Raw genomic sequence first — 115,343 nt, forward strand, 5'->3', positions numbered from 1 at the left:
TTGAGTCATCTACCACCAATGCACCTTTACAAAGTACTGAAGTGGGAGGGCTTCTCAATATCGGCGTGCTCGCAGATACCATTGACGTAGATTTACTGAGCGTTGATAACGCGCTGTCGTTCACTATGGCTGACAATACCACTCGCCAAGTAACCGTTGATGGCAGTGGGTCTGCTACACTGAGTCTAGGTGGACTTTTTGATCTCTTGGCTCTTGGAGATAATGATTTTGATCTTTTAGTCTATCGAGTAGAAGAAGACAGCTCTGAGGCTACGCTAACCTTTACGCAGGAGAATTGGCTTCAGGGTTCAGGTGTCTTGCCCGCTAGGTGGAGCGCAGATGATCTAGTTTTACCAGAGTTTCAAGATGGTGGCACATATTATGTGACGCTAGGTAACAGTAGCGGACTTTTAGATGCTTCATTATTAAGTAGCCTTACTATCCGTACCACCTCTGATGTCGTTACCAACTATACGCCGCCTGATACAGTCAGTGCTTTCATAGGTGGAAATGTTATTACTGACATAGGTTCTGATGGTGCAGATACGATTACTTCTGGTACCGTTGTCTCATTAGTAGATGGTTTGCCTGTCGAGGTTGGTGGTAGTGCCATTGATGGTATATATGGCACACTTACTATCAATCCAGACGGTAGTTATAATTATGTTGCTGACGCGACATTTACAGGCGCTTATGGTGATGTAGATAGCTTTGAGTATACGATCACTGCAGAGAATGGTGAGTCTTCTACTGCAAATCTGGATCTTACGCTCGATTACAGTACCAATAGTGGAACGTTTGCTGCACGGAGCATATCGTTAGATGAAAGTTTCACACTTGCCATCGATGACACTATAGAATTACCTGATACGCTACTAACCACTTCGAGCGAAGGGATCGATACTCTAAGCTTTGAAGGTTCAGGTCAAATCATTAGCCTCTCTGACATGATGCAGCCTGATATCATTGATATTAGCGGTATTGGTGCGAATACTTTAAATATAGCAGATAAAGACGTTGATGCTACTATTTATGTCAAAGGTGATAACGATGATACAGTCAATCTAGAAGGTGATAGTTGGACCAATACTGGACAGACTACCTCAGAAGGTGAGATGTATAACGTATGGCAGTCATCTAATGAGACACAGGTTCATATTGATACTGACATCGTCAATATCATCTAAGACTGGCTGATCTTATTTTAATGCACAGAACGCTTCCAAAATGGAGGCGTTTTTTACGACGTTTTTATAGATATTTTTGAGATAGAGTAAAGTATATTAGGCAATAAATATAATAGCCTGGTTTTTAAATAAGAAAGTAAAAAACCATAAGGCATAATTAAGATATGGACGAACAGAGGGCTATCTGACTGATGAATGGTTATTTCTTTCCAGAGATGGTTATGTTCTATAAGATGCCACAGACTATCTTGTATACGCCACCATTTGTTTAGATTGTGGATTGATGATGTGGAACATTCTTTATCAGGAATTATTCATTATCAACAAATATTGATAAATTTAGAAGGAATCTAGAGCTGGCATTTTGGGTGTATTTCTATTGCGAGATGTTGGCTTTACGATTGTAAACTTAGAATAGGTGGTACTTATCTTAGGTGAGCAAAGTGAACACAATGAAAAAGGTAAGTTTGAGTAAAAAGAACCAGGTATGACTTAGCTTTATATATGTATGGAAAGCTCAGAAAGTTTCATCTGATATCGCATATGAATTGTTGCCTTATAGACTAAGGTCTAGTAAGGTTTAGTGCATAGATGTTATATACTTCTTCAAGAGCATATCAATAAGAGCGTTCATTGAAAACTAATATGAAAAAATCGCCAAATATAAAACAGTTAACCAGCCGTCATGCAGTGCATCATCTTATGACTGTTCTAATAACGAGCATGTGTTTTACCATGACGGCCCAAGCAGCAGTAGAGGATTTTCAAATCAACAGTCTGGTCGCGCAAGCGATTCAAACTCATCCGCTGGTAGGATCAGCCCGCGCCAGTCAACAAGCAACGACTGAAGGTATCAACGCAGCTAAATTAAACCTTTTACCGACACCAAGCGTTAGCTCAGGCTATGACAGAGACAATGACTTTGTCTCACAGGTGACTCTCCGTCAGCCTCTATGGACGGGTGGTAAACTTACAGCAGATGTGAATCAAGCCATATTTGATGACAAAGCTGCTGTAGAATATATCTATGAGCAGCAAAACTCGGTGGCCAAAACGACGATCGGTGCTTGGCAGAGCTATATACAAGCTGTCGCCACACAAAGTGTCCATGTTGAGAATCTAGAAGAGCTTGGTGATTTTGAGGCTATGATGCAGCGCCGTGTTGGTCAGGGTGTATCAGCCCGTATTGAGCTTGACCTAGTGACGAACCGGATTTTGCAAGAGCAGACGTCTTATCAAGCAGCAGTTGAGCAGCAACGTATTGCCGCTGCTCGGCTCGAGCAAATTATTGGTCAGCCGTTGTCTCAAATGAGCGTGACGAGCATACCGAATATCAAAGTATTGGTCGAGCAGGCCAAGCGTCAATCTGTTGATTTTGAGAGAATGGCTTTTGATAGGGCGGGATTCTACAATCCTACTGTTGTAAAAGAGCACTATCAAATCGAATCTGCTAAGCAAGGGGTTGAGTCACAACAAGCAGCGCGCTACCCAACGGTCTATGCTCAGTACGAGCAAGCTTATTACCATGAAGATAATGAAAATGATGGGCAGTTTTCTTTGGGGCTAACCTATGAACCAGGTGCGGGGTTTTCCAACTTTGCACTAGCACGAGCATCACAGGCAGAAGTCAACAGTTTGGTGCAAAACCAAGAAGCATCGCGGCGTAACGTGATAGAAAATATTCAAGTACAGTATCAGCAGTTCGTCAGCGCAAAAGACAGAGAGACATCACTGGTGGCTGCTGTAGCTGGCGCTCAGATTGTGGTCAACTCTTATCGCAGACAGTTTATCGCAGGTCGTAAGTCATGGCTTGAGGTACTTAACGCCGTACGTGAGCACAATGATTATCAAGTACAGCTGGTGCAGACCCGAGCAGAGATGTTGGGCGCATTTTATAGTCTTCAAGTAGACTTTGGTATCATGCAGTGGCAGCAGTTTTCTCACAACCGTCAGCCTGTGACTTTGTTCAATCCCGTAGATTCTGTAAAACAGTGGTTCAATAAGCAAGACAAAAGCAGCGCCAGTCGTGAGTTTGGTTATGGCAGAAACGATGTAGAAGAAGAGTATATTGAGATTAGTTTGCCTGCAACTGCTGAGCAGGGACTAAATGATGGCGAGTATCTCATGCTGAATGATGACTACAGCATCACGCCGATAACGGAACAAAGAAGTATGACAAACCGTTAGATAGTCATTTAAGCGCACGTTATATCTTGTATACGCAACCATCTAAAATATTAAATAAGTGATTCATATGAGTGCACAATTACAAAAGACATCATCTCAGTCTGTTGGTCACAATGAGTTGCAGCACGCAGAGCACGTTGATCTGACTGAAACGCTGACCGAGGCTATCAAGCACTTACTTGGTCAGCAAGGCTATCCGGTAGACAATATCCGTCTGCATGATGTCGTCAAGCGCCATAGTGAGCAATCGGACAGACAAGGTCAAAGCATTCATGAGCTGGGCGGTGTCATTGCTGTGTTACAAGGGATTGGTATTACTGATACCCCTGAGATATTAGAGCAGCCTGACGCGGCCTTTTTGCCTCTATTGGCATATCGATCAGATTTGGGATGGGGCGTCATCGACGGTCAAACACCGCAAAAAAGCTGGAACTTTAGACAAGCGGAAAAGCAGGTACATACCCGTGTCGATGAGCTAGCTTTGGTATTACGGATTCGTTTAAAAGAAGATCATATTAAGCAGCGTAAAGCATCGTTTTCTGACTTACTAAAGTCTGACTTGGGCAACTATAAAGGCATTCTAGCTGAAGCTGTTATTGCAACCTTTTTGATTAATATGTTGGCACTAGCCGTCTCTTTATTTTCGATGCAGGTGTATGACCGGGTCATACCGACTCGTAGCGAATATACCCTCATTATCTTGGCGAGTGGTGTGTTTTTAGTCATTGTCTTTGAAGCATTCATGAAATTCTCACGATCGAGAATCATGGACAAAGTGGTGGTCGGTCTTGATCAGTACTTATCTAGAGAAGTATTCCAACGATTATTAAAAGTACGTATCGACCAGATGCCAGGGTCTGTTGGCTCTATGGCTGCACAGCTACGCGGCTATGAGCAAGTACGCAGCTTTTTTACGGCAAGCACGCTGTTTGGTTTGGTCGACTTACCGATGACCATTATCTTTATCAGTTTGATCGCTTTTATCGGATCGCCGCTAGTAGCTGTTGTGCCAGTGGTGGCCGCAGTCATTGCGATTACGATGGGGCTGGTTGCGCGTAAACGCATTGATGCCATAGCGTCAGAAGGTGCGACTGCCTCTTATTATAAAACAGGTCTGTTAGTTGAAGCAGTAGAAGGTGTTGAGACCATAAAAGCGGGGGCGGGCAGTTGGAAGTTTCTCTCGCGTTGGCTTGATGTGATGAACGTCACTATCAAAAACGATTTGGATATGAAGCATGCCAATGACAATTTAACGTACTTCACGCAGATGTTGCAGCAAGTCAGCTATGTGGGTATCGTGATTGTCGGCTCGTTTGTAGTGATGCAAGGCGACATGACGATGGGTGGATTGATTGCTTGTTCGATCCTAGGTGGTAGAGTGCTAGCGCCTGTTATGTCTATACCCAACTTACTGGTGCAGTATGCTCATGCCAAAGCTGCCAAGTTGAATATTGAGAGTCTATTTGCCTTAGAGCAGGACAATCAAGGCGTTGCCTACCCATTGTCACCCACACATATCAAAGGCGCTTATCAGTGTGATGATTTGGCATTCAACTATAAAGACAACGACCGTCCAGCCATTAGCATTCCGCAGCTCTCTATCAAGCCAGGAGAACGTATCGCGATACTTGGACCTATCGGTTCAGGTAAATCTACCTTGCTCAAAGTACTGGCAGGGCTGTATGCGCCGACTCAAGGGCGTGTGCTGTTAGACGGTCTTGATATCCATCAAATCAGCCGAGAGACCCTCAGTGAACGCTTGGGCTATTTGCAACAAGACCATCGACTTTTTCAGGGTACGCTGCGCGAAAACCTGCTAATCGGTATGGCAGCACCTAATGATGACATTCTACAAGACACGTTGAATAGGACAGGGCTCATCAATTTGGTATCGAGTCACTCAAGCGGTTTGGATTTACCGATTAGTGAAGGCGGTAAAGGGTTATCGGGTGGACAAAAACAACTGGTTGCGTTTACGCGCTTATTATTGACCAAGCCTGATGTGTTTTTATTGGATGAACCGACTGCGTCTATGGACAATCGACAAGAACAGCGTTGCCTGCAGGTCCTGCGTCAGGAGTTGACACAGGGGCAGACATTTATCGTCGCCACTCACAAAACCGCCTTGCTAGATTTGGTTGACCGACTCATTATTATGGACAACCAGCGTATTATTATTGACGGTCCAAAACAGGCGGTACTCGATGAGCTTCGAAAAAACGACCAAGCGAGAAACAAGACAACCGTACAGCAAAAAGACAAGATTATTCATAAAACCAATCAACCATCATCAGAGCATGCTGATAACACCAAACCTGCAGCATCTAGAGTTAGAAACATCAGTATAAAACCGACTAAAATCAAAAACTCAACAGATGATCAAGGGAAGTAGGCATGTCAGAGTATAAGTACACACCCACCAAGCCCAAGGTTAATCGTTCAAGATTGAGTATTTGGATTGCACTCGTTGGTATTATCTGTTTGATAGTTTGGGCATCATTTGCCAAGATTGATCAAGTTACGCGTGCTCAAGCAACCGTCATCGCCAGTGCTCGAACCCAAGAAATTCAAGCATCAGAAGGCGGCGTGTTGACACAATTGGCTGTCTCAGAAGGCGAAGACGTCAAGGCAGGTCAGTTACTGGTCGTTCTAGAAGAGGAGCGCGCCAAAGCTGCTGTTGATAACTCGGCATCCAAAACAGCAGCATTGACGGCTAAGCTTGCAAGATTAAATGCTGAGATTTTTGAGAAGCCATTAGTATTCCCTGAAGGGGTGCAACAGTATCCTGAATATGTCCAAAACCAAAGAGCGCTATACGATAGACGTCGTCAAGCTATCAATGAAGAGGTCTCTTCTCTTGAAAAAATGCTGGTGCTGGCACGTCAAGAACTGCGTATGAACGAGCCATTGCTAGAGTATGGCGATGTCAGTCAGGCCGACGTCATCAAGCTAAGTCGTCAAGTGGCTGATATTGAAGCGCAAATAAATAATAAGCGTAATAAGTACTTTGAAGAAGCACAGGCTGAAATGACCAAAGCTCAAGAAGAGCTGGATACCGAGCTTGAACAGTTACGAGATCGGGCGCAAGTGCTAGAAGAGAAGCGGCTAATGGCGCCAACAGAAGGTAAAATAAAAAATATTAACGTGACTACTATTGGCGGTGTCGTCAAGCCAGGTGAGGTCATTATGCAAATTCTGCCGACCAGTAGTGATTTGGTCATCGATGCCAAGGTCAGCCCTGCCGATATTGCTTATGTCAAAGAAGGTCAAGAAGCAACGGTTAAGCTCGATGCCTATGATTACTCTATCTTTGGTGCGATGGAAGGGACGGTCAACTATATCAGCCCAGATACCCTGATGGAGCAAACGCCTAAAGGAGAAGAGCCTTATTACCGTGTACTTATTGTGATCAATGGTGCGGAATTTAAGGGTCGTGGTGATGAGATTGTTATTAAGCCGGGTATGACCGCTTCTGTTGATATCAAAGCCATGGAACGAACCGTATTATCATATCTAACCAAGCCAATCACCAAGACATTGTCAGAAGGTCTAGGTGAGCGCTAATTCATTCATATCAAATCATGACTAACAACAATACAAAAACCCCTAGTTAATCGCTAGGGGTTTTTGTATGTGAACGTAACCGCTTAGATGTCTCAAGTATTCACCATATGGTTACTCAGAGCCTCTACTGTTTTGGTTAGACTGATTGATTGGTATCTCGCTATCTTGAATATTTGCCTCACTTCTTAATTGCTGCCGCTCATCGATTCTTTGTTGATTGCGTTTTTTGACTTCGTTGATGGCTGCACTCAACTGATCATTAACTGCTTCCACTTCAGATTTTGCTGAGAGATAGTCTTTATCTACTTTTACATTGCTCTTTTGTGTGGGGATATCCCGATCTAGTAACCCTGCATTATTTTTTGCTTGCTCCATATTATTTTCAGAATTTGCGGGTATAGATTGAGGAGTGTTGTCTACTTGGTTTTCTAAAGGTTGGTTTCTTTGGGTTTGTTCTCTTTGGGCAGGAAGCCTGATTCTTTGCGGTGCTTCTACGGTGGTAGTAATAGACTGTTTAGCAGTGGTAGATTGTTTGGCAACGTTAGCCTTGCTATTAGATACCTCAGGTGAGTTGGGATCTTCATTATCTGCGGTGGTGATAGGTTTGCTGTTACTTGCAGTATTTTTTGAAGCGTTACTATTCTCAACGCCGTCATTTTCTACTATATCAACGTTTACTACCTTATCGCGACTATCGGTACCGCTACCTTCGTTGTCTAGCGTTTTAGTGCTAGTGACAGTGGTGGTATAGATTTTATCATTAGGCGCTGAGGGTGTACTGCTGATAGCGACTGGCTGATCTGTATTCATACTACTGTCAGCCATTTCTGCCGTATCAGCATGATTGGCATTGAAATAAAAAACGAGAAAAATGCCCACATGCACCAGTACCGCAAGAGCTAATGCCCAAAACCATTTTTCACGAAATTTCATCATTATATAGCGCTACCTATCTTATATTAGTACCTGCACTGATTACTTTGAGGTTATCAAATAATAAAGATTATTGGTATAGAGCGTTTATTCTGTTTTTAACCTAGCAGTATTTTAGTCTAGAATGTTTTTAGCTTAAGCATCTTGCATGGCGTCTTTGGTTTCAAATTCAGCCAGCATTTCTGTAATAAGCTGATCTTTTTTGTGCCATACCTGTTCAACCCAATCAAACATCTGTGCTTTTATCGCTTCATCTGTTTCGTAACCGCCGTTTTTGATCGCCGTAAATAGATCTTCTGGTATCTCGATATGGCGGACATCGACGCCTAGACGTTTAATATTGCCTTTCCATAGGTCACTATAGGTGGGTACGCCATCAGGATAGACAATCGTCATGTCTAGCATGCCGTCGATCTCTGAGCCCAAAGCACTCAAAGCAAGTGACAATCCACCAGCACGCGGCTTTAGTAGATGCTTATAAGGCGAGTTTTGTTTGTCCCGTTTGCTAGGCGTAAAGCGGGTGCCTTCTAGATAGTTCAGTAGCGTAAAGGGCTTGTCTTTTAGTAAGGCGCAGGCGCGTTTTGCTTCTTCAATATCTTTACCCTTTAACGCAGGGTTTTTGGCGATGGCTTCTTTAGAATGTCGACGCATCATCGGAAAGTCTAGAAAGTAAAAAGCCTGACCAATCACGGGAATATATATAAGCTCAAACTTAGTAAAAAAGCGCGTCAATGGTAATCGCTTTTCACTGATATATTGCACGATACTGGTATCGACCCACGACTGATGGTTGCTGACCAGTAAGTATTTACCATCTGTATGTACGTCATCGGGTAAGCTGATGCGCCAATCTTTGCGCGGCAATACATTATCGATGACGGCATTATTGCTATTGATCCAATAATTAGTGACATCGATGACGGCTTTGTCAGCGATAGCTGCTCCAGTAATGGCCTTGGCTGCGCCCATGATCCATACCGGCGGGCCTGCCAACATACTATTAAAAGTAATGACACCTGTTGCCGTCGTTAGAGATGCCGCTTTGCCCAAGATTGGGGCGTGTTCGTGTAGCTTTTGGATGATTGATTTCAATCGCATAGTAGATCCTTTTGCTCATACGGATGATGAGATGTTAATAGTATTTGAATGATAAGATATTGGTAGTGTTGTTATCAATTTTAGCAGAAATAAATCTCAGTGCACGAGTGTTAACAACAAATAATAAACAGTGACTTTCGTAAAAAAGGTTATTTTTGACGTAAAAAAGCGTACCAAGGAATGACCTTGATACGCTTTTTAGAAGCTATTGTCTATGTTTTTCGTCTATGCAGAGTAGGACTGATTAGACATGCATACCGCGAATAGGATAATTATTTTCTGGTTTTCTAACAAATACCAAACCGTTCGCAAGCGCTTCGAGATCAGGTCTAGAAAATGGTGCATTTGAGAGATCAACGATTTGTATCTGTCCTTCGCCGTTTATGACAAATACGGCTGGCTCGGCGAATGGATGATCAGTTTCTTTCGCTGAACGTGGATCAGAGATATAGAGTCCGAGCGTATTCATTTGCTCGACAGTTAACCCATAGGCGATAGGGAAGCTGATATCTAAGTCTTCTAAATGACCTTCTAGCTGCTCTTTACTATCGCCAGATACAGCAATCACATCGACACCGTTGTCATAAAATGATGGTAGCACAGTCTCTAATGTATTGAGATACTTAGTGCAGATAGGGCAGTGTTTACCGCGGTATACAACCACTAATTTCCAGTCATAACCGTTCTCAGGTTTGCCAAGTTCTGTCAGCTCTCCATTGAGTACTTGTACTTTCATTTCAGGGAAAGTGGCACCGGCTTTTATTTTTTGAGCATAATTATCTGACATATTTTTATCCTTTTCAGTTTTTATGATATTGTCATTATGTTATAGGTGACTGTACTTAATACTTACTTTAACAATCACTACGGATGAAATGTTGATTTATTACAGTACGTTACAACAGCACGTTATAACCGTACCTAACGGTACCAACATTAAGAGTAGAAATGATGAACACTCATTTCTAAAAAATAATATTTAATCTATAAGTACACAATCTATATAAATACCGCTATTTTGCATCAGTACTATCGGCGTTCAGCTTGTCTTGAGTCTTTAAATCAAAATCTGAAGCATCATGACGCTCATGAAGCTGCTGGGAGGGCTCACCCCAAGCGCGGTTTACTTTGCGACCGCGCTGTACAGCAGGGCGCTCAAGAATTTCTTTGGCCCAGCGGCGCACGTTTTTATAGCTCTCAACTTGCAAGAACTCTCCTGCATCGTAGGCCTCTCCAAGTATCAGATTGCCATACCAAGGCCATGTGGCGATATCTGCAATCGTGTATTCGTCGCCACCTAGATAGCGATTTTTTGCCAGCTCTCGATCCAATACATCTAATTGGCGTTTGACTTCCATCGTAAAGCGATTGATAGGATACTCGAACTTTTCTGGTGCATAAAAATAAAAATGCCCAAAACCGCCGCCAAGATAGGGGGCAGAGCCCTGTAGCCAAAATAACCAGTTCATCACTTCGGTACGTGCCGCTGCATCTTTTGGAAGTAATTTTCCAAACTTTTCGGCCAGATAAAATAAGATGGAACCACTTTCAAATACTCGGCTACCGGTATCGGTATCAAACAAAGCTGGGATTTTTGAATTTGGATTGACATCAACAAACCCTGACGAGAACTGATCTCCCTCACCGATTTCGATCAGATGCGCATCGTACTCAGCTTCTACAACGCCCAAAGCCAGTAGCTCTTCTGCCATAATAGTGACTTTTTGCCCATTGGGTGTGCCTATCGAATAAATTTGTAGAGGGTGCTTACCACGAGGTAATTTGCCTTCGTGGGTTGGACCTGCGATAGGGCGGTTAACGCTCGCCCATTTGCCGCCACTTTCGGCATCCCATGTCCAAATAATAGGCGGTTCGTAATGATTAGAACTTGACATAATTATGGTACCTTCTAGGTTAATGTGCTCAATATTATAGATAAGACGTGATACAAGTAATGAGTCAGGTAAGGCCGTTTTTTAGTCTGGCATATCTGCTAATTGCTTTAAAATATTTTTATAATTCTCGACGCCTTGAGCACCGCTTACCAGATGGCGACCGTTAAATACAACCGATGGCACACTTTGAATGCCTTGCTGTTTTGAATGCTGTACCGATTCACGTACCATATTAGCAAAGCGTTGATCTTCGATGACCGCAAGTGCCTCAGCTCGATCCAGTCCAATATCTGCTGCAATATCTGCAAGTACTGTACTGTCACCTACGTTTCGATTATCGACGAAGTGTGCGACAAACAACGCTTGCTTTAAATCGTGCATACGCCCTTGCTGATCTGCCCAGTGTAGTAGCTGATGGGTATTGAAAGTATTATAGGTACGAAAGTTATCTGTGAACTGAAAATTAAAGCCAACTTCCGCGCCTGCGGCTGTCATTCTAGCTCGGCTTTCTTTAACATCCTCAGCAGTTGTACCGTATTTTCCCATGATATGCTCACGGTAGTTCCGTCCTTCAACTGGCGTGTTGGGATTGAGCTCAAAGGGATGCCAGTGAATCTCATGAGGGGTGTTGGTTTGCTTTAATGCGGCAGCCAGTTGACTGTAGCCAATGGCACACCAAGGGCATACCACGTCTGACACGATGTCTATTTGTAAGGGTTTCTCTAAATGTTCCATATTAACTCTCATTAGCGATATATTAAAATGAAAAACTGCTGCCCGAAGATGTTTCGAACAACAGTATGAAAACATCAAATTGACGGTGTCAGCGATAGGCTGGTGCTGCTATTAACCAGCTTTATGCCACTCAAACTTTTGGAATGGTTTGTCTACAGGTGTATCAGCCAGATGGTTTGTGTAGTTGCTCATGACTTTTTGAGCTGCACCTAGAATAATTTCTAGAATTTGACGTTTGGTATAACCTGCATCCAAGAACGCTTGAACGGCGCTATCGTCTACATTACCACGACCACGTACAACAGAAAGTGTAAAATCACGCAGTGCTTCTAGACGTGTAGTTGGTAGTGGAGTCTCATCACGTAGCGCATCAGTAATAGCATCATCTACTTTCATGCTTTTGGCGATACCAGTGTGAGCAGGAACACAATAATGACAGGCATGCTCGACGTTGATAGTTTGCCATACGACAGTGGTTTCTTCATCGTCAAAGCTGCTGTTCAAGAACAGCTCATGAAGACGCTGATAGCCTTCTAGTAAGCCTGGTGCTTCAGCCATAACAGCATGTAGGTTTGGGATCATACCAAAAGCATTGATAGAGGTATCAAGCAATGCTTTGCTTTCTTGTGGCGCGCTGTCTTTATCGTGTAGTGTAAATTCGGTCATAATACAATTCCTAGTAGTCGGTTTGAACTTAATATGTTTTAGGGTTTCAAGATAGCCCAAGAGTAATCGTTGATTTGATATCGATCATTATTTTGAATGATTACTCAAAACTGATGATTTTGCTTAGTAAGCGAATCAATAGAGACTACTATAAATGATATTGAGCAATCGCTCAATAATTATTTGAGTAATCGTTCAACTAAATTGTAATGACCAAATTACATTTCTACGATCTGTAGTAATTATGATAATAATATCAATATCTTAATGAAGTAACACTGTGTAAGTGAGTACGTTTATAAAGTGATAAAAGCGTATTGGCGGGTCATAAGCAGCACTGACAAAGAGAGATAATTAAGTCATCGCTGCACCATGACAGTACCGAAGCAGAGATATACCAAAGAATAGGAGTAGAAATAGAAAAGGGAGCAGACTGTTATCCTTTTTCTATTTCTTTATGTTGACGTTGACACTTATCGAGTGGGTATGAGCTTTGGAGAGGAGGTTAACGAACCTCAGTCATCTCATGCAGAACAAATGACTCGACGGCGTCCTCAGTCGCTGCTGAAAAATCTTTTAGATGCTGGTTTTCCATATGAACCTGCCATAATTCACGCGTTGCCCAACTTTCATGGAACATAAAATGAGCAGGGCTGTCGTTATCTTGGAACAGATCATAACGAATACATCCTTCCTCATCGCGTGTTATGGGTATCAGTTTCTCAAGTTCAGATTTGACAAGAGCAACGCTACTATCTTTTGCGGTTATATGAGCAATAATCGTTAATTCAGACATGTTTGATCCTTTTTATTATGAGTTGGTGAGACAGTTAGAGTGGATTGTATGGGTACATAATTTATCATATCAACATATATTGCTACTTGAACGAACGTTCATTTATGGCTATAGTGTTTGCCAGACAATAAGAAAACGCTTCAAATCATGACGCCTATTTTTGTTCTCTCTATTATTTTTTATGTTTTTTCTACAGCCTTTTATAGTCATCAAACGACTATTTCCCAATAGGATAAGATTATGCTTAAGTTTTATTTTCATCAAACCCCAAACCCAATGAAAGTGGCACTGTTTCTTGAAGAGACAGGTTTGCCATACGAACTCGTCGCTGTTGATACGTTAAAAGGTGAGCAACATACGCCTGAGTACCGTGCTATCAATCCAAATGGTAAAACTCCAGCGCTCGAAGATGATGGCAAACGTGTATTTGACTCTACTGCTATCTTGATGTACTTGTCGGAAAAGACAGGACAATTGGCAGGCAAGCCAGAAGACCGTAGCGAGATGCTGTCATGGCTTATGTTCATTGCATCAGGACTGGGTCCTTTTTCTGGTCAATCAGTTCACTTTAGACACAAAGCACCAGAAAAAATCGCTTATGCCATCAATCGCTATCTTCGTGAAGCTGAGCGTCATTACGAAGTGCTAGACACGCATCTAAAAGATCGCGAATATCTGGTTGGGGATGAGTATACGATTGCGGATATCTCTGCTTGGGGCTGGATTGATAAGGCAGCGGTCGTACTAGGTGATGCAGGATTGGACAACTATCCTAATCTAAAGCGTTGGTTTACGAACATTGATGCCCGTCCTGCGGTACAAAAAGCTCGCGATATCCCTAAAGGTATTGATTTTAAGACTGACTTTGATGATGTTGCGGCACGCGCACTTTATCCACAAAATTTTGATAAAAACAGTTAATCAAAGCAAAAGCGGTCAATAAGCCTTATAATATAAAAAGTGATTAAAACCAAGAACTAAGGTTGATTCTACAAACTTTGCCTTAAAATAGGTTTTAAGGCAAAGCTATTAAGGTGAAAATTATGAGTGCTCCGATAAAATTCAATCGTGAGGATGTGATCGAAAAAGCCAAAAATCTCTATTGGGAAAAGGGCTATCACGCAACGTCGATGCGCAACTTACAAGACGTCGTCAACATGCATCCTGGCAGTATCTATGCAGCTTTTGGTAGCAAAGACAAGCTATTTATAGAGTCATTAAATCGCTATGCAGCAGAAGGCGCAAAAAGACTGGCCAATTGTATGGCACAAAAAGACACGGTGCTTGGTGGACTAAGACACTTTATTCACACTGTGATCGTGTGTAATAAGGCAACAGCACCAAGCGGTATGTGTATGATCGTCAAAACGGTCGCCGAACTGACTCAGAATGATAGTCCAGAACTACTGGCACACGCGACAGGGATTTTAGAAGGAATAGAGACCTCATTTGCCACTTGGTTTGAGCAAGCTATTGAGAGCGGTGAAATCAGCGCAGAAAAAGAATCGACTGAATTGGCACGCTATCTTCAGATTCAGATCATAGGTCTGAGAACTTATGCTCAAGTGACTAGCGACGATGCTGCGGTCGAAAGGTACATCGATGATATTTTCAAAAATATAGTGTAAAAATACAATACAAAAAAGATATTTTCTAACAACAGCACCCTTATTGCCATAATGGTAGTAAGGGTGCTTTTTATTGATGGTGCCTATATGGCGTCATGACTCAATTGCTTATTGAGAAGGTTTAGATTTATCAGGATTATCACGAATGAATTTGAGAAGCAGCTCAGCCAACTTTTCACCTTGATCTTCTTGTAGAAAATGCCCACCATTAACGATAGTTGTATGCTGCTGACCATTCGTACCAGGGATGAGTTTTTGCAAAATACGATCGCCACCGCCAGTCACTGGGTCAGAATCACTGAATAGCGTAATAAAAGGCTTTTCCCATTTACTAAGTTTGGCCCATGCGGCACGGTTTTTTTCTGAAGCAGGGTCATCTGGCGTAGTCGGCACCAGTAATGGGAACTGCCTAGCGCCTTCTTTGTATAACTCATCAGGGAAGGGCGCATCGTAGGCATCAATCACCGCTTGCGATAGCGTCGTCGTGGTACCGCTTTTGATTGTACCTCCTGCATTGAACTGAGGCGTATCTTGTGAGAACTGTTGCCATTTACGAAACCCTTCACCAGGATCATGATCACCAGTTGGGAGCATGGTATTGCCAGCAGCTACTCGAGCAAACCTATCTGGATGCTCTGCTACTAATCGTAGACCGATCAGACCACCCCAGTCTTGGCAAAATAACGTAATATTATTTAAATCTAGCTGATCAAGTACAGATTGCATCCAGTCGACATGTCTTTGGTAAGTGTAGTCAGTACGCGATGCAGGCTTGTCCGATCGACCAAAACCCGGGAGGTCTGGCGCGATAACACGGTGCCCTGCAGCCGTCAGTAACGGAATAACTTTACGATATAAGTAACTCCAAGAAGGCTCGCCATGCAGTAGTAGTACAGGATCAGCATCTCTTGGACCTTCATCGAGGTAATGTACGCGCAGCTCACCGCCCTCGGTGTCATCGACCATCAGATAGTTTGGGGAGAAATCATAATCGGGTAGATTAGTAAAACGGTCGTCAGGGGTTCTAAGGGTTTTCATATGTCGTCCTTGAATTGAATAAATAACCGTGCGTTCTTGCACAGAGGTTAGACAGTCTATTAGCAATGAGCATCTGCGTGCTATTCGACTATCATTTGTAATATCAGTGATAAAGCTGTCTGCCTATACACTATATTGATTAAACGTTCAAAATGAAAACTATACCCTACAAGCATTCGTTGCTGCAAACACTAATAGTGGATGCGTCAGTAGGCTTGACTATGTATAGGGTAGGCTTTGCGTTTTATCTTATAGGCCTAAACTAATCGTGACGCCAATATACCTTAACCACAACATCGGTACGACTGAGCGCTAGTCGGTCTTTTAATAGTGGGCGCAATGCTTTGGCAGTATTCGCTTCTAATGCCCCCCAAACTTTATCGATCTGTAGAGGATTATGAGTCAAATAATCCCCTAACTGACTGTCAATCAGCGTAGCCAATTCTGCTCCCGAGTTTGCTTGATTGGTCACTATAGGCAATACGGTAAAGTGATTGTCCTTGCGGCTTTCAGTATTGCAATCACTATCAGTGTCACTGTTGTCGTTATCAATACCATCAAGGCTGCTACGCATTTTTACAGCATCAAAATAACATTGATCGGCTATATTCTGCGTCACACAAATAACCAATGGTGGTTTAGGGTTTTTCCATAGCTCCAGTAGACGAGCGACCGTCGGCATAGACGTTTCATCCGCAATCAGTAACGCCTGTCCGTCACGCAAATGCTCAGTTTTTTCGGGAAATTCTCTTTTGGTCACCACGGTGTCACCTGATTGTAGCGACTGAGCCCAACTGCCGCCTGGCGTATCCCCATGCAAAAACACATCGACCAAAGCCTGCATATCCGTAGACGTTTGCCACGCTTTTCTCAAAGTGTAATAACAATGAGATCGAGCAGGGCGTAGATTGTTTTCTTCACTACTATCAGTAGTGTCAGCTGTTGCCTCCTGAGTCAGCGCGTTGTGATCCAAATCAAATAAGTAAGCATAGCCGGCTTCGTTTACGGGTACTGAGGCGGCGCGTTCGACCTCACTGGCGTTGCTGGGTATGGGCATGCTTAACTGGAGGCGCAGCATATTTTTGCTGACTCTATAACTGTCTTGTACATCAAATACTTGCTTGGTCAGTTTGATTGTTTTTTTGCCCAGTTTTTTATCGGCTTTTTGTTTGAGCGCAATATATTGAACTTGCAGCTCATCAGGATGCGTAATGGAGTCGGCAAAAGCGATAAAAAAAGTCTGACTCTGCTCAAACTGGTTTTGAGCCATAATCGATTGATACTCTACGTTTTTTGGTTGCACTTGTATGTCGATACCTTCAGCGTAAACCGTCGTCAATCGTACCTCTATATTATTTAATTCAGCGGTGGATATAGGAGTGAATACCTGTAAAAACCCTAACAGCTCATCTATGTGTTCTTCATTAATATGACTGATGATGTCTTGTAATTCAGGGGCGTTTAAGGGGGTGTATGGTCTGTCTGTACTATAACTATTACGTTTAGAAGATAAGAGGATATTGGTCATATTGATACTCATCAGAAATTATAGAATAGGAAGTTAAACATCCAATTAGTTAATGATAATTGTTTTTATTATCATTTACGAGTAAAATCATCTTAATTGTCGTTTTCGTTTTGAGAGAACGATTGCGACTACCCCTTAGTTTTCTCAATTTTGACCAACAATGAGTGCCTATATGTTAAGTGCAAACCAACTGACCATCAGACGTCAAGACAATACTTTACTAGACAATGTGAGTTGTGAGATTGACCCCAAGCAGTTGGTGGCGCTAGTTGGGCACAATGGGTCAGGCAAGTCGACTCTGATCAAGGCACTGGCAGGGGAGATGAAGAGTAGTGGGGGTACGATCACATTAGATGAGACCAATATTAGCGATTACGGTAGTAAAGAGCTGGCACGGCAAATGGCATATCTGCCGCAGCAACTGCCTGACGCTGCTGGATTCACTGTTCGTGAGCTGGTGATGCTGGGGCGTTATCCGCATCAAAAATGGCTACAAAAGCCAACTCAGACTGATAGAGATAAAGTCGAGCAAGCGCTAAAGGTTACTCAAACAGAGGTATTCGCGGATCGTATTACGGCAACACTATCAGGCGGTGAGCGCGCTCGTGCTTGGCTTGCCATGTGCTTAGCTCAAGATACTCGCTACTTATTACTCGATGAGCCACTTGCTGCTCTTGATATGCACTATCAAATTGAGGTCATTCAGCTTATTCGTCGCTTGGTAGATGAGCAAGACTTGAGTGTGGTGATTATCATTCACGACATCAATTTGGCCGCGCAGTATGCGGATCGCATTATCGCCCTAAAAAACGGACACGTGTGTCACAGCGGCGATATCGCAAGCACCATGCAACCTACTGTATTACACGATATTTTCAATGTCGATATGCAGCTGCTCAGTCATCCTATAACAGGACAGCTCGTCGCTGTCGCTTAATATCGCATTGCCTCTCTTCTTTTCTCACTCGTCTAAAAAGATACGCCCTTATGCTTTGTGTTCATTATCAGTATCCATTCTTCAAACGCTTGATAGTCATGTTGATGTTAGTTAAGCCATTAGCATTTGTAGTCTCCATAGCAGTAATCCTAATGTTAAGTGCTTGTAGTCACTCAGCATCCGAAAAAAGCATTACCCAACTTGATGAGACTCACTCTGAAGACCACTTTAAATCCCAGAAAAATGAGCCACAAAGTAATAAGTCACAAAATAACCCCAGTGACAGGTTCAATATTGTGTCCCCTGACTGGGGTAATGCGGCGACATTGACCGCGATGGGACATGCACCGATTGCGACAGGTGACGTCAGAGTGTGGGATAGATGGGTTGGTAGTCCTAAGCTACCAGCGTCTATAACAGATTTAGGCATTCGCTATCAACCCAATGCTGAGCTAGTCGCGCAGCTACCAGTTGATATGGTCATAGATAACTATTTTTATGAGCATGCTCGCAACCTATATGGCGATGTCCCAGCTGAATCAGTGATGTTTGCAGCGAAAGGCGAGATAGCAACATGGGCTGATTATACCGAACCGACGCGGGAGCTTGGCGTACTTATTCATAATACCAAAATGGCTGAAGACTATATCTTACAGAGTCAGAAAGAGATACAGCTTGCCAGTCAGCAGTTCCAGAAGCGTTATCCAAAAGCAAAAAAGTTCGCTGTTGTACAGTTTGCCGATGCCAACAACATGCGTATGTATGTGGATAACAGTCTATTCAAAGTGGCATTAGACAAAATGAATAAAGAACTTGTAGTCTTAGGGGAGGGCAATCAATGGGGATTTGTCCCTATAAGAATGGGAGATTTGGCTCAGTTAGACGACGAGACGTGCTTACTTATCATAGATCCGCTTAGTCCGATAACCAAAGCTGAGATCAAAGACAGTTTGGTGTGGCAGCGTTTAGGTTACGGAGCTGATCGCTGTATGGCGGAGCTACCACCAGTATGGATTTATGGGGGCATGTCGTCACTAGTCAGTTTGGCACATAACCTGTCGGAAGTTTCACTAAAAGGCGGGGCAACACTATGAGCGCCAATACCACGAATCATATCAATAGTAACATCGATAATAACGTTGACAGTGTTCATGCTATGACATCACCTTCTCAAACGGAAACGGTTGCGAATTCGCCATCATCGCTATCCACGTCGACCTCATCAACACACGCATCGCCGCAGCTACCAAATCGACCAAAAACTTATGCGACGTCATCGAGCAATACACCATGGCGACTGTGGGTGACCTTTATTGGACTGATAGCTTTATCAGGATGGAGTGGTTGGGCACTACTAGATCGAGATTGGACGCGTCCAATCAGCGAGCTGTTTTTGCCAAGTTTGCAACTGGATATTGCCAGTATGGCGACACAGCTCCACTTAGTCGCCACCAGTGTGGTTGCGCTCTTAGCAGGTGGATTACTGGGTGTTGTTAGTATTTTATTACAGCAGCTGGTCAAGAACCCTCTAGCATCAGACACCACGTTAGGTGTGGGAGTGGGTGCACAGTTAGCTATGCTTATCGTCACTCTATTTTTACCCAGTCTGGCGATTTATGGTGGACTTTATGTGGCCTTTGTGGGGGCTGTCATCAGTATGGGCTTGGTATTCGCCCTATCAGCACCTAGTCGATTTAATCCCCTTATTTTGATACTGGCAGGTTTGGTGGTCAATATTTTGCTCGCCGCAGTGGCCAATGTACTGGTATTGTTCTTTGCGGAGCGCAGTAATGGTATGTTGTCGTGGGCTGCTGGGTTTTTGGCTCAAAGCAGCTGGGATACGAGTTATGCGCTGATAACAACGGCTGTCCTAGCGATGTTAGTATGCTTGCCTTTGTTAAAGCCGCTGACCCTGATGAGTTTGGATGACTCGCAAGCGAGACGTTTGGGCGTACCTATCAATGGTATTCGAGCTCTGGTGGTACTTGTCGTGGCGGTGGTGACGGCACTGGTTATTAGCGAAGTTGGTTTGATTGGTTTTATTGGGCTTGGCGCCGCAAGTTTGGTCAATGCGCTAGGTATTTCCTCTATTGGTAAGCGTTTGACAACCGCATTTGGACTTGGTGCGTTGCTATTGCTATTGACCAGCAACGTTGCTTTGTTGCTTGAACCGATATTGGATATGCAAATTCCAGCGGGTGCGATGACTGGTATTTTGGGAGCGCCGCTTATTATTTGGCTGATCTTGCGTCAGCGCCGCGCGCGGATAGAGACAGTGACACCTATGACCACTGGCCAAAATACGAGCATTGTATTTTGGCGATGGGGTGCTGGCGTGATCGCTATTATTGTAGCTGCTTGTTTATTTGTGCAAGATATCAACGGTTGGGGTCTCAGTACAGACTGGGCGCTCACGCAGCAATATCGTCTGCCTCGTAGCTTGAGCGCTGCGGCAACAGGGTTGGTGCTGGCAGTCGCAGGAGTGTTGCTACAAACCCTAACGCGTAACCCTATGGCCAGCCCTGAGGTGTTGGGTGTCAGTTCAGGTGCCGCACTTGGGGTGATTTTAGGGTTTTTATTATTGCCAAGTTTAGGGCTGTCTGCAGGAGCAGGGACGTTACTGATATCAGGTCTGTCTGGTGCGATGGCGGTGTTGTTGCTGGTTATTTGGTTGGCACGTAGAGTCAGTTCAGGTTATCTATTACTGGTCGGTATCGGCATTGCCGCCATGATGGATGGGGTGATGCATATAGTCAAGCTCTCAGGTGACCCGCGTTTAGAGGCGATGCTCAGCTGGCTATCGGGCACGACCTATAGCGCCCAGCCCAGTACGGTATGGTACCTCATTGGTATCGCGATTATCTTATTGGTACTGAGCGTGTTGATTATCAAACCCTTGCGTGTCCTTGGCTTAGGTGCAGGAGTCGCTCGAAACTTGGGTGTGGCAGTGACGCCTGTGACGCTATCGCTATTGGTGTTAGTAGCGGCACTTAGCACAGCCAGTACGCTTGCCGTTGGCCCATTGAGTTTTGTTGGTTTAATGGTACCTCACTTAGCGACTTCACTGGGCGCTGTGAAGCTTGAAAGGCAGTTACCACTAGCGGCACTGTTAGGGGCAGGTGTTATGGTAATAGCGGATTGGATCGGACGTTATGTTATTTTTCCTTATGAGCTACCTGCAGGTACGGTTGCAGCGATCATCGGTGGTGGTTATTTCTTATGGCTCATTCGTAAGGTGCCAGCCTCAGCCAACAGATAATAACTGTCTTTAGACAGCTATTAACCAACAATATAAGTGAGCACAGATAGTCTGGAACTGTTTGTGCTCAGTAGCTGTGCGTCACTGATCGGTCAACGGTTTTTGATAGTTTCCTTCATCTTTAAATTCATCATTCTTAACTTCGTGCTAACAGCTCTTTTTATCGTGCTCATTTACCGAAAAATTCTAAAACTGGGTTGACAGTAAGTTATTGGTAGTAGATACTACGCTTCATTAATAATAATGATTATCATTTACATTATCATTCAATATAAATGAGCAGTATTTTAAGAAGTAAGCGTCACAACTTACTTTTTAATGTTTATCCAAGACGACTGACAACAACAAGGCTGAAGCTATGGACACGATCTTATTAGACGAATCACTTGACAATGAATGCTACTTAAATCGTCAAGAACAATTTGAATCGAAGGTTCGTAGTTATCCACGTAAGCTGCCATTTGCGATCCAATCAGCTAAAGGTGCTTGGATTACCGATGTGGAAGGCAATGAATATATAGATTGCCTATCAGGCGCGGGCACGCTGGCACTTGGGCACAATCATCCTGTGGTCATAGAAAGTATCAAAGATCTATTAGACAGCAATTTACCGATGCATACATTGGATATCACCACGCCGTTAAAAGACAAATTTAGCGAATTCATGTACAAGTTACTCGCGACCAATAGCGATGAGTATTGCTTGCAGTTTTGCGGACCGACGGGTGCTGATGCGGTAGAAGCGGCTATTAAATTGGCCAAGCAAGTCACGGGTCGTTCAGGTGTTGTCAGTTTCAGCGGTGGCTATCATGGCATGACGCATGGTGCGCTGGCGGTGACAGGGAACTTAGCACCTAAACAAGGTATCGAAGGCTTGATGAGCTCGGTACAGTTTTTGCCTTATCCTAATATGTATCGCTGCGCATTTGGCTTGCCTTTTGAGCAAAGCATCCACGCCCATATGCGCTACTTTGAAAATTTTCTAAAAGATGTAGAAAGCGGTGTGGTGAAACCTGCCGCAGTCATTTTAGAAGTCATACAAGGGGAAGGTGGTGTCAATCCTGCGCCAATAGAATGGCTGAAGCATGTGCGCCGAGTGACAAAAGAGCTGGGCATCATGCTGATTATCGATGAAGTACAAACAGGGTTTTGCCGTACAGGACGTTGGTTCGCTTATCAACATGCGGATATCGATCCCGATATGATTGTGATGTCAAAGGCAATCGGTGGTGGGCTACCACTTGCGGTATTGGGTATCAAAAAACAATACGATGTATGGCAGGCAGGCAATCATTCTGGCACGTTTAGAGGCAATCAATTGGCGATGGCGACTGGCCTTGCCACTCTCAATTACTTAAAAGACAACAACGTTGCGGATTATGTTTTAGAAATAGGCGCGTGGTTTATGGCGCAGCTAAAAATACGCCAACAGCGCTATCCAAAAATAGGTCAAGTCAGAGGGCGTGGTCTCATGATTGGCATAGAAATCGTTAATCCAAACCTGCCTAAGCAAAATGACGGTAGTTATCCAGCAGACAGTGAGGTGGCTGCCAAAATCCAACAAGCGTGTTTTAAACATGGATTGGTGATTGAAAAGGGCGGGCGTGGTGGCACCGTACTGCGGTTATTACCGCCACTCAATATAACCAAAGATGAGCTGCAGCAAGTCTTGCAAAGGCTTGATATGGCGCTAGAAGACAATCAATAGTCTTGCCAGCACCTTAGCATGATTCACACTTTTATAAAAAAAACTCTGATAACGACTCTCATAATAAGTCAATTATTTGCGATTTATACCATCGTAGAATAAACAAGTGAGGACATTTTGCATTTATTAAACCAGCAAACCAGTGAGCAATATGTCACGCATATGCAAAAAACAAGCGCTGTCATCAAACAGTGGCTAGACGACAACAACGTATATTTGGGCGGCACACCGCAACAAGTGCAAGCAACCAATGCCTTTAGCATCCGTCAGCAAGGCCGAGACATCGACACGATACTCGCTGATATTCAAAGTAATTTTTTACCCAGTTGTGTGTCGACGGCCAATGCGAATTGCTTAGCCCACTTGCATCCACCCACACTAGTCATCGGACAGATTGCTGAGATGATTATCGCGGCCACTAACCAAAGTATGGACTCATGGAATCAAAGTCCAGCAGCGACTTATATCGAAAAAGACTTAATACACTGGTTATGTCAACGTTGTCAGTTTGGTGACATCTCTGGTGCTCTCTTTGATGAACAGATAGGCCATAACGCTGGTGGTGTCTTTACCAGTGGTGGTACGCAAAGTAATCTGATGGGTTTACTGCTGGCACGCAATCGATTCTATAAGGCTAAGGGCGTTGATGTGCAAAAGGATGGCCTGATGGGTCAGCGAAGTGGCAAAATCCTGTGCTCAGACCAAGCGCACTTTTCTATCGAAAAAAACGCCGCGCTACTAGGTTTAGGTCAACGTTCCGTCATTAAAGTAGCGACCGATGCATCAGGCGCCATGCTGATGTCTGACTTACAACATCAGATAAATCAGCTAGGTGCGGACAATGTGATGGCCATCATTGCAACGGCTGGCACCACCGATTTGGGTGCGATTGATCCTCTAATGGCTATTGGCAAGATCTGCCGTGATGCACAGATATGGCTACATGTCGATGCAGCATGGGGTGGGGCATTGCTATTATCACAGCGCTATCGACACTTGATTAATGGTCTGAATCAGGCTGACTCTATTACCTTAGATTTTCACAAACATTTCTTCTTGCCGATCAGCTGCGGCGCTTTTCTTTTACGAGACAATCGGAATTTCGAGAGTATTCGCCATCATAGCGAGTATCTAAACTCTGCTGATGATGAACAAGACAATATCCCAAACTTGGTGACGTACTCTTTGCAGACCACACGCCGTTTCGATGCCTTAAAGCTGTGGATGGCGCTAGACTTACTAGGGACAGATGGCTATGCAACTTTGATTGATAACTGTCTGGATACTGCCAAGCAAGCGGCACAGCTGATTGATGCAAATGAAAATTTTGTACTGGTACATAAGCCTATTATCAGCAGTGTTTTGTTTTACTTTACACCCAAAGATACCGCGCTGTCTGATGACCAACTCGCACAGCTTAATCGTCACATTGCGCAAGCATTATTGGTCAATAATATTGCCAATGTGGCCACCACCCAGTTTGAGCAGCGCCTTTGCCTTAAATTCACCATTCTAAATCCCAATACCCAAATCAATGATATTGCAGACATCATTGAGCAGATGGCTATTGCTGGTTTTAACCGACTTAATTCTGAAAGACTAAAAGCTGATGGGAAAAAATAATATGATGCAGCATAGAACGCTTGATCGACTCACACTACAAAATCTAATCAATGCTTACTGTTTTGAGACTGGGCACGGCGATATTATTGCCTTAGCGCAGCAAGACGATATACAAAAGCAGGCCTCACAGAATAAGCCACTACTAGTTCTAAAGCTAGCGCCTTTAAACACGGTAATGGTTGTACCTATTGATAGAGTGAGTCAATTAGGTCAGCATCGTTTGGCAGACATGCCGCTTATATTAAATAAGCAGCTATCAAACAATCAAACGGATGTCTCATTACAAAATAGCCAATGGACAAAGTCCTCTGCTATGAGTTTGGCATCTTTGATTATTGAAGATATTGTGCATCGTTATAAAGATAAAGCGACGCTAGATGCCAATGGCGTATTAAAGCGCTGGATTGAGAGTTATGAGGGGCTGCAGACTATCTTAGAGCATCGTAATGATGAGATTGATGACATCGTTGACTATCAGCAAGACTTTATTCAAACCGAACAAAACCTTATTTACGGTCATGCTATGCACCCCACACCCAAAGGCCGCGCAGGATTTTATGGTGATGAGTGGGCGAAGTATGCGCCCGAGACCAGTAGCAAAACCCAGCTGCATTATTGGCTAGTGCACCCCAGTTGCATTGCAGAAGAATTCGTAGATGGCGATAGCATTACCACAGCGCTCAAATCTAAATTACAAGCTGATATGAGTGACTATCAACAGCAGCTTGTGGCTGAGCATCCTGACTATAAGCTGTTGCCATTGCACCCTTGGCAAGCAAGGTTTTTGCAGCAGCAGCCGTGGTATCAAAAGCTGTTAGAGAGTGGTCAGTTGTTTGACTTGGGTGAGCTTGGTTGGTATCTGCATCCGACGACATCAGTACGCACGCTAGCGGCCTTTGATGCGCCTTGGATGTTTAAACTGTCGTTGTCTGTGGCGATTACCAATTCGGTGCGGATTAATCTGCCCAAAGAATGTAAGCGCGGTATGCATGCCTGCCGAATCTGGCGTAGCGACTATGGTACTCAGCTCAAAACCGAGTACCCTACGATTGCGGTATTGAATGACCCTGCTTGGATTGTCTTACGTGTGGATGGAAAAATCATTGATGAAACCATCTGTATCTTACGTGACAATCCTTTCACAGAGGATACGCAAGTCACCAATCTTGCCAGCTTAAGCCAAGACCATCCCACTCGTCTCACCAATCGCTTAGAGACACTGTTTAAGTCTATCCATAAACAGACAGATGAGCCTTTAGAACAGGTGGCTGTCCAGTGGTTTGATACTTATTTACAAGTTGGTTTTATACCGCTTATTCATATGTACTATCAGCATGGTATTGGTTTTGAGGTACATCAGCAAAACAGTCTGATTGAGCTAACAGGCGGCTATCCTACTAAGTTTTGGGCCAGAGACAACCAAGGATTTGGCTATATCGCAGAGTATGCCACGCCGCTCATTGATGCTTATCCAGAGCTGATTAGCGAAGGAGAATGCGTCATTCCAGAAGACTTTGCCGACTCAAGATTTGCCTATTATCTAGTTGGTAACAGCATATTTGGCCTGATTACCGCTATTGCGCGTACTCAGCTGGTGAGTGAGGCGACATTAATTACGACGTTTAAAGCATGTCTAATAGCGTTAGAGCAACAATACCCGCATCGTCCGTTATTTGACTTGCTATTGCGCAGCCCTACATTGCCGTTCAAGGGCAATCTACTCACCAGACTCTATGCGCTCGATGAGCTGACCGCACCTGTCGAGACCCAGTCTATTTATGTCGATATCCCAAACCCTATGATGACGTAGCAAATCATATTGTGATGGCAAAGATAAGCACACGATATAAATTGGGGTTCGATAGAAACGAGCACCAGAATTAACGTAACTATCAAAGCACTACTACCAAATCACTAAGGGGCGACCGTGTTAGATATTATTGGGATTGGCGTAGGGCCGTTTAACTTAAGTCTGGCGGCATTACTGACAAAGACCGACGTAACCGCCAAGTTTTTTGAGCAAAAGGCTGAGTTTAATTGGCATAAAGGCATGATATTGCCGAGCACCACGCTGCAAGTGCCTTTTATGGCAGATTTGGTGACATTGATAGACCCAACCAGTCCGTATTCTTTTTTGAATTATCTGCATACTCAGCAGCGATTGCTTAAGTTTTACTTTTTAGAAGAATTTAAAATTTATCGTAAAGAGTATAACCACTATTGCCAATGGGTAGCAGAGCAGCTGGATAGTTTGAGCTTTGATGCGGCAGTGATCGACGTGGCGTTTGACGACAATAATGATGGGTTGTTAGTGACCGTCTGTGAGCAAGGCACGCAAAACACCTATCATGCTAAAAACTTAGTCATAGGAACGGGCACGCAGGCCACGCTACCACCATCATTGCAAGACATTGCCAAACAAGCGCCTAACCGCTGTATGCACACCGCTCATTTTGCAGACAATTTTGACTTGGATAGCCTCAATGCGAGTAGCCTTGATGTGAATAGCACCAAGACTGAAGGCAAACTGACCAAAGTGTTAGTGTTGGGGTCTGGGCAGTCTTCCGCAGAGGTATATCGAACGCTGTTTGATCAACAGTTTGATGGCGATGATAGTACTAATGACGATCCTAAGTTTCAGCTAGATTGGATGACTCGCTCGGCAGGGTTTTTCCCCATGGAATACTCTCCATTAGGTTTAGAGCATTTTAGCCCGGCTTATACAGATTACTTTTATCATTTAGACTCAGCAACCAAGCCCCAAGTCACTGCCAAGCAAGACCTGCTTTATAAAGGCATGGGCTTTGAGACTATACGCGATATTTATCATCGTCTCTATGAGCGCAGTATTACTAATCAAGATCTGCATTCGACGTTGCTGTCCAACTGTGAAGTAATTGAAGCAACACTGACAACAATGCTAGAAGATCCAGAGCCGACAGACACTATAAAACTGGTGGTTAGACAGCGCGAACAGAATCAGTCGTTTACTGCTGAATATGATTGTGTGATTGCTGGTACAGGCTATCGTTACGGTCTGCCTGAGTGTTTAAACACGATACTGCCTAGCATCGCACATGATGAGTTTGATCAGCCAGTCATTGATAGAGACTATGTACTGAAATATGTGCTGACGCATCAAAAAGATATTGTGATTAATGGCAAGATTTTTGTGCAAAATCAGGAAGTGCATACTCATGGCGTTGGGTCACCAGACTTGGGGCTGGGTGCTTATCGAGCAGGGTGCATCATCAATCAGTTGACAGGTGAGCAGACTTACGACACTGATGTCTTAAAAGTGTTTCAAAAATTTGGCACGTAGTGTTTTATAAAACTTATATTTAACAGAAACGATATTAAAGAACACTAACCACATAGCAAAATAATAACTAGGAGCAAGTCATGCCGACCATCACCCAAAACCTGCCCGACACTTTTAGCATTGAGGCTTATCAAAAGACGTTTGCGTTGAGACCTGTCAAATACCCAGATGATATGCCATTGCTGTATAAATGGATGCATGCCGAGCATGTGGTTGATCAGTGGCAGCTTCATCTTCCAATGCCGCAGCTAAAAACACATTTTGAAAAAATGCTGGCCGATGATCATCAGCGTCTCTACCTGATACTTTGTGATGATAAGCCGATTGGCTATACAGAGATTTATGAAACGGCTCGTGATCGCTTGTCTCAGTATTACAAAGCCAAAGAGACGGATATGGGTTGGCATATTTTACTTGGGGATCCGGCGGTGGTTGGCAAAGGCTATTTAAAACCAATGGGTATGATGATCAGCAAGTTTATATTTGAGCATACTGAAGCCAAAAAAATTGTGGTCGAGCCGGATAGCAAGGTTGAGGTATATCAGTGGATTGCTGATAGCTTCGCTTATCGCGTACAACGTCTGATTGATATGCCAGAAAAGACCGCCTCATTGTATTTCTGCAATCGCGATGAGTTTTTGGAATCTAGAGGTTATCTGAATTTCCACGGTACTACGGCTTAATGAGCAACGCTCCTATAAACAGGGCATTTACCAATGAGTCGCCTATAAACGAAGCCTCTAAGAGTAGCAGTCATGGCTTGAACGATAAAAAGGTGCAGCAGGTATTACTGACATTACTACTCGGCGGTACGGTGGTGAGTTTTAGTAATAGTGCGCTCAATCCAGCAATTCCTGTCTTTATGTCGGTGTTTGATGTCGATATTGTGATGGGCGGTTGGGTGCTAAATGCGTATGTATTGGCCATGAGTGTGGGGCTGATGCTGAGTGGCTATTTAAACAAAAAGTTCCCTTTTAAGCATGTTTATTTGGCGGCAATTTTCGGGTTTATGCTGGGCTCAGCCATTGGCATGCTGGCATCTAGTATGAGCTTTGTTATCATTGCCAGAGCCATACAAGGGCTGAGTGGTGGTCTGATTATTCCACTATCTATTGGTATGCTGTATCAGATTTATCCGAAGCAGCAGCATGGCAGAGTAATGGCGCTATGGGGCATTGTTATTATGATGTCGTTGGCGTTTGGCCCTTTGGTAGGGGCTTATTTGGTTGAGCAGTTTGCGTGGTGGACACTGTTTGCCATTACCTTGCCACTCAGTGCGGCAGTCATGGCGATGGTATGGCGCCTAATTCCTGACATACGCTCAAATGATAAAAAAAGCCCTTTCGATACTATCGGGTTTGTCAGTTTGCTCATTTGGCTATTGTCCATGATGGTGTGGCTGAGCACGCTGAAAATAGATTTTACTGGTGGGTTACTTAGCAGTGACGGCTTATTACAGATAGCCACATTGGGTTTATTGTCTGTCGGATTTTTACTATCTGCAATGGTTTGGTGGGCATATGAGCGTCGTCAGCGTCACCCGTTATTAAACGTGCGCTTGTTTAACAATAAAACCTATTTGCACAGCAATATCATTAGCATTAGCCAAACAGTCGGTTTGATGCTGTGTCTCTTGCTATTGCCCGTGTTGATACAAGATGTGATGGGCGAAAGTGCGTTATGGACAGGTATTGTTCTGATGGTCGCGACGCTCATAGCCAGTATCACCACGCACTACGCTGGCAAGAAGGTAGATAAGCAAGGTGCCAGAGGGATTGGCATCGTGGGCATTGGGATTAGCGCTCTATCTACCTTGATGCTGGCATGGTGCTTGTATCAGCCAACGCTTTGGCTGCTCATGCTGATTATGAGTATGCGCGGTATTGGAGTGGGTTTGGCGTATCTGCCGACCACGACGGTTGGTTTTAGTAGCTTACCCAAAGAATCAGTCACTGAAGGTGCCGCACTTAATAATATCAGTCGCCGCATCATCTCTACCATATTTATCACGCTGTCCACCATTTATATAGACAGTCGAGGTGCGCAGTTATTAGCAGCAGGCAGTAGCCAAGGTATGGCGAGCGCGATCCAAGAAATATTGGTAGTAATCGCGGTGCTTTTATTATTCACGATTCCTTCAGCGTGCAAATTACCACGATCCCCATGAATAAATACCCCGTATAGGGGTTTACTTTAACTTATTAATGTAAATAATTATCATTCGCTTTAAATTCATCACAATTTTTATTTGATTCGATTTTTAGACAGGAAGCTTATATCTATGACCAATAATCTAGCAAACTCTACGAAAAACAATAATAGCCATCATAGTACTGACGTTACTTGTGCGACTAAACCGTGGCAAGTGCCTGTCGATTCTAAAATTATGGCACGCGCTGAGCAACGAGTGATCAAGCAATTGCTACAGGCATTGTTATATGAAAATATTATTGATTTTGATTTTGAATTTGAAAGTGCGAACACCGCTCACGACAGTGCTGATAATGAGACGCTGCTGAATTTTATTATAAAAGTAGGTAAAGCAGGTAATGATGTCCGTTATACCGCGCAAGGCTATATACATTATAGTTTTAACATCATCCGTTTGAATGAGCTAAATGTGCAGCGAGTGGTTAACGGTGTTGCTCAAGACGCCATGCTTGAGCATGTGATTAGTGATATCTTGCTCAATATTGAAGGTGCAGAGCTCAAAGACAGCTTCATCAAAGAGCTGCGCCATACCTTAGTGAACGAAACACAATCTCAGATACTGGCTTCCAATATGCCTGTGCCTATTGATACGCTAACTTACGAGCAACTCGAAGGCTATTTGACGGCAGGGCATCCTTATCATCCGTGTTTTAAGTCTCGTATTGGTTTTGATTTGCAAGATAACTATGACTATGGCCCAGAGTTTGATCAAAACATCGGCGTGGTGTGGTTGGCGGTCAAAAAAGAGCTACTGGTGAGCAATACCACTACCGGCATCGATATAAATGAATGGGTAAAAGATTATGTAGGTGCGGATGAATTTTCTGCCCTCAATGCCAAACTCACAGAAGTATTTACAACCAAAAATAAGCAAGACGAAGGTACAGCTAGTAATGAAGTAGACGAGACGGCTAATAACTATTGCCTGATACCTGCGCACCCTTGGCAATGGCAAAACACCTTGATTCAAGCATTACAACCATTACTTGCCACGCAAGAGGTTATCTATTTGGGTGATGCAGGTCATCAGTACCGTGCTCAGCAGTCTATTCGCTCATTGACGATGCTTGGAAATGGCGATGACAATGGTAGCAATGACACTATTAATGATAAAGCCTACCTAAAGCTAAGTATGCATCTGATTAATACCTCAAGCACGCGAATATTGGCAAAGCATACCGTGATGAATGCCGCTGTTGTCACTACGTGGTTAAACCAACTGATTGCAGATGACAAGACCGCCCAAGCATTACCTATTGCGTTTTTAGGTGAGACCGTTGGCGTTAGTCTAGACCATGAGGCGTTACGTGCGCGCGGCTATCAGCATCCAAATATGTATGGCGGGCTAGCTGCGATTTGGCGAGAAAACGTGAACCAATATCTATCAAAAGGTCAAACGGCATTTCCGCTCAATGGTGTCAGCTATGTCAATGCTGATGGCTCGAATCTTATAGCACCTTGGCTTGACAAATATGGTGTAGAAACATGGATTGCGCAGTTAATTAAGGTCACTATCACCCCTTTATTACATATCTTATTTGGTTATGGTGTGGCACTAGAATGCCATGCGCAAAACATCGTCTTGGTACATGAAGATGGCTATCCCATAAAGATATTATTAAAAGATTTGCATGATGGGGTTCGTTATTCACCTGAGCACTTAACCCAACAACACTGGCGTCCAGATTTTTATAGCTTGCCACCTGCTCATGCGGCCTTAAATAGAGGCTCATTCATCGAGACCGAAGATACCAACGGCATTCGGGATATGACGGTTGCTTGCTTATTCTTTGTGGCGTTGTCAGACATTGCAATTTTTATGCAGACGCATTATAACTATTCTGAAGTTGCATTTTGGCAGCAGGTTGCTGACTGCGTGACCGACTATCAAAAATCTCATCCAGAGCATCAAGTACGGTTTGACTTGTTTGATGTATTCGCCGAACAAACGCGCATTGAGTCATTGGCTAAGCGCCGATTATTCGGAGATAAAGCATTCCCGATTAAATATATCAATAACCCATTGTTTAAAAGTCGGGGGTAAGACGATGTATACCTTATTTCCTGTGCAAATCCCTATGAAAAAAAGCTCCCTTGATGCAAACCCTGAGCCAAATATCGAGGCCATTCAATGGTCGCTGATTAGTCATTTGGTAGAGTGTTTTCTATTAGAGCAATGGGTGGATGAGCAACTTATTCAAGTGACAACCACCCATGAGTATTTAGCAAATCATCAGACGACTCAAGCGTCTCAAGCTCAACACGCGCATCAAATTTTAGCGTCGCTACCACAGCAATATCAAGATTTTTTTGACCGAAATAACCCGTTAATGGTGATGCAGGTTGACCAAGATAGACAGTTATTACTATTGGTAGAGCCTGCTTACGCATCACCGTGGCGATTGTCTAAATCTTGTCTGCCTGTCATACATAACCTTAAGGGCAATATCAATAACACTGTTGATAGCAATCTCAATAACAACCATTATGTAGAAAATGCTTGGCTAGAGCCAGTAAGCTCAGCACAGCACTTGTTAGATACTTTTTTATCAATGATGGACAGTACCAGCTTATCTGACGTCGGTGTCTTAAAGCTAAAAGAGAGCTTAGAGGCTTCTTTTATAGCTCAGCAACAATCCGTAGCAGCAAACATCACAACGGCAGTTTGTCAGTATCCGCATTGGCATCAAACCTTGATTGCAGCGGAGCAGTGGGCATCACTCATGGATCGTCCGTTTCATCCACTGGCAAAAGGTAAATTGGGCTTTACTTCACAAGAATACCAACGTTATATGGCAGAGTTTAATCAGCCTATCACGCTGGTATGGGTCGCCATTGCCAAAAGCCATGTCATGGTGGCAGAGCATGTTCAAGACATGACCATACAAAATCCAGCGGCCTACCTTTTGGACACTACGCAGCAGCAGAGTTTGATGCGAGAGCTAGATGACAAAGGCATAGCGGATACGCACATTGCGATGCCTGTACACCCTTGGCAAATGACTCATGTGGTTGATGACATGTATGCCGATGATCTTGCCAGTGGCACAGTTGTCGCCCTGACTTTTGAAGCGCTCATCACTTATGCCAGCTCGTCCATGCGCAGTATGTTAATTGATACTAATACGCCAAATAGTATTAAGCTGCCTATAGGTGTGTACGCACTGAACTCAAAGCGCTACTTGCCAGCGCTCAAGCAGATCAATGGTGAAAAAAACCAAGCCATATTGATGCAGGCAAGAACAATAGACCCTGTATTATCAGCACAGCTACGGTTATGGGATGAACGTCTATGGTGGGGTTACATGTCGCCCTCTCATTTGCATGATAAAAGCGCTATCAATCCTTACTTTTATCAAGAAAAGCCCACGCATCTAGGCGCGATGCTACGCCAACTACCAGCAGATCTATGCGATGATTCGATTCGACTATTACCGATGGCAAGCTTGGGTATGTTGGTCTATAAGCAAGGTGTTAGTCATCACATTTTTGATGGCATTGTTCAGGAGGGCATTCATAGTACTAGCCAAAACAGTGCTCAAGACAGCTTTCAAGAAGGTTCGACACAAGACAAAACACTTGCTGTCATAGCATATTTTAAAAATCTTTGTGATGTGTTTTTGGGTACGATGCTGCGCTGCTTACGCTTAGGGTTTGCGCCTGAGATGCACGGGCAAAATATTGTTATCGTATTAAAATACAATCATTTTACCAGTCTGTTATTGCGTGACCATGACTCCGTACGCATTCATCTACCATGGCTGACACGTCATCAAATAGCAAATCCTGAGTATTTAAGCCCACCAGATTTTAAAAACCGTCTATATCGAGAGACGCCGCAAGCGCTGATATTTTATCTACAGTCGCTAGGATTGCTAGTCAATATTCGAGCGATTATCGAGTCATTGGTTGAGCACTATCATATCAATGAAGAGACGCTGTGGCACGAGGTAATGACCAGTATTGAGGAATCCTTGGTGACTATCGATTTTGATGACGATCAACGTCAGATACTTCGTAATGAGCTATTGAACGGTACACATTACCCGCATAAAACATTGCTATTGCCCGTTATTGCCCGTGGTTCTGACCCTCATGGCAGTATGCCAGCTGGAGAAAGCAAAACGAACAATCCGTTCAAGCGTGTTAAAAAATCAGCTAGCCAACGAACCCATTTAACTAACTAATAGCTACTCAGCAATTAGCAATGCGATAAAAGTTATCGAGAAACAAAAAAGCTAAAAAGTGCGATAGTGAGAACATTATGACTGAAATCGATATTCACGACCTTATAGATAGCTATAAAGAGATAGGTACTTCAACTATTGGTCATCTGACTGAGGAAGGGTATTTACCAGATATCAAAGCACTCAGTCCCTGCACGGCTACCATAGTCGGTCGAGTGTTAACAGTACAATTAACCTCTGACAACACGGATGTGATCAACCAGGCATTGATTCAAGCAGCGCCTAATGATGTGTTATGTATTGATGCTCAAATATTAGGCATCAAGGCATGTTGGGGAGCACTGCGCACTTGCGCAGCTATCTATGAGAAGCTATCCGCCGTCATTGTCATTGGACAGGCAACGGACTCGGTACAAATTCAACAATTGGGATTTCCTGTATTTGCACAAGGTATCAGTGCTGTGACCACATTTAAAAGCGATCATATACAAGGCACGCTAGCATCGGATATCACCTATCATGTTGGTGAGCAGACCACGACGATTCATTCAGGCGATATCGCCATTATGGACAATGACGGGGTCTTCGTGTTGCCCATTAATGTCGCACAGCAGCTATTACCAGATTTCCAAAAAAAGCATAGAGAGGATGAGGTAAAGTTCCAACTATTTTTTGAGGCATATAGTAACGATGAGTTAGATAAACTGTTCAATAGCTCATCAAATTCCTAATGGGAAGTTGTACAGTTAAACTTATGATAGCCATAATCTTCACCCGCTAGTAATGTAAAAATACATATGGAAATAAAAATGATTATCATTTAGAATATCATTCACAAAGTTAGTACATGCAGTAATATTAGCTAAATATGACTCATACCACTATTTATCTATCAACTCATTGACATAATCTAAGTGAAACAATCATGAAAAGCCATCATCAAGTCGCTCTATCTGTTCTTACCCTCTGCATTAGCCAACAGTTATATGCTCAAACCAATACCAGTGAAGCGGATACCGTATTAGATACGCAGATTTCGAAAGAACTGACGTCAAATTCAGCATCAAATTTATCGTCAGATGAGACACCTAATGTGACTTTAGACACTATCAATGTTACGGCTAAAGCGAGAACAGGTACGGCACTGGCACAAAAAATCAGTGAGATGCCATCAGTCACCCAAGTAATCACCGAAAACGAGATTCAGGTGCAGGCAACAGGCGACCGTACGACTGGTGATATTTTGGCACAGCTGATTCCAAGTCTAGGTGCTAGTAGTGGCTCAACCAGTAATTATGGCACCACTATGCACGGTCGTCCTGTGCAGTTTTTGCTAAATGGTGTACCTCTGAGCAGCTCACGCAGTCTTTCACGCGAGTTAAACAGTATTGATCCTGCGCAGCTTGAGCGAGTAGAGGTACTTTCGGGCGCTACCAGTATCTACGGTGCTGGTGCAGCAGGTGGTTTGATTAATCTTGTGACCAAATCTCTCGTAGGTTACGGTCCTATCAGACAGACCAGAGTGGGTGTCAGTAGCAGTCGTGATTTCGAGTCTGACTCATTGGGTTATCATGTGGGGCAGACGTTAGGATATGGCGGTGAGCGGATGTATGGTCGCCTAGACGTCGACTATGATAGCAAAGGCGGCAAATTCGATAGCCATGGCGATCGTATCAGTCCAGATGTGAACCAAACGGATCAACAAGATACTGAATCGCTGAGTGTGAATGGTAGCCTAGGTATAGAGCTAACGGATACCCAACGTCTTGATCTTGCAGCGACTTATTACAAAGATAAGCAAGATACTGACTATGGCCCAGACTACGGTGATGGCTTGGCAGTATTATTTGGTGCCAGCCCGTCTTTAGAAGCCATTGATGGTGCCAATGTGGAAAATGAGCCTTATACCGAAAAAAGCTCGATAAATTTAAATTATAGTGATGATGATTTTGTGGGATCAGGGTCTAGCTTAAGCTTGACGGGTTACTACCGAGATGAAAAAGGCCGTTTTTACCCTTCTGGTAAAACCGCAGGAGACCAAGCGACTGAGGTATGGCAAGCCAATGGGCTAACTGATGAAGACACATTGAAGAAACTGGCAGGTGCTGCAACATTTGTCACTCAGTCAGAAGCTGATATTGAAGTAATGGGTTTGCGAGCAGCCATGCAAACCGAAACGGAAATTGCAGGAAAAAAGACACTATTTAGCTACGGTGCTGATTTCGAACGCGAAAATAGTGCGCAAACTTACTACGGTCAAGACCTAAATACGTTCCTTGCTAGTAATGGCTTGACCGCCCAAACCAATGGGCTTACTTATAACGGTGGACCAGATACGACCATCGATAAATGGGGCGCTTTTGTCAATGCAGACGTAGATATAACTGACAAATGGCATACCAGTGCTGGCGTACGTTACCAAAAGCTCAAATCTGAGACTGATACCTTTACGCCCATCTATGAGCAGCTGCTTGAAGAGTATTTTAATAGTTCTGCTATCAGTGCGACAAGCGCAGCTTATGGTATTGACTATCAAGCAGGCGACGTAAAAAAAGGCAGTACCGACCATGACAAAACCTTGTTCAATCTTGGTACCAGCTATCAGATAACCCCAAATGATCAAGTATTTGCCAATTTTTCACAAGGGTTTACGACAGCAGATATACAACGCGCGCTGCGTGATGTGCGTGCAGGCTTTGTGGTCAACTCAGACAACGTACAACCGATTGCGATCAACAACTACGAGTTTGGCTGGCAAGGCAAGCATGGTGATACAGCAGCACGCTTGAGTGGATTCTATAACGAATCAGACAAAGTCGTGCGCTTTACTGACAGCTATACCGTAGAAGTTGTCGATACCGATGAGCGTGTCTATGGGGTAGAGGGCTCGCTTAGTCATGATATCAATGATAAGTGGCAAGTGGGCGGTAGTGTCGCCTATACCCGTGGTCAGTATGACAAAGATGGCGACTGGCTAGAATTGGATGCAGTACGTCTAACCCCGCTCAAAGGTACCGCATTTGCCCAGTACCAGTTTGATGAAGGCAGCAATATTCGCCTGCAAGCATTAGCAATTGGCGGTGATGACAGAGCTTATAAGGATCAACAGCAAGATCCTGACTCTAGTGCATTGCCAGTTACAGGTTACATGACTCTCGATGTATTGGGACAAGTAAAAATGCCAGTCGGCCGAGTAGACTATGGAGTTTATAATTTGCTCAATAAAGACTATTTAACAGTCTATCATCAAACGACCTTTGGTGACTTGAACCGCCTACCTGCCTCAGGTACGACTTATGGTTTGAGCTATACCGTTGATTACTAAACAGTAATATTGTCCAAGAAGTATCAATATTAAAAACCTTTCGTGCTAATTTTTGGTATGAAAGGTTTTTTAGTATAAAAAATTAAATGTTGATAGCGCTTTAATAGGTGTATGTAGCCAGTAAGTATTTACTAGCGCTATATGTTTTTAACCATATCAGGTCAAACACTTGCTAGGTTGATATTTTATGATTGACTTATAGCGTATAGATGGTAGTCTAAGCGTTCTTTGGGGAGTAGCCTGTTTTCGTTCTACGAAAGCGTCCGTATCAACATACTTGGCCACATGCCATGGTACGAACACCTCTCGGTTGGCGAGACCATCGATATATCTACACTGCAGGTCGAGGGTGTGGCTATGTCGTGGACTTTATACTCGACCAGAGAGAATCAAATGAACCCTATCGCTCTTCTTTTACTTGCTCTTTCTATGTCTACTGATGCCTTTTCTGTGGCAGTTAGTAAAGGCGCCAATCTAAAAAATCCTCGTTTTACCGAAGCTCTAAGAATGGGTGTTATCTTTGGCACTATTGAAGCCATTACACCTATCATTGGTTGGCTTATTGGCCGTTCTGCCACCTCTTTTGTAGATGCTGCCTTTATTGAAGCATGGGATCACTGGGTCGCCTTTGTCATTCTTGCGGCTCTCGGTATGCATATGCTGTATGAGGGCTTAAAGCCAAGTAACGAATCAATAGAAGCACCGCGTAGACATTCGTTCTTTAAACTTGCTATAACGGCATTTGGTACCAGTATCGATGCGATGGCTGTCGGTGTGAGCTTGGCGTTTATAGAGGTCAATATTTTCTTAGCGGCTGGTCTAATCGGCTTAGCCACCACGGTAATGGTCACGCTGGGCGTAATGTTAGGCAGGGTATTAGGCTCACTAATCGGTCATAGAGCCGAAGTGTTTGGTGGTTTTATGCTGATCGCTATCGGCACGTGGATCTTATTAAGCCATCTTCAATGAGCACATAAAAACTGCCAATTGCGGACAGATAGTGATGATATTAATCTATTGCTGACTTGTAGAAGCAGAGCGCTTGTTGACCTTAAAAAGCTTATCTAAATCAATAGTTAGGCTTTTTTGGGTCTAAAACTAACACATTACGCTATAGCTATTGGTGAAAGGCCTGAAAAACTCAGCACCACAAAAGTTGTTGATGATAAACAGTATGGTCATAATGACGATAAGAATGCCTATACCCCACATAGGTAACGTTAACTTCCAATTCGTCAAGTTCTGGTGACCGCAATGTTTACAGCGCCAATCAGAGCGCTTTAGTTTGGTATCACATTTCGGGCACTTGCTATGATTAATAAACAATTTAATCTCCCTTATAGATACATTCTCTTATAAGAGTATATATCCCTGGCACCGAATCAGCAATTGCCTATCAACAATTAGTCGTTGCTAGCGAAGAGGCCTGACTCAAGTGTTTGTGCTTACGCTTATACATAGAGTTCTGGTATGCCAACAAAAAACAGCAGACAATAAAAAAGACCTTCAATTTCTTGAAGGTCTTTTTTATTAATACTTAAATATGGTGGGCCCAGTAGGACTTGAACCTACGACCAAAGGATTATGAGTCCTCTGCTCTAACCAACTGAGCTATGGGCCCTAACGTTAGACGCACAATGATACCTGAATTTTTTAATTTTTCAAGTAAAAGATAAGAAGTAATCGAGAAATTATTTATAAGTGATGGTCTTAGTTAAAAACCACTACCAGCCATCGTGAGGCTACGCCCACCATCCACAGTGATAATCTCGCCAGTGACATAATGTGCCTGTATCAAGTACAGCACACTATGCGCAATATCTTCAGGCTTGCCTATTCTTTGCATAGGAATTGAGTCAATAATCTCTTGTTGCTGTGTGAGATCGAGGGCTTGGTCGCCATTAGGATCAGGTAAGATATTCACACCAGGTGCGACACCATTGACGCGTATATCTGGTGCGAGCTCTAGTGCTAGCGATTGCACCATCATTCGATGGGCAGCCTTTGCCATATTGTAGACTGTATAATTGGCAAAAGGTTTATCCTTCGCATGAATATCCAATAAGCTGATAATGCAGCCTTGCTGGTGTTTGAGATAGGGCAGTAGCGTTTGGCTCAATATCAAAGGTGCCTTGGTATTGGTCAAAAACAGCTCATCCCACTGTGCATGATTGATGCCACCAAGTGGACTAGGATAGAATCTTGACGCATTGTGCACCAGTACATCAAGCTGTCCAAAGGCGGACATGATATTTTGGACAAATTGGTTCAATGCCGTGTCATCATTGACTACTGCCAGATCAGCAACGATAACGATGGCACTATTATCACGCATATCGTTGAGTTGAGCTGCTAAACGGTTTGCTGCTGTCTCGCTACGATGACAATGAATAATGACGCAGTAGCCTTGGCTGTGTGCTGCTCTAATAATCGCTGCACCAATACGCTTGGCGCTACCCGTTACCAGCATGACAGGTGCTTGAGTATTCATGCTTGTTCGCTGAAGTGCATTAGGTTCTTTGTTCATAATGAGAATACTGTTTTGAGTGCGTTCTAATATTAGCCGTGTGCCTGTAAGTGATCAATCCTACTTTGGCGTAAGGCTGCCCCAATAGCGGGGCCTTTAAGGTCTGAGGCAATGTCAGTCATACCGATAGCATGAAAGCTATTTAGCGCTAGCATCATTTGACGATGTTGTATGGCCAGTTGTAAGACATGACTACACACAAGTAATTGCGATAGTTTATCTGGCTCCTTGTGAGCGCCGCATGTTTGCAATAGGTCAATCTTGTCAGCAGCGCTTAGACTGTTTATTGCGCGTAGTTTGTTGGCGTGCTGCGCAAATAGGGTAGCGAACTGAGTATGTGTTTTGGGTACTTTGGCTGTGTTACCGATACTATTAATGCTCTTTGTAGCAGTTGATACGTTAAAGTCAGATTCAGAGTTTTCGCTCTTAAATAGTGAAGGGGCAAGGCTTATCATCAATAGCGTCCAACGCTGTGATAAGTTTAAGCGCATTTGACCTGCAAAATACAAGGCAGTCTGAACCGTTTCTCGTATACAAGTGTCTTCCCAAGCATCATGTAGTGGGGCAAAATGCTCTATGAGTCCGCCAATATCAAACAACTGCTGCCAGTATACTTGCGGTGATAGTTGCATGGTGGCGCGACTCGATTCTTGCCAAATGCGTTCGGCACTCAAGTGAGCAAGCTCTCCTGAACTCACTAAGTGATGCATCAGCGTTAAAGTATCATCCGCGATAATAAACCCTAAATCGTAATAACGTCCATAGAATCGAGCCGTTCTTAATACTCGTAATGGATCTTCGCTAAAAGCACTAGACACGTGACGTAAGATTTTACTGTCTAAGTCTTCCAATCCACCATAGTAATCAATGACGTCGCCGCTGATAGGGGTGTCATCCGTGAGACTAGTGACCTCGATAGCCATGGCATTGATGGTTAGGTCACGACGTTGCAGGTCTTCTTTCAAGGTGACATCGGGACTGGCATGTACGCTAAAGCCTTTATAGCCTGAGCCTTGTTTGCGCTCCGTGCGGGCTAGCGCATATTCCTCATGACTGCGAGGGTGCAAAAAAACAGGGAAGTCAGCACCTACTTGCTGAAACCCAGCATCAAGCATCTCTTTGGCAGTAGCGCCAACAACAACGAAGTCTTTATCTTTGATGGGACGTTTTAGCAGTTGATCACGTACCGCACCGCCGACAAGGTAGATTTGCATAAAAGCCTCTTTGTATTGCACTGTAAATCATCAGTTCAATAGCGAACCATAATAAAACCAGTCAATGCTATGAACGAGCACTGACTGGTTTTATTATAACAAAAGAGCCCTGCCAATAAATGACAGAGCCCTTTCTAATAATATATTTGTACTAAGTGCAATGTATGGTAACTAAGTACAGTATACGACTATTTTTCGTTTTCTAGGTCTTGCGCTTCAGTCACAGTCAATGCAGTCATGTTGACGATGCCACGTGCAGTAGCTGATGGTGTCAAAATATGTACTGGCTTATTAGTACCTAATAGAATAGGACCAATAGACGCACTGCCTGTTGCTGTTTTGAGTAGATTAAAGGCAATATTTGAGGCATCAAGGGTTGGCAAAATAAGTAAGTTTGCGGCACCTTTTAGTGGGCTTGATGGCATATCGTTCAAGCGAATATTCTCATTTAGCGCTGAATCACCCTGCATTTCGCCTTCAAATTCAAAGTCTACATTCATGTCAGTCAGCAGCTCATGAACCTTACGCATTTTGACAGCGCTGGTGCGGTTTGAGGCACCAAAGTTAGAATGAGACACTAGCGCAACGCGTGGCGTGATACCGAAGCGACGTAACTGATCTGCTGCCAATACCGTCATTTCAGCCAACTGCTCAGCGGTTGGGTCTTCATGGACATAGGTGTCAGCAATAAATATATTACGATCTTGCATCAATACCGCATTCATCGCATAAAAATCATTCACACCTTCTTTTTTACCAATGACGTTTTTGACATATTCTAAGTGCATTTGATAATCACTGAATGTACCACATACCATGCCATCAGCGTCACCATTATCAACCAACAAAGAGCCGATCAGAGTGGTTTTACGGCGCACATCACGACGGGCAAGTTCAATGCTTACACCGCGACGTTTGTTCTTCTCGTAGTAGCCCTGCCAGTAGTCTTTATAGCGTGGATCATCATCTTGATTAACGATAGTGATGTTTACACCATCTTTTAGACGCAGACCAAGCTTTTCGATATTGGCTGAAATAACCGCTGGACGACCAACCAAGATAGGCTGAGCCAGTCCTTCATCGACAACGACCTGTACGGCTAATAGGATGTTGTTGTCTTCACCTTCACAGTACACGATACGTTTTGGCGCAGATTTAGCACGTGCAAAGATAGGCTTCATCACAAACGCTGAGTTGTAAACAAACTCAGACAGACGCTGACGATACGCTTTCATATCTTCGATAGGCAGTGTCGCGACCCCTGAATCCATCGCTGCTTTGGCAACAGCAGAGGCGATTTCAATGATTAAGTTTGGCTCTAGAGGTCCTGGGATCAGGTATTCGCGGCCAAAGCTTTTCATGGTCTCGATGTTTCTGACGTTGGTGGTTGGTGTTGCCTCAACGTGTGCCATCGCAGCAATTGCTTTTACACAGGCTACTTTCATCTCTTCGTTGACGGTAGTTGCACCAACATCCAATGCACCGCGGAAGATGTACGGGAAGCACAACGCGTTGTTTACTTGGTTTGGATAATCTGAGCGACCGGTCGCCATGATCACATCTGGACGCACAGCGTGCGCTAGCTCAGGCATGATTTCAGGTGTTGGGTTGGCAAGTGCAAAGACGATAGGGTCTTTTGCCATACGGCGAACCATATCTTCTGATAAGGTGCCTGGCATGGATAGTCCAAGGAACATATCAACATCGTCCATGACTTCTTCGATAGCAGTAGCTGTCGTGTCACGAGCGTAGCGTTGTTTGGTTTCGTCAAGGTTTTCACGGCTAGTACTAATAATACCGCGAGAATCTGACACCAAGATATTGTTTTTATTAACGCCAAGCGCACAAATGATATCTAGGCAAGAAATAGCAGCAGCACCTGCGCCTGAACAGACCACTTTGATGTCTTCGATTTTTTTGCCAGTGATTAGCAAAGCGTTCAGCATTGCTGCGGCAACAATAATTGAAGTACCATGTTGGTCATCATGGAACACAGGAATGTTCATGCGTTCACGTAGTACACGTTCAATTTTGAAACATTCTGGTGCTTTGATATCTTCTAAGTTGATACCACCAAATGTAGGCTCAAGCGAAGCAACCGCTTCAATAAACTTGTCTGGATCGTTTTGATCGATTTCAATATCAAAAACATCGATACCTGCGAATTTTTTGAATAAAACGCCTTTACCTTCCATAACTGGTTTTGATGCCAATGGACCGATATTACCCAAACCGAGTACAGCAGTACCATTAGTAATGACACCAACTAAGTTGTTACGCGCCGTATATTTAGAGGCAAGCTTTGGATCCTTTTGGATCTCAAGACACGGTACAGCGACACCTGGAGAGTAGGCAAGTGCTAAATCGCGTTGGTTAGCCAACTGCTTAGTAGGGGTTACTGATATTTTACCTGGGCGTGGAAACTCATGGTAATGTAAGGCAGCTTGTTCAAACTGCTCTTTTTCTGTACTGAGGTTATCCGTATTCGAAGTGGTATCGTCATTCATAATAATTGCCATGGTTGGAATAAATTGGAATAAATTAAATGGTGATGAACATAACGTCTAACCCTCAAAAATTACTATAAGATAATAATTAGAGGGTACAAAGACATTAGACGACTAGCGACCATAGGCATCATGATCGGTGATCAAAGATCAAGTCAAAAAAGCAATCTAGCAAAAATAGTCATTCTAGCACTATTGGCAATTCACTGCCTAGTCAACAGCGGTGAATTGTGTGAATAATATAATGAAATGATATTCGTTATTTAGCTGGTTGATAATGCCAAAAAATACAGTCTAATATCAACCATAATTTCATAATGTTTCAAAATATTACAGTATACGTATCCATTAAGATGAACAGCTGATAGGCATCTGCGGCGTGTCAGGCGCAGGTGCAGTAGTATCCAAATCGGACGCAATATTCTGAACGTCATAAGGATTGCTTAATAAGCGGAAGACTCGATCAACTTCTTCAAATTGCCCTTGTTCTGCAGCAGTAATAGCCCGCTGCGCCATGCTGTTGCGCAGTACGTACACTGGGTTATTGGTCTGCATATCGTTGATGGCTTGCTCAACTGGTAGCTGCTCGATATGCGCCAGATAACGCATCGACCAGTCCTGCCAGACCTGCTGCGCATCAGCGCTCAATTCAGTGGTCATTTTAGCCAGTAGGTCTTGCTCATATGGATGATCATGTGGTGCGATTAGACCGAGTAGCGCGCGAAAGCTATTGGTATAGTCGAGTAAGTTATCTTCTAGTAGTGTTAACCATTCAAAAGCCAAACCTAGGCTCTCGCGTTGGTGTGGTAACCCAAGCTTGCGGCACAGGCCTTGCTGATAATGCTGCATAAAGGTTGATTCGTAAGGACCTAAGCAGTCAGCAAGCGTCTCACGAGTCACTCCCTCTAAGCGCATAAAATGTGGCAGCCAAACATTCAGGTTCCAATGTCCGATAGCAGGCTGGTTCTGGTAGGCGTAGCGACCCGTGTGATCAGAGTGGTTGTTGATCCAAGCTGGATTAAATCGCTCCATAAACCCAAAAGGCCCAAAATCCAAGGTACTACCCGTAATAGACAAGTTGTCTGTGTTCATCACGCCATGCGCAAAGCCAATCAGTTGCCAGTCAGCAATCATACGTGCCGTACGCTCAACGACTGCGGTCAAAAACGCCAGTACAGGCGTCTCGCTATCCCGGCACTCTGGATAGTAAGTATCAATCATATAGTCCGTAAATTCACCGAGTAAGTCAGGCGCAAAGCTTGCAATCCATTCAACATGACCAAGACGGATATGGCTATCAGCGACACGCATCAACGCGGCGCCTGCTTCGATACGCTCGCGACGTACTCGTGTATCAGAGACCACAAAACCCAGAGCATTAGAAGAAGGAATACCAATCTGGGTCAATGCATGACCACACAAATATTCTCGAATCGTACTACGCAGTACTGCACGTCCATCTCCCATGCGCGAGTAGGGTGTCAGTCCTGCTCCTTTGAGGTGTAAGTCTTGTGGTTGTCCGTCATTATCCAGAACCTGAGCCATGAGTAAACCGCGCCCATCACCTAATTGTCCTGCCCATTGCCCAAACTGATGGCCTGCATAGGCCATGGCTAATGGTTTAAAATCAGCTGGCACGTATTGGCCACCTAAAATATCCACCCAGTGAGTCATCAGCTCGTCATTTTCTGCCCAGCCTAATTGCTGTGCCACTTGTGTATTGAAGTGTCCAGCACGTGGGTTGTCGAGTGGTGTCGGCGGCTGCTCATGATAAAGGCGAGTGTCGAGGTTGGCATAGGTATTTTGATAATGCATACAGGCCGTTTCCATTAAAATATAAAAGTGAGAGTTTCACTATAACATAGCTCTTATATGTCATCATTGCACTCTGTCCACCTCTTGTAATCTCTGCCTCAAAAATTAACCTTGCCTACTATTTTTAGTCTACACAATTTTTAGTCTATACCGTTCTTAGCTAGCAGAACGGAGCGATCGCACCTAATCGCCTGATTGTAGTCTATAGTCTTGGGAGCTCATCCAGTAAAGAATATAAATCACAGACAAAAAAATCCCCCTATCTATGAGATAGGGGGAAGGAGAAACATTACTATTAATAATAATCAGCCAGTACCCATTCAATATCGATTACTCGGTAATTGGCTGGCTAAAATTTAAGCTGCCTTTTGACTGACACCAATAGAACGAAATGCGGTTTTGAGGTTGCTATTATGTTCAAGAATTTTTTGCTCAATCTTGGCATAATCATGCTTCAATTTATCATCAGCTTCGTGCAAGCGATCAGCGAATTCTGTCTTTTTAAGCTCGATTGTTTTGGCTTTTAGCGCTTGCCATTCTTCAACGGTTTGCGTGAAAGCATCGTATTCAAACTTAATGCGATCTTGGAAGCTCTTCATCGCATGAGGCAGATCAATACCGCTTACGGTTGCTGTCTCAATTTGCTGCTGCGCCGTTTTGAACTGCATTTGAACTTCAGCATGCTTGATCGTCGTGTCATCCACGGTACGAAGATCAGAAGTCAGACCAATCTTTGACAAACCAGCAATCAACCATTTGGTTGGATCATACTGCCACCATTTCACGCCATTACGATAGTCGTATTGGAAGAAGTGATGATAGTTGTGATAACCCTCACCCCACGTAAAGATAGCCAAGAAGAAATTGTCACGAGCCGTATTGGTATCGGTATAAGGACGAGTACCCAGCATATGGCATAACGAGTTAATAAAGAACGTAAAGTGATGCGTCAGTACTAAGCGTAGTAAGCCTGCGATGACCAATGTGCCCCAGACATCACCCAGCAACCAACCAACAGCAGCAACCATGCCGACATTCATAGCCACGACCCACAGACCATAGTATTTATGCTGAATCTGTAGCACTCTGTCTTTGGTCAAGTCAGGAATATTTTTGTAATCAAACTTGCCGCTCGGGTAGTTACGTAGCATCCAGCCAATATGACTGAACCAAAATCCGCGCTTCGCTGAATACGGATCATCCAAGCGATCATCGACATGACGATGGTGGACACGGTGACCTGAAACCCAGTCAAACGCAGAGCCCTGTACTGCTAAAGTAGAACCTAGCAATAAAAAATTTCTGACAATTGGATGCGCTTTGTAAGCACGGTGCGCAAGCAAACGATGGTAACCCGCTGTGATACTCATGCCAGTCCATACCATAAAGGCACCAAACACACCCCATACAGGTGCACTAACGTCATGAGTAAGCAAGTACCATGGCGTAATGATAGCAGCGGCAATGGGTGTCGCTACCAAAATAGTCGCCGGAATCCAATTGATCGGCGCTTTTGTAAACTCAAACTCGCGCATATCGATGCTTTGCTCTTTTGTCATAGCATCAGTTTGCTCAGAGTTTTTAGCATAATTGCGCTTTGCAACAGGCTGCTCATCCAAAGCCATTTGCGCTTTTTTCTCATCAAAACGAGTTTTAAAACGCGTTACTTGAGTGCTGGCAGTCTTTACAAGCGTATCACCAGATTTGATAGCGAAACGTAAGCCTTTAAGCGGTAAGCCAAGTGCTTTTTTTGCAATCATATAATATCCCTAACGGTATTAATTTAAGTCCCCATAGTACCTGAAAAAACAGATAAAGTGAACACTTATACACTATAAAAATATTGCTAAATAACAATAACTTGTATGAATTATAGACGGTATTGTCCAAAAATAAGAATGACTTATCAGGCATGAAGGAGAAGTGTAACTAACACGCAAGATATGTATTGGCTGTATAGATTATTAAAAACCACCGATGAAGGTTTAGAAATAATAAACAGACCGTTTAAGGCAGCAATAGATGACTAGGAAAATCGGTGATAATAACATCGGTATCCCATTTTATAAGCTGCTCGATAGTATTGATGTCATTAACTGTCCAAGCGCTTACGGGCAGACCATAGCGATGGCTGTGCTTAATAATGGCATGGGTCAAGAGCGGGTAGTAAACCCCAAGTTGAATACAGCCAAGTTGTAACGCGGTATTGGTCGCTCTTGCTAAGGCCTCTGGGGTACGAATAAGGAGCCCTCGTGGCACATGAGACAACAACTTATGACGTTGCAACCGATTATGCAGCTCCATATCAAAGCTAGTCAGCACAATAGGTAAGTTTGCAAAGGTAGTGTTGATGAGCTCTCGCGCCAGTGCTTCAACCAATACTGCATAGTTGGTTCGGTTATGAGTTTTAATCTCAAGCTCAATCACACTAAACCCGCTAAGCACCGTTGCAATATTCGCCAAAGTCATGATGGGCTGACCAAACTGCAATCGGCATTGAATCTCTGTTAGACCCAATTGATCCACACGTGACTGTTGGCCACACATTCGCTCCAAATCATCATCATGAAACACAATTAAGTGACCATCAGCGTTCAGTTGTATATCAAACTCAACCCCTGCCAGGCCCTTTGTTTTCAGGTTTTGAGAGTACTCAAAACCTGAAAACGTGTTTTCTAAACTTTCACCACGTGCGCCTCGATGGCCCAACAGACGCGTATTTTTAAAATTTACCATATCAAATGACTACTGATGGATTTTACGAGTCATCATATATCGTCATAGTAGCAGCGTCTAACAAAATCTTTGATATGACCAATACTGGTTGCATCTATTATCTGTAGCGAAAAACAACGTTGGCATTTGTTATGTTTTTGCAACAAAACACAGGTTTTACACACAATGAGGGGCGCTATTTGTATGTCCATGGGCTACACTAATGACCATTTCAACCAAACACCGTATAATGATGTGGTTTTCAATGCGACAACGTGATTGGTCTATAAAATCACGCTGTCGTTTGAGTGTTAAACACTGTCCATCAGTGGCGGTAAGAACCAGTAAATTGGGAGTAAAGTAACTATGAGCGTAGCAAATGTAAGTTTGAGCAAGTGGCATAAAGTAGCTGGAATTGGGTTGGTATGTAGTTTGGCGCTTGCCGGTTGTGATCGCTCAGAGGTGGAAGAGACTGACGATGCGGCAGAAATGACGGAACAAGAGCCAGCGGCTACCGATGCGGCAGTTGCTCCTGCAGTCAGTTGTGATGACCCAATGGTACAAGATCGCCTCAAAACTGCGCTCAGAAATACGCTCAATCAACAAGCACAAGCGTTGGCTACCAACTACGCAAATGACGCTGAGATCAGTTTAGCAAGCGGTATTGTCAGTGATAAGACCAATGGTATCGTCATCGATGTGCAGAACGCAGCTATCTTGCAACAAGCCAACGATAATGGCATGACAACTTGCCAAGCAAGTGTCAGCATGACGCTGCCAAGCGAAGATTTGTACCAAGCCAGTCAGATACAAGCAGCCAATAATCAACCAAGCCTACAGTCACGCTTAGCGCAAGATAATATCCGTATCAATAATAATATGCTCGTCGATGATGCCTTTACTTATGTTGTCGGTACACAAGGCGGGCAAGTCCGCACTCGTATTGCTGGACAGCCGGCGTTACTTACGGTCGTTGCAGATGTAATGGCAGGGTCTGTATTAAAAACTGCTATGGACGAGCAACGTGCCCAGCGCGCTGCTGAACGTCCTGCACCTGCACAGAACACGCAGCCAGCGCCCGCTCGTCAGCAGCCAAGAACGGTAACGCCCGTTGAGCCGATCCGTCCGACTCAGCCTGCCACGCCGCCGACCATCAACAACCCTACTAGCAGCCAAAACAGCTCAACAGAAAACAATCAGCCTGCCGCTCCTACTGAGACGAACAAACCAGTAACACCAACGACGCCAAAAGTAGTGCCTAAAGATGAAACCATCGACATGGTCATTATCGAAGACGAGAGCGCTACGTACTAAGCAGTCTGATTTATCCCTAATTTTATCAGTAATTTACAACAGGTAGTTAATAACTATCGTTGAGTAAAAAACCCCGTAACTTAAATGTTGCGGGGTTTTTTGTGAGTAATAAAATAATAACTCGAGGGTCAGTCTGGTCAATTAGTGACTTTCAGAAAAATGCTGCAACACTTTACTGTCCCACAGTACTTCAGATATTTGTTCTGGATCCGTACAGAAGCGCGCGGCGACGAATAGCCAATCCGATAGGCGATTGATAAAGCTAATGGCAGTGTTGCGTATAGCAGACGGGCGCTGCTCTTTTAATAATACGGCTTGGCGCTCAGCTCGGCGACAGACACTACGTGCGACATGCAGTTGGCTCACCAGTACAGAACCTGTCGGCAAAATAAAATCTTTTAGCGGTGGTAACGTGCTATTCATCGTATCGATTTTTTGCTCGAGCCATTCGATATGCATGGTACTGACACCTTCATACTCTGGCATAGCAAGCTCACCGCCGATATTGAACAACAAGTGCTGGATAATGACTAGGGACTGAGAGAACTCCTCGCTAATGGACTGGTCTTTAGTTTGTTGTAATTGTGCGCGTACCAGACCGATGTGTGAATTGAGCTCATCGATATCACCCATAACGCTGAACAGGTTGTTAGCTTTGCTGAGGCGACTGCCATCAGCCATACCAGTGCTGCCGTCATCTCCAGTACGTGTATATATTTTGCTCAAGCGATTGCCCATCTTTATATCCTTAGTAGTTTTTATCATTGAAGGGTGGTAGTTGCATGCTCATTGTAGTATTTTACGCCTGTTTTCGCTAAGATAATGGGTTACGTTTTATGTTTCGGTATTACCGTCGTTAATTTTTGACAATTATAATCATACTATTGCTATGGCTGGACTCGTTCGCTGCAGCCGATATCTTTAATTTCTCTATTTTATTTATGCTAAAAGGTTCTCTTACTATGACCACACCACTTACAGATGCGATGTCTCAACTGTCCATATATGACTCACTGACTAGCGGCAAACGTCAGTTTAAACCGCTCAAAGCAGGGCAGGTGGGTATGTATGTGTGTGGCATGACTGTCTATGACTATTGTCATATCGGACATGCTCGTGTCATGGTCGGGTTTGATATGGCAGTGCGTTGGTTGGCACAATTGGGTTATGACGTGAACTATGTGCGTAACATTACCGATATCGATGACAAGATCATCGCGCGCGCCGCTGAGAATGGTGAAGAGATTGGCGTATTGACGCAGCGTTTTATTACGGCAATGCATGAAGATGCGACGGCGCTCGGTTGCGAGATGCCAGATGCTGAGCCACGCGCAACTGATCATATCGGTGACATGCAGCAAATGATTGAGACGCTCGTCACTAGCGACTATGCGTATGCAAGTGATAATGGCGATGTCTATTATGCTGTCGATAGTTTTGCAGACTATGGCAAACTATCGAAGCGTAATCTCGACGATATGCAGGCAGGATCGCGAGTAGATGTCGAAAACGATAAGCGTAACCCATTTGATTTTGTACTGTGGAAAGCTGCCAAGCCTGACGAGCCGCAGTGGGCTTCACCATGGGGGCAGGGGCGCCCAGGGTGGCATATTGAATGCTCGGCTATGTCGACTAAATGCTTAGGTAATACTTTTGATATTCATGGTGGTGGCCATGACTTGCAATTCCCGCATCATGAAAACGAGATCGCGCAGTCTGAGGCAGCAACTGGCTGCGAATATGCACGCAACTGGATGCATGTTGGTTTTATCAATGTTGATGGCGAAAAAATGTCTAAGTCATTAGGCAACTTCTTTACCATTCGTGATGTGATGGCAAAGTACCTACCAGAGACGGTAAGGTTCTTTTTGTTGTCTAGTCATTACCGTAGCCAAGTCAATTTCTCTGATAGTGCTTTGGATGAAGCACACAATAGCCTAAGCAGGCTATACAACGCATTAAAATTAGCTGAACAACGAAAAGAGCAGACAATCGTAGTGGACGCAGGTTTGGTTGCTAGCGCATACGGTAGTGACGCGGGTCAACACTTTATCAAAGCAATGAATGATGACTTCAATAGCTCGACGGCAATCAGCGTCTTGTTTGGTCTCGCCCGCGATATCAACAAAGCCATCAAAGCGGAAGACATAGACACAGCATGGCAGTTAGCGCAGCAATTAAAAACACTAGCGCAGGTATTGAATATCCTACAACAGCCAGTGCAGCAGTTTTTGCAAGCGGTGATTGGTGATCAGGTAGAAGGTGGTCTGAGTGATGCGACTATTGATGGGCTAATCATCGAACGTGCAGATGCCAAAGCGGGCAAAAATTTTGCACGTGCTGATGAGATTCGTGAGCAGTTAAAAGATGCTGGCATTGAGCTTGAAGACAGTCGCGCTGGGACGACGTGGCGCCGTGCCTAAATTGAGCAGTTACCATTTATAATTTAAATAGTGAGAATATAGTTGTAAATTAAGTCAGCGCTGTGCTGGCTTTTTTTTGTACACTACATTAGGTTAAAGCATATCAAATGCAACTTTTATACTCACTTCCATTTTAGACTACTGGCTTTGAAATATGACTACTCTAAAAAATACTACCGTTGATGCTCATGTTGCTGCACCGGCTGTAAGCCATAGGAGTCGACATATAGAGCACCGCAATATAGATCGGCACAATACAGAGCGTCCTAGTGCTCACCGTCATGCACTAAAAGCTATGTTAGGTCTTTTGATTATAGCCATCAGTGCCCTTCATACACCTGCCAATGCAGCAGGCACTAATGCTGAAACAAGCGGCAGTGAACAGAATCATTCGCAAGAAATTAGTAAGCCGGACAATCTAGCGGAGTACGCTGTTCAGCAGGTAAACACGGTCAAAAGTACTGGCGTCAATATCTCCGATATTAGCGAAGAGATATTTGACCCGACAGAGCGTAGCGCAGTACAGCAAGCGGGTACATTGCAAGGCGATACTGGACTCACGGGTGAATATAACGCAAATTACTATTTGCTCAACACCATCAATGAAGGACTACCACCTCTAGACAAGCCGCCCAATCTGGCAACACCACTCGCAACCTTGGAGTTTTTCCAGTCGGCAGTAATGAAGCAGCAGTATGACTTGGCAGCTTACGCGCTCAACATGAATTTGATTAATGAGCAAGATCAGCGTAGTCGTGCGCTTGATCTGACCAAGCAACTGGATTATCTGCTCACTCAAAAAGAGCTATATGTGTTCGATGATATGCCAGATCGCCCCGATGGTTTGATTGAGCCGCCGCTTGGCAATGGTAGCAGCGTCATGGGTATTCCTAGGCGCTCGATTCAACTTGGCTATATTGAATATCGAGAGCGCCGAGTGCCCATTCATTTGGAGCGGGTACGAGTAGAAGATCAAGCGCCAACATGGGTGTTCTCTGCGCAAACCGTTGGCAATATCGAAAATCTGTATGAACAGTATCATCCAGCAGAGTTTGAACGCTATCTACCTATTTGGTTAAAACTAAAGTTTTTTGGGATTGCGCTATGGGAGTTTTTATCGTTAGTGCTCTTTTTCTTGTTGACCATGGGTTTAGGGTGGTTACTGAGTAAAGGCACAGGAAAGCTCATCAATCGATATGTCGATGAGGAGAAATATAACAAGTACACCAATAGTGCTAATGGTGTGACTGACTTGGTCAACAAGTTAACAGTACCATTGACATTTACCATCAGTTTTTCACTCGTTTTTACCTTAGTATCTGGTGGATTTCCTTATCTAGATGCCGTCGCATCCTCCATCCGCCCTCTAATTTGGACTGGACTGGTACTGAGTGCCATGTGGCTTGGTATACGTGTTATCAATTTTTTTGCAAATCGCTATCAAGACTTACAGATCGAAAACTTGGCAGAGGAGCACTTTGACAAAGTTCGTCGTCGTCGCACCTATGTATCGATATTTCGCCGTGTCTTTATATTTGTCATGGTATTGGGGAGTATTTGGATAGGTCTGAGTGAATTTGCCAATATGGAAGGGCTTGGCAAAACATTACTGACCTCGGCTGGTATTGCGGGCGTGGTGCTTGGTATCGCTGCACAGCCTATACTGGGCAATATCATCGCTGGGGTACAGGTAGCGGTGACGCAGCCTGTACGTATTGGCGATAGTGTAATAATGGAAGGTAATTTTAGTACCGTTGAAGACTTGCGTTACACTTATGCAGTACTCAAAACCTGGGATGAACGTCGATTGATCGTGCCAATGCGTGAGCTAATCACCGAAAAAGTAGAGAATTGGTCTCATACCGAAGTACATCAGACTTGTCCGGTATTCTTATACATCGATTATGGCGCAGATATTGAGGCCATTCGTCAGCACTTTATATCAGTGACCAAAGAAAATGAGCTCTGGGATGGAGATACTGAGCCTGAAATATTTGTCGTTGATGTGACAGAGAATACCGTTCAGCTGCGCGGTGCAGTTGCAGGAGTAGGTCCTATAGAGGCGTGGACGCTTGCTTGCGAAGTACGAGAAAAAATGCTTGGTTACTTATATGAGCAGCAAAACGCGTACCTACCGACAGAGCGTTTTACCTTAAAATCAGGTGAGTAGCTTTAGAAAAAACTCATCGAGGGTATACAGTACTTATTGATAGGCGAATGCTGCACAGTTTGTCTATCAATATAAAAAGACTCATTTATGTAAAATAATCTGACAAATAGACTATGTCAGAGAGGTGCTTATTTGTTATAATATGGCGTTATTTTTATAGGATAACTGAGTGGTTAGCGATGAGTCGACACTGCGCAGGCAGCTGCAACGACTGATATGTTAAGCCATGAATTCCTACCCATCAAAATAACCACCACTAGGGGTCTGTATGTTGCGAATTGTCGATGAAGCCTTAACCTTTGATGACGTTTTACTATTGCCAGCCTATTCGGAAGTTCTGCCAAAGACTGCTGATCTTTCTACTCGTTTGACCAAAAACATCACGCTTAATCTTCCGCTTATCTCTGCGGCGATGGATACCGTGACTGAGTCTGAAATGGCGATTACAATGGCACAGCTTGGTGGCATGGGTATCTTGCACAAGAGCATGGATATTGAAAAGCAAGCCACACAAGTACGCCGTGTCAAAAAATTTGAAGCGGGTACCGTTGTCGATCCTATCACTGTACACCCAGAGATGACGATTGGTGAACTACTGCGTTTGACACAAGATAATAATATCTCAGGTGTCCCTGTCGTCGAAAAAGGCACAGATAATGTTGTGGGTATCGTCACTCACAGAGACTGGCGCTTTGAAACCAACCTCTCGCTACCAGTTAGCCAGATCATGACGCCAAAAGAGCAGCTGGTAACGGTGCAAGAAGGCGAGAGTAACGAAAACATCAAAAGATTACTCCACGAACACCGCATCGAAAAAGTTATCGTGATTGATGATAACTTCCGTTTGCGTGGTTTGATTACGGTCAATGACTTTGCCAAAGCTGAAAACAACCCAAATGCGTGCAAAGATGACCAAGGTCGTCTGCGTGTTGGTGCAGCGGTTGGTACTGGTGCAGACACACAAGCACGTGTCGAAGCATTGATCGCAGCTGACGTCGACGTGATCGTTGTTGATACAGCACATGGTCACTCAAAAGGCGTGATCGATAAAGTATCATGGATCAAAAAGAACTATCCGCACGTTCAAGTTATCGGCGGCAACATTGCAACTGGTGAAGCAGCAATAGCCCTACGTGATGCAGGCGCTGATGCCGTAAAAGTTGGTATCGGTCCTGGTTCTATCTGTACCACGCGAATTATTGCTGGTATTGGCGTACCGCAGATCTCTGCTATTGATAACGTCGCTAGTGCACTGAAAGACAGCATCCCACTGATTGCTGACGGCGGTATCCGCTATTCAGGCGATATGGCAAAAGCCATCGCTGCTGGTGCATCATGCATCATGGTTGGGTCGCTCATGGCAGGTACAGAAGAAGCACCAGGTGAAGTTGAGCTGTTCCAAGGTCGCTACTACAAAGCTTACCGCGGTATGGGTAGCTTGGGCGCGATGTCAGGATCAAACGGCTCATCAGACCGTTATTTCCAAGACGCCAAAGATGGCGTAGAAAAACTGGTGCCAGAGGGTATCGAGGGTCGCGTCCCTTATAAAGGCCCAGTCGCCGGTATTGTCAACCAGTTGGTTGGTGGTCTGCGCTCATCTATGGGTTATACAGGCTCAGCGACTATCGAAGATATGCGTACCAATCCACAGTTTATCAAAGTAACCTCAGCAGGCATGAAAGAGTCACATGTTCATGATGTGCAGATTACTAAAGAAGCGCCGAACTACCGAGTAAGCTAAACGCTACTCTATAGTCCTATACGGTCTCAAAACCAGCCCAGTTTAAGGGCTACAGTGGTCTTGAGATACAAACAGCCAACAATGCTTTGTTATTGTTGGCTGTTTTTTTTGTAAAATACAAAACAGATTATTACAATAATGATTTTGCCTACATATACGTTAGGCCTTTTATTTTGGACTTGAGGAAGAGACATAATGAGTTATTTTGGTACTGATGGTATCCGTGGAAAATTTGGCGAGTTGCCTATTACACCTGATTTTATCCTAAAGCTGGGTTATGTCACTGGACTGGTTCTCATAGAAAATAATGAAAACCCTGCGCGCAAACCAAGTGTGGTCATTGGAAAAGATACTCGTCTCTCAGGTTATGTTATTGAAGGCGCATTGCAGGCAGGGTTCAATGCGGCTGGTGTTGACGTTCATATGCTCGGTCCACTACCGACGCCTGCTATCGCCCATTTAACTCGCAGCTTCAATGCTTATGCTGGCGTTGTTATTTCAGCCTCACATAATCCTTATTATGACAATGGCATCAAATTCTTTTCTGGTAACGGTAAAAAAATCAGTGATGAGATGCAAGCGTCTATCAATGACAAGCTGACAGCCATTATGAGTAGCGCTAATGGTAATGATGTCACTATGCCTATCATCGATCCTTCGCAGCTGGGTAAAAACAATCGCATTAATGATGCAAAAGGTCGATATATCGAGTTCTGTAAAGGCAGCTTCCCTTATCAATATGATCTTAGTCATTTAACCATCGTGGTTGATTGTGCCAATGGGGCAGGTTATAGCGTAGCGCCTAGAGTGATGCGTGAGCTGGGCGCCACTGTTATCGCTATTAATAACACACCTGATGGTATTAATATCAATGCTGATTGTGGTTCTACGCATCCTGAAGGCCTACAAAAAGCAGTACTCATGCATGAAGCAGATGTCGGTATCGCATTAGATGGTGATGGTGACCGTATTGTGATGGTCGATGAGATGGGTAATCTAATCGATGGTGATGGTATTTTGTATGTGCTTGCAACCCAAGCGACAAACAAAGTTAAAGGTATCGTTGGTACGCTTATGAGTAACATGGGGTTAGAGTTGGCGCTAAAAGCGGCAGACATTGAGTTTACCCGTGCAAAAGTAGGCGATCGCTATGTAATGCAGGACTTAGAAGCCAATGGCTGGATATTGGGCGGCGAGCCATCTGGTCATATTTTATGTCTAGATAAGAGCAGAACAGGGGACGCCATCATCGCAGGTTTACAAGTATTAGCGGTGATGCAGGCACGAGGGCGTGCTCTAAGTGAGCTTGTTGAGGGTTTTGAGGTACTGCCGCAAAAGCTAGTCAATGTGCGACTGTCTCAGATGCAAGACCCATTTCAGTATGAAGAACTGGTTGCTGCTTTTGACAAGGCTCAAGCAACCTTAGAAGGCCGTGGCCGTCTACTCATTCGCCAATCAGGTACTGAACCTATGATTCGAGTCATGGTCGAGTCAGATGACGAAATAGAATGTGACGTAATGGCAAATGATTTGGCTGATCAGATCAAGTCAGTATTGGGTTAAAATCAATACTGAGCTAACAATCACTAAAATAATGACATCATAATTCTATAATAGGGAATGATCATGAGTATGGATTTTACCGACCAACGCCTTTCATACGAGAAAGGCGAGCTTGATCAACAGTCAGTACCAGCATCACCATTTGAGCTTTTTAAGGGGTGGATGGATGAGGCGCTCGCTCAAAAGGTACAAGAGCCTTATGCAATGAGCCTAGCGACATGCGGCGTAGATAATAAGCCTAGCGTACGTATCGTTTTATTGCGCGAGATTACCGATACCGGTATTGTCTTTTATACCAATTACGAAAGCGCTAAGGGACAGGATATTGCAGAGAATCCCAATGCAGAGGTGCTGTTTTTTTGGCACGAGCTCGAGCGTCAGATTCGTATCAGTGGTCCTATTGCTAAGATTGATGCTGATAAATCTGCGAGCTACTTTCAAAAACGCCCGCACGATAGCCAAGTAGGTGCGTGGGTCAGTCAACCGCAAAGTGGTGAAGTTGCCAATCGTGAGGTCATGGAGCAAACGTTTGAACAACTTCAAGAAAAACATCCAACCAATACTACGGTACCGACGCCAGCGTTTTGGGGTGGTTATGAGATTACGGTTGAGAAGATTGAGTTTTGGCAAGGCCGCGCTAATCGTATGCATGATCGAATCATATATACGCAGATTGGCGGCGACGATAGTAAAGGTCACGAAGGTAATACAGGTTGGACAACCAAGCGTTTGCTACCATAGTTGCTAGGGTTTCACGCTATAGACTATACAAAAATAAAAAAGCCACTCTAGACCCAGTTTCTTTGGTATCTAGAGTGGCTTTTTTGCATGAATTATTTAGCTTATTCGGTATTATTTTTTATTTCGCCTTGGTATCGACATCAACGGAGACTGACATCCCAGGACGCAACCGTGCAAGTTCAGGCTGATTTTGGTCTAAGTCTATTCGTACAGGGATACGCTGAGCCACTTTGATATAGTTGCCTGTTGCAGGATTGGCCGCACCTGCACTAAACTCACTGCCAGTCGCTGGTGAGATGTTACTTATGTGCCCCGTAAATTTGGCACCGCCAAGCGCATCGACATGAATGGTTGCAGGTTTACCGACTGCCATACTGGCAATCTGAGTTTCTTTGAAATTTGCAATAATCCAAATGCCTTTCGGTACGATATACATAAGCTGAGTACCTGCGCTAACGTACTGACCTTCTTTAACACTGACCTGGCTAAGCTGACCTGCTTCAGGTGCTGTAATAATAGTATTGTCTAGATTGATTCTTGCTTGCTTGACGCCTGCTTCCGCATTTTTGATGTTCGCATCCAATGAAGGTCGACTGCCACTGGTTTTTGCCCGGTTTTCTTGCGCAGATTGTAGGTTTGCTTCTGCTTGTTGCAAACTTGCCTGTGCTTGAGCGAGTTGTGCTTTGATATGAGCCACTTCTGCTTTTGATACAGCGCCAATAGCATCTAAACCTTGGTAGCGATTGACGTCTTCGCGAGCACTCTCTACATTGATTTTGGCACTGTATACATCCGCTCTGCGTGCTTCGATCTGTGCTTGACTCGATTGTGTATCTTGATCATTAGTAGCGCGGTTAGTGACAGCGACTTCAGTGTTGGCCTGGGCCTGTTCGAGCTGCTGCTGAAACGTTCGGTCATCTATTTTTATCAGTAAATCACCTGCCTTCACATTAGCAAAATCTTCCACTGCCACTTGAGTGACATAACCAGAAACTTGCGGGCTGATAATGGTTGTCTGACCTTTGAGAAAAGCATTATTGGTCTGTTGCGTCGTAGGCGTGAATGGTGGGAGCTTCCACGCATACAATATCAATGCCACACCTATGACAATCAGCACAATCAAAAACGCTAAATTCAGATAGGATTTTTTCTTAGGCGACCATCCAGTGGTGTCTGTGATGGGCTCTTTTGTTGGCATGGGTGTCTGATTGCTATCTGCTGGGTTTTCTGTAGTGTCTGCTATCGTATTATTGCTATTTGGTATATCAGAATTTGCTGTTGTTTGTGTTGCATCTGTGGTCTTCTGTGCTTGAGTAGAAGACGATGCTATATGTGTATCTGTTGCTGGAGCACCAGTAGACGCCTGAGAGGTTTGGTTAAGCTCATCTGGTTTTTTTTGGCTCATGACGTGCTCCTAAGTTTTTAATAAAAATACCAAACAGGTTTAAAGGTGACTGTTGGGATAATAGACCCAGTTATTTGGTTTCACGCATTTTTGCAATGACAGCGAGCTCTTTAGCCAGCGGGTTGCGTTTGTGGTAACGGTTATAAATATAATTGAGCAGTAAAATAATCGTAACAGCCGTGGCAAGGACGGCCATCAAAAAGAACAGATCGCTATACGCCGCCACTGCTGCTTGGCGCTGAATATCTTGTAACGCTTGGCTTACTGCACCAGCATTTGCTTGGGCAGCATCAGTGGTCTGACTTGATAGCATATTACGAGTACCTGCTATTTGAGCGCTAAAAGCAGGATCACCCAAATTAAGTGAGCTGACCATATCTGCATAGTGTGATTGTGTACGAACAGTCGTAAACGCTTGAATAGCGGCTGCACCTGCCAAGCCGCCAATCGTTTGAGAAATACCAAAAATCACGGAAAAACTAATAATATAGGCAGGACCACTGGCAATCGCACGCAAAAACCCTTCAAAAACCAAAGGCCCCATAAAATATACGGCGGCAAAGGCAATTAAAAACTGGCTGAGATAAAACATGTAAGGTGCTGAATTAATAGACACTCCAACATCCATCCAAGACCCCAACGCTATCAATGCTACTGCAAAAATAACGGGCCGGCGTAAATCCATTGGATTGGTGCTAAAAACACTAATGACCAAAGCCAATACACTGGCGGCCAATATGACGATATAAAAGGTAATCAGCTGATCACCGCCGTAGCCTAGCGTGGCAAGTAATCCTGCGGCGCCGACAGTCTGTTCAGAAAGCAAGATTCGCATCACAGCACCTGTCACCATAAAGGCGATAATATTACGGCTACGCATCCAGCGGACTTGTAACATTGGGTTTTTGCGATGAGTCTCAATCCATAATGCAATGCTAATCCCAACGATAGCAATAATAAGCGGATAAATGAGCCAAGGCGTCGTCCACCATAATATTCGACCCTGTACCAGTACAACAGCCAACGCGGCCAAACCACTGGCAAAAAAAGCAAAGCTTAAAAAATCAAGTTTCTCAAATACTTTTTCGATATTACCTGGTGGTAGTTCCAAAAGATTAATCAGTCCAAAGCAAATCAATGCCAAACCAAGTTGGAATAAGAATAAGTTTTCAAGCTGACCATCGATGGCAAGGTAGGGCGAGATGATACGTGATAGAGGAATACCAAACTGCACCAAGCCAAATCCTAGTATCAAGCCACTAGTCCGTTTGACGGTTGGCATGCCTTGTAGGCAATAGAATAATCCCAATATGGTCATGCCACTGGCCACCATACCGCTAAGGCCCCTTGCGACAATCTCTAGATAATAGGGCTCGATTCTAATACTAGGCGTATCTAGCAAGTGGCTACTAATCAGCCATTGCAGACTTGTGGCAGCCAGTAGGAAGAATAAAGTGATCTTACTAAAAAGTGACATGCCAAATTGCTGACGGATCTTGTACAGCAGGACAGTAATACAAGCGTTGGTCATGTTGTAACTCACAGATATCCAGCCTCCTTCAATAGGCGCTAATCCCATCTCGCCCTGTATTTGAGAGAGGTTTGCAACAAGTAGACCATTTTGGAAGCTGGCTGTGAGACCAATAAATATTCCAATCAGTAGATAAAATACTTTGCGGCGGGTAGGGTGATCAGGATTGGCTGGAGAGCCTACCATGAGTGGTTTTTCATGGGGCTTAAACTGGTATTCGTTAGTCATGGGCGGACCACAATCTGTATAAAGAAATGAAGCAACATAGGACAAATTCCAGACGGGGAGTCAGGACAGTGTCATTGGTGTTTTAAACGTCAAAGGTCAGTCGATTGACTGAGGGAGTATGAGGGGTAACTCAATAATCGCTAAAAATATTTTATCACGAGTTCGGTGGAGCTTCTGTCATGTGCACGTAAATTATAAGCCACGTGGCAACGTGGTGTCGGTTGTGTACGCCTAACTCTCAATCTCTTACATACCAAAGCGAGTTTTACTTCCTTTATCACTGCACTGTCGTTATCCTTGTACTTTCGCTACCACTACAAGCACAAAATAGAGTACGCACAAAAAACAGCTCTATAAAGAGCTGCTTATGTACATCATACGATTGATATGCAGTAGTTAAAACAAAAGTCTAGATAGACTCGTCATACTTTGATTCTAACTGCATAGCACGCTGATAGCTATCCAGACTGGCAAGCGCTTCAGCGTATTGTTTGATATGAGGATAAGCGTCAAGCTTTTGACGCTTGGCCAAAATAATCAAATCAAATGACAGCATAAAGTCAGCACCGCTGAGCTTATCACCGACGATAAAGGATTTGCCTTCAACCGATGTGTCCAAATATTTGAACAATCTTGTCTTTTCTGTCTCAATATAACCATTCAAAAACTCATTGTCATTGATGCCTGCTTTTTTGGTAAATAGCTCTAGCATCAATGGCAACATGAGTGAGCTCTCAGCAAAGTCGATCCACTGTAAATAGTAGCCATAATCAGAGCTACCAGTTTCAGGGCGTAGACGCTCTGGTGCAAACCTCTCAATCAGTAACTCAGTGATAGCGCCTGACTCAGCATAAACCTGTCCATCGATCTCGATAACCGGAGATTTACCAAGTGGATGCACAGCTTTTAGAGAGTCTGGTGCCAAATGAGTTTTGGCATCACGTTGGTGACTAACAACTTCGTAAGGCACGCCTAGCTCTTCTAGGAGCCAAAGCGTACGCAACGAGCGTGATTGATTGAGATGATGTAAGCGAATCATAATATCGACCTTAGTACATGATGTGATTTATTAGTTTCTGGGTCTTAACCTTTTAGCTTGGCGACAAGGCGCGTAGCTGCTTCTTCTGATGATGCTGGGTTTTGACCAGTGATTAATAGACCATCTTCGACGACAAACGATTCCCAATCAGCTGCTTTTTCGTAGTTACCACCATTAGCTTTGAGTGCATCTTCTACCAAGAATGGCACAACGTCTGTTAGGCCAACGGCATCTTCTTCTGAATTAGTGAAACCAGTGACTGTTTTGCCTTTTACTAAGTACTCACCATCAACTTTTACGTTCTTGAGTGCTGCAGGAGAATGACAAACAAACGCGACAGGCTTATCTTGCTTGACAAAAGTCTCAATCAGATTGATAGAGTTCTTATCTACTGCCAAGTCCCATAGTGGGCCATGACCACCAGGATAAAAGACTGAATCAAAGTCTTCCGCTTTCATATCAGCAAGTTTTTTGGTATTGGCCAAATGCTCTTGAGCATCTTTGTCGTCTTTAAAACGCTTAGTATCTTTAGTCTGCGTGTCTTCAGTATCACTACTAGGATCTAGTGGTGGCTGACCACCAGCAGGAGAGGCTAGGGTCACGTTGACGCCAGCATCTAAAAATGCATAGTAAGGGGCTGCAAATTCTTCTAACCAAAACCCTGTTTTTTTACCAGTATCGCCTAGACGGTCATGAGAAGTTAGTACCATTAAAATATTCATAGTTTTCCTTATTTATTGTTTATTGTGAGTGAGCAGTTGAGTCGCAGTCATTAAATGACTGTTAGTATTATTCCTGCTTCAAACGTAATTTTCAGTAGTGATCTTAGCTAGTTATGTTGTTAAGTAGTTATTAACAACGATTAACAACTATCAGTAGCTACTTAACGTCAGCTACTTTGACAACTGTTTTGCCAAAGTTGTCGCCATTTAGCATATCGACGAAAGCATTGGGTGCATCGTCTAAACCATCAGCGATATATTCTTTGGTTTTGACATCGCCTGATTCTACCCATTTACTCATGGTTTCTAAGAACTCTGGGAAGTGATCGCCATACTCTTCAAAGATAATAAAACCTCTGACCGTTAAACGCTGGCTTAAGATAAGACCCATCAGCATGCCTAAGCGGTCTTTACCATCAGGTAATTCAGTTGCGTTGTACTGTGATACGAGACCACATACAGGAATACGCGCATGATCGTTTAGCAACGGTAGAACAGCATCTAATACTTGACCGCCAACGCTTTCGTAATAGATGTCGATACCATCTGGACAGGCAGCTTTTAATTGCTCAGCAAAGTCATCAGCTCTATGGTCGATGCAGACATCAAAACCAAGTTCATTGACCGCAAAGTCGCATTTTTCTTTGCCACCTGCCACACCAATTGTACGTAGACCATATTGGTTACCAACTTGACCAACCGTTGCACCGACAGGGCCAGTAGCTGCTGCGACAACTAAGGTTTCGCCTTTTTTTGGTTTACCAATATCAGTCAAACCCATGTAACCTGTGAATCCAGGCATACCTAATACGCCCAAACCATAAGAAGGGTTAGACATATTTTTGTCCAATTTCAGGACACCTTCGCCATCACTGACGCTATAGTCTTGCCAGCCTGAGTTTGATACCACCAAATCACCGACAGCAAACCCATCGACATTGGACTCGACCACTTGCGCTACGGTACCACCCATGATGACGTCACCGACTTCTAATGGGTCTGCATAGCTTTTTGCATCGCTCATACGTCCACGCATATATGGATCTAGTGACAGATATACCGTGCGTAGTAGCATCTCGTTATCTTTTGGCGTAGGAATGTCGCTAGTCGCCATGTCAAAGTTGTCAGCAGTTGGCTCGCCATTAGGACGGCTAGCCAATTTGATTTGACGGTTTGTTTGTTGATTCTGTTGTTTGTCGAAGCTCATTGTAGGACTCCTTTATATTTATTAATTGTCATTATTATAGTGGTGTTAAGTGTAGCAGCTACTCAGCATGGAATAGCTACTACTATAAATAGCATAACGATATGTACTCATTGTTACTGTCGCGATTTTTCTTATAATTGTTCTGACAGTTCTTGCTATAGCGCTTACTAAGACGCTTTGCTAGTTACAGCACGCTGCAAGATACGACGTGATACTTCTAGGTCGTTGGTACCATGTTCACCAAGCTTAACCATGTTATGCACTTCAAGTTGCTTGATGATTGGATCAATCGCTGATTCCGTCAAGTCAACGTCTTCTAGGCTAACTGGCAAGCCAAGCTCGCGGAAGAAGTTTTCAGTGTAAACAATGGCTGTTTCGATAATGGCATCGTCGTCTAAGTCAGTATCGGTAATGTTCCATACGTTACGCGCATACTGAAGCAGTTTTTCTTTTTTGCTTTCTTTTAGCTCACGCATGACTGATGGCAATACGATGGTTAGCGTACGTGCATGATCGATAGCGTGTAGTGACGTCAGCTCATGACCGACCATATGGGTTGTCCAGTCTTGTGGCACACCAGTACCGATCAGACCGTTCAATGCCATGGTCGCTGTCCACATAATGTTCTTACGTGTTTCTAGGTTTTCTGGATCTTGCTTAACAACTAGACCTTCATCAATAAGGATTTTAAGCAAGCTTTCAGCAAAGGCATCTTGTACTTTAGCGTTTACTGGGTAAGTCAGATATTGTTCCATTACATGAACAAATGCATCAGCAACACCATTCATAACCTGACGTTCAGGCAGGGTAAGTGTTTTGATTGGATCTAGAATCGAGAATTTAGGGAAGGCAAGTGGGTTACCAAACGGTAGTTTTGCTTGACGTTCACTATAGTTGATCACGCCGCCTGAGTTCATCTCAGAACCTGTTGCTGGAATAGTCAATACCGCGCCCAAGTCGACAGCAGAATCAATGTTTTTGCAATAACCAGTTAAGGCATCCCAAGCTTGGTCACGTGAGACAGTGCCGTCCTCTTCAGTCAATGAAGATACTAGTGCCACAAATTTGCTGCCGTCAATCACAGAACCACCGCCAACTGCTAATAAGAAGTCGATGTTGTGCTCATTAACCATATCAGCGGCTTTAAGTAGTGTGGTGAATTCTGGGTTGGCTTCAATGCCACCAAATTCAAATACCGTACGGTTACCGCTTGCCGCTAGTGCAGTCTTTACTTCGTCTAAAGTACCAGTACGCTGTGCTGAACCACCACCATAAGTAATGAGTACACGCGCATCAGTAGGGACTAAATCTGATAATTGCTCGATTTGACCTTCACCAAAAACGATACGGACTGGGTTGTAGTATTGGAAGTTATTCATAAGATTCCTAATTAGTAATAAAAAGTTTTTAATAAAAACGGTTCAATTAAATGGTTTTGACATGGGATATTGTCTGATATCAATCAATGAATGATAAGCAATGCTCGTATAGACATTCATTCTTAATATTTATGCGCATTGTACACCAATTAGACCAGTCGTCTAGTTATATTTACAAAACTCTCGTATAACTGTCTAAGCCGTATTCAAATGTCTTTAAGAAATTCGTTTAAAAAAAAGAAGGCAATGAAGCACACTGAATAATCAAGCATAGTACTGACAGCTACTATCTATGAGCGTTATGAATATTCAATGTGCCTTAATGGTTACGTTAGAAGTGCAGTCGCTAGAAATCCGAACAGTTGACGATTAGCGTCCCATTTGGGTCGTGGTCATCTGCCAAATTTCTGCTAAAGGGGTATTGGTTTGGCTAATCTTTGCAATCAAGCTTGCGCCAAGCCATGCAAAATACCAACGCTTGGCCATACTCTCAGCCGAGATGTTATCGTGACGAGGGACGGACTCATCGAGCCAGCCAGCTTTGATCTGCTTAGCGAGCCACATGGTCGTCTGCTGATAGCCAGTATCGAGTGCCTTACGCATGGTTTCTGACATATCGGCTACCTCTGCGCTGAGCTTCACTACCAAGCATTTCTCATGGTCACAGCCATTCTGCTGGGTGTCATACCAGTTTTGAAAATAATCATATAGCTTTTGCTGTGCACTGACATCTTGTGCATCGATGACATCCAACCGAGTCTTATATAAGCTAAAGTAATGATTAATAATGGCTTCACCAAAGGCTTCTTTAGAAGCGAAATAATGGTAAAAAGAACCCTTTGGCACACCTGCTGTATCTAAAATTTGCTTTAGACCAACAGCGGTAAAACCTTTTTTGGCGATTAATTGGTAGCCAGTGGCAAGTAAATGAGCTTTAGTATCTGGTGTCGTTGCGTCTGTATTAGACATAAACAGGATTATCTCCCTTAGTAGTTGCTTGTATTAGCGTATGCATTAGATAGTCAGTTAAAACAGTTAGCGTTCATTTGAACGTCACGTTGATGGCGTATTGTAATAGGATATAGTTATATGTGTTACGTTTTATCAACAATATTCACTGACAAAATAGTCTTGTTTTATTAGTAGTTATGGTAGCATTAGACCAGTCGTCTAGCAAGGTAGGTTTTGTTGTTATCCGTTACCGTTAGTATTTATTGCTAAAGATCATTTTTCATTAGAGCTTTTTTTAATTGATGACTATTGATTGATAGCTTGGTAACGATTTCAGACTTACTACCTGCCAGATATTTTCTCATTAAGATATCGCCGACTTAACAATTTTATTTTAATAATCGAAAACCAATACTCAACATAACAAATTAAAAATAAGGATGATTATGCCAACCAATACTACGAGTGCATACAGTGACTTCCATTTGCAGTTCATCGCTGGTGAATGGCAAACTGGTAAAGATGATAGCACCAACACCAATACCAACCCATATAACGGTGATACGCTTGTAGAGATTCAGCAAGCGACCAAAGATCAGTTGAACGAAGCCTATGATGCGGCGACCCAAGCTCAAGAAGCGTGGGCCAAGCAGACACCAGCAGCGCGTGCCGCAGTGTTATATAAAGTCGTAAACATACTCGATCAACGCCAAGAAGAAATCGTTGATTGGCTAATCAAAGAGTCGGGCAGCACACGTATCAAAGCCATGGTCGAGTTCGGTGCGACGCGCGCGATTACCCTTGAAGCAGCGACATTCCCTAATCGTGTCCATGGTGAGATTCGCCCATCGAATACTCCTGGTAAAGAAAACTTCATTTATCGTGAGCCAATCGGTGTGGTAGCTGTTATTAGCCCATGGAACTTCCCACTACATTTAACGCAGCGCTCTATCGCGCCTGCCTTAGCACTTGGTAATGCAGTGGTACTCAAGCCTGCTAGCGATACACCAGTAACAGGTGGTTTGCTATTGGCTAAAGTGTTTGAAGAAGCAGGTCTACCAAAAGGTCTATTAAACGTCGTGGTCGGCTCAGGTAGTGAGATAGGTGATGCAATCGTCGAACATAAAGCGCCAAGTTTGGTGTCATTCACAGGCTCAACCTCAGTCGGTAAGCACATTGGTGAGCTTGCCAATGGCGGTGAGTACATCAAGCAAGTAGCACTCGAGCTGGGTGGTAATAGTCCATTTGTTGTATTAAAAGATGCTGATATTGAGCAAGCGGTAAAAGCTGCTGCCTTTGGTAAGTTCTTACATCAAGGTCAAATCTGTATCGCGATTAACAGAGTGATTGTGGAAGACGAGATATATGATGATTTTGTAGAGCGTTTCTTGGCGCATGTCAAAACATTGAACGTTGGGGACCCTAATAAGCAAGACACCGCTATTGGTCCAATCATCAACGAAAAACAAGTCAAATCGCTTAAAGAAAAAATCGCTAAAGCGCAGGAAGAAGGCGCAAAAATGATATTAAGTGGCGAGATTGAAGGCCAAGTCGTACCACCGCATATCTTTACTGAAGTGACTCGCGAAATGGATCTATCACGTAATGAAGTGTTTGGACCACTGGTAGGTATCATCCGTGCCAAAGACGAAGACGATGCACTATCGATCGCCAATGACTCTATGTATGGTCTGTCTAGTGCCGTGTTCACTGCTGATATGCAAAAAGGTCTGCGCTTCGCTCGCGGTATCAGAGCTGGCATGACCCACATCAATGATATCTCAGTCAATGATGAAAGCAACACGCCGTTTGGTGGTGAGAAAAACTCAGGTATCGGTCGCTTTAACGGCGAGTGGGTGCTTGAAGAGTTCACTAGAACGCATTGGATCTCAATGCAAAATGAACCACGTCAGTATCCATTCTAGTAGCCTTATACTAAAATGACTGGCAACAAAAAAGACCGCTTTGATAGCGGTCTTTTTTTATGGCGTTCAGCAATCAACTGAGAACAATATATGTGAGAGCCAGCTCGGGCGTACCACGATTTTCAAAATGAGGATATACCTTAGTCATTTATCTAGCATGAAAGCCTAATAATCCCTCAATCTCTTCGATAGTCATACGTCTCACCAATGCTTGCTCTTCTACTGATAAACGATTGGTATGCTCCTTTATCATGGTATGAATACTCCGTGATATCTCAGAGGTTGTGGCGTAATACATTTGAGGCTGATCTTTCGTCAGTTTCATCAAAAACCGATTAATAAGTTTGCGTTTTTCGTCTGATTTATTCTCTTCAGCTGTATTTTCTTTAGTCATTATATTCTCCTAGAGGTAAGTTATTTAAGCAGCCAAGCTCTTGAGAGTCAATGGTTATAGTGATATTTAGGGTATGACATCTTGTCTAATCAACATCTGATATATGCTAAGTAGAATCACTATATTGTCTCACTGTTTGATGCCAACAAAAGATAGTGGATTTATATCATTACTTCAAAAAATATGTCGCCTATTTGTTTCTACGTTTGCTTGGTTCATATTTACTTGCTTCTCTGATTTGACCATGTCTATAGCGTGCTCACTTGCCTTTTCTATACTCAAGTTACATTGAACTGCCTATGCAAGCTACTCTAAAATCTTAAACATCATAATTAAAATACATAGCACGAGGTTTAGATATGTCACATCAGTCATCTGATAAAAATGTCACATTGGTCTTATTTCATAATGATTTGCGAGTAGCGGACAATGCGACATTGTCGACAGCAGCTAACCTATCTAGCAATGGAAAATTACTGCTTGTCTATGCATCGTCATTGGCGGAGGGGCTGAATGATATCAACAGTGACCCCGCTTATCATTATGACACTATGGGTAGTGCTCGCGAGCAGTTTTTGCAAGAAAGCTTGGCTGACTTGAATGCCTCACTGATGCAGCTTGGTAATAGACTGCTGTATCTAAAAAAAGACGCTGTAGTGACAGACACTCTTACGCAGTTGCAAGAGCTGATTGAAGTCCAACAAGTAACGGATATCTGTGTCAGTAAAACCTCTGATTATTATCAGAACCAAGTATATGCTTTACTACAGGATAAACATCCGCAGATACGCTGGCATGTCCAGACAACGGCCATGTTATTCGATGCGTTACCGCTAGATCAGTTACCCAAGAGCTTCACCCAATTTCGTAAGAAAATTGAAAGCGATCATGATTTATTGCATGCAGAAGAAGACGCGGCTATTTCTCCAATGCCAGAGTCACTGGCGCCAATGCCTGAGAGTATGGCTGACAAGAGTGAGTATTTTTGTGACGCGCATCAATGCGACTTGCAAGAGGTCGATAGTTTTAGAGGCGGGGAGTCAAACGGTCTCAAACATTTGGAGCGTTATTTTGATTCTGAGGCACCAAGTACGTATAAGACCACGCGAAATGCGCTTGATAACTGGACACAGTCTACCAAACTCTCTGCGTGGCTTGCCAATGGTTCACTGTCTGTAAATACGGTATTAAATCGTCTGCGCCGTTATGAGCGCGACATTATTGCCAATGGCTCTACCTATTGGATATGGTTTGAGCTGTTATGGCGCGAGTATTTTTATTGGTACGCGATAACGCATCAGCAAAAGCTATTTTGGTTCACAGGTATCGGTCAGCACATGCCATCAACTCAGCTAGATGAAGAACGTCTATCACAATGGACGCGGGGTCAAACGCCATATCCGATCGTTAATGCGTGCATGAATCAGTTGAACACCACGGGATATATGTCGAACCGCGGACGGCAACTGGTCGCAAGCTGTTTTGTCCATGAGCTGGGTCTTGACTGGCGTTACGGGGCAGCTTACTTTGAGCAACATCTCATTGATTACGATGTTGGCAGCAATTGGGGCAACTGGCAGTATTTGGCAGGTGTGGGTGCTGATCCAAGAGGATCTCGACAGTTCAACCTTAAAAAGCAAACCCAGCAATACGATCCAGAGGGTGCGTTTATTCGCCACTGGCAAGGCAATATTAAAAAGAGCGATGAATAATTGCTAAACATTGCGGATGCGCAGGCTACAGCTTTGAATAGACTAACCATACAATCAAAATAGGTTTAGACCATGAAAAAACCAAGTCCTTATCTCACTTTTGCAGGTGCTATACCCTTTATCGCCTGCGCGCTTTTACTGGCTATAGATAGTGATACGATACTGGTGTTGGGCAAGACGACTGAGGTGCTGAGTATATATGGCTTGGTGATTGCTTCGTTTATGGCAGGCGCGCATTGGGGTAATCATCTGAGCTTAGCTGATAATGATAGATGGGCTATTAAATTACCCTTTCTAAGCAATATGATAGCGCTTGTCTTATGGTTCGGGTTTTTAATACTATCTACGGTCAGCTTTATTTGGTTATTAGCAGCTAGTTTTACCAGTATGTGGGTGATTGATTATGGTCTTAATCAAGCGCGTATCATTACTCAGAATTATTTTAAAGTGCGAACCTATGTCACAGGAATAGTAATAGTGTCTCTAATCGTAGCCGCTCTGCAGCTATAAGTTATGCGATATAGTACTAAAAGATTCACTCTACGATATTGAGCAAGATACACGAAAAGGGGGCTACCAATATGGTAGCCTCCTTTGTATTGATAAAATCTATGTACACAGACTACGTTCGTCGATACACAAGTCTAGGCTGTTTCTAACTTGGGTCGAGCCTTTTTGATGGCTTTGACCAATGCTTTTTCAAATCCACCTTCTTTAAATTGTACAAGGTAAGAATGTGCCGCACAGAAATTACGAACGTCGCGCCATTCGTGTGCCAGCGCTTCTGCCCAGTCACAATAGTGCTTGCCTGAGTTTGGCTCATTTTTCAGGGCTTTTTTGGTGGTAGGGTGTAGTATAAGCTCAGGTAATACAGCCTCTAGTAGCTTCATTGGTGGACTCATAAATGTATCGTCAACATGCAAGCTTTGGCTAGCAGGATGATAGGCCAGTAGCGATCCTGCATGAATCATCTCGTTTGAGGAGATATAGGCGATACCTTCTGAAATCGAAAACTTGAGCTCTGGATAGCGATCGGCGACTGCGTCACTTTCTACCAAATCATCTGCCCAATTCACTTCTGGCACTTTTTTGCGGTGACGGCTGCTGCCATAAAATGTTGCTTGCGGAAAGTCTTTTGCCATTTGGGCGCAATGCACTGTATGGAACGGGTGGACATTGAGAACGGCTTCGACATCTTGTCCATTGTTGGTCAGTGCCATGACTTCGTCTCGAACGTCACCTGTTAAAGCGTAGCTGTCTAAAAATATAAAGCGTCCTGAAGACAGTTTGACAAGTGAGCAATGGGTACCAATGTTCACCACACCGCCAATACGGAATGACCCGCGTATGTTCCAAAATCCTGCCCCTAAATCATGAATTTGTTCTGACATTTATAATTCTCCTTATTCAATATGTTGACTCAAAAAATCACAACGATTTTCAATTTTTGTTCTTTAGATTTTACTGTAATCGCTTATAGACATAACAGATTATAAAAATTCTAACTTCTAAAAATTATGCTTTTAGATACTGTACCTTTCAAACATAGACGTCTTTAGCATCATTGATTCTCAAGCTCATTGCGAGTGTTATCAATGACTGACAAGAGCGCTGCTTCAAATTGACCTTCCTCAAATACCATCAGTCCTGAGTGTGCGCCGCAAAAATGACGAACATTACGCCACTCGTGTGCCAGACCTACTGCCCAATCGCAATAGTGCTTGCCCGCGTTTTGTTCCGTTTTGAGTGCTTTTTTGGTGGTTGGGTGCAAGCCAAGATTAGGCTGTACTGCATTGAATAGCTTTGACGGTGGTATCTCAAAAGTATCATCGACATAGATGCTCTGGCTAGCAGGATGATATACCAGCAATGAGCTTGCATGAACGTTTTCATCAGGCGCAATATAGTGAATACCTTTAGGTATGGAAAATTGAAGCTCAGAATAATGCTCAGCGACCGCGTCACTTTCTACCAAATCATTTGCCCAGCTCACTTCAGGGACTTGTTGCGGATGTCTGCTACTGCCATAAAATGTCGCTTGCGGAAAATCTTGTGCCATTTGGGCACAGTGTACCGTATGAAATGGATGGACGTTGAGGACGGCTTCGACATCTCTACCTCCATTAGTCAGTGCCATGACTTGTTGACGTAAATCTCCCGTTAACGTGTAACTATCCAGAAAAATAAATCGTCCTGATGGTCGCTTTATTAGAGCACATTGAACACCAATATCGATAATGCCATTTTTTATAAATGATCCTCGAATACTCCAAAACCCTGCACCTAAATCATAAATTTCATCATTCATCGATATGCTCCTTTACTGTTCATTTGTTCAATCATTTTACTTATTTATATATAACACTATGCGATTATTAATGGTTTGGTAAATAATGTCTGTAGAAGAAAAGATATAAGCAATGTAGATGTGTAAAGATGAAATAGAGTCGTTATCCAAATGCCATCTCAGCAAACGAAAACTGCCCATCAGTCTACAATCAGCGATTATAGCTGTTGTCTGATAGCTAAAAGTTACTGTAGTTATTGAGCTTATTGCAAAAACCATCTCTCACTTTCAATCAGTAAATAGAGTTTTGTCTAATAAGGGCAAGCGTCTCCATAATGATCTAAACCTAACTTTTTAATCTAAGTCAAGAGCACTATCAATTGCCAATAACACATTTAAACCTGAGTATATTAATTGATGTGCTAACATGCCTCTCTTATCACTATGATAGCTATTTATCCTCTACGACTTCATGTCTATGCTATAGCTATAAAAAGTCGATGTCATAAATTCGCGTTATATTTTCTTACCATTTAAGCTAATGACACGCTCGATCTACTGTCATAGCATAACCAATATAGTCAGCTCTCTTGTGAATAATCCTACAGATAAATCCCAAAGCATTGCCACAAAACCATCGCCTTCATCCAGTCATTCAGTGTCGTGGGTTTTGAAGCTTACGATTGGTTTGATAGGTATGTTCGCTTTTTTACAGATATATTCTATCCAAGCGGTACTCCCCGTCATGATGGTGGATTTTGCTGCGACTGAAGTACAAGCTGGCATGATCGTTGGCGCCACGGTACTGGCAATTGCCATCATGTCACCGTTTTTGGGTATGCTCTCAGATGCTGTCGGTCGCAAATCATTTGTGGTTGGTGCGTTGCTATTCTTAGCCATACCGACATTCTTGATCGCCCAAAGCTCCAGCATCGGCTGGGTAGGTTTATGGCGTTTTATGCAGGGGCTGTCCGTACCAGGTATTACAGTGGTGACGATTGCCTATATTGGTGAGGAGTTCGAGGGACGCGCAGTAACCGAGCTGATGTCGTTTTATGTCTCAGGGTCAGTGTTCGGCGGTTTTATGGGCCGGTTTTTGCTAGGGCATTTGCATGAGTTGATCGGCTGGCGTCATGGTTACTATGTCATGACAGCGATAACGCTACTGGGTGCGGTATGGGTCGGTAAGATGCTGCCATCGTCTCGTCATTTTGTACCCAATCCCAACTTTCGCTCAGCGATACAAACACTAGGGGAGCACGTCACCAATCGCTACGTGGTCACCTCTTGTTTACTGGGTGCTTGCGTTTTATTTTCGCTGGTCGGTTGTTTTACTTTTATTAATTTACATCTGACAGATGAGCCATATCAGCTGACGACTGGTGCACTTGCAAATATTTTTGCGGTGTACTTACTTGGTGTCATTATCACACCGTTATCTACATCACTATTACGTCGATTTGGCTCAGCGCGTACCGTACGGGTGGCTATTGTTATCTCGATGGTCGGGGTGTTATTAACGTTAGTAACGCCACTGTGGGGCGTGGTTATGGGGCTTGCCATCATGTCATCTGGTGTGTTTATCACCCAGTCAGCGACCATCAGCTACATTGCTGTCAATGTTAAAAAAGGACGGTCATTGGCATCGGGGTTGTATTATATGGGTTACTACTCAGGTGGCACACTCGGCGCGTGGTTGTGCGGTATGGCTTATGCACGCGGGCAATGGTCTATGACAGTAGGGTTATTAGTTATTGTACAAGTATTGGCATTGATAATAGCCAGCGTTGGGATGGTCAAAACCACGGTGCAGTCAAAGTAGCTGACTGATCTCTACATTATGTATTTGCTCATTATGCTACTTAATGTAAGCCGGCTTTACATGGCGCTGCTTTTTTCTTACTATCTATAACGATGTTATTAACCTACTAAGGTTGTCGTTCATTATAAAAACTCACTAAGAAATGAGAATGATTGGGCAAAACATTCCACATGAGTATTTTTACGAATTATCATTACTGTGTATAGTCAAAGAAATCTAAAACAGGTACAAGGCAGCCGACTGCAGATTGTACAAATAGTACGTCTAGGGAGGATAACGTCGTAGCTGTTTAGCAGTTCTCTGACTATATAACCTATAAATACAACAAACAAGGAAGTCAAATCTATGTCAAATATATATCACAGCGCACCATCTGCCTACGATTATCCATTACTGGTCAAGCAGCTACTAAACCGTGCAAAAACAGTATCGCAAGACCAAGAGATTATTTATGCGGACAAAAAGCGCCTCACATATAAAGATCTGTTCGAACGTATTAACCGATTGGCCAATGTATTGGCAGACCTAAAGCTTGATGCAGGTGACGTGGTTGCGGTTATGGACTGGGACAGTCATCGCTATCTTGAGTCTTATTTTGCGGTACCGATGTCAGAGTACATCCTACAAACGGTCAATATTCGTCTCTCCCCAGAAAAAGTTCTATACACCATCAACCATGCCAAGCCCAAAGTGCTGATGCTCAACTCTGAGTTTGCGCCACTGGTCAAAGACTATCAATTTGAAAACTCTAGTATCGAGCACATCATTTGGCTCGATGATAATGGGGTGACGGCTGAAGGTGTCTTTGGTGATAACCAAAGCCGTGTCACAGGCGAATATGAAGCGCTACTAGACGCTGCTAACAGCGATTTTGATTTTCCAGATTTTGATGAAAACACCATCGCGACGACTTTTTATACTTCTGGTACGACAGGGGACCCAAAAGGGGTTTTCTTTAGTCATCGCCAATTGGTATTGCATAGCCTAGCAGAGGCCGCCACTCTAGGTATGCTCCCCAACAAACAAGGTGTCAGCTACGGTGACGTCTATATGCCGATGACACCGATGTTCCACGTCCATGCATGGGGTTTCCCATTTACAGCGACAATGGTCGGTCTAAAGCAAGTTTATCCAGGGCGTTATGCGCCTGATACATTGATGGACTTAATCATTAACGAAAAAGTCAGCATCACTCATTGCGTCCCTACCATCCTGCAAATGGTACTCAAAGAAGCCCAGGATCGTGGTGTTAGCTTCAATGGTTTAAAAATGATCATTGGTGGTTCAAGGTTGACTGAAGGGTTGGCAAAAACAGCAATGTCTCAGGGTATCGAAGTCTATACAGGCTACGGCATGTCAGAAACCGCGCCACTTATCAGTTTGACTGAGTTTAGTCTTGATGAGCCTGAAATGAGCGAAGAAGAAGACATTGCTCGTCGCTGTATGACAGGTAAGCCTGTACTTATGGTCGATGCTCAGGTCTGGGGTGAAGGCAATAAATCAGTTGGCAAAGGACAAGACAACACAGGTGAGCTGGTACTACGAGCGCCTTGGTTGACCCAAAGCTATCTTAAGAACGACGATGCTGGTAAAGAGTTGTGGGAAAGTGGCTATATGCACACTCAAGATATTGCCTACATACGTCCTGATGGTTATATCAAAATTACAGATCGTCTAAAAGATGTGATCAAGTCTGGTGGTGAATGGATATCATCGCTTGAGATTGAGACGATTCTATCACTACATCCTTCAGTAGCTGACGTATCGGTGATAGGGGTGCGTGACGAGCAGTGGGGCGAGCGTCCACTAGCATTGGTTGTCCTAAAGCCTACTGCCCAAGATACTAGTGCTGACGATATCAAAGCCATCGCAGAGAAAGCAGTAGAGCGCGGTATCATTCCTAAATATGGCGTACCAAGTCAGTTTAAGTTTGTGGATGAGCTGCCAAAAACCTCAGTAGGTAAACATGACAAAAAAGTCATGCGTGAGATATATGCCAACCAAACCCAAGTGTAATCATATCTACCAGTTGAACATTTGTATTTGTATTTGTCAAAATGTAGCGCATGTTACACGCTTAATAGTTGACCTTTGCAATAGGCTCTGCTACATTTTAAACCGATACGTAATGTATCGGTTTTTTAATTCTGGCAAGGATGACCAGTAATTATCCAGACATTGTCTACTATAATCGGAACCGTGTAAGCCTCGTAGATTCGGACGTGCAGATAGCGCTTCTAATGCGATGACGACTTGCTAGCGTTTCGATGATAAAATAACATTGCCTCATTTCTCGTTTATGCTAAGGACAGCTATTATGAGTGACCACGCCCAACACCCAGTCTCTACTCACACAGCAGACATGCCTACATTTGCTGATATCTATCACGACTCTATTATCGAACGAGAGGATTTCTGGGCACAGCAAGCAAAGCGCATCTACTGGCACAAAGAGCCTGAGCAAATTCTAGATGACAGTAATCTACCGTTTGCCAAATGGTTTGTCGGCGGTGAGACCAATCTTTGTTATAACTGCGTAGATCGTCATCTGGCGGATCGTGCCGAGCAAGACGCGTTTGTCTGGGTATCATCAGAAATCAATCAAGAGTTGATAGAAACCTTTCCAGCAGTCGTTGATTCGTTTAAAGATCTGGGCAACAACGTCGAATTTTATACAGACTATACCAAGCGCCGTCTGACGTATAACGACCTACATAAAGAAGTTAATTATTTTGCTGATGTCCTACAGCGCCATGGTATTGGTAAGGGTGATCGCGTCATCATTTATATGCCGATGATTCTAGAAGCGGCATATGCCATGCTGGCTTGTGCTCGCATTGGCGCAATACATTCAGTCGTTTTCGGTGGGTTTGCAGCCCATAACTTGGCTATCCGCATGGATGATGCTGAAGCAAAAATGGTCATTACGGTAGATGCAGGTCTGCGTGATGGTAAGGTTATTAATTATAAGAACCTTGTCAATCAGGGCGTCGAGCAAGCAACAACCAAGCCTGAGCATGTATTGGTGGTCAACCGCGGTATTTTACCGTTTGAGCCGAGAAATGTTGACGTCGATTATGCGACCGAACGACGTCACAGCTGCGAGGCCCATGCAGTTGTGGAGCCCGTCTGGCTTGAGTCAAATACGCCGTCTTACCTGCTTTATACCTCTGGTACGACAGGCACTCCCAAAGGCGTCCAGCGTGATACAGGCGGTCATGCCGTCGCACTGACTACCTCGATGGATTATGTTTATGATGGTAAGGCAGGTGAGACGTTTTGGGCGATATCGGATATCGGCTGGGCAGTTGGGCACTCTTATACGATTTATGCGCCACTGCTAGCAGGCATGACGAGTGTCATGTACGAGGGCCTACCACACTCACCGAATCCTGGTATTTGGTGGCGTATCGTTGAGGCCAACAAGGTCAATATTTTGTTTACAGCGCCCACGGGCGTGCGTATGCTTAAAAAACAAGACGAGAGCTGGATGACCCGCTATGATGTCTCTAGTGTCAAATCGTTCTTTTTAGCAGGTGAACCACTTGATGAGTCAACGGCCGGCTGGCTGACCCAGCATTTAGGCGTGCCAATCTTAGATCACTATTGGCAGACAGAGTCTGGTTGGCCCATCTTGAGTCACACACCAAAATTTGATCATAAACCGCATAAGCAAGGATCACCTGGCTATCCTATGTATGGTTACGAAGCGCAGGTGATCAATGAAGAGACTGGTGACCCCTGCAAAGCGGGAGAAAAAGGCTTGCTTGCAATCAAAGCGCCACTGCCGCCTGGTTGTCTGACTACGGTGTGGCGTAATGACGATCGCTTTATCAGTAGCTACTTTGGTTTGTTTGATGGGCAGCAGTATTCTACGTCAGACTATGCCGTGACAGATGAAGATGGTTACTTTTATATATTGGGGCGTACTGATGATGTGATCAACGTCGCAGGTCATCGGATAGGGACGCAAGAGATCGAAGAAGCCATCAGTATGCATCCAGATATGGCAGAGTGTGCTGTAGTAGGCATTCAAGATGAGTTAAAAGGAGAGCTGCCCATCGCATTCTGTGTACTAAAAGATCAGACGCAAGTCGAAACGACCGAAAACCGCTTCCGTATTGAGCAGCAAGTCATCGGTGCGGTGGTCAAATCTTTGGGCGGTATTGCAAGGCCAGCGGCTATTTATTTCCCGCAAGCACTGCCAAAGACTCGCTCTGGCAAAATCCTACGCCGATCTATTCGTGCATTGGCTGAAGATAAGCCTACAGGAGATATGTCGACCCTCGATAACCCAGCCGCTATCGATGCGATTAAGCAATCAATGAAAGACTATTAATCATAAACGATTAATAAGTTGCCTACTGCCTATCAAAATTAGACTAGGGCGTGTCCCTATTTTAAAAATGGTGATAAAAATGAGATAAATCGAAGGCAAATAAGGAAAATAGTGCATACAATATCGAGATATTGACCAGCTATTTGACGCCGTTTATCAAAGGTTTAGCCATTTTTGGCACATTTAGTAATAAACGTTAGGATTAGGGACACGACCCAACCATTTAAAAGCTCATGAACCCTCATGGGCTTTTTTGTTTCTGCTGTTTTCTGATAGCAATCTGTTTACTCATCGCATTTTGATAAAACAAACTTAATGAAAATGTTGATAAAGCGCTTGACCCTAAAAATGATTTATTGCTATAGTCAATAACGATACAAAATAAATCATTTTAAAATTTAGAATTTTAATGATGTTTTATAGATAAACGCTCATCGCGTTTCATTCACCAATGAATACTTAGGTGCCGTCACACGGTAGTCTCGCAAAAAAGATAAGGATATCTTATGCACCACGTTCAACAGCTCATCAACGGTCAGTTCACACAGTCAAATACCGATGAATGGATTGATATTACCGATCCTGCGACCCAAGAAGTCATCGCAAAAGTCCCGCAAACCACCAATGATGAGATCAATCAAGCCGTTGCAGCCGCCCAGACCGCGTTTGAGACATGGCGCAAAACACCAATCACCACTCGCGCTCGTATTTTCTTAACCTATCAAGCACTCATTCGTGAGCATATGGATGAGCTAGCAGAAATATTAACCGCAGAGCAGGGCAAGACGATTGCTGATGCACGCGGCGATGTGTTCCGAGGCTTAGAAGTGGTCGAGCATGCCGCTGGTATTGCCAATTTGCAAATCGGCGACTTTGTAGAAAACGTCGCATCAGGTGTTGATACTTATAGCATTTGGCAGCCGCTTGGCGTTTGCGCTGGTATCACGCCATTTAACTTTCCCGCGATGATTCCGCTATGGATGTTCCCAATGGCGATTGCTACGGGCAATACGTTTATTCTCAAACCGTCTGAGCAAGACCCGATGGTCACCATGCGTTTGGTTGAGCTAGCGATTGAAGCAGGCGTACCAGAAGGTGTGCTGAACGTGGTACATGGCGGCAAAGCAACTGTCGACGCCATCTGTGACCACCCAGATATCAAAGCTGTCTCTTTTGTAGGGTCTACTAGCGTTGGTAAACACGTCTATGAGCGTGCCAGCCAATCAGGTAAGCGCGCTCAGTGTATGATGGGTGCAAAAAACCATGGCGTTATCTTGCCTGATGCCAATAAAGAGCAAACGCTCAATCAGCTAGCAGGCGCGGCGTTCGGTGCTGCTGGTCAACGCTGTATGGCACTCTCAGTTGTCGTGTTAGTAGGTGCTGCTGGAGAGTGGATCGATGATATCAAAGCCAAGGCAGAAAACTTAATCGTTTCAGCTGGCAAAAATGACAAAGACTTAGGACCACTGATTTCACCTGCTGCAAAAGCGCGCGTCGAGCATTTGATCGGTACTGGGGTAGAAGAGGGTGCAGACTTAATTCTGGATGGTCGCGGCATTAGCGTTGAAGGATTTGAGAACGGTAACTTTGTTGGGCCAACTATCTTTGACAATGTCACAAGTGATATGCAAATTTATCAACAAGAAATATTTGGACCCGTACTTTGCATCATGCGCGCTGACAGCTTAGATGAAGCGATTGCACTACTGAATGCCAATCCACATGGTAACGGCACGGCGATATTCACCCAGTCAGGCGCTGCTGCACACAAATTCCAGCAAGACATTCAAGTCGGTCAAATCGGTATCAACTTACCGATTCCTGTGCCACTACCAATGTTCTCCTTCTCAGGCTCGCGTGCCAGCAAGCTGGGTGATTTAGGCCCTTATGGTAAGCAGGCAGTGCAGTTCTATACTCAGACCAAAACCGTCACTGCACGTTGGTTCGATGATGAAGCGAGCCGCGGTGTCAATACAACGATTTCAATATAATAATCAATTGACTATATTTGCGGTATAACCTTGATGCCACTTGCGATACTATTGGTCGCAGTTTTATTATCGTTATACCGCTATCGTGCGGCGCGCACACCTTATCAGATGTCTCACTCGCACTTTATCAAGGGGTGCATCAAACAGACTTTTTATTTGATCTATAAGAACAAGGATAACCCTATGGATTTTGCATTGACCGATGATCAGATTGCCTTTCGCCAAACGGCCCGTCAGTTTGCGCAAAAAGAGCTCAAGCCAAACGCTGCTGAATGGGATCGCAACTCGCATTTCCCCATAGATGTCATCAAAAAATCTGGTGAGCTTGGGTTTTTGGGGCTGTATACCAATCCAGAATACGACGGTTTGGGATTGCCAAGGCTCGACTCCGCAATGGTATTTGAAGAGCTATCGTGGGGTGATACCTCTGTGGCAGCCTACATGAGTATCCATAATATGGCAGCATGGATGATTGGCGAGTATGGCAGCGATTCGCTATGCAAAAAATATTTGCCCGATATGGTCAGTGGCGAGTGGCTCGGTAGTTACTGCTTAACAGAGCCAAATGCAGGATCTGATGCCGCCTCATTACGCACCAAGGCGGATAAACAAGGTGATCACTACGTACTGAATGGCGAAAAAACCTTTATTTCTGGCGCAGGCTCAACTGATGTATTGGTAGTCATGGCACGTACTGGCGCGGCAGGTCCAAAAGGCGTTTCAGCGTTCGTAGTAGATGCCAATAGCGCTGGTATCGAATATGGCAAAAACGAGCAAAAAATGGGCTGGAAAGCACAGCCGACGCGGACGATTAGTTTTAGAGACGTCAAAGTCCCAGTAGAGAATCTGATAGGTGAGGAAGGCCAAGGTTTTCGTATCGCTATGAAAGGGCTGGACGGTGGCCGTATCAATATCGGTATCTGCGCCGTGGGTACGGCACAATCTGCATTAGAAACAGCAACCAGTTACGTACAGGAACGTAGCCAGTTTGGCAGTCCAATTGCAAGCTTACAGTCCATACAGTTTAAGCTCGCCGACATGCTGACCCAGACTATCGCTGCGCGTCAAATGCTCTATTTAGCGGCTGATAAAGTCGATAGTAATGATGGGCAAGCTTCTACCTACTGTGCAATGGCGAAGCGCCTCTCTACGGATCTGTGTTTCGATGTTGCCAACACCGCCCTACAACTACATGGCGGTTATGGCTATCTAAACGAGTACCCGCTTGAGCGTCACGTGCGAGATTTACGCGTGCATCAAATATTAGAAGGCACCAATGAGATTATGCGAGTGATTATTTCACGTCAGGTCTTACAAGACGAGGCGCTAAGCCAACTGCGCTAATAGGCTGTTATGGTTACTATTGTGACGATATCATGTTTTTTCGCTTGACTAAAACAAGGATGTTTTATGACAGATTATACCAATCTAAACCTATCAATTGATGGCCATACTGCCACGTTGACATTGAACAACCCCCCTGCGCATACGTGGACGATGGACAGTCTGGGTGCGCTCAAACAACTCATCACCGATCTCAATGCCAATGACAATATATACGCGTTAATCGTGCATGGTGATGGCGAGAAGTTTTTTTCAGCTGGCGCAGATCTCAATAACTTCTCAGACGGTGATAAAGGCCGTGCGATAAGTATGGCGATTGCGTTTGGTGAGGCGTTTGAAGCATTGTCTGCTTATCGCGGTGTCAGCATTGCGGTGATCAACGGCTATGCGATGGGCGGTGGGCTTGAATGTGCGCTCGCGTGCGACATTCGTATTGCAGAAGCGCATGCACAGATGGCACTACCGGAGACGGGCGTAGGTCTACTGCCATGTGCAGGCGGCACACAAAACCTGCCTTGGCTCGTCGGAGAAGGGTGGGCAAAGCGCATGATACTGTGCGGCGAACGCGTTGATGCAGAGACGGCATTACGTATTGGCTTGGTTGAGGAGGTCACTGAAACAGGTGCAGGGCTACTAGCCGCTCAAGACTTGGCCAAAAAAGCCGCAAAGCAATCGCCTGTTGCTGTCAGTTATTCTAAAGGACTTATTCAAGCAGCCAGAGATACCCCGCCTGCCCAAAACCTTATTCATGAGCGCGAAGCTTTTGTAAAATTGTTTGACACGATGGATCAGCGCGAAGGTGTACAAGCATTCTTAGAAAAACGCAAACCCAGTTGGCAAAATAAATAAGCATTGCTTAAAATGCTTGGGTCATAATGTTTATGACATTATTTAATTTTTTAACTTTGTAGGTCACTTTTATGACAGCAGCTACCGACGATACCCAAAAGCCTTCGAGCAATACAGAGCAAGAGGCCTCTGTATTATTCAATACTGAACCGACAGATTGTGGTCACCTCATTGGAGTGATGACGCTCAATACACCCAAATCGCTCAATGCGCTCAGCGTTGATATGTGTCAGCTGCTATCAGAGCAGTTAGTGCAGTGGCAAGCTGATAACCAGATAGTAGCGCTGCTATTAAAAGGTGCAGGGGACAAGGCGTTTTGTGCCGGCGGTGATATTCGTAAGCTGTATGACAGTATGTCTACCGATGCGCCAGTGCCCAATCCTTATGCCACTGAGTTTTTTAGTCATGAGTATCGTCTCTATCGTCAAATGCACTTTTATTCAAAGCCGCTAATACTTTGGGGTGACGGCATCATTATGGGTGGCGGCATGGGATTAATGGCAGGTTGTAGTCATCGTGTGGTGACTGAGCGTACCCGTTTTGCTATGCCTGAAGTGACAATTGGGTTGTTCCCTGATGCCTCTGGTAGTTGGTTTTTGCAGCGTATGCCTGCCAAGACAGGTTTATTTTTAGGGTTGACGGGCGCGATGTGCAATGGCAGTGATGCGTTATTAGCGAATCTAGCGGAGTATGCTGTTGCCAGTCCTGACTATGACGCTATCATGCAGCGTCTAAAACGAAGTAATTGGCAAACATCAGACAGTACAAGCAATACGGACAAGTTCCATAATGACAGTGCTCATAGTATTGTTAGCCGTGCGCTTGCAGCACTACCTGCAGCGGATCTACCCGATAGCAAGCTGACGACGTACTGGCAGCCTATTCAGCAACTCATGAACAGCGGCGGTCTGGCTGATATCGACGCACTGCTACAAAACGATGAAGCGCTCGTACAGCTGAGCAAAGATTTTGCAGAAGACAGCTGGACACAGCGAGCAGTTGCTACCTATCGTCATGGTTGCCCAGTGACAGCAGCATTGACTCATGCGCTATATCATAAAGTCGCCGATTTATCGATAGAGCAGGTTTTGTATCTAGAGACCAACGTCGCGGTACATTGTGCGGCTAATCCTGATTTTAAGGAAGGCGTGCGAGCATTACTGATTGACAAGGATAAGAATCCACAGTGGTCACGCTCACTAGCAGACTGTCTCAGTGTAGAAGGGCAGGCATATATCGATCAGCACTTCGATAACCCTTATCCTAAAGGTCAGCATCCTTTAGAAGGCTGGTTGGATGCCACTGCTTTAGCCAGTCAGCTTGTGCGATAAGCTCAAACGTAGCTAGAAGGGTCATAAGGTCTAGATTACTTACCAACAGGGAGCGCCACCGACTCTCAATAACCATGTTATTTCAAACAATCTATGTCAGTTAAGACAATAGGGCTCGCTGGTTCATAAGATACAGTGAGTCGCAAATAGTAATCATAACAACCATTGTTAACGCAATATAAGTAGGTAGCAATGCCTACGCAATCATCAAGGAGTGATGAGATGAGTACAAAGGATACAAGTACAATAGATAATGACACCTCTAAACCAAACGTTGCTTTTATAGGACTTGGTAATATGGGTGCTCCCATGGCAGAGAACTTACTAAAGGCGGGTTATACACTTTCTGTGTTTGATTTATCTGATGCTGCTACTAAGCGTCTGCAGCAGGCAGGTGCTAGCGTCGCGCAAAGTCCTAAAGAGGCTGTGAGTAATGCTCAAGTTGTCATTAGTATGTTGCCTGCAGGGCAGCACGTGCATTCGGTGTACTTAGGCGACAACGGTTCCAGTGGTCTACTTGCAGAGCTGAATAAAGGTACGCTAGTGATTGATAGTAGTACGATAGCAGCTGCTGATGCCAGAACCGTGGCAGACGCCGCGAGTAAACTGGGTATTGAGTTTTTGGATGCGCCCGTGTCTGGTGGGACGGGCGGCGCGATTGCTGGTAGTTTGACCTTTATTGTTGGCGGTAACGCCGAAGCATTCGCTCGTGCTGAACCAATACTTGCCGTTATGGGCAAAAACATCTTTCATGCAGGTACGCATGGCGCAGGACAAGTAGCAAAAATTTGCAATAATATGCTGCTAGGTATTTTGATGGCAGGGACAGCAGAGACTATTAACCTAGGAGTGAAGAATGGTCTAGATCCAAAAGTGCTGTCGGATATTATGCTACAGAGTTCAGGTCGTAACTGGACATTAGAAGTTTACAATCCGTATCCACAAGTCATGGAAAACGTCCCATCTAGTAATGGTTACCAAGGTGGATTTATGAGTAAGCTCATGCAAAAAGATTTGAATCTTGCCATGCAAACCGCTCAAGACACTCATGTAGACACGCCGATGGGTGCAAAAGCAACGGAGTTGTACGCATCACATACTCTAGAGAATGGCGACAAAGACTTTTCTAGTATCATGGGGCGTCATGATATCTCGCTGTTGTCTTAAAGACTGCTATAGGGAATATTAGTAATGTTGCTAATAGCTGTTGCTTATTAATAGCTGTTGCTTATTAATAGGTGGTGCTTATCAATAGACACTTGCGATGTGCCAATAGATACTTGTTAGATATCAGATAAAACAGAAAAGCGCCGCGCTAAGGACTATAGCGTGGCGCTTTTTGGTGCATGATAAGGACGATATCAGCTTTGTAGGTCATACACGAGGGCTTGGATATCCTGCGCGGCTTGCTGTAGTCGAGGTACATAAGTTAGTAACTCATCGAGTGACACGCGTATCGTCGGTGCATGCAGATACAACGAGGCCAGATAGCGTGATTTCTTGTCTAATATAGGCACTGCTACAGCCACCATTTCAGAGATAAACTCCTCATTATCGATACCGATACCAGTATCAGCGATACGATCAAGCTCAGCGTTCAAGGCATCAATATCAGTAATGGTATTTTTGGTGAATTTATCTAGTGGTAATCCTTGTAGTATCTTCATACGGCTGGTAATAGACAGCTGACTGAGGTATAGCTTACCTGTCGCTGTACACCACATGGGCGACTTGGCTCCTACAGGAAGGTATATCTGCAAGGGCAGGGTTGTTTGCGCACGATTGGTATAGATCATGTCCATATGATATGGAACACCGATACCGCAAGTCTCTTTGATTTCGTCAACCAGTTTTTGCAAAATCATCTGGCGCTCATTGAAGAACAATCGCTGTTGCCAAAGCTCAACACTCAGATTGCGTACCCGCTTACCAGGGATAATCCCACCACCGATATCAACAGTCAAAAAACCGTCATCGACCAAGTTTTGAATCAGACGGTGTATGGTTGGTTTGGGGATATCCAGCTCTTGTGACAACTCGAGTGGAGACAGAGGCTTAGAAGCGTAAGAGACAGCTTCTATGATCTCTAGTACACGGGTAATTGACGATACTTTAGGCATATAAAAGGCTCAGTATTAATAAAAGATCAAAGTATAGAAGCGCACAACGCTTTCATAAGTAGAACAAAGGGTAATAAAAAAAAGACGTCTTAGAACAAATTCCTTCTTACCTCTAATTTAGCACAATATAAAGCCTAGACAAGGTTTAGTGATACTAAATAATAGCATTCGTATCATTATTTCCTATATTTACAATTTATTTGTACAAGCAACATAAGATACGTCCAATCACAAGCTGCAACACTCTGTAGTAATAAGCTATATAACTGATATTGAGCTGCACATTATACTCAGTCATTATAGTGAAATATTTTGTAATACCTTTACATGAACATTAACCCCGCCGACACTCATGTCTACACTGTTTGGTTACTTTGAGAGCGTTGTGTAACAGGAATTCGAAGTTTTGCAGGTTGGTGTAGCAATTATTACAGTATCTATGCAATCTTTACATAACGGCAAATAAAAAGCGCATTCCAAGGGGTGACTTTTACGGCCAAAATTGTTTTAATCTCCTCAACAAAATGATGGTTTAAAAAAAGCATAACTATCATTTTTTACGGGCGAGTTACTTTACACTTTAGGAGAATAATTATGAAACTTATTAAACTTACAGCTATCTCTGCTGCTGTTCTAGCATCAACTGCTGCATTAGCAGCTGATCCGGTTATCGTTGTTGATAACAACGATGCGGTAGTATACGAAGCTGAGCCAGTTGCTTATCAAGCAGCAGAGCCTTCTTATGCATATAATTCTGACGCTGGTATCGTACGCAACACTACTGGTGCTGTTGTTGGTACTACCAAAACTTTATTTAACACTGTTACAAACCCAGCTTCTGTAAGCGCTGAGGTTGGTTCTTTGGGTTATGGTGCTAACGTTGGCTTTAGCGTTAACGAAAAAGTTGAATTACAAGCTGGTTGGGCTGGTGGCGATGTTGCTGACTTATTCGGTGGTGATTTTGACGCAAATGACATCAATTATGATGTTGATAGTGACTTTAGCAACCCGTATCTAGGTGTGCAATTGCGTCCTACTGGTAACTGGTTCACTATGGGTGCTGGTATCATCGTTCCTGACAACGATATTGATGTAAGAGCTAATGCTGAAGGCGACGGTTATTACAGCATTGATGGCAACAAATATTATGCTGGCACGGCAACTGCAGAGCAAATTCTTGAAGAGGATTTTGGCGGCCAAAATGTAGGTAACCTAGAAGGCTCTCTAGAACATCGCAATAAATTAGCCCCTTACTTAACTGTTGGCTTCCGCCCTAACATCACGAATAATTTCGGTGTATTTGGTGAAGTTGGTGCAGCATACTTGGGTAAAGTAGACGCAGATGTCCGCTATACTGGTGAAGGTGGTAACACTGTCGCAGCAAATCAAGCTGCTCGTGATGCAGAAAACGATTTAGAAGATAAAAACTGGCTAGAGTGGATGCCAATCGTTAAACTTGGCGCAACTTACCGTTTCTAATCTAATCACAGCTTAGATGCTGTCATTAGAAGAATCGAAGTATAAAAAAAACGACCCTGAAAAGGGTCGTTTTTTTGTTTCAAATAGGGTGCCATATTCTCAAAAAACTATGACGGTTTGCTGAGATTTTAATATTGTAATCTGGTAAATAGAATGAATGATACGAGTTTCATTAGTAGAGGTATCTTCCTCCATACCGTCAATTAAATCAGGTAAGAGCTCAGAATAATCCATCCCTAAACCTTGTGCTAATGTGTACTGGTGAACTTTTATAAAGCTTTCTTTTATTTGCCATAGTAACTTAGCCATAGAGTCACATTTGTTTGTTGGTAATGTCTGCAAAACAGCAATCTCATTATCGGAATAGAAACGCTGTGCGACGTGCCAAGCCACGTTATTGTGCTCTATGTCGATTCCAGCAGGACGATGGCGACTGATGACTAGAGCTATTTGACTCGGTGACGTCTTATTACTATTGCTATGATTTTTATCATGGGCACCTGTATGGCTAAAACAGACGTAATATTTACTGTCTATAAGTCGATAAGGGAAGCTCGACTCGTCTAAAGTGTCTTCGATGTCTAGTTTCTTAAGTAGGTTTTGTAGAAGGTGCCTGACGCCTTGACGCTGCTGCTCACGCCGTCTACGAGCCATGCTGCGTTTCGATGTGGGCTTTTGTAGAGATACATAATACCATTTACAATCACTCAGATTAGTAAGGTCTGTACATAATGGCCCAGATGATAACGACCGAACTGACGCGTACAGCGTGCTGTTTATATTCAGACAAGCTAATGACTCGCTCACCTTGGCAGTCACGCACCATATGTCATGACCGAGTTGAGTATATTGAATGTGAGTTATGTTTGAGGCTGGTATTATCATAATTAATCGTTAGGGATTTCAGTCAAAATGTAAGGTTTTTCAGATATCAAATTACTTGACGCTAATTCAAGGTAGGCCGTTCTTTAAACAACTGTCGTGCCCATGAGTTGCAGGTACCCATAGCGCTTATAACAAAATATAAAAAAGCCCAGCAATAGTATATTACTGGGCTTTTTTAAGGATCTAATAGTTTAACTATTCTTAGTAAGACAGCTCAGCACGGCGGTTTTGGGCATAGGCGTCTTCAGTATTGCCGGCAGCAGCAGGGCGTTCTTCACCATAGCTGATAACACGGATGTTGTTGGCAGTGACCCCTTGAGCAGCAAGATAGTTACGTGCTGCTTGTGCACGGCGCTCACCTAGGGCCATGTTGTATTCACGGCTACCGCGCTCATCGGTATGACCTGCGATCACAACACCAGCCGCTGGATTTGAGTTTAGTAGACTCACATGCTGGTTAAGGACACTTGCTGCTTGTGCAGTGATTTCGCTACTATCAAAGGCGAAATAAACCACTGCTTGTAAGTTTTCTGCACCAGTAATTACAGCGTTTGAGTTATCAACAATAACGGCACCATTGTAGCCAACTTGACCACCTGGAATACCTAGCGGAGCTACCACAACTTCAGAGGTAGAGCGTTTGGTAGCACAACCTGTGGTTAGTGCCACAGCGCTTGATAGCACAGCAAGAACAGCGATCTTAGAAAAACTGATTGACATGACGAGCTCCTGAAATTTTAATTGAATTTGTTTTTTTAAACTGCTTACCATAAAGCTTGAGCAATCTCTCCTATCATATACTAACTGTTAATTTATGTAAGTATTTTTACTGTAAATAACCATAGATAGAATCTATATCACCAACGATGCTTGCCCCAATTCTCTGGATTTGCCCAGTAATCAGCATTGAGCCAGTTTGGTAGTTTTTTATAATCATATAAATTGAACTGCCAAAGTGTCGCTGACACTGTGGATGAGGTGATTGATTCAACTTGATTAGCATCCAAGGATGGCTCGCTTAAAATATCAAACGGTGTAAATCCATAAGGTTTTAGATCTATCGAGCTATCAAGAGCAACCAGTAGATGTGCTGCATATAGATCACGATAGCGCATGAGCGCAGGAATATATTGTTGTAATGTCTCATGGGACAGGGAAGGTAGCCAAAAACAGGCAAGCTCATAACGCTTAGGTAGATGCTGTTTGGTAAGTTCTGATAAAGTCGATATATGCCACGATTGGACTGGCACATTGCTGTTATCTGGTAAAGTCTTTAGCTGTGTTTGCAGCGCTGATAATTCTGTTTTGTCATGTACAACCCATAACAGCTCAGTGGTATCATCAGTCTGATCCCCCGTTGTTTGTGCCTGCTCATCAATTGAGGTGTCATGTGAGCTATCAAGTGATGGCATAAGGGCATCGACATAGTCTCTAAGCAAAGGTAGAGTGATCTTTGAGGTTTTGGCAGTATGTGTTGTCATATTATGGGCCGTTTATTGAAGGTGGGTCATAGGTGTGTTTATTAAATCATTTTAAGCGACATTATCCAATTGATAACTCGCGTCCATTTGTTTATTTGATTTTTAGATCAACGCTCGCTATGAATTATGCGAGTAAGCATAGCTGCATAGAAAAGGCGCGTATTATCTGTAAATGATAACTCAGTTATCTCAATGTCTACACTTGAAATTTAAGGGTTTAGGTCAATCTAGCTATCAGGCTAGTAAAAATAGTCAGACTAGCGGTAATAAGGTGACAGTGAGGTGACAGTCCCTTATTAATAAGCAATATCAAGCAATACATGCCATCAACTTAAGTATAAGCCTGATACAAACAAGATTATTTATAAATAACAGATAGTAAATGACTATTTATAAACGTCAGGCAGCTACAACAGTGTGAGCTTGAATGCGATACGTATTTTAAAAAAAGCAATAACAACAGTATTAATATCAACCATCTATATAATCAATAATAGGAAATCATATGTCCACTGCTGAAACTGATGCTCAAATTATCAATCCTGATATGCCTGATGTACCACCGCATGCACCTAGCAAAATTAACTTAAAAGATTATCAGAAGCCAAGTTTCGATGTTGAGACGGTTCATCTGGACATCAAGCTATTTGAAGACCATGCACTAGTAAACAGTACACTTGAAATGACGCGCCAAACCATAGGAGATATTGTCTTATTTGGTGAGTCGTTAGAGCTATTAGCCCTTACTATGAATGGTAACGAGCTAACAACTGATCACTACAGCCAAGAAGACGGTAAGCTGATAATTCATGATGCCCCTGATGAGGTTGCCTTAGATATTCAGGTGCGTATCTGCCCGCAGACCAATACCGCGCTCGAAGGTCTATATATGGCGGGTAGCGGTGATGACACCATGTTCGTGACCCAATGCGAACCAGAAGGCTTTCGCAAGATTACTTTTTATCCTGATCGTCCTGACGTGCTGGCGATATTTACCACTCGATTGGAGGCAGATAAGCGCTATCCAACCCTATTGGCCAATGGCAACTTAGTTGAAGCAGGCGAGGTCACTGATGCGCCAGAGCGTCATTATGCAATCTGGCAGGATCCCACCAACAAGCCAAGTTATTTGTTTGCTTGTGTCATCGCTGATTTGGATGTGCTGACAGATTCTTATACGACGAGTGAAGGTCGAGAAGTCTTACTAGAAGTGTATGCAAAATCTGCCGATATCGATAAATGTGATGTTGGTATGCAAGCGCTAAAAGATTCTATGAAGTGGGATGAGGTTAATTATGGGCGCGCCTATGATTTAGACCGCTATATGATCGTTGCCGTCAGTCAGTTCAACATGGGTGCAATGGAGAATAAGGGACTTAATATCTTTAACACGGCTTGTGTGTTATCTAGTCCTGAAACCACCACCGACGCACGTAGCTTTAGTGTGAAAGCTATCATCGCCCATGAGTATTTTCATAACTGGACAGGTAACCGAATCACTTGCCGTGACTGGTTTCAGTTGTGTTTAAAGGAAGGCTTTACGGTCTACCGTGATCAGTCATTTTCAGCGGATCAGCAGTCAAGTGCTGTGCAGCGTATCGATGATGTAGCCACACTGCGCGCACATCAATTTGCTGAGGATGCAGGCCCATTAGCCCATCCGGTACGTCCAGAGAGCTTCGTTGAGATCAATAATTTTTATACAACGACTGTCTACGAAAAAGGTGCTGAAATCGTACGTATGATTGCGAACACATTAGGGCCAGACGATTTCCGTACAGGAACAGACGAGTATTTCCGCCGTTATGATGGGCAAGCCGTAACTGTTGAAGACTTTTTGTCCGCACTTAGCATCACTAATGAAAAAGTCGAAGACTTCATCGATTGGTACCGCCAACCTGGTACGCCAGTATTATCAGGTCATCAAACCTATGATAGTACCGCACAGACGCTGACCATCACTTTGAACCAGCAGACACGTCATGTTAGTGGCTTTAATGCGCCAAAACCACTGCCGATACCTGTAGCAACGGCACTGTTTGACAAAGAGTCTGGCAGTATTGTTGCTGAGCGTATGCTGCTGCTTGACCAAGCAACGCAAACCTTTGTGTTTGATAATATGACAAGCGAGCCAGTGGTTTCTTTGTTGCGTGATTTTAGCGCACCAGTACAGCTCAATTATGATTATCAAGATGAAGACTTAGCATTTTTGCTCAAGCATGAAACCAATGGGTTCAATCGCTGGCAAGTGACTCAGATGCTAGTCAATCGTATTTTGCTGCAAGGAAAAGGCGAAAAGAGTAGCCCTGATGTGTATCTAGAGGCATTGGAGCAATCGTTGCCTGTCTTGGCAGCTGATGATGAAATGTTGGCGGCAAGGCTACTTGATATTCCCTCAGCACAGGAGCTGGCTTCTGCTATCTCTAAGGATTACAATCCAGCGTTAGTCAAAGAGCAGCGTGATGGACTATATCAACAAGTAGCAAACAGACTCAAAGACCAATGGGCAGTTTTGTACAATAATCTGCCAATGCAGTCCTACGAAGACAGTGCTAAATCTCGTGGTATCCGAGCTTTGCGTAACGTTGTACTTGATATGGCACTGACTGCTAATGTTGACGGTTCAGCAGACTGGGCGCAGCAGCAGTATGATCGTGCCAGCTGTATGACTGAGCGCTTTGGTGCACTCAAAGTAATGGTCAATCATCAATTGGCAAATGCAGACCATTATCTTGCTGATTTCTATCAGCGTTTTCAAGCAAATGATCTGGTTATCGATTTGTGGTTTAGCGTGCAAGCTGCCGCTGATAGTGTGACGCCTGATGTGGTCAAATCGCTACTTACGCACACAGATTTCGATTGGAATACGCCTAACCGTGTTCGTTCAGTCATTAGTGCCTTTAGCTCGCAACCAACAGTACTATGGACGGCAGAAGGTCTAAAAATGTATACCGATGTTATCAAACAGTTAGATGACGCCAACCCTGTATTGGCATCGCGTTTGCTACAAGTACTAGCACGTTGGAATACATTGGCTGAGCCACATCGTCAAATGGCACATGAACAGCTACTAGACTTACAAAAGAATGTATCATCTAAACATGTGACTGAGAGTCTAGACAGTGTGCTGGGCGCGGCAGACGATTGATTGTGAACCGTAATGCAACGATACAGTCTATGATATAAAAGCAAAGCCAATCCTATTTTAGGATTGGCTTTGTTTGATTGAAAATTACTATTTATTGCTCATTGCTCATTGCTCATTGCTCATTGCTCATTGCTCATTGCTCATTGCTCATTGCTCATTGCTTACTGAGCTTTAGAGTTTTTTTATAGCGTGCTTATAGAAAAAGCCCGTTTGGCACTTGATTATTAGTGCCAAACGGGCTTTCCACTTTTACTAGACAATTTTCGCTAGACAGTCGGTAATCGTTGAGACCGATTAGCGGTTTGGTAAGACGTCTTTTACCATATCATGTAGACTACGTAATGCTGTAACCGTGCTGTCCCAATCTAGGCAACCATCAGTGATAGATTTGCCATACTCAAGTTGACTCAAGTCAGCAGTTAGCTTTTGATTGCCGCCTTTTAGATGGCTTTCGATCATCATACCGATAATTGACTTATTGCCGTTTTGAATCTGCTCAGCAACGTTGTTGATGACCATCGGCTGTAGGTACGGATCTTTACCTGAGTTGGCATGGCTCGAGTCAATCATGATCTTACTGTTGGTTTTGCCTTTGGCCAGCTCGTTTTCAACTTGAGCAACTGCAGTTTCATCATAGTTAGGCTTACCGTTACCACCGCGTAGTACCACATGTGCGTAAGGGTTACCTTTCGATTTGATGATAGAGACTTTGCCATCTGAAGACAGACCCAAGAAACTATGTCCTTCTTTAACGGCTTGCATCGCGTTGACAGCAACCGTCATGCCACCATCAGTACCGTTTTTGAAGCCCACTGGACAAGATAGGCCTGAGCTCATCTCACGGTGTGTTTGGCTTTCGGTAGTACGGGCGCCAATTGCCGACCAGCTGATCAAATCCTGCATGTACTGCGGGGTGTTTGGATCAAGTGCTTCAGTGGCGCAAGGAAGCCCTTTTTCGTTGAGATCAAGCAGTAGCTTACGTGCAGTGCGCAATCCTTTTTCGATATCAAAGCTGTCGTTCATATCAGGGTCATTAATCATGCCTTTCCAGCCAACCGTAGTACGGGGCTTCTCAAAATAGACACGCATGACTACAAATACGCTGTCTTCGATCTCTTTTGCCAATACGGCTAAGCGATCAGCATATTCATGTGCCGCCTTGATATCATGGATAGAACAAGGTCCAATGACCACAAACAATCGTTTGTCTTTGCCGTCCAAGATGTTTTGGATAGTGTTTCGACCGTTTAGGACGGTTTTATAGGCTTCATCTGATAGAGGTAGCTCAGTTTTTAGCTCAGCGGGCGTAATCAAAGGAATAAATTTTTCAATATTCACGTCGTCAATATCTGCATTATGGGTAACTGATGTTGTCATGGTTATATATCGTCTAGCTGATTTATAGGAATATTCATTATGCGGACAAAATGTTTGGTTGACAAGGGTAGTCAGGCAGTTAATTGACTGATAACTGGAATGAGGAATCTAAAACTTAGTTATACTTCCATGCATTTAGGGTGTGTTTTCCAAAATGAGATACGTCTTAGCATTGTATTTAAAACTGCAAATGCACGTTTGGGATTTATTTTTTCTATCTATTAATAACGACTAATCTAAATTTGTACGGTCGATACTCAGATTTTATAGCTTAGGTTTCAGAAATGGAGTCTCATAGCTTAGGTTCTATAAATTGGGTTTCACGTGCGAGTTTAGCTATTTTTATCATCGTCACGTATGATAGCGACATCAGCGGTAGGTGGCTAAAATGTTACTTTAGAGATATGGTAGACAGACCTGTACATCATCTGTGAATACTTATCACTGATTTGTGGCGTTATATTTTATAATAGCGGTTTATTTTTATTCTTTAACACTGAGAGCTTGTCATGACAGATTCTGCTACGTCTCATTCACATACTGATTTAGTCAGCCAGACAGAGGCGGACTCTCAAAGACCGAACAGACACCTCGCACCGCTAGTCATAGGTATCGTGGCAGGCGAAGTGTCTGGAGATAGCTTGGGTGCAGATTTTATGCAGCAGATGAACAATCTGCGTGATGATATCGTCTGGGTTGGTGTTGGTGGTCCCAAAATGCAAGCGCAAGGGCTGCAGAGTATTTTCCCATTAGAGCGTCTTGCGGTGATGGGACTGGTTGAAGTCATGTCACAGCTACCAGATTTGCTCAAAGCGCGTCGCGAGCTACTGAGTGCGTTTGGGGTGGCTAGTATTGATTGGTTTGTTGGTATCGACGCACCAGACTTCAATCTACGGGTATCCAAAAAGCTCAAGCCGCAAGGCGTATTCTGTGTACAGTATGTCAGCCCTTCTATTTGGGCGTGGCGTGAGTCACGTATCCACAATATCAAAGCAGCAACCAATCTGGTGTTGTGCTTGTTTCCATTTGAGCTACCGGTTTATGAGCGTCATAACCATCCGGCGATCTGCGTGGGTCATCCATTGTTACGAACTATCGATCAGACATTGATAGACACACCAATCAATCAGCGCCGCAGCGAGCTCGTTTGGCACAACGATGGATTACAGCAGTTTTTTATTGAACGGTTTGATGATGTGAGTCAGCTTGTTTGTGTGATGCCAGGTTCTCGGCGTGGTGAAATTACGGCTATTTTGCCCTTAATGCTTGATGGTATTCAAAAGTTAATACTGCTAGACCCTAAGCTGTGCTTTATCATTCCGACAGTGGATCAAAACCATCAGTATATTGTCCAAGAGGTTATAGATCAACGCTCAGAGCAGCTACGAGAAGCTATTGTGGTCGTTTATGACGACACCCAACCAGAATTTAGCCAGCAGGCCATGGCAGCTTCAGATATTGTGATGCTCGCCTCTGGGACAGCAACATTGGAGGCGATGCTGCTTGAACGACCGATGGTGGTGGTGTATCAATTAAATAAGCTGACCTATCAGATTGCCAAACGTTTGGTAAAGGTGCCTTATGTGGCATTGCCGAATATACTTGCTGGTGCGCCAATTGTGCCTGAGCTTATACAAGAGCAGGCAAGCGGTGACAATATTTGCCGTACCGTGATGCGTCTACTGCAGCCACGTGCCTATGCTGAACAACTAAAGGATTTACTAGCGACAAAGCAGTCATTACAGCAGCAAAGCAACCATGAACCAGCAAATAGTGTGATTGAGCAGTGGTTTATGCAAAATACTAAGATGATCAATCCTACCTAAACAAGAAAGACTTTTTAACATGATGCCTATTCAGCACAGTACAGATCAACATAGTACGGATCAACACAATATAGAAAACTCAATTCAGACAGTTGATATCAAGATCGAAAATATCGATGTCAAAGGTCAGTATATTCAACTGCTAGCACCCATACATTTATATGGGCAGATGAATACTTCGGAGCTCCTCACTCACTATTTCACCAATGATAAAGAAGCTAAGCAGACAGTACTGCAAATTGGTGTCGATGAAGCAGGGCGTGGACCATTACTGGGGAGCGTTAATGTTGCTGCTACAATACTGCCGCCGATGTGGTCAGGACTGATTGAGGAGCAACCACTCAAAGACACACCATTGTCAATACTGACAGACTCAAAAAAATTGAGTGAAAAAAAGCGAGATATCCTTTATCCGCTGGTCAAACAGCATGCCACAGGGTATGTCATCGCTGACATACCAGCAGCAGTCATCGATCAGGTAAATATATTGCAGGCAACCATGCTTGGTATGCGGCTGTGTACGGAGACGTTATTAAAAATAGTTTTTAAAAGTATTTTAGCGGCCACAGTCGCTGAAGACGCATTGCCTAATAACGTAAAGATTGAGGTGCTGTTCGATGGCAATCGTTGCCCTGATCTGAACCCCGCTATATTTGACGAATTAGATATGACGCTATCTGGCGTTGATTGCCAAGCGTGGGTGAAGGGCGATGCGCGCCATACGAGTATTGCCGCCGCCAGTATATTAGCAAAGGTGAGCCGTGATGAGGCCATGTACAGCCTTGATGCGCAATATCCAGAGTATGGTATTGCTAAACACAAGGGCTACCCGACGCGCGCTCACATGGAAGCAATTGACAGATACGGTGTGCTATCAGCACATAGACGTAGTTTTGCACCAGTACGAAAGTCGCTAGAAAGTAGATAAACGCAAAACAGCGAGCATTTTAATCATCACGAATGTACCGAAATCCCATAACAATCAAGCGACATATATTATGAATTAATAGACTGTTTTCTAGAAATAACGAGCAAAAGTCCATAAAGTATATTACAATATATTCATACCAATACAAAAACCTGTAAAATCAATAACTAAGCTTTGGTTTAATTTTTTATTTCCACTATGATTTATATACATAACTATTTTATAGGATAAAAGATGACAGCTCATATCCCTCAAAAAAACCTCGCTTCAGTACTATTTTTAACAGTGTTTTTAACGGCTTGTGGTGGTGGCGGTGGAGACTCCGATAGCAGCTCTGTACCTAATGACCCACCGAGTGAAACACAAGAAGATATCGTATCAGAACCAATTACTTCAGTACCTATCACAGCGTCGCCCGATGAAGAGGAAGAGTCAGCCGGAGATGTACCAGACAATACAAATAAGGAACCCGTAGACAACAACGCACGAGCAGCATTAAGTGCTAATAATCAATTCAGTCTGGCCAGAACCAGCTGTGGTCTAAGTGGTCTCTCTGGTGATACAAAACTGGACGATATTGCGATTCAGCATGCAAACTATATCAAATATGTATTTGCTAATAGCACACCAACCACCTTCAATGCCCATGTCGAAAATGAAATCAGTGATATTGCTAGCGTCACAGGCGACAACAATCCATTCTTTGGTGGCTTGGACTTCTCAGATAGATTGTTAAATGCAAACTACAGTAATGCACAATATGGTGCGACAGAAAATATCGCTCAATCTGTCTATTACAGCTCAGCAGGTAATTTCTTGAGTGTAGATATGGTGGCAACCTCAATGGCAAAATCATTGCTAGCCGCACCGTATCATCTGCGTTCTTTGATGCTGCCAACGTCGAGTCTGATCGGCACAGGGATGGTTACTTACAAACCTAATGCCAAAAATCCAACCCTTAATCAAGGCTATGTCTTAGTAAGCCATGCCTCAGCGACAAGAGCGACAAGAAATAGGTCCGTATCAGGTGTCTTTACTTATCCATGCGAAGGGGTGACTGGTACAGTAACTGCGCTATATAATGAGTCGCCAAACCCTGTTAGAGGAACTGGTCGCAATTTGCGTACTGATCCTATCGGACAGCCTGTTTATGTGAGTATGCCATCAGCAGATAAAATCAAAGTCAGTAACATCAAGTTCCGTGATACTCAGCGTAATACTGATGTACCGATTCAGTTGATTGATTTTGACAATGATCCGTACAGCAATACCAACTACGAGCTACCAGAGAACGAAGCTTTTATATTACCGTTGACCGATGCACTCAAAAGCTGTGAAGTTAAGCGTCGTGCGGACCAGAGTCAACAATGTGGTCTTTATGGTAATACAAAGTATCAAGTGAGCTTTGATATATTGGTTGACAATCAAGCTTCTGAAACCCAATCATTTACGTTTACCACAGGTCAAGTAAATTATTAGTAGGTAAACTAAAACACCAGTTCGGCTATTGAGACGATAGGGTAGAATAAGGGCTGAAACAGATAACTGGTTCAGCCCTTATTTTGTAAAACACCTTTGACTATCATTGAGCGTGTTATACAACTAATCATTAGCAGTTTTGACTTTAGAACGAGGAGTCTGGCTGTTGCAAAAAGGCTTTTTCATCATTGGTTGAGTCGCGTCCTAACGCCTCGTTGCGATGCGGATAGCGCCCAAATTGATCAATAATTTCTTTATGGCGATACTCAAAGTCCAATGTGGTTGGATCATTCAACTGCTGAAATAGCGGCAGATAACGGTCATGAATCAGTGCTGATTCAGAATGCATAAATGGAATGATGATGAATCTGCGCCACTGCATCGGCAGCGTATCAAAGTAGGGCTGCTGAACCGCTTCTTGTGCCAGTACTATTGCCATACCGTCTTGAGCAAAAGCGTTCGCTTGACCGCGGTATAGGTTGCGTGAAAACTGATCCAACACGATAATCTCTGCTAATCGTCCTGCCAGCGCCGTAACCGAGCTATTACCGTCCAGTGAAGACTCCGCAATACGCCAAGTGACGCATTCACCTTGCACGGCTGCCTGCCAAGTACTATAGAACTTATCCGCTATCTGCTTATCAAAATGATCATTTTGTTCAAACCAACAGGCTTCATTGTCTTCATTAAACCAAAAATCCAACACTGCACGTGCCTCAGGATCGAGATGAGTCAAATCTATGTCTTTTGGGTCTAGTTGAGAAGAATGAGATCGGCTGGCAGAGGTGGAATAATCGGTTGAGAGTGCCATAAGATATTCTAATTATGATGAATTTAGTCTACTATAGCGCAAATATTTATATCTGTCTGTCAAGATACCAACAGCAGAGTGTCTATTAGGTAATCTATTATGAATGCAAAAAATCTAGAAAATTCTACCAACACAACACTACCACCAACCCCATATTATGTGCTCGATGAAGCGGCCATCGTCGCCAATATGAAAATCATCGCGCGTTTGTGTGAGTTGTCTGGAGCCAAGGCATTACTAGCGTTGAAATGTTTTGCTACATGGGGCGTGTTCGATGTGATGCAGCCTTATCTGCATGGTACGACCTCATCGTCGCTCAATGAAGTTAGATTGGGATATGAAACCTTTGGTGATAATACCGAGGCGGGTAGCCAAGATAAAAAAGAAACACATGCCTATAGCGTTGCCTACAGTGCAGATGAACTGCCAGAAGTATTGAGATACGCTGACAAGATTATTTTTAACTCAATCTCTCAGCTCAATGCTTTTAAAGACCAAGCAGCGGCGCAAAATATTCCCGTCGGTTTACGACTAAATCCTAAGACCAGCAACTCATCGTTTTTGATTGCTGACCCTGCGCGTCCATTCAGCCGCCTTGGTGAGCATGACAAAGACAAAATTGCAGCGGTGCTTGGTGATATCACTGGCGTTATGATTCATAACAATTGCGAAAACGACAGCTTTGACGCTTTTAGTGAGAGTTTGGCTGATATTGAAAACAGATTCGGTGATGTATTAGCACAGCTTGAGTGGGTGAGCTTGGGCGGCGGTATTCACTTTATCGCGCCTGATTATCCACTAGAAAAGCTCGCTGACAGATTAAAAGCATTTAGCGAGACGTATGGCGTGCAAGTCTATCTTGAGCCGGGTGAAGCAAGTATCCATGGTGCGGGTACGCTGGTCACTACTGTCCTAGATACGATGCATAATCAAAAAAACTTAGCCGTCGTTGATGCCTCTATCGAAGCACATATGCTTGATTTACTGATTTACCGTGAGTCAGCACCGATTGCTGCGATCAATAATGCTGCTGTTGATATCGCACCTATTGGTAATCCAGCGGAAGCTGCACCGTCTGAAGCTAATGCTGAGTCAGCAGACCATACGATTATCTATGGTCGTTCTTGCTTGGCAGGCGATATCTTTGGTGAGTATGCATTACCAAGTAACTTACAGATAGGGGATGAGATTGCCTTTGGTAATGCCGCAGGCTATACGATGGTGAAGAAAAACTGGTTCAATGGGGTCAATATGCCTGCAATTGTGATTCGTCGTTTGGACGGTCGTATCGATATCCAGCGTGAGTTTGATTACCAAGACTACAAAGCCAGCCTGTCTTAAGGGTTAGTTTTTTAAACAATGCTATTGTCGGTTTGTGATATTTTTAAGTATTAAAAAACAAAGACTTAGTTTGTATTAGTGAGTATTTTAGTATCTCTGCTTTTTATGCATATTTTTTACCGATAAGGGAATAAAAATTGTTATAATCGCCTCGGGCAAATACTGGAGTGGTATTTGCCCGACGGGTGCGTGGGTTTTCCTCGGTCTTCCTTTTTAATTCACGCATATCATTCACTCGTTTCTGTTTTGCATAGCCGCTATCAATGGTATCGACAGGGACACAAAGGAGGATTGTTCATTGAACACAAACCAACAAGCTAAGCCCAACAAAAAAGACGTACTGATCATCGGAGCAGGCGGTGTCGCTCAAGTGGTCGCACATAAATGTGCGATGCACAATGATGTACTTGGCGAGATTCATATCGCCTCACGTACCAAAGACAAATGCGATGCTATCGCGCAGAGCGTAAAAGAAAAAGACAGCTTTAAGCAGGCTGCGGTCTTGCATACGCATCAGGTCGATGCGATGGACAGCCAAGCACTCGTGCAGCTGATACAAGACACAAAAATACAAATACTTATCAATGTTGGCTCGGCATTTATCAATATGACCGTTCTAGAAGCTTGTATTGAGACAAACACGGCATATATAGATACGGCTATTCATGAAGATCCACGTAAGATTTGTGAGACGCCACCTTGGTACAACAACTACGAGTGGCAACGTAAACAGCGCTGTGCAGACAATAATGTCACTGCTATTTTAGGCGCAGGGTTTGATCCTGGTATGGTCAATGCGTATGCGCGTCTTGGCTACGACATGATGGATGCAGGGTCTGTGACGGATATCGACATCATTGATATCAATGCGGGCAGCCATGGCAAATACTTTGCGACTAACTTTGACCCAGAGATCAACTTCCGTGAGTTCACCGGTACGGTTTATTCTTGGCAAGACAGCAAGTGGCAGTCTAATAAGATGTTTGAAGTCAAACGTACGGATGACCTACCAGTTGTAGGCGTGCAGAACAGCTATCTGAGTGGTCATGATGAAGTTCATTCATTGTCAGCCAATTTAGATGTACCAAACATCCGTTTTTGGATGGGTTTTGGTGAGCACTATATCAACGTATTCACCGTGCTACAGAGCCTAGGACTACTGTCTGAGCAGCCAGTAATGACGGCTGAAGGTCAAGAAGTAGTACCGTTAAAAGTTGTAAAAGCCGTACTACCAGATCCAAGCTCGCTGGCACCGAACTATACAGGCAAGACCTGCATTGGTGACAAAGTCAAAGGCAAAATCAATGGCGTTGAGACTGAAGTGTTTATTTATAACGTCTCAGATCATAAAGATGCTTACAACGAAGTGGGTAGCCAAGGTATCTCATATACCGCAGGCGTACCCCCTGTTGCGGCAGCCATGCTAGTTGCAACTGGCGAATGGGATGCAGGCAAGATGGTCAACGTCGAAGAGTTAGATGCCAAGCCATTTATCAATTTACTCAATAAGATTGGTCTGCCAACGCGTATCAAAGATAGCGAAGGTGATAGAGCACTTGAGTTTGATATTTAGTTAGCGAGTTTTATTTAGAAAAGCCTATCTATAAAAGATAGGCTTTTTTGTGTCTAGTTTTTACTATAATTCATTAGGATTATATTCTCTCAACGCCGCAATACGATCATCCAATGTTGGGTGTGAGCGGAATAGATTGGCAATACTAAAGCCTTGCGTTTGTCCTGATGAGATCGCAAACGCTTTCATACTCTCAGGCATTTGATCTGGTCGCTGTGCGGAAGGACGCAGAGCATCAAGCGCACTGATCATTTTTTCGCGGCTGGCAAGTTTTGCCCCCATTTGATCCGCACGGAATTCACGTAAGCGTGAGAACCACATCACGATGGCAGACGCCAAAAACCCAAGCAAAATATCCATCACAATACTGGTGATAAAGTAACCGATACCTGGGCGATCACTGGTGTTTTTGAACACAGTACGGTCCACGAAGCTACCGATAATGCGCGCAAAGAACATCACAAACGCATTGACCACGCCTTGAATGAGCGCAAGGGTTACCATATCACCGTTTGCCACATGACCAATTTCATGCGCCAATACGGCTTCGACTTCATCTTGATTCATATTCTGTAGTAGACCAGACGAAACCGCTACTAGCGCTTTATTCTTATTCCAGCCAGTCGCAAAGGCATTTGGCTGCGAATTATTAAAAATACCAACCTCAGGCATACCGATGTTTACCGCTTGTGCTTGTTTTGCCACTGTATCGACCAACCATTGCTCAGTTGGGTTACGTGCGGATTCTATCACCATCGTACCCGTGGATTTTTTGGCCATCCACTTTGATATAAAGAGTGACACCATTGAGCCAACCATACCGTAGATACCGCACATAACAGCAAGACTGACATAGTTTAGCCCACCTGCCGTGTATACACCGCCAATCCCAAAAAATCTGGACAGTATCCCAAACACAATGCTAAAGACCACGATCACGGCCAAGTTGGTCAATAAAAATAATCCAATACGCATCATGACGCTAATTTCCTATTTAAAGTGTTGGTATGGCCTAGATAGACGGTTATCTAAGAGGTTTGTTTGTTATGATAGATTTTACTGTGGTTTTATCTGTCATACCATTTTAATAATGTCAAAGTGCTAAAATAATTATGTTGTCCCAACAATCTAGGTATATTAGCTCGTTGCCAAGACTGGTTAGCTACAGTACAACATCACCGAAACTATTGCCTATTGATCTAAGTATTAAGTTTTGGTCAACTATTTCTTATTTTGATTTCTCCGAAGATAATGATGACCAAGGTTAATCTTTAAAAATTAAAAAAATGAGAACATCCCATGCAACTAGAAATAAATATTATAGACGCCTTCACTGACACTTTGTTTAAAGGCAATTCCGCTGCGGTTATTGTGACAGATGAATGGTTAGATGATGCTTTGATGCAGTCTATTGCGTCTGAAAATAACTTGTCTGAAACGGCTTTTATCGTTGTTGATGACAAAGGTTTTTATCATATTCGTTGGTTTTCACCACTGACTGAAATTGACTTCTGTGGTCATGCGACCTTAGCTTCTGCTTACGTGCTGTTTAAGAAAAACCCGAACGTAAAAGTTATTCAATTTTCAGCCAAAGCAGTTGGTATACTTACCATTGTCCAAACAGAATCAGGCAAGATACAAATGGATTTTCCCAATACAATGCCTGAAAAAATTGATGAGATTCCTGATAGCTTATTGGCAGGGCTTTCTATTGTGCCTGCTGAAGTCTATCGCAATACTCAAGCGTATTTTGTTATCTATGACTCTGAATCCGACGTATTGAATGTTGTGCGTGATAATGACAAATTGAAGCAGCTAGCACCTTACGATGTGGTGGTAACTTGTGAGGCAACCTCAGAAAATTATCAGGATTATGATTTTGTCTCTAGATACTTTTGGCCAGCAAATGGCGGTGACGAAGACCCAGTGACTGGTTCGGCTCATACTGGGCTTGCACCTTTGTGGGCAGAGCGTTTGGGCAAAAGCGAATTGATTGCCTATCAAGCATCTAGCCGAGGCGGCGCGCTTGACTGTACTGTGGTAGGGGATAGAGTACTCATTTCTGGCAATGCCGTACCTTATCTTACTGGATTTATCACCGTTGAGGAGTAGATAGGTTTGACAGAATTAAAAACCGTTGGGTTGTTTGCGCTGACCGCATTGGCTGAGATTGCAGGGTGTTATCTGCCTTATCTGTGGCTGCGAGAAGGCAAGTCAATCTGGCTGCTAATACCTGGCGCGCTGAGTTTAGTCGCGTTTGTTTGGCTGCTGTCATTACATCCGACCGCTGCAGGTAGGGTTTATGCAGCCTATGGCGGTGTATATATTTTTATGGCAATACTATGGTTATGGGCTGTCGATGGTATTCGTCCGACTTCATGGGACATAATAGGTGCTGTGGTCGCGCTACTTGGCATGGCGATCATTATGTTTGCGCCGCGTAGTGCCTAGGGCATGTCTTCAATTCAATCGATGGTCGTCTAAATGGACTAAAAATGACTAAATTTTGCCAAACCGCGTCAAATAGCTGGATATTATCGAGACTATTTTCCTTGTTTGACGGCAATTTATCTCATTTCTATGACCATTTTTAAAATGAAGACACACCCTAGTTAGTAAATAGCCACTAATAAAAAACGGTTCGCCAAATGATCGCATTTGATGAACCGTTCTATATGATTAGTATCTATATATAAAATTAGTGCTTGTCTCGGATACTGCCATTATTGCCGTCTTTCTTAGCTTGTTTGGCGGCTTTTTTCTCTTTAGCTGTTAAAAGCGGCTTCTTTTTGATGTTCTTCTTGCTGTCTTGACCCTTACTCATGGTAACTCCTTTGTAGATAACGCATACAACCCGTTAAGCCAATTGAGCTGACTTAAAGTAAGTATGGTGACAATTAACATTGTCGCTTACTGAATCGAGTATAGGCTTAAGCGTTAGTAATAGATAGCACTCGCACAATTCGCCTACGATTTATTTCTTCTACTTTCTTTAGCAAAATCATTGTGTTAGCCAAATCACATTACAGCTAATTTGTTCAATCAATCATGGTATTTATAAGTGCTTACTTACGGATACATAGCGATTTGCTATAATGGCTAAAAGCCGATGAATAAACGCGGCAAACTTTTATTTATTAACATTTAGCACCATCGTGCTCACTGTTTTGGTCACCCTATTATGCGTATACGTAAACTGTTTAAATTCGAAAATGCTCACATTGTTCGTAATTGTAGCTCTGAGCGTTGCAAGCACTCAATTCATGGTCACAGCTATCAGATTGAGCTTATTTTAGAGGCTAATCGTTTAGATCATGGGCAAATGGTTTATGATTTTGGGCTGCTAAAATCTTCGATCAAAGACATTATCGACAGCTTTGACCATGCGATTTGTTTTTGGAACAAAGACGATCCTGAGTATGTTGCAGCGTGTAAAAAATTCAGCGCGCGCTGGATAAGTCTGCCAGTATCTCCATCGGCAGAACAGTTCTCACGTGTGATATTTTTCTGGGCGCAAGAAATACTGCGCCAGACGCAGATGCAAAATGGCGAAGCAGATGTTAGTGTTTATTCAGTGATTGCTCATGAGACGGCGACAGGCTACGCGCAGTGTTTCGCTGACGATGTGACAAACGAGCAAATGGGTAAGCTGGTCTTAGAGGACTTTGAATTTAGTGAGCAAGTTCGTACTGAATGGACTGACTCTGATCTGTATGCCAAGCTGATTCGCGGTGAAAGCTTTACTAATCCAACGGTGACGATGCAAGTACAGGCAGGTTCAGACTAATGCATAACGACCAATCAATAAAAAATAGTTGCACTGTGCAAACGCTGATACTGAACTCTGAGCAAGATACACAGTTATTGGCCAAGCAACTGGCAGCATTGCCATTAACGGGTAGTGTGTGGCTGGCAGGGGATTTGGGTGCTGGTAAAACCACCTTAACGCGTTACTGGTTGCAGGCACTTGGTCATACTGGTGCCGTAAAGAGCCCGACATATACTTTGGTTGAGCCGTATAGTATCCAGCAAAATAATGGTACAACCAAGCCTGTCTATCATGCAGACTTATACCGTCTCCAAGATCCAGAAGAGCTTTCTTTTATTGGCTTTGATGAATATTTAGATGAGCCTGAAGCACTAGTTATCATCGAATGGGCAAGCCGCGCTGATGGCTATCTACCATTGCCAACCTTGTATATTGATATGACGCAAGATGAAAGCGATGGTACGGAAAATGACGCCCGCCAAGTGATACTACGGTTATCGAAGACAGGACAAGCACAAGGTGTAGATCTAACAAACTTGCAAATCTAAACAATGCTTACCAATGCGCTCCAAACTTTCCAAAACATGACAGTCAATAATGCCAGATAGCCATTCCTATATCCGTATCAAAAAACTATCACCGCTGCTGATCAATCAACTAGCAGCAGGTGAGGTCGTGACGCGTCCAGCCGCAGTAGTCAAAGAGCTGCTTGAAAATGCCATTGATGCAGGCGCGACCAATATTGACGTGCGCATCACACAAGGTGGTATGGGTACGATAGAAGTGGTAGATAATGGTACAGGTATATATCCTGACGATATGGTCATGGCTATCACGCGTCATGCTACCAGCAAAGTCGCTGATGTTGCCAACTTGCACGGTATCACGACGCTGGGTTTCCGCGGCGAAGCGTTAGCGGCGATGGCTGCTGTCTCTCGTTTAAGTTTGACGAGTAGCCATGATGATAGTGGCATTGGTCGCCAATTACAGGTCGCTGGTGTGCTGGATGATACGCCAAAACTGACGCCAGTCGTGCATAATCGTGGTACAACCATTATCGTAAAAGACCTATATTTTAATGTGCCTGCACGCCGTGGTAACCTGAAATCTATTGCGACTGAGTTTGGTCATATCGAGACGATTGTTCGCGAAGTTGCACTAGCGCGAGCTGATGTTGCCTTAACACTATGTCATGATAATAAAAAACGGCTATCGCTCTCTGCAAGCAACCACAGTAGTAGTGACAATAAACGTTTGCCACTATCGCGTCTAGAGCAAGCCACTGGTATGGCACTAACGGATGATGCGATCAATATATCGATAGATTTATCGAGCCTTATACAACAACCCATAGCGTACGATAATATGGTGACAAGCCAAGCCTCGATTAGCGGTTGGCTGTGGCCGATGCATCATGAGCAAACGGCCTTACCGAAGCTGATTTATGTGAATGGGAGATTGGTAAAAGAGGCCTTGATTAGTAACCAGATGCGTCAACTGGCTCAGAGCGCCCAGCTGGCAAGTGTGGGTTACGCGCTTTATTTTGAATTACCAACCCAGTGGTTAAATATCAATGTTCATCCATCGAAACAGCGTATCAAAATAAGCCCACTTAATAACATCATGGCGCATTTAAGCCATACGATCCGCACTCAGTTGAAAACGATTGAGACGGTCAAGACCACATCTACGCCGATGGTTGATACTGCTGAAGAGGTTTGCTCAGAGCTACCAGATGGTAATGCTTTGATGGGTGGCTCACTTACAGGTCGCTCGTCTGAAATGTTCACATCGAGTACGCAGCCTACAGATACTCACAGACGTCGCCCGCGAGTACAGTCTGTTAGGCAGTCCTATCAGTCAGATCCAACAAGATCAAACCCAATAGAAACATCCTCTCAAAAATCAACACATTCTCACATTAGTGATTCAACAGATCAAAATAATAGTGACGCTCCACATTATTCTGCTGAAATGAAACTGCGCGCATTTTCATTACCAGTTTGCTTAGATATCGTGACTGGTTTGGGTAACGTGGTAACCGCTACGTCTATTAACTCGAACATAGATGACAATACATTGCCTTGGTTGCTATTTTACAACCAAGGTCAATGTCTATTAGTAAGTGTCAAAGACTGGCAGTCCAAGGTGAATCAATTATTTGAATCGCAATTATTCGATAGCAAAGCATTTAATCAAAATCAAATGCCAAACAGTGCTAGCGATATCAATCAACAACTCAATGAGATCAACTCTCAAATGTCTGCACAGGACTCTATAATGTTTGAGACCGATCTCACTGAGATACTAAAAAATAGTTCGCTCAAAGTCATAGACAGCAGCCGTCTAGTAGCGTTGATGCTATCTTCAAAATCATAGCTGTTAAACTGAGCTTCACTTTTGCCATCCTCACTTGACTAAAGGCAACGCCATGTATTCCTCGTCTGATAACGTATCTCAAAACTTGCCGGATAACAGTGTAGTGTGTCTAATGGCACCAACCGCTAGCGGCAAAACAGCATTGGCATATGAGCTATACGATACGGGGCGTTATGAGCTGATTTCGGTAGACTCAGCACTCATATATCGTGACATGAACATTGGTACGGCCAAGCCAACAGCGGCTGAGCTGGCACGCTATCCTCATCATTTAGTTGACATCATTGACCCTACACAAAGCTATAGCGTTGCTGAATTCGTCACTGATGTGGCACGCCTTATTGATGAGTGTCATGAGCGCAAAAAGATACCGCTGTTGGTAGGTGGTACAATGATGTATTACATGGCATTACTCGATGGGTTATCTCCAGTGCCTGATAGTGATGATAGTGTACGTGCGCGCGTCGAACAATGGCGCCAGCAAGAGGGGATTTCGGCACTGTATGACTATCTGGGTAACATTGACCCGATAAGTTATGAGCGTTTGAACGCTACTGATACCCAGCGTATTACCCGCGCGATTGAAGTCTATTTGCAGACAAATAAGCCGATAAGTGAGTGGCAGCGTCAACCAAAACAAGCGCTGGCACATAATCCAGCTCAGCAGTGGTATGCGTTATCGGTTATGCCTGAGCGTCCATGGCTGCACGTACGTATTGAACAACGTCTAGATATTATGTGGAATGAGGGGCTAGTAACTGAGGTTATTGGCTTACTTGAGAAATATTCGTTGACACCTAACATGCCGTCGATGCGCTGCGTCGGCTATCGACAAGTATTAGAGTATTTGGTTCGCATTGATCATGAGATATTTGATAAACCGCACTTAGAGAAAGCTCAGTTTTATGACGCTTTTGAAGAGAATGATAGTCTAACCAGAGAAAACAAATCGCAATATGGCATGATGCAATCAACTGCTCAGTCAATGCCAACAACTCACGAGGCTGAGGCACTTGCTTGTCAGGAAATGCAAAATAAGGCATTATATGCTACGAGACAGCTGGCCAAGCGTCAGTACACATGGTTACGAAAAGTTATGCAGTTGCCTAATACTTCGTTAGATAACGCAGTAGGTTGTGACCCCACTACCGAACTTATTGATAGTAATATAGTGTTGCAAACATTTGCTACAATGGCGCAGGCAAGAGACTACTTATACAAATAGATATATAAATATAATTTTTGACTGTTAATTTATTGTGCGCATATCATGTGTACGATTCACTACTATAACGAATACCACGTATGTATAAGAAAGTAATCACAATTAGTTTCAAAAACTAGCATAGATAGCTGTTATACTTTGAATTGGCTGAAAATGGAGCAAGGCACAATGCTTCTTGCCAAATTTCTAAGCCACAAACCAGTAATAATTGACTTTTGTAGATAAAAATAATTAATGAAATAAGTAGTTACTTACTTATTTACAATAACAATGTATTCGCGATAAAGTGGAATCACTTAAGAGCAACCAATATTGATTTAGATACGTTTTACAAAGAAAAAATACCATTGTATCTACCTTTTAGCCATTATAATTAAATTGACACTTAGAATAATTGGCATCCAAAACATAACTATATAATATTTAGGAGAGATTTCATGTCAAAAGGACAAACTTTACAAGATCCATTCTTGAACTCACTGCGCAAAGATCGCATTCCTGTCTCTATTTTTTTGGTCAATGGCATTAAGTTGCAAGGTCAAATTGAATCATTCGATCAGTATGTTGTACTTCTAAAAAACACTGTCAGCCAAATGGTATACAAACACGCGATCTCAACAGTTGTACCTGCACGCAATCCACGTAGCAGTACAACGACAGGCTCTACTACACAACCTCAAAGTGCGGCACCAGCTGGCTACCAAGGCGGTGGGTTTGAACGTGGTAGCAATTCTGCTGGTGGGTTTGACGAACGCGGTTTTGCTTCTAACCGTAGTGGGTTCAACCGTGGTGGTTTTAGCCAAGGTCAAGAACGTGGATTTGAACGTGGTAGCTTTGGTCAAGGTCAGGATCGCGGTTTTGAGCGCGGCGGCTTTGGTCAGGATCGCGGCTTTGATGCATCAATAGACAATACAGGCTTTGAAAACAAGCCAGATGATGGATCAAATGACAGCAACAGCTAAATAGCTATATGATCTTAGTGTGCTGCATAAAATACACTATCAAGCTATGATGTATCCATTGAAGACCTGCTACGATAGTGGGTTTTTTTTATATCAACAGGTTCATGGCTGTTAGGAAAGCTATTAGACTGTGACAGTATTATAAATCTTGTAGACCATTATTAATATGAAGCAGAGTATAGTAAAATACTATACTGATTCACCATAAAAATAGAGCAGATTCATGAGTGATACTAAAAATAATTTGACCCATGAGCAATTCATTACTACTGCTATCGAAGCGATCAATACCGAGATATCCGCATTGGCGTTACTGACAGAGCAGATCGATGATCGGTTTGCACAAGCATGCGATATTATTTTGGCTTGTCAGGGTCGCGTTGTAGTCACTGGCATGGGTAAGTCAGGATTGATTGGACGTAAAATAGCAGCGACTTTTGCATCGACTGGTACGCCTTCTTTTTTCATGCATCCTGGTGAAGCGGGGCATGGCGATTTGGGCATGCTCGTAAAAGGTGATGTGCTGCTTGCTATTTCAAACTCTGGTGAGTCTGATGAGATCAAAATGCTTTTGCCAGTGGTCAAACACCTTAATATACCCCTAATCAGTATCAGTCGTGATAAGCGCGGTATGCTACCACGAGCCGCTGATATTGTGCTGACGCTTGGTCAGTCACAAGAAGCTTGCCCACTCAACCTTGCACCTACGTCGAGCACGACCGCTACCTTAGCACTTGGCGATGCTCTAGCGGTGGCTTTAGTACATGCGCGAAATTTCACGTCTGAGGACTTTGCACTATCGCATCCAGCTGGTGCCTTGGGTCGTCAGTTATTAACGCGTGTCGCAGACTTGATGCATACCAAATCAGAAGACCTACCGCTAATCGATCAGCAAGCACCATTACAGCAAGCGCTATTTACAATGTCTGCTGGACGCTTAGGCATGACAGTAGTGACTGATGATAGTGATAAAGTTGTTGGCGTATTCACTGATGGTGATTTACGCCGCGGCTTAGAAAAAGGCATTGATCTACAAACACCTATGCATAAAGTGATGGTCAGCAACCCACGCCGTGCTAACAAAAGCATGCGTGCATCGGATGCTTTGAGCGTCATGAATGAAAATGGTATCAGTCAATTACTGATTATCGATGATGAAGACCATCTAGAAGCAATTATTACCGTACATGATTTATTACAAGCTGGTGTTAAATAATACTATCGATCGTCGATGATGTGACAAGATAAAATACTCAGTAACACAGCCGTCAGGATGAGAAAAATAATGCAAGACTTAATAAAAAAAGCTGGACAAGTAAAGCTATTGGTTATGGATGTCGATGGGATTTTATCCAACGGTCAAATCATCTATGATGCTAATGGTATCGAGACCAAAGCATTTTCGGTGCATGATGGCGTAGGTGTTAAGTCTCTCGCGCGTTATGGTATTTTGACCGCTATTATTACTGGTCGTAGTAGTGCGATGGTAAATAAACGAGCTGCAGAGATGGGTGTTAACCATGTGGTACAAGGACGTGATGACAAGCTCATTGCATTAAACGAGCTGTTATCGTCTCTAGATCCTGAACTTAACATTACTGCTGACGACTGTGCTTATATGGGTGATGATTTACCAGATATCAAAGCGATGCAGACAGTGGGTTTTGCTGCGACAGTGCCAAACGCGCATGCAGAGGTCATTAAGCGTAGCGATATGGTGACCACTAGAGCGGGTGGTACTGGCGCAGTACGTGAGATATGTGACCTCATCTTAAAAGGACATGGACATTATCAAGACTTTATCGCGAGCTATACGCTTGATGAAGCTCAAACTCAGGATAAACAGTCGTGAATACACGTGTTTTAATTGTACTAGCATTAATCATTGCAGGCATTGCTGGTTGGTTTTTTCAGCAGCAGGGCGACGTAACGCCGCCAGTCAATATTGAAACGACAGATGTCGATTATGAAGCCACTGACATCAAAGCAGTCCAAACGAATGATGAAGGCGAAACTGAGTATGAGCTTACTGCTGAATCTTTAACTCATAATCCTGAAACCGATCAAGATGAGATGTCAGGTATCACGATGAATTGGGAGCCATCAACAGAACAGCGTTATCGTATTCAAGCGGGCACTGCCGCTATCAGTCAACAGACAGGGGAGTTAAGCCTGTCAGGTGGTTTTACATTGGTGAGCGAAGGGAATAAAGACGCATCCGATATCGAGCCGATAAAAGTGACGGGTACTACGCTAAAAGGCAATACAAAGTCAGGTCAAGTCTACAGTGAAGAACCCGTCCAAATCGAACAAGGCATGAACCGCTTTGAAGCGTCTAGTATGACAGCCAATCTTGAAACAGGTGAGTATGAATTTGGTCAAGTCGCGGTCGCTTTTATGCCAGCTGATCGTCAAGATAAAGCATTGTTTTAACCCATAACCTTTTTATCCATTATGTGAAAATAGCAGCTAGCATGACGTTTGCAATTTCTATCACGAATTATGAAATGAGCCATTATATGAAATCTAAATTTTTGCCTGCTTTACGTGCATCATCACGCTGCTTACACAACTTACGTACCGTGCCAGTAGTTATGCTATTAGCGCTACCGTTATATAGTCATGCATTACCATCAGATGCCAATCAACAAATAAAATTGCTAGCGGATAAGGCTACTTATAGCGAGCGTACTGGTGTCACCAGTTATTCAGGTAATGTCATCATTACTCAGGGTACATTTAAGATGACTGCTGATAACATCACTGTCAATCTCTCTCAGCAACGTAGTATCAACTCAGCGGTAGCAACAGGTCGTCCAGCCACTATGCAGCAAGTGGTCACGCAAGAAAAAGGACTGGCTAAAGGTCAAGCCAATAAGATTGATTACAATGCAGTATCCGGCATCATCACGCTAACGGGAAATGCTAAGCTGGTACAGAATGGGGCAAGTTTTGCTGGTAATGTAATTCGTTATAGCTTAAAAGCTGGTGATGTGGAAGCAACTGCTGGTGGTAATCAACGAGTAGAGCTCGTGTTCCCGCCTAACAACAATACTAGCCAAAGCGGTGTACGCTAGTCTATGCCAGTATGGTCGTAAGATTAAAATATGAGCAGCTAAACAAGGCTTTGGCAGTGCTTGAATTTTGTGAAAGTAAGAGTGAGCTATGAGCGATAATAAAAATACAAACCCTTCAGCATTGAATACCAATACGGCACCTGTCGCTCGATTGACGATGCAAAACTTAGGCAAACGTTATGGTAAACGCTGGGTCGTCAAAGACGTCTCGTTTTCTGTTGAGCAGGGCCAAGTTGTCGGGCTATTAGGTCCCAATGGGGCAGGTAAAACCACCAGTTTTTATATGGTAGTCGGATTGGTCAATATGGATAAGGGCCGCGTCACTCTTGGGAAAATGGACTTATCCAAATATGCTATGCATGAGCGTGCTCGTGCTGGCATTGGATATTTGCCTCAAGAAGCATCGATATTTCGCAAGCTCTCTATCGAAGACAACATATTAGCCATCCTGCAAACTCGTACAGCGTTAA

The 115,343-nt window shown here is 43.7% G+C and carries 90 protein-coding genes, 1 tRNA gene and 1 riboswitch (2 of these 92 only partly in view); of the genes, 56 read left to right on the plus strand and 35 right to left on the minus strand.

The genetic code is table 11. The features are described from left to right. The 4 genes from AC5JPO_RS00945 to AC5JPO_RS00960 all read left to right on the plus strand — a co-directional run. On the plus strand, positions 1-1,187 hold the 3' end of the coding sequence (locus AC5JPO_RS00945) for an Ig-like domain-containing protein (protein ID WP_493853047.1). 6,283 nt of this gene lie to the left of the window's left edge; the window shows 1,187 of its 7,470 coding nt (coding positions 6,284-7,470); its start codon lies beyond the left edge, outside the window; its stop codon occupies positions 1,185-1,187. A 645-nt stretch (positions 1,188-1,832) separates the two neighbouring features. Continuing rightward, on the plus strand, positions 1,833-3,374 hold the full coding sequence (locus AC5JPO_RS00950; protein WP_493853048.1) for a TolC family protein: 1,542 nt from the start codon (positions 1,833-1,835) through the stop codon (positions 3,372-3,374). Positions 3,375-3,441: 67 nt separating this feature from the next. Then, entirely contained in the window at positions 3,442-5,766 is a 2,325-nt protein-coding gene (locus AC5JPO_RS00955; protein WP_493853049.1) for a type I secretion system permease/ATPase, read from the plus strand. Positions 5,767-5,768: 2 nt separating this feature from the next. Continuing rightward, a complete protein-coding gene (locus tag AC5JPO_RS00960) occupies positions 5,769-6,938 on the plus strand; it encodes a beta-barrel domain-containing protein (RefSeq protein ID WP_319051487.1) in 1,170 nt (389 codons plus the stop codon). A gap of 111 nt (positions 6,939-7,049) precedes the next feature. On the opposite strand, the gene AC5JPO_RS00965 is transcribed toward AC5JPO_RS00960, so the two are convergent. From AC5JPO_RS00965 to AC5JPO_RS00995, 7 genes are all read right to left on the minus strand, one after another. Beyond that, positions 7,050-7,874, minus strand: a complete 825-nt coding sequence (locus AC5JPO_RS00965; RefSeq protein ID WP_493853050.1) for a hypothetical protein — start codon at positions 7,872-7,874, stop codon at positions 7,050-7,052. A gap of 132 nt (positions 7,875-8,006) precedes the next feature. Further along, the gene (gene yihG / locus AC5JPO_RS00970; RefSeq protein WP_493853051.1) at positions 8,007-8,969 is read right to left on the minus strand and encodes a 1-acylglycerol-3-phosphate O-acyltransferase, YihG family; all 963 of its coding nucleotides are present in this window, start codon (positions 8,967-8,969) and stop codon (positions 8,007-8,009) included. Positions 8,970-9,213: 244 nt separating this feature from the next. Continuing rightward, positions 9,214-9,756 (minus strand): redoxin domain-containing protein, encoded by a 543-nt coding sequence (locus AC5JPO_RS00975; RefSeq protein ID WP_493853052.1) that lies wholly within the window; start codon positions 9,754-9,756, stop codon positions 9,214-9,216. A gap of 226 nt (positions 9,757-9,982) precedes the next feature. Continuing rightward, positions 9,983-10,864 (minus strand): glutathione-dependent disulfide-bond oxidoreductase, encoded by an 882-nt coding sequence (yghU, locus tag AC5JPO_RS00980; protein ID WP_493853053.1) that lies wholly within the window; start codon positions 10,862-10,864, stop codon positions 9,983-9,985. Positions 10,865-10,945: 81 nt separating this feature from the next. Further along, the gene (locus AC5JPO_RS00985; protein ID WP_493853054.1) at positions 10,946-11,599 is read right to left on the minus strand and encodes a DsbA family oxidoreductase; all 654 of its coding nucleotides are present in this window, start codon (positions 11,597-11,599) and stop codon (positions 10,946-10,948) included. 111 nt (positions 11,600-11,710) lie between these two features. Beyond that, positions 11,711-12,265: a carboxymuconolactone decarboxylase family protein gene (locus AC5JPO_RS00990; protein ID WP_493853055.1), complete on the minus strand. Its 555-nt coding sequence runs from the start codon at positions 12,263-12,265 to the stop codon at positions 11,711-11,713. A gap of 505 nt (positions 12,266-12,770) precedes the next feature. Further along, positions 12,771-13,061, minus strand: a complete 291-nt coding sequence (locus AC5JPO_RS00995) for a putative quinol monooxygenase (RefSeq protein WP_493842994.1) — start codon at positions 13,059-13,061, stop codon at positions 12,771-12,773. Between the two features lie 240 nt (positions 13,062-13,301). On the opposite strand from AC5JPO_RS00995, the gene AC5JPO_RS01000 reads away from it, so the two are divergent. Both AC5JPO_RS01000 and AC5JPO_RS01005 read left to right on the plus strand, forming a co-directional pair. Beyond that, positions 13,302-13,982, plus strand: coding sequence for a glutathione S-transferase family protein (locus AC5JPO_RS01000; RefSeq protein WP_493853056.1), 681 nt, complete (start codon positions 13,302-13,304; stop codon positions 13,980-13,982). 122 nt (positions 13,983-14,104) lie between these two features. Further along, positions 14,105-14,689: a TetR/AcrR family transcriptional regulator gene (locus tag AC5JPO_RS01005; RefSeq protein ID WP_443526922.1), complete on the plus strand. Its 585-nt coding sequence runs from the start codon at positions 14,105-14,107 to the stop codon at positions 14,687-14,689. Positions 14,690-14,797: 108 nt separating this feature from the next. Here the strand turns inward: AC5JPO_RS01005 and AC5JPO_RS01010 are convergent, their stop codons facing one another. Continuing rightward, positions 14,798-15,727, minus strand: a complete 930-nt coding sequence (locus AC5JPO_RS01010) for a haloalkane dehalogenase (RefSeq protein ID WP_493853057.1) — start codon at positions 15,725-15,727, stop codon at positions 14,798-14,800. Between the two features lie 262 nt (positions 15,728-15,989). Further along, positions 15,990-17,255 (minus strand): siderophore-interacting protein, encoded by a 1,266-nt coding sequence (locus tag AC5JPO_RS01015; RefSeq protein WP_493853058.1) that lies wholly within the window; start codon positions 17,253-17,255, stop codon positions 15,990-15,992. Between the two features lie 172 nt (positions 17,256-17,427). Between AC5JPO_RS01015 and AC5JPO_RS01020 the strand changes: the two genes are divergently transcribed. The 14 genes from AC5JPO_RS01020 to AC5JPO_RS01085 all read left to right on the plus strand — a co-directional run bounded on the left by AC5JPO_RS01020 (position 17,428) and on the right by AC5JPO_RS01085 (position 38,796). Then, positions 17,428-18,192 carry an ABC transporter ATP-binding protein gene (locus AC5JPO_RS01020; protein ID WP_493853059.1) on the plus strand — a complete coding sequence of 255 codons (765 nt, stop codon included), beginning with the start codon at positions 17,428-17,430 and terminating at the stop codon, positions 18,190-18,192. A gap of 152 nt (positions 18,193-18,344) precedes the next feature. Continuing rightward, on the plus strand, positions 18,345-19,286 hold the full coding sequence (locus AC5JPO_RS01025) for an ABC transporter substrate-binding protein (RefSeq protein WP_493853060.1): 942 nt from the start codon (positions 18,345-18,347) through the stop codon (positions 19,284-19,286). Then, positions 19,283-21,451 carry a Fe(3+)-hydroxamate ABC transporter permease FhuB gene (fhuB, locus tag AC5JPO_RS01030; protein ID WP_493853061.1) on the plus strand — a complete coding sequence of 723 codons (2,169 nt, stop codon included), beginning with the start codon at positions 19,283-19,285 and terminating at the stop codon, positions 21,449-21,451. Before AC5JPO_RS01025 ends, fhuB begins: the two co-directional genes overlap by 4 nt. A gap of 358 nt (positions 21,452-21,809) precedes the next feature. Beyond that, positions 21,810-23,159 (plus strand): diaminobutyrate--2-oxoglutarate transaminase family protein, encoded by a 1,350-nt coding sequence (locus AC5JPO_RS01035; RefSeq protein WP_493853062.1) that lies wholly within the window; start codon positions 21,810-21,812, stop codon positions 23,157-23,159. Between the two features lie 117 nt (positions 23,160-23,276). After that, positions 23,277-24,782, plus strand: coding sequence for a pyridoxal phosphate-dependent decarboxylase family protein (locus AC5JPO_RS01040; protein WP_493853063.1), 1,506 nt, complete (start codon positions 23,277-23,279; stop codon positions 24,780-24,782). Position 24,783: 1 nt separating this feature from the next. Next, positions 24,784-26,592: an IucA/IucC family protein gene (locus tag AC5JPO_RS01045; protein WP_493853064.1), complete on the plus strand. Its 1,809-nt coding sequence runs from the start codon at positions 24,784-24,786 to the stop codon at positions 26,590-26,592. Between the two features lie 117 nt (positions 26,593-26,709). Beyond that, positions 26,710-28,104 (plus strand): lysine N(6)-hydroxylase/L-ornithine N(5)-oxygenase family protein, encoded by a 1,395-nt coding sequence (locus AC5JPO_RS01050; protein WP_493853065.1) that lies wholly within the window; start codon positions 26,710-26,712, stop codon positions 28,102-28,104. A gap of 80 nt (positions 28,105-28,184) precedes the next feature. Beyond that, complete coding sequence (locus AC5JPO_RS01055) at positions 28,185-28,787, plus strand: GNAT family N-acetyltransferase (RefSeq protein WP_493853066.1); 603 nt, start codon at positions 28,185-28,187, stop codon at positions 28,785-28,787. Then, entirely contained in the window at positions 28,787-30,271 is a 1,485-nt protein-coding gene (locus AC5JPO_RS01060; protein WP_493853067.1) for an MFS transporter, read from the plus strand. Before AC5JPO_RS01055 ends, AC5JPO_RS01060 begins: the two co-directional genes overlap by 1 nt. Positions 30,272-30,385: 114 nt before the next feature. Further along, positions 30,386-32,359, plus strand: coding sequence for an IucA/IucC family protein (locus tag AC5JPO_RS01065; protein ID WP_493853068.1), 1,974 nt, complete (start codon positions 30,386-30,388; stop codon positions 32,357-32,359). 34 nt (positions 32,360-32,393) lie between these two features. Further along, entirely contained in the window at positions 32,394-34,502 is a 2,109-nt protein-coding gene (locus AC5JPO_RS01070) for an IucA/IucC family protein (RefSeq protein WP_493853069.1), read from the plus strand. 77 nt (positions 34,503-34,579) lie between these two features. Continuing rightward, positions 34,580-35,233, plus strand: a complete 654-nt coding sequence (locus AC5JPO_RS01075) for an RraA family protein (RefSeq protein WP_493853070.1) — start codon at positions 34,580-34,582, stop codon at positions 35,231-35,233. 194 nt (positions 35,234-35,427) lie between these two features. Then, positions 35,428-37,827: a TonB-dependent receptor gene (locus AC5JPO_RS01080; RefSeq protein ID WP_493853071.1), complete on the plus strand. Its 2,400-nt coding sequence runs from the start codon at positions 35,428-35,430 to the stop codon at positions 37,825-37,827. 218 nt (positions 37,828-38,045) lie between these two features. Beyond that, positions 38,046-38,215: riboswitch (yybP-ykoY riboswitch) on the plus strand. Further along, positions 38,185-38,796: a manganese efflux pump MntP gene (locus AC5JPO_RS01085; RefSeq protein WP_493853072.1), complete on the plus strand. Its 612-nt coding sequence runs from the start codon at positions 38,185-38,187 to the stop codon at positions 38,794-38,796. It overlaps the preceding riboswitch by 31 nt. A gap of 575 nt (positions 38,797-39,371) precedes the next feature. Here AC5JPO_RS01085 and AC5JPO_RS01090 read toward each other — a convergent pair. From AC5JPO_RS01090 to AC5JPO_RS01120, 7 genes are all read right to left on the minus strand, one after another. Next, positions 39,372-39,448: transfer RNA gene (locus AC5JPO_RS01090), tRNA-Ile, on the minus strand. Between the two features lie 93 nt (positions 39,449-39,541). Next, positions 39,542-40,318, minus strand: coding sequence for a pteridine reductase (locus AC5JPO_RS01095; RefSeq protein WP_493843002.1), 777 nt, complete (start codon positions 40,316-40,318; stop codon positions 39,542-39,544). Positions 40,319-40,386: 68 nt separating this feature from the next. Beyond that, positions 40,387-41,568: a tRNA nucleotidyltransferase gene (locus AC5JPO_RS01100; protein WP_493843003.1), complete on the minus strand. Its 1,182-nt coding sequence runs from the start codon at positions 41,566-41,568 to the stop codon at positions 40,387-40,389. Positions 41,569-41,756: 188 nt separating this feature from the next. Beyond that, a complete protein-coding gene (locus tag AC5JPO_RS01105) occupies positions 41,757-44,075 on the minus strand; it encodes an NADP-dependent malic enzyme (protein WP_319051507.1) in 2,319 nt (772 codons plus the stop codon). A 348-nt stretch (positions 44,076-44,423) separates the two neighbouring features. Then, positions 44,424-45,890, minus strand: coding sequence for a protein adenylyltransferase SelO (locus tag AC5JPO_RS01110; RefSeq protein ID WP_493851972.1), 1,467 nt, complete (start codon positions 45,888-45,890; stop codon positions 44,424-44,426). A gap of 356 nt (positions 45,891-46,246) precedes the next feature. After that, entirely contained in the window at positions 46,247-47,425 is a 1,179-nt protein-coding gene (locus AC5JPO_RS01115; RefSeq protein ID WP_493852721.1) for an acyl-CoA desaturase, read from the minus strand. Positions 47,426-47,897: 472 nt separating this feature from the next. Beyond that, a complete protein-coding gene (locus AC5JPO_RS01120; protein ID WP_493851971.1) occupies positions 47,898-48,626 on the minus strand; it encodes a glycerophosphodiester phosphodiesterase in 729 nt (242 codons plus the stop codon). Between the two features lie 345 nt (positions 48,627-48,971). Here AC5JPO_RS01120 and AC5JPO_RS01125 point away from each other — a divergent pair, with 345 nt between their 5' ends. Then, entirely contained in the window at positions 48,972-49,919 is a 948-nt protein-coding gene (locus tag AC5JPO_RS01125; RefSeq protein WP_493851970.1) for a hypothetical protein, read from the plus strand. Between the two features lie 141 nt (positions 49,920-50,060). Here AC5JPO_RS01125 and AC5JPO_RS01130 read toward each other — a convergent pair whose 3' ends face one another. After that, the gene (locus AC5JPO_RS01130; protein ID WP_493851969.1) at positions 50,061-50,657 is read right to left on the minus strand and encodes a cob(I)yrinic acid a,c-diamide adenosyltransferase; all 597 of its coding nucleotides are present in this window, start codon (positions 50,655-50,657) and stop codon (positions 50,061-50,063) included. Between the two features lie 248 nt (positions 50,658-50,905). On the opposite strand from AC5JPO_RS01130, the gene cysS reads away from it, so the two are divergent. The 5 genes from cysS (at position 50,906) to pdxH (ending at position 58,557) form a co-directional block, all read left to right on the plus strand. Beyond that, entirely contained in the window at positions 50,906-52,342 is a 1,437-nt protein-coding gene (cysS, locus tag AC5JPO_RS01135; protein WP_493854000.1) for a cysteine--tRNA ligase, read from the plus strand. Between the two features lie 154 nt (positions 52,343-52,496). Next, on the plus strand, positions 52,497-54,512 hold the full coding sequence (locus AC5JPO_RS01140) for a mechanosensitive ion channel family protein (RefSeq protein WP_493853073.1): 2,016 nt from the start codon (positions 52,497-52,499) through the stop codon (positions 54,510-54,512). Between the two features lie 268 nt (positions 54,513-54,780). Then, positions 54,781-56,253, plus strand: a complete 1,473-nt coding sequence (guaB, locus tag AC5JPO_RS01145) for an IMP dehydrogenase (RefSeq protein WP_319051514.1) — start codon at positions 54,781-54,783, stop codon at positions 56,251-56,253. A 195-nt stretch (positions 56,254-56,448) separates the two neighbouring features. Continuing rightward, positions 56,449-57,816 carry a phosphoglucosamine mutase gene (gene glmM / locus AC5JPO_RS01150; RefSeq protein ID WP_493851967.1) on the plus strand — a complete coding sequence of 456 codons (1,368 nt, stop codon included), beginning with the start codon at positions 56,449-56,451 and terminating at the stop codon, positions 57,814-57,816. Between the two features lie 69 nt (positions 57,817-57,885). After that, on the plus strand, positions 57,886-58,557 hold the full coding sequence (pdxH, locus tag AC5JPO_RS01155; RefSeq protein ID WP_493852719.1) for a pyridoxamine 5'-phosphate oxidase: 672 nt from the start codon (positions 57,886-57,888) through the stop codon (positions 58,555-58,557). A gap of 118 nt (positions 58,558-58,675) precedes the next feature. On the opposite strand, the gene AC5JPO_RS01160 is transcribed toward pdxH, so the two are convergent. From AC5JPO_RS01160 to AC5JPO_RS01190, 7 genes are all read right to left on the minus strand, one after another. Then, the gene (locus AC5JPO_RS01160) at positions 58,676-59,962 is read right to left on the minus strand and encodes an HlyD family secretion protein (RefSeq protein ID WP_493853074.1); all 1,287 of its coding nucleotides are present in this window, start codon (positions 59,960-59,962) and stop codon (positions 58,676-58,678) included. A gap of 70 nt (positions 59,963-60,032) precedes the next feature. Continuing rightward, complete coding sequence (locus tag AC5JPO_RS01165) at positions 60,033-61,721, minus strand: MFS transporter (protein WP_493853075.1); 1,689 nt, start codon at positions 61,719-61,721, stop codon at positions 60,033-60,035. 409 nt (positions 61,722-62,130) lie between these two features. After that, positions 62,131-62,760, minus strand: a complete 630-nt coding sequence (locus AC5JPO_RS01170) for a glutathione S-transferase family protein (protein WP_493853076.1) — start codon at positions 62,758-62,760, stop codon at positions 62,131-62,133. A 44-nt stretch (positions 62,761-62,804) separates the two neighbouring features. Further along, entirely contained in the window at positions 62,805-63,482 is a 678-nt protein-coding gene (locus tag AC5JPO_RS01175) for a type 1 glutamine amidotransferase domain-containing protein (RefSeq protein ID WP_319051519.1), read from the minus strand. 157 nt (positions 63,483-63,639) lie between these two features. Then, positions 63,640-64,689: an NADPH-dependent curcumin/dihydrocurcumin reductase gene (gene curA, locus AC5JPO_RS01180; RefSeq protein ID WP_493853077.1), complete on the minus strand. Its 1,050-nt coding sequence runs from the start codon at positions 64,687-64,689 to the stop codon at positions 63,640-63,642. 167 nt (positions 64,690-64,856) lie between these two features. After that, entirely contained in the window at positions 64,857-66,068 is a 1,212-nt protein-coding gene (locus AC5JPO_RS01185) for an iron-containing alcohol dehydrogenase (RefSeq protein WP_101205076.1), read from the minus strand. Positions 66,069-66,437: 369 nt separating this feature from the next. After that, complete coding sequence (locus AC5JPO_RS01190) at positions 66,438-67,037, minus strand: TetR/AcrR family transcriptional regulator (RefSeq protein ID WP_057760518.1); 600 nt, start codon at positions 67,035-67,037, stop codon at positions 66,438-66,440. Between the two features lie 428 nt (positions 67,038-67,465). Here AC5JPO_RS01190 and AC5JPO_RS01195 point away from each other — a divergent pair, with 428 nt between their 5' ends. Then, the gene (locus tag AC5JPO_RS01195) at positions 67,466-68,944 is read left to right on the plus strand and encodes an aldehyde dehydrogenase family protein (protein ID WP_493853078.1); all 1,479 of its coding nucleotides are present in this window, start codon (positions 67,466-67,468) and stop codon (positions 68,942-68,944) included. Between the two features lie 148 nt (positions 68,945-69,092). On the opposite strand, the gene AC5JPO_RS01200 is transcribed toward AC5JPO_RS01195, so the two are convergent. Next, positions 69,093-69,338 (minus strand): hypothetical protein, encoded by a 246-nt coding sequence (locus AC5JPO_RS01200; RefSeq protein WP_319051524.1) that lies wholly within the window; start codon positions 69,336-69,338, stop codon positions 69,093-69,095. Between the two features lie 359 nt (positions 69,339-69,697). Here AC5JPO_RS01200 and AC5JPO_RS01205 point away from each other — a divergent pair, with 359 nt between their 5' ends. Continuing rightward, positions 69,698-71,050, plus strand: a complete 1,353-nt coding sequence (locus tag AC5JPO_RS01205; protein WP_493853079.1) for a DASH family cryptochrome — start codon at positions 69,698-69,700, stop codon at positions 71,048-71,050. A gap of 72 nt (positions 71,051-71,122) precedes the next feature. After that, positions 71,123-71,560, plus strand: a complete 438-nt coding sequence (locus AC5JPO_RS01210; protein ID WP_493853080.1) for a DUF3429 domain-containing protein — start codon at positions 71,123-71,125, stop codon at positions 71,558-71,560. A gap of 134 nt (positions 71,561-71,694) precedes the next feature. Here the strand turns inward: AC5JPO_RS01210 and AC5JPO_RS01215 are convergent, their stop codons facing one another. Further along, positions 71,695-72,441: a hypothetical protein gene (locus tag AC5JPO_RS01215; RefSeq protein ID WP_493853081.1), complete on the minus strand. Its 747-nt coding sequence runs from the start codon at positions 72,439-72,441 to the stop codon at positions 71,695-71,697. 170 nt (positions 72,442-72,611) lie between these two features. Further along, complete coding sequence (locus tag AC5JPO_RS01220; protein WP_493853082.1) at positions 72,612-73,358, minus strand: hypothetical protein; 747 nt, start codon at positions 73,356-73,358, stop codon at positions 72,612-72,614. Positions 73,359-73,929: 571 nt separating this feature from the next. Between AC5JPO_RS01220 and AC5JPO_RS01225 the strand changes: the two genes are divergently transcribed. The 8 genes from AC5JPO_RS01225 (at position 73,930) to mmsB (ending at position 86,180) form a co-directional block, all read left to right on the plus strand. Then, positions 73,930-75,159, plus strand: a complete 1,230-nt coding sequence (locus tag AC5JPO_RS01225; protein WP_493853083.1) for an MFS transporter — start codon at positions 73,930-73,932, stop codon at positions 75,157-75,159. Positions 75,160-75,504: 345 nt separating this feature from the next. Then, the gene (locus tag AC5JPO_RS01230) at positions 75,505-77,175 is read left to right on the plus strand and encodes a fatty acid--CoA ligase (RefSeq protein ID WP_493853084.1); all 1,671 of its coding nucleotides are present in this window, start codon (positions 75,505-75,507) and stop codon (positions 77,173-77,175) included. 301 nt (positions 77,176-77,476) lie between these two features. Next, positions 77,477-79,498, plus strand: coding sequence for a propionate--CoA ligase (locus AC5JPO_RS01235; RefSeq protein WP_493853085.1), 2,022 nt, complete (start codon positions 77,477-77,479; stop codon positions 79,496-79,498). A 506-nt stretch (positions 79,499-80,004) separates the two neighbouring features. Continuing rightward, positions 80,005-81,489, plus strand: a complete 1,485-nt coding sequence (locus AC5JPO_RS01240; RefSeq protein WP_493853086.1) for a CoA-acylating methylmalonate-semialdehyde dehydrogenase — start codon at positions 80,005-80,007, stop codon at positions 81,487-81,489. A gap of 183 nt (positions 81,490-81,672) precedes the next feature. Further along, a complete protein-coding gene (locus AC5JPO_RS01245; RefSeq protein ID WP_493853087.1) occupies positions 81,673-82,833 on the plus strand; it encodes an acyl-CoA dehydrogenase family protein in 1,161 nt (386 codons plus the stop codon). A 66-nt stretch (positions 82,834-82,899) separates the two neighbouring features. Next, positions 82,900-83,682: an enoyl-CoA hydratase gene (locus AC5JPO_RS01250; protein ID WP_493853088.1), complete on the plus strand. Its 783-nt coding sequence runs from the start codon at positions 82,900-82,902 to the stop codon at positions 83,680-83,682. A gap of 71 nt (positions 83,683-83,753) precedes the next feature. Next, a complete protein-coding gene (locus AC5JPO_RS01255; RefSeq protein ID WP_493853089.1) occupies positions 83,754-85,013 on the plus strand; it encodes an enoyl-CoA hydratase/isomerase family protein in 1,260 nt (419 codons plus the stop codon). A gap of 222 nt (positions 85,014-85,235) precedes the next feature. Next, positions 85,236-86,180 (plus strand): 3-hydroxyisobutyrate dehydrogenase, encoded by a 945-nt coding sequence (gene mmsB / locus AC5JPO_RS01260; RefSeq protein ID WP_493853090.1) that lies wholly within the window; start codon positions 85,236-85,238, stop codon positions 86,178-86,180. Between the two features lie 194 nt (positions 86,181-86,374). On the opposite strand, the gene AC5JPO_RS01265 is transcribed toward mmsB, so the two are convergent. Beyond that, positions 86,375-87,133, minus strand: coding sequence for an IclR family transcriptional regulator (locus tag AC5JPO_RS01265; protein WP_493851950.1), 759 nt, complete (start codon positions 87,131-87,133; stop codon positions 86,375-86,377). 594 nt (positions 87,134-87,727) lie between these two features. On the opposite strand from AC5JPO_RS01265, the gene AC5JPO_RS01270 reads away from it, so the two are divergent. Next, positions 87,728-88,612: a hypothetical protein gene (locus AC5JPO_RS01270; RefSeq protein WP_493851949.1), complete on the plus strand. Its 885-nt coding sequence runs from the start codon at positions 87,728-87,730 to the stop codon at positions 88,610-88,612. 99 nt (positions 88,613-88,711) lie between these two features. Here the strand turns inward: AC5JPO_RS01270 and AC5JPO_RS01275 are convergent, their stop codons facing one another. From AC5JPO_RS01275 to AC5JPO_RS01285, 3 genes are all read right to left on the minus strand, one after another. After that, a complete protein-coding gene (locus tag AC5JPO_RS01275) occupies positions 88,712-89,266 on the minus strand; it encodes a 4'-phosphopantetheinyl transferase family protein (protein ID WP_493853091.1) in 555 nt (184 codons plus the stop codon). Positions 89,267-89,698: 432 nt separating this feature from the next. Next, a complete protein-coding gene (gene pal / locus AC5JPO_RS01280; RefSeq protein WP_319051540.1) occupies positions 89,699-90,217 on the minus strand; it encodes a peptidoglycan-associated lipoprotein Pal in 519 nt (172 codons plus the stop codon). Between the two features lie 137 nt (positions 90,218-90,354). After that, positions 90,355-90,978, minus strand: a complete 624-nt coding sequence (locus AC5JPO_RS01285; RefSeq protein WP_493853092.1) for a DUF6231 family protein — start codon at positions 90,976-90,978, stop codon at positions 90,355-90,357. 505 nt (positions 90,979-91,483) lie between these two features. Here AC5JPO_RS01285 and pepN point away from each other — a divergent pair. Further along, entirely contained in the window at positions 91,484-94,126 is a 2,643-nt protein-coding gene (gene pepN, locus AC5JPO_RS01290) for an aminopeptidase N (RefSeq protein WP_493853093.1), read from the plus strand. A 294-nt stretch (positions 94,127-94,420) separates the two neighbouring features. Here pepN and AC5JPO_RS01295 read toward each other — a convergent pair whose 3' ends face one another. Then, positions 94,421-95,503: a 3-deoxy-7-phosphoheptulonate synthase gene (locus AC5JPO_RS01295; RefSeq protein ID WP_319051542.1), complete on the minus strand. Its 1,083-nt coding sequence runs from the start codon at positions 95,501-95,503 to the stop codon at positions 94,421-94,423. A 509-nt stretch (positions 95,504-96,012) separates the two neighbouring features. Here AC5JPO_RS01295 and lpxB point away from each other — a divergent pair. From lpxB to AC5JPO_RS01310, 3 genes are all read left to right on the plus strand, one after another. Continuing rightward, the gene (lpxB, locus tag AC5JPO_RS01300) at positions 96,013-97,329 is read left to right on the plus strand and encodes a lipid-A-disaccharide synthase (RefSeq protein ID WP_493843032.1); all 1,317 of its coding nucleotides are present in this window, start codon (positions 96,013-96,015) and stop codon (positions 97,327-97,329) included. Positions 97,330-97,348: 19 nt separating this feature from the next. Beyond that, positions 97,349-98,257, plus strand: coding sequence for a ribonuclease HII (rnhB, locus tag AC5JPO_RS01305; RefSeq protein WP_493843033.1), 909 nt, complete (start codon positions 97,349-97,351; stop codon positions 98,255-98,257). A gap of 234 nt (positions 98,258-98,491) precedes the next feature. Further along, a complete protein-coding gene (locus tag AC5JPO_RS01310) occupies positions 98,492-99,736 on the plus strand; it encodes a CAP domain-containing protein (protein ID WP_493843034.1) in 1,245 nt (414 codons plus the stop codon). A gap of 145 nt (positions 99,737-99,881) precedes the next feature. Here AC5JPO_RS01310 and AC5JPO_RS01315 read toward each other — a convergent pair whose 3' ends face one another. Further along, on the minus strand, positions 99,882-100,547 hold the full coding sequence (locus AC5JPO_RS01315) for a DUF924 family protein (RefSeq protein WP_493843035.1): 666 nt from the start codon (positions 100,545-100,547) through the stop codon (positions 99,882-99,884). Between the two features lie 99 nt (positions 100,548-100,646). Here AC5JPO_RS01315 and AC5JPO_RS01320 point away from each other — a divergent pair, with 99 nt between their 5' ends. Both AC5JPO_RS01320 and AC5JPO_RS01325 read left to right on the plus strand, forming a co-directional pair. Next, the gene (locus AC5JPO_RS01320) at positions 100,647-101,888 is read left to right on the plus strand and encodes a carboxynorspermidine decarboxylase (RefSeq protein WP_493843036.1); all 1,242 of its coding nucleotides are present in this window, start codon (positions 100,647-100,649) and stop codon (positions 101,886-101,888) included. A 298-nt stretch (positions 101,889-102,186) separates the two neighbouring features. Then, entirely contained in the window at positions 102,187-103,461 is a 1,275-nt protein-coding gene (locus AC5JPO_RS01325) for a saccharopine dehydrogenase family protein (protein ID WP_493843037.1), read from the plus strand. Between the two features lie 63 nt (positions 103,462-103,524). Here AC5JPO_RS01325 and htpX read toward each other — a convergent pair whose 3' ends face one another. Next, entirely contained in the window at positions 103,525-104,439 is a 915-nt protein-coding gene (gene htpX, locus AC5JPO_RS01330) for a protease HtpX (protein WP_493853094.1), read from the minus strand. A 321-nt stretch (positions 104,440-104,760) separates the two neighbouring features. On the opposite strand from htpX, the gene AC5JPO_RS01335 reads away from it, so the two are divergent. Further along, entirely contained in the window at positions 104,761-105,573 is an 813-nt protein-coding gene (locus tag AC5JPO_RS01335) for a PhzF family phenazine biosynthesis protein (RefSeq protein ID WP_493853095.1), read from the plus strand. A 6-nt stretch (positions 105,574-105,579) separates the two neighbouring features. Further along, positions 105,580-105,912 (plus strand): YnfA family protein, encoded by a 333-nt coding sequence (locus tag AC5JPO_RS01340; protein WP_443527170.1) that lies wholly within the window; start codon positions 105,580-105,582, stop codon positions 105,910-105,912. Between the two features lie 247 nt (positions 105,913-106,159). Here the strand turns inward: AC5JPO_RS01340 and AC5JPO_RS01345 are convergent, their stop codons facing one another. Beyond that, positions 106,160-106,285: a hypothetical protein gene (locus tag AC5JPO_RS01345; RefSeq protein WP_443527169.1), complete on the minus strand. Its 126-nt coding sequence runs from the start codon at positions 106,283-106,285 to the stop codon at positions 106,160-106,162. A 357-nt stretch (positions 106,286-106,642) separates the two neighbouring features. Here AC5JPO_RS01345 and AC5JPO_RS01350 point away from each other — a divergent pair, with 357 nt between their 5' ends. The 10 genes from AC5JPO_RS01350 to lptB form a co-directional block, all read left to right on the plus strand. Further along, a complete protein-coding gene (locus AC5JPO_RS01350; RefSeq protein WP_319051554.1) occupies positions 106,643-107,248 on the plus strand; it encodes a 6-pyruvoyl trahydropterin synthase family protein in 606 nt (201 codons plus the stop codon). Continuing rightward, the gene (gene tsaE, locus AC5JPO_RS01355) at positions 107,248-107,778 is read left to right on the plus strand and encodes a tRNA (adenosine(37)-N6)-threonylcarbamoyltransferase complex ATPase subunit type 1 TsaE (protein ID WP_493843041.1); all 531 of its coding nucleotides are present in this window, start codon (positions 107,248-107,250) and stop codon (positions 107,776-107,778) included. The genes AC5JPO_RS01350 and tsaE overlap by 1 nt, the downstream gene beginning before the upstream one ends. Positions 107,779-107,827: 49 nt before the next feature. Then, complete coding sequence (gene mutL / locus AC5JPO_RS01360; protein WP_493853096.1) at positions 107,828-109,609, plus strand: DNA mismatch repair endonuclease MutL; 1,782 nt, start codon at positions 107,828-107,830, stop codon at positions 109,607-109,609. Positions 109,610-109,661: 52 nt separating this feature from the next. Next, the gene (gene miaA / locus AC5JPO_RS01365; RefSeq protein WP_493843043.1) at positions 109,662-110,834 is read left to right on the plus strand and encodes a tRNA (adenosine(37)-N6)-dimethylallyltransferase MiaA; all 1,173 of its coding nucleotides are present in this window, start codon (positions 109,662-109,664) and stop codon (positions 110,832-110,834) included. A gap of 437 nt (positions 110,835-111,271) precedes the next feature. After that, positions 111,272-111,796, plus strand: a complete 525-nt coding sequence (gene hfq / locus AC5JPO_RS01370) for an RNA chaperone Hfq (RefSeq protein ID WP_493843044.1) — start codon at positions 111,272-111,274, stop codon at positions 111,794-111,796. Positions 111,797-112,019: 223 nt separating this feature from the next. Beyond that, entirely contained in the window at positions 112,020-113,012 is a 993-nt protein-coding gene (locus tag AC5JPO_RS01375; protein ID WP_493843045.1) for a KpsF/GutQ family sugar-phosphate isomerase, read from the plus strand. Positions 113,013-113,081: 69 nt separating this feature from the next. Further along, positions 113,082-113,648 (plus strand): KdsC family phosphatase, encoded by a 567-nt coding sequence (locus AC5JPO_RS01380; protein WP_319051560.1) that lies wholly within the window; start codon positions 113,082-113,084, stop codon positions 113,646-113,648. After that, positions 113,645-114,229, plus strand: coding sequence for an LPS export ABC transporter periplasmic protein LptC (lptC, locus tag AC5JPO_RS01385; RefSeq protein ID WP_443527163.1), 585 nt, complete (start codon positions 113,645-113,647; stop codon positions 114,227-114,229). The genes AC5JPO_RS01380 and lptC overlap by 4 nt, the downstream gene beginning before the upstream one ends. Positions 114,230-114,390: 161 nt before the next feature. Beyond that, complete coding sequence (gene lptA, locus AC5JPO_RS01390; RefSeq protein ID WP_319051574.1) at positions 114,391-114,873, plus strand: lipopolysaccharide transport periplasmic protein LptA; 483 nt, start codon at positions 114,391-114,393, stop codon at positions 114,871-114,873. Between the two features lie 88 nt (positions 114,874-114,961). After that, positions 114,962-115,343: the 5' end (the start) of an LPS export ABC transporter ATP-binding protein gene (gene lptB, locus AC5JPO_RS01395; RefSeq protein WP_443527162.1), read on the plus strand. 398 nt of this gene lie beyond the right edge of the window; 382 of the gene's 780 nt are visible here — the first part of the coding sequence; it begins with the start codon at positions 114,962-114,964; the stop codon falls past the right edge of the window.

It is taken from the genome of Psychrobacter sp. H25, from assembly GCF_059076335.1.

Bases quoted from the DNA above. Each gene is read 5' to 3' on its own strand.
- AC5JPO_RS00950 (WP_493853048.1), top strand. From the start codon at position 1,833: ATGAAAAAATCGCCAAATATAAAACAGTTAACCAGCCGTCATGCAGTG.
- AC5JPO_RS00955 (WP_493853049.1), top strand. From the start codon at position 3,442: ATGAGTGCACAATTACAAAAGACATCATCTCAGTCTGTTGGTCACAAT.
- AC5JPO_RS00960 (WP_319051487.1), top strand. From the start codon at position 5,769: ATGTCAGAGTATAAGTACACACCCACCAAGCCCAAGGTTAATCGTTCA.
- AC5JPO_RS00965 (WP_493853050.1), bottom strand. From the start codon at position 7,874: ATGATGAAATTTCGTGAAAAATGGTTTTGGGCATTAGCTCTTGCGGTA.
- yihG (WP_493853051.1), bottom strand. From the start codon at position 8,969: ATGCGATTGAAATCAATCATCCAAAAGCTACACGAACACGCCCCAATC.
- AC5JPO_RS00975 (WP_493853052.1), bottom strand. From the start codon at position 9,756: ATGTCAGATAATTATGCTCAAAAAATAAAAGCCGGTGCCACTTTCCCT.
- yghU (WP_493853053.1), bottom strand. From the start codon at position 10,864: ATGTCAAGTTCTAATCATTACGAACCGCCTATTATTTGGACATGGGAT.
- AC5JPO_RS00985 (WP_493853054.1), bottom strand. From the start codon at position 11,599: ATGGAACATTTAGAGAAACCCTTACAAATAGACATCGTGTCAGACGTG.
- AC5JPO_RS00990 (WP_493853055.1), bottom strand. From the start codon at position 12,265: ATGACCGAATTTACACTACACGATAAAGACAGCGCGCCACAAGAAAGC.
- AC5JPO_RS00995 (WP_493842994.1), bottom strand. From the start codon at position 13,061: ATGTCTGAATTAACGATTATTGCTCATATAACCGCAAAAGATAGTAGC.
- AC5JPO_RS01000 (WP_493853056.1), top strand. From the start codon at position 13,302: ATGCTTAAGTTTTATTTTCATCAAACCCCAAACCCAATGAAAGTGGCA.
- AC5JPO_RS01005 (WP_443526922.1), top strand. From the start codon at position 14,105: ATGAGTGCTCCGATAAAATTCAATCGTGAGGATGTGATCGAAAAAGCC.
- AC5JPO_RS01010 (WP_493853057.1), bottom strand. From the start codon at position 15,727: ATGAAAACCCTTAGAACCCCTGACGACCGTTTTACTAATCTACCCGAT.
- AC5JPO_RS01015 (WP_493853058.1), bottom strand. From the start codon at position 17,255: ATGACCAATATCCTCTTATCTTCTAAACGTAATAGTTATAGTACAGAC.
- AC5JPO_RS01020 (WP_493853059.1), top strand. From the start codon at position 17,428: ATGTTAAGTGCAAACCAACTGACCATCAGACGTCAAGACAATACTTTA.
- AC5JPO_RS01025 (WP_493853060.1), top strand. From the start codon at position 18,345: ATGTTAAGTGCTTGTAGTCACTCAGCATCCGAAAAAAGCATTACCCAA.
- fhuB (WP_493853061.1), top strand. From the start codon at position 19,283: ATGAGCGCCAATACCACGAATCATATCAATAGTAACATCGATAATAAC.
- AC5JPO_RS01035 (WP_493853062.1), top strand. From the start codon at position 21,810: ATGGACACGATCTTATTAGACGAATCACTTGACAATGAATGCTACTTA.
- AC5JPO_RS01045 (WP_493853064.1), top strand. From the start codon at position 24,784: ATGATGCAGCATAGAACGCTTGATCGACTCACACTACAAAATCTAATC.
- AC5JPO_RS01055 (WP_493853066.1), top strand. From the start codon at position 28,185: ATGCCGACCATCACCCAAAACCTGCCCGACACTTTTAGCATTGAGGCT.
- AC5JPO_RS01060 (WP_493853067.1), top strand. From the start codon at position 28,787: ATGAGCAACGCTCCTATAAACAGGGCATTTACCAATGAGTCGCCTATA.
- AC5JPO_RS01065 (WP_493853068.1), top strand. From the start codon at position 30,386: ATGACCAATAATCTAGCAAACTCTACGAAAAACAATAATAGCCATCAT.
- AC5JPO_RS01070 (WP_493853069.1), top strand. From the start codon at position 32,394: ATGAAAAAAAGCTCCCTTGATGCAAACCCTGAGCCAAATATCGAGGCC.
- AC5JPO_RS01075 (WP_493853070.1), top strand. From the start codon at position 34,580: ATGACTGAAATCGATATTCACGACCTTATAGATAGCTATAAAGAGATA.
- AC5JPO_RS01080 (WP_493853071.1), top strand. From the start codon at position 35,428: ATGAAAAGCCATCATCAAGTCGCTCTATCTGTTCTTACCCTCTGCATT.
- AC5JPO_RS01085 (WP_493853072.1), top strand. From the start codon at position 38,185: ATGTCGTGGACTTTATACTCGACCAGAGAGAATCAAATGAACCCTATC.
- AC5JPO_RS01095 (WP_493843002.1), bottom strand. From the start codon at position 40,318: ATGAATACTCAAGCACCTGTCATGCTGGTAACGGGTAGCGCCAAGCGT.
- AC5JPO_RS01100 (WP_493843003.1), bottom strand. From the start codon at position 41,568: ATGCAAATCTACCTTGTCGGCGGTGCGGTACGTGATCAACTGCTAAAA.
- AC5JPO_RS01105 (WP_319051507.1), bottom strand. From the start codon at position 44,075: ATGAATGACGATACCACTTCGAATACGGATAACCTCAGTACAGAAAAA.
- AC5JPO_RS01110 (WP_493851972.1), bottom strand. From the start codon at position 45,890: ATGCATTATCAAAATACCTATGCCAACCTCGACACTCGCCTTTATCAT.
- AC5JPO_RS01115 (WP_493852721.1), bottom strand. From the start codon at position 47,425: ATGCGCGAGTTTGAGTTTACAAAAGCGCCGATCAATTGGATTCCGGCG.
- AC5JPO_RS01120 (WP_493851971.1), bottom strand. From the start codon at position 48,626: ATGGTAAATTTTAAAAATACGCGTCTGTTGGGCCATCGAGGCGCACGT.
- AC5JPO_RS01125 (WP_493851970.1), top strand. From the start codon at position 48,972: ATGAGCGTAGCAAATGTAAGTTTGAGCAAGTGGCATAAAGTAGCTGGA.
- AC5JPO_RS01130 (WP_493851969.1), bottom strand. From the start codon at position 50,657: ATGGGCAATCGCTTGAGCAAAATATATACACGTACTGGAGATGACGGC.
- cysS (WP_493854000.1), top strand. From the start codon at position 50,906: ATGTCTCAACTGTCCATATATGACTCACTGACTAGCGGCAAACGTCAG.
- AC5JPO_RS01140 (WP_493853073.1), top strand. From the start codon at position 52,497: ATGACTACTCTAAAAAATACTACCGTTGATGCTCATGTTGCTGCACCG.
- guaB (WP_319051514.1), top strand. From the start codon at position 54,781: ATGTTGCGAATTGTCGATGAAGCCTTAACCTTTGATGACGTTTTACTA.
- glmM (WP_493851967.1), top strand. From the start codon at position 56,449: ATGAGTTATTTTGGTACTGATGGTATCCGTGGAAAATTTGGCGAGTTG.
- pdxH (WP_493852719.1), top strand. From the start codon at position 57,886: ATGGATTTTACCGACCAACGCCTTTCATACGAGAAAGGCGAGCTTGAT.
- AC5JPO_RS01160 (WP_493853074.1), bottom strand. From the start codon at position 59,962: ATGAGCCAAAAAAAACCAGATGAGCTTAACCAAACCTCTCAGGCGTCT.
- AC5JPO_RS01165 (WP_493853075.1), bottom strand. From the start codon at position 61,721: ATGACTAACGAATACCAGTTTAAGCCCCATGAAAAACCACTCATGGTA.
- AC5JPO_RS01170 (WP_493853076.1), bottom strand. From the start codon at position 62,760: ATGATTCGCTTACATCATCTCAATCAATCACGCTCGTTGCGTACGCTT.
- AC5JPO_RS01175 (WP_319051519.1), bottom strand. From the start codon at position 63,482: ATGAATATTTTAATGGTACTAACTTCTCATGACCGTCTAGGCGATACT.
- curA (WP_493853077.1), bottom strand. From the start codon at position 64,689: ATGAGCTTCGACAAACAACAGAATCAACAAACAAACCGTCAAATCAAA.
- AC5JPO_RS01185 (WP_101205076.1), bottom strand. From the start codon at position 66,068: ATGAATAACTTCCAATACTACAACCCAGTCCGTATCGTTTTTGGTGAA.
- AC5JPO_RS01190 (WP_057760518.1), bottom strand. From the start codon at position 67,037: ATGTCTAATACAGACGCAACGACACCAGATACTAAAGCTCATTTACTT.
- AC5JPO_RS01195 (WP_493853078.1), top strand. From the start codon at position 67,466: ATGCCAACCAATACTACGAGTGCATACAGTGACTTCCATTTGCAGTTC.
- AC5JPO_RS01200 (WP_319051524.1), bottom strand. From the start codon at position 69,338: ATGACTAAAGAAAATACAGCTGAAGAGAATAAATCAGACGAAAAACGC.
- AC5JPO_RS01205 (WP_493853079.1), top strand. From the start codon at position 69,698: ATGTCACATCAGTCATCTGATAAAAATGTCACATTGGTCTTATTTCAT.
- AC5JPO_RS01210 (WP_493853080.1), top strand. From the start codon at position 71,123: ATGAAAAAACCAAGTCCTTATCTCACTTTTGCAGGTGCTATACCCTTT.
- AC5JPO_RS01215 (WP_493853081.1), bottom strand. From the start codon at position 72,441: ATGTCAGAACAAATTCATGATTTAGGGGCAGGATTTTGGAACATACGC.
- AC5JPO_RS01220 (WP_493853082.1), bottom strand. From the start codon at position 73,358: ATGAATGATGAAATTTATGATTTAGGTGCAGGGTTTTGGAGTATTCGA.
- AC5JPO_RS01230 (WP_493853084.1), top strand. From the start codon at position 75,505: ATGTCAAATATATATCACAGCGCACCATCTGCCTACGATTATCCATTA.
- AC5JPO_RS01235 (WP_493853085.1), top strand. From the start codon at position 77,477: ATGAGTGACCACGCCCAACACCCAGTCTCTACTCACACAGCAGACATG.
- AC5JPO_RS01240 (WP_493853086.1), top strand. From the start codon at position 80,005: ATGCACCACGTTCAACAGCTCATCAACGGTCAGTTCACACAGTCAAAT.
- AC5JPO_RS01245 (WP_493853087.1), top strand. From the start codon at position 81,673: ATGGATTTTGCATTGACCGATGATCAGATTGCCTTTCGCCAAACGGCC.
- AC5JPO_RS01250 (WP_493853088.1), top strand. From the start codon at position 82,900: ATGACAGATTATACCAATCTAAACCTATCAATTGATGGCCATACTGCC.
- AC5JPO_RS01255 (WP_493853089.1), top strand. From the start codon at position 83,754: ATGACAGCAGCTACCGACGATACCCAAAAGCCTTCGAGCAATACAGAG.
- mmsB (WP_493853090.1), top strand. From the start codon at position 85,236: ATGAGTACAAAGGATACAAGTACAATAGATAATGACACCTCTAAACCA.
- AC5JPO_RS01265 (WP_493851950.1), bottom strand. From the start codon at position 87,133: ATGCCTAAAGTATCGTCAATTACCCGTGTACTAGAGATCATAGAAGCT.
- AC5JPO_RS01270 (WP_493851949.1), top strand. From the start codon at position 87,728: ATGAAACTTATTAAACTTACAGCTATCTCTGCTGCTGTTCTAGCATCA.
- AC5JPO_RS01275 (WP_493853091.1), bottom strand. From the start codon at position 89,266: ATGGCTCGTAGACGGCGTGAGCAGCAGCGTCAAGGCGTCAGGCACCTT.
- pal (WP_319051540.1), bottom strand. From the start codon at position 90,217: ATGTCAATCAGTTTTTCTAAGATCGCTGTTCTTGCTGTGCTATCAAGC.
- AC5JPO_RS01285 (WP_493853092.1), bottom strand. From the start codon at position 90,978: ATGACAACACATACTGCCAAAACCTCAAAGATCACTCTACCTTTGCTT.
- pepN (WP_493853093.1), top strand. From the start codon at position 91,484: ATGTCCACTGCTGAAACTGATGCTCAAATTATCAATCCTGATATGCCT.
- AC5JPO_RS01295 (WP_319051542.1), bottom strand. From the start codon at position 95,503: ATGACAACATCAGTTACCCATAATGCAGATATTGACGACGTGAATATT.
- lpxB (WP_493843032.1), top strand. From the start codon at position 96,013: ATGACAGATTCTGCTACGTCTCATTCACATACTGATTTAGTCAGCCAG.
- rnhB (WP_493843033.1), top strand. From the start codon at position 97,349: ATGATGCCTATTCAGCACAGTACAGATCAACATAGTACGGATCAACAC.
- AC5JPO_RS01310 (WP_493843034.1), top strand. From the start codon at position 98,492: ATGACAGCTCATATCCCTCAAAAAAACCTCGCTTCAGTACTATTTTTA.
- AC5JPO_RS01315 (WP_493843035.1), bottom strand. From the start codon at position 100,547: ATGGCACTCTCAACCGATTATTCCACCTCTGCCAGCCGATCTCATTCT.
- AC5JPO_RS01320 (WP_493843036.1), top strand. From the start codon at position 100,647: ATGAATGCAAAAAATCTAGAAAATTCTACCAACACAACACTACCACCA.
- htpX (WP_493853094.1), bottom strand. From the start codon at position 104,439: ATGATGCGTATTGGATTATTTTTATTGACCAACTTGGCCGTGATCGTG.
- AC5JPO_RS01335 (WP_493853095.1), top strand. From the start codon at position 104,761: ATGCAACTAGAAATAAATATTATAGACGCCTTCACTGACACTTTGTTT.
- AC5JPO_RS01345 (WP_443527169.1), bottom strand. From the start codon at position 106,285: ATGAGTAAGGGTCAAGACAGCAAGAAGAACATCAAAAAGAAGCCGCTT.
- AC5JPO_RS01350 (WP_319051554.1), top strand. From the start codon at position 106,643: ATGCGTATACGTAAACTGTTTAAATTCGAAAATGCTCACATTGTTCGT.
- tsaE (WP_493843041.1), top strand. From the start codon at position 107,248: ATGCATAACGACCAATCAATAAAAAATAGTTGCACTGTGCAAACGCTG.
- mutL (WP_493853096.1), top strand. From the start codon at position 107,828: ATGCCAGATAGCCATTCCTATATCCGTATCAAAAAACTATCACCGCTG.
- miaA (WP_493843043.1), top strand. From the start codon at position 109,662: ATGTATTCCTCGTCTGATAACGTATCTCAAAACTTGCCGGATAACAGT.
- hfq (WP_493843044.1), top strand. From the start codon at position 111,272: ATGTCAAAAGGACAAACTTTACAAGATCCATTCTTGAACTCACTGCGC.
- AC5JPO_RS01375 (WP_493843045.1), top strand. From the start codon at position 112,020: ATGAGTGATACTAAAAATAATTTGACCCATGAGCAATTCATTACTACT.
- AC5JPO_RS01380 (WP_319051560.1), top strand. From the start codon at position 113,082: ATGCAAGACTTAATAAAAAAAGCTGGACAAGTAAAGCTATTGGTTATG.
- lptA (WP_319051574.1), top strand. From the start codon at position 114,391: ATGCTATTAGCGCTACCGTTATATAGTCATGCATTACCATCAGATGCC.